The organism is Pseudomonas sp. P4_D7 (genome assembly GCF_056401755.1).
Genome location: NZ_JBFUIR010000018.1, coordinates 1 through 114156, shown reverse-complemented (window position 1 = coordinate 114156; position 114156 = coordinate 1). Strand labels below are relative to the sequence as shown.

The window sequence follows — 114156 nt, the reverse complement described above, 5'->3', positions numbered from 1 at the left end:
ATGAATGGCACCGAATACGCGCCCTCCGGGTCCCAGCTCGGTTTTTTCAGGTTATCCACAACGCTGGCGTAGTAGGGTTCCTTGACCGGGTCGAAGCGCTCGAGCAGATTTTCCTTGATCAGGATCGGCACGAACTGGTGCGACGGAATCGCCACGTCATAACCGGCGCCGCCCTGTTTCAGTTTCGCCAGCAGCGTCTCGTTGGAGTCATAGGAATCGACGGTGACCTCGATGCCGGTCTGCTTCTGGAACTTGGCGAGAATCTCCGGCGAAAAGTAGCCGCTCCAGCTCACTACGTTGAGTTTTTCGGCGGCCTGAACACTGCCCATCATCGCCAGCGGCACAGTCAGAAACAACGAAGTGCCAACGCTTTTTATCCACTTGCTCATGCTATTTCCCCACAGGTCGTAGAAGGTTCAGGCGTTCTTTTTGCCCAACAGGTAAGAGAGGCTGACGAACAGCACCGAGACGCCGAGGATCAGCGTCGACACGGCGTTGACGTCGGGTGTCACGCCCATCCGTAGCAGGCCGAAAATGAAGATCGGCAGGGTCGTCGTGCCGGCCTGCGAGACCATCATCGAGATCACGAAGTTATCCAGCGAGACGATGAAGGCCAGCATCAGCCCGGAGAAAATCCCCGGCATCAGCAGCGGCAAAGTGACTTTGCGAAAGGTGCGCCACGGGCCGGCGTAGAGGTCGGCGGACGCTTGTTCCAGCGACAGGTCCATGTCGTTCAGTCGTGCCCGAATCGGCAGGTAGGCGAAGGGAATGCAGAACACCGTGTGCGCGATGATCAGGTTGCCGTAACCCAGCGACAGACCGATGGTGGAGAACAGCGCCAGCGTCGCCACACCGACGACAATTTCTGGCAAAACCAGCGGCAACATGATCGCGCCCATCGACAAGTGCAGGCCCTTGAACTTGGCGCCGCGCGAGGTGCCGAGGGCGGCGAGGGTGGCAATCACCGTGGCGATCATGCTTGCGCAGACGGCGATCAATAGGCTGTTGCCAGCGGCCTGGCGCAGGGCCTGATTGGCGAACGCGGCGCGATACCAATCGAGGCTGAATCCGGTCCACACCGTCGCCGATTGGTTGGCATTGAAGGAGAACACCACCAGCACCACGATCGGCGCATACAGGTACAGATAGAATAGAAAACTGAAGCCGCCGAAACCGGGGAAGTCCTGCACGCCCAGGCCTTTGCGTTTGAATAATGCAAGCATCACGCACCTCCTTTGGCGATGCGCTGGCGCTCGGCGCGCAGGGCATACACGGTCAGCACCAGCATCACGGCGGCCATCAGCACCAGCGACAACGCTGCACCAAACGGCCAGTTACGCGCATCGCTGAACTGCCGGAAGATCAGGTTGCCGAGCATCATTCGCGTGCCGCCACCGAGCAGTTCCGGGGCGATCATCGCGCCCAGGCACGGTACAAAAGTGAGGATCGCGCCGGCGAGAATTCCCGGTTTGGCGATGGGCAAAACCACTTTGCGCAAGGTGCGTATGCGTCCGGCGTAGAGATCCTGCGCGGCTTCGAGCAGGCGGATGTCCATCTTTTCCAGCGTCGCGTAGATCGGAAAAACCACGAATGGCGCATAGGTGTAAACCAGCCCCAGCAGCACCGCGCCGTCGGTGTAGAGCAACTGCAACGGTTCGTGGATAACGCCCATGCCCATCAGGCTGTTGTTGATCACCCCGGTGTTGCGCAGCAGCAGAATCCACGCGTAAGTGCGGATCAGCAGGTTGGCCCAGAACGGCACGGTGATCAGAAAGATCAGCAAGCCACGGCGATGCGCCGGTTGCATGGCCAGCCACACCGCCACCGGAAAACCGATCAACAACGTGATGATCGTGGTCAGCCCGGCAATGCCGATCGAGCGCAGGGCGATGATCAAATACGAGTCGGCAAACGCGAGGCTGTCGTCAAGTTGCCGCTCGAACAGCAGTGAGGTATAGGCGTCGCTGCTGAAGACTTTGTTGACCCCGCCGTAGGGGTTGGCCTCCATCAGCGAATAGCCGATGACGATCAGAATCGGCACCAGCAGAAACAGGCCGATGGCGATCAGCGCCGGGCTGACCCCGAGGAAGCTCTGGAAAGCCTTGCGGCGTTCCAGCGTGTTAGCAATCGGTAAGGCGTGCATGGCAATTCCTCCGGCTCAATCGTGCAGGACGCTGGCGCTTCCACGGTCGAACAACAGACCGGCCTGACTGCCGACGGCGAAACGCAGGCTCTGGTCGACGCAGTTGGGTGTACGCACGGTGAGGCGCGAACCGTCGCTGAGGCTGACCTGATATTGCAGATCGGTGCCGAGATAGATCTGCGCTTCGATCCGGCACGGCAGCGCGTTTTCGGTAGCCGCTGGTACCAGATGCAGACGCTCAGGTCGAACCGACAAGGTGACATTGGCGCCGACCTGCACATCGCTGCACGGTTGCGCCGGCAATGGATGACCCGCCGGGCCGGCGAACCACGCCTGACCGTTTTCCACGCGAGTGACTGTGCCTTCGATGAAATTGGTTTCGCCAATGAAGTCGGCGACGAAGCGATTGCGCGGCCGTTCGTAGATGTCTTCTGGCCGACCGACCTGCTGCACTTCGCCTTCGGAGAGCACGGCAATACGGTCGGACATGGTCAGCGCTTCTTCCTGGTCGTGGGTGACGAAGATGAAGGTAATGCCGGTCTTGGCCTGGATGGTTTTCAACTCTTCGCGCATCGCCTGACGCAGCTTGAGGTCGAGTGCCGACAGTGGCTCATCGAGCAGCAACACTTTCGGATGAGGTGCCAAAGCGCGGGCGAGGGCGACACGTTGTTGCTGGCCGCCAGAGAGTTGCGCCGGCTTGCGATTGGCGAAGCGCTCCATCTGCACCAGCGCCAACATCTCGCGCACGCGCTCGGCGATTTGCGCCTTGCTGAGGACTTTGCCCATTGGGTGCGATTCGAGGCCGAAGGCCAGATTCTCGGCGATGGTCATGTGCGGGAACAGCGCGTAATGCTGGAACACCGTGTTGACCGGACGCTGGAACGGCGGGCGATCAGCGATGTTTTCGCCGTAGAGCAGGATCTCGCCTTCGGTGGGAAATTCGAAACCGGCGATCATCCGCAGCAGCGTGGTCTTGCCGCAGCCGGAAGGGCCGAGAAGGGTGAAGAATTCGTTGTCGCGAATGTCCAGGTCGATGCTTTTCAGCGCCACCGGACCGGTCTGCGGATCACCGTAAACCTTGCGCACCGAGCGGATCGAGACCGCCAGCGTTTGCAGCGAATGCAGGGCATTCATGCGTTACCTCCGATTCCCCCATCGCCTGCGACTCGCTGTGCAAAGCGTTGCCGTCGGGCCATGGATATTATTTTTTTGGGCAGGATCGAGATTGCGTTCGGGTGTGAAACCAGCTGTTTTTTTGTTCTGCTGTGGCTCGATTATCAGCCAGGGGTTGCGCGGCGCGACACTTCAATTTAAACATGGCAGGTGTTAGTAAATTTAACAGCCGAAGGTGCCAGGAATCATGCCCGACCACCGTTTGCCGCCGCTCAACGCGGTGCGCGCCTTTGATGCCGCTGCCCGTTTGGGCAGCTATGTCGAAGCCTCGAAAGCCCTGCACGTGACCCAGCCTGCGATTGGCCGCCACGTGAAATTGCTCGAGGACTGGCTGGGCATTCAATTGTTCGAGCGCACCTCGCGCGGAGTCAACCTGACGCCAGCGGGGGAGAAGTACCATCGCAAGATCAGCGCCGCTTTGCAGTTGATCATCGAGGCGGGTAAGGAAGCTCGGCCGAAAGATACCGAGCGCTGGCTGCGGATCATGGTGGTGCCGGGTTTCGCCAAACGCTGGTTGATGCCTCGGATCGAAGCGCTGCGGCATCTGCGCCCGGGATTGAAACTGGCGATCGAGCCGAACTCCACTTTTACCGAAGTCGATGGCAAGAGCGCCGATCTGGGCATCGTCTACGGCCTCGACGGGCAATATGCCGACTCACGGGAAGCGCTGATTTGCCCACGGGTTTTTCCGATCTGCACGCCGGCGTATCTGGCCAGCATCGCACCGATCAACAGCCCGGCTGATCTGGTCAGAAACGATCTGATCCACGTCGATGACGGCGAATGGTGGAACCTCTGGTTCGCCGCGCACGACCTCGATATCCACCTCAATTCCGACATGCTCTACGTCAACAATGACCACGCGCTGTCGGTCGCCGAGAGCGGGCAGGGCATCGCGCTGGCCAACGAGGTGCTGGTGCGCCATGAACTGGCCAGCGGCAAACTGGTGCGCGCGGTCGACGCTCAGGTGAAGCTTGAGAGTTATCGGGTGCTGACGCCGTCCGCCGAACTCTCGGCGGATGTGGCGTGGTTTATTCAATGGCTCAAGGCTGAACTGGAAACGGACTTCCCTGAGGCGGTGATCAACTGAGGCGGAAGCGTGCGGTGTTGTCACTCAGCGCTTTGCTGCCCTGGCTCAGGGTGTCCGCCGCCAGATTCACCGCCCGTGCGCCTTCAAGCAAACGTACGGCCGCCTGATCAACCTGCTGAATATTGCCGCTGACTTCGTCGGCGGTACTCGCTTGCTCTTCAACCGCTGTGGCGATCTGCGCCAGGGTGTCGGTGACGCTTTGCACGGCGCTGGCGATTTCGCCCAGGCGTTCACCGAGACCAGTCACCGACTCGGCATCGGTTTGCGCCTGGCCGCACGCCGCTTCCATCAAACTCACGGCTTCGTTGACCGTCGCGCGCAAGCTGTCGACCGTACCGGCGATCTGCGCGGTGGACGACTGTGTACGTTGTGAAAGGCTGCGCACTTCATCGGCGACCACGGCGAAACCGCGTCCCTGTTCACCCGCGCGAGCAGCCTCGATGGCTGCGTTGAGCGCCAGCAGATTGGTTTGTTCGGCGACACCGCGAATCGTGTCGACGACCAATTGAATCTGCTGGCCTTGCTCGCTGACCCGGCCCAACGCCGCAGCCGTTTCATTCAAACGCTGATTGAGCTGTTGAATACTCGCGGTGGTGCGCTGGCTGTCGCGGCTGCTGTCGGCGGCGATGCGCCGGGTGTGTTGGGCGCTGCCGGAAGCCTGTTCGCAGCTCTGCGCCACGCCTTGCGACGTTGCGGCCAACTGCGTGGCGGCTGCGGCGATCTGGCTGATCTGCAATTGCTGCGCTTCGACTTCACTGAGCGCGCCGCTGGAATGCTCGTTGAGACTGCGCACCGCGTTGCTCAGTTGCGAAGTCTCGTGATCGACGCCAAGCATGCTGCTACGCAGTTGCACCACGGCAACGTTGAGTGCAGTGCTGATCGCGGCCAGCTCATCGCGGCCCACCACCGGCACTTGCAAGCTCAGGTTGCCATCGCGCAGGGCTTCGGCGAGCAGGGTGATGCCGCTGGCGCTGCGGCGGATCGAGGCTTGCAGGCAGACAAACAGGTACAACGCCGCGAGCAGCAGGCAGCCGAAGATCGCCGCGACGATGATGAACTGGCGGATCGCTGAGCTGTGGTAAGCGTCAAGTCGCTGATCCAGTGACACCAGCGATTGCTGGCGCAGTGCGGCTAGGTCGGTCAGCAGCGCATCGAGGCTGCGTTCGAACTCTTCGGGTTTGAGATTGATAGAGCCGCCGAACACGCCGTCGTCCAACACCTTCAGACCGCTGTCGAGGTTTTTGAGGCTGTCGTGGTATTGGCTGGCCCAGCTCTGCTGATCTTTCGGCAGGCGTGCTTCGAGCAGCGTGGCCGTTTTGACCAGTTGCTCGCGGGCGTCACCGATGCGGCTGCGCAGGTCGCGCAACTGCAAACGGCTTTGCAGGGTGAATTGGCCGGAGACGACCGAGGCCTGGCCGACGGCGGCAAGGCGTCCAACGCGTTCGATCAGGTCCGGGGCGTGTTGCGTGGAGATCTGCGTGAGCAGATAGGTTTCCAGCCACGGCGCGAGGGTCAGGCGATTGTCCATGACGATCTGCTCGCGCAACGCTTGCAGGGCGCTGAGGGCGTTGGTGAAGCGGTCGTAACCGTCCGGCCACCAACCGACACCGCTGAGGCTTTTCGAGTCCAGGCCGTTGAGCGCGGTTTGCAGCGCTTGATAGCGGGTGAGTGTTTCCCCCTCGGCGCCTTCATTTTTCAGCGCAGCGCCTAAATCGGTGGTGGCTTGCAGAACCGCCGGTTGCACCGCGTCGAATGCGCCCATGGCGGCGAGGGTGGCCGGCGTCGGTTGGCGATTGGTTTCCGTGGCGCGCCAGCGGGCGGCGCGGTCACGTTGGGCGGCGAGCAGGTTGTCCAGCGCATCCAGCGCGAGCAACTGACGCACGCCGGCACGTTCGCCGGAAATCAGATTGAGTTTGTCGCGATAGTCCTGGCCAATCATCAACAGGCTGCCGGCCAACGGCAGAATGAACAGTAGAAACAACAACTGGAATTTACCTGCGAAGCCAAACCGCCCCAGCAATTTGATCCCCGGTGAAAGGAAAGCCTGCATGCCCCATGACTCCTCTGGACACCACGCACCAATGGCGTGCATCGCGGTCGTGCGACGTTGATGTTGTGCCCTGCTAAAAGGCCTCGAAAGTTCACTCTCGCCCGCTCTGTAGGCCGGCTCTGTAGCGAAACTTCCCATTGTCGGTCGCCTTTGTAAGGCGCCCGCGTTCAAGGGATGTAGCAAGGCAAGATTCAGACCATGGCGTTGCGCTATCACCTTGCAGTCGACGACCAGTCAGTTAGTTAGCTGGCTAAGGGGATGGCGCTGGCGCACCGAAAAATGGCACATTGACGCACCTGCCTGCGTGCACCCATCTGCTGTCCGGAAACTTTCATGGCTATCAGCAACGTTCAGACCGCCGCTGCCTCGGCGCCCGCTGCTCCGCAAAGCAACCCATTGGTGATGCGTATCATCGGCGCGGTGGCGCTGGCGCATTTGATCAACGACCTGATCCAGTCGGTGCTGCCGTCGATTTACCCGATGCTCAAGGCCAATTACGGCCTGACCTTTACTCAGGTCGGCCTGATTACTCTGACCTTTCAGCTGACCGCATCTTTGTTGCAGCCGTGGGTCGGTTATCACACCGATCGGCATCCGAAACCGTGGTTGTTGCCGGCCGGGTCGATTTGCACGTTGATTGGCATCGTGATGATGTCGATGGTCGGCAGTTTCCCGTTGATTCTGTTGGCGGCGGCGCTCATCGGTATCGGTTCCTCGACGTTCCACCCCGAAGCCTCGCGGATCGCACGACTCGCCTCGGGCGGACGCTTTGGTCTGGCGCAATCGACCTTCCAGGTCGGCGGTAACGCCGGTTCCGCGTTCGGTCCGTTGCTGGCGGCGGCGATCATCATTCCGTTCGGTCAGGCCAACGTGGCGTGGTTCGGCCTGTTCGCGGTGTTTGCGCTGTTCGTGCTGTACCGCATCAGTCGCTGGTACGCCCATCACCTCAATCTGTTCAAGCTCAAGGCCGGTCAGGCAGCGACTCACGGGCTGTCGAAGGGCAGGGTGATCAGTGCGTTGGTGGTGCTGGGGCTGTTGGTGTTCTCCAAGTATTTCTACATGGCCAGCCTGACCAGCTATTTCACCTTTTACCTGATCGAGAAGTTCGACCTGTCGGTGGCCAGTTCGCAACTGCACCTGTTCCTGTTCTTGGGCGCGGTGGCGGCGGGGACGTTCTTCGGTGGGCCGATCGGCGACAAGATCGGGCGTAAGGCGGTGATCTGGTTCTCGATCCTCGGTGTGGCGCCGTTCACGTTGCTGATGCCTCACGTCGATCTGTTCTGGACCACTGTTCTCAGTGTGGTGATCGGCTTCATTCTGGCCTCGGCGTTCTCGGCGATTGTGGTTTATGCGCAGGAACTGGTGCCGGGCAATGTCGGGATGATTGCCGGAATCTTCTTCGGTTTGATGTTTGGTTTTGGCGGGATTGGCGCGGCGCTGCTGGGGCACCTGGCGGATATTCACGGGATTGAGTACGTGTATTTCCTCTGTTCGTTCTTGCCGTTGTTTGGCGTGTTGGCAATTTTCTTGCCGCGTACCAAAAAGCCCTAAGATCAAAAGATCGCAGCCTTCGGCAGCTCCTACATGGGATTGATGTACACCTGTAGGAGCTGCCGAAGGCTGCGATCTTTTAACAATCTGTCAGGCACAAAAAAGCCGCGTATCAAACGCGGCTTTGCTTTGGTTGAGCATTTTCAACAGTGTGAACTCCTACCGTTAAACCATCCGATGTTATGCATTGGCCATGTTGACTGATAAAAAACCGGATTTGTACTCTGTGATACTAAAAGAGCAACGATTCAGAGAGTTACTGTTGCTAATGAGAGTCTGTGGAAGTGTTTGGCGGAAATTTTGAAGCAGACTTTCATTGTCAAAAAATAAAACTAATGGTCGCTGGACATTTTTTTGTTTTTTGCATATTGAATGAAAGGATTTAATAAGATGATTCTCTATTTCCTCCAAGTTGTCATGAAAACCTATCTCAAGCCTTCCAAAAAAATCGAAATATTCTATGTCAAGTTCTTCAAATAATCTGAAAGCAAGCGCTCTAGACCCAGCAAGTAAGTCAAGTCTAGGTACTGATCTCAAGTCAATTACGTATGAAGGTCGAAATCTCTTGGCGAAAGTATTAAATGTGCCTTTTTTTGAGATTTCAGATTCTCTCAAGAGGATAAGAGTTTCAATGTTTTGCTTTTTGTTGTATGTGCTAAACATCTTTCTCTCCTCACAATCTGATTGAAAGTACGAAGTTTCATTTACAGGAGTGATGAGACGCAAAAAATTCGACTTGATTATGGTTTTCATATCTTCTCCTGTTGCGAGTTGTTAGCAATCAATCGGTCTTCAACATCTTGATAGCTGAGACGTAGTAGTCCTGATGCCCATACAGGTTCTCCAATATGAAAATCGCCATTACTGTTTTTCAATGGTCTGCTTTTCATGAATGCCCGGCGGTAGAGCCGAGGGGCAACTCCTGTAAACGGCCGAAATAGAACTTTGATTTCTTCGTGTTCTATATTGGTGATGTCCGTAATAGATGAAAGTCTAGCTATGATATTGCTTGGTGCAATCCAGTCTTGAGCTGTCTGCTCAATCGCGTCCCCATGAAGATGAAATGCTAAGCTCTTTGGATACGGTTCGATATATTGAACCTCATCGACGCCAGCCGATACGATGTGCCGGGCGCAATAGTGGCAAGGGAATGTTGTGACGTAAAGCTTCCCACCTACCGGCGACGATCCTTTGCGAGCGGCGCTCAATAGCGCATCCATTTCAGCATGGACGGCGCGGCTGAATTCCAAGAGTTTTCCAATTCTTGTGTTTTTTAGTTTGGTTTTCAAATTTGAAAATGTTATTCCACTTAGTTCTGGAACGTTGACGATCAAATCTTTAATAATTTCGTCTTGCTCGCGATTACTGCTGCAATAGCCATTGCCAGCTGCACAGCGATGATCTTCTCTTTCATATCCATTCGAGAAGACTAAGTTGCCACCATATACGCCGCCACCGGCATTCGGTACTTCGTTTGTTCCTGTGGACATTAGGTTTCCAATCCCGTCCATCAGGGCCGCCCCAACTTGACGAGAAAGACATGCGCTTGTCATCTGGGCGCCATACGCATGAAACATACCAGTTTCACTCGGATTGGGTCGAACTACTTTTTTGAATGTAAGTATATCGATGAGACGCCCAAGTTGTTCGTTTACAATCCAAGCCGGATTTTCTTTTCGGTCTTCGTCTTTTTCGATGAAGCGGGCTGGAGTGTTATCTACAAAAAAATCGGCTAAGTGAAACGTATCAGCAACTTTCTGGCCGTTATCTATTCCAGAGTCTTGATCGCGGTTTACGAACTCTCTTATTTCTTCGGGTGTGGAAGAATCACATTTTTTTTCAATTAAGCGTGCCTCTCGGATATCGTTTTCACAAACAACACCAATCAAACAAAACGCCTCTTGGTATACGCTTCTAAGTAATGCCACTTCGGCGGGATGTTTCAGAGAGTCTAGAATATACACTCGATAGGGTTTTTCAGCGGTGGATTCAGTAGTTTTTTCCACCGTGGTCGAGCGAATTTTTTGGATCGCGGAAATCAGATTTACTGCAACGCCAGCTGTATCGGATTCTCGAATTTTATCCCCGGCGTCTTGGAGTGACCGCGCGCGCGTTAACGCGGTTTTTGAATCAATGATGATTCCTATCTCTTTTGCCCGCGCTTCAATGGCGTCGCTGGCCTTTAAAATATGAACTTCAGACTGATTTATTCCTTTTCTGAGTTGATCTTTTAGGGCATTCGCAACCCAGCTAGTGCCGGAACCAACAGGTCCAACCACAGCAAAAACCAACTCCTTTGAAATTAGTCCGTTTAGGACGGTGCTTGCCCCCCTACCAGCATCATTGGAAGCTACGCGGGGTTGGGTTTGAGGGGCTGCCATCTTCAACTTCCTTTTGTGATGTACTTTTGATTTTTTATAAAAATAGAGAGCTAAGCTCTCCATTTTTAGGGTTTAAGCCGCTTGAGGATAGATAGGTTTTCTGATTTTTGCATTAAACGTTGAAGCGGAAGTGCATCACGTCGCCGTCCTTGACGATGTAATCCTTGCCTTCCAGACGCCATTTACCGGCCTCTTTGGTGCCGGCTTCGCCCTTGTACTGGATGAAGTCGTTGTAGGCGATCACTTCGGCGCGGATGAAGCCCTTCTCGAAGTCGGTGTGGATCACGCCAGCAGCTTGAGGTGCGGTGGCACCGACTTTGACGGTCCAGGCGCGGACTTCTTCGACACCGGCGGTGAAGTAGGTCTGCAGGTGCAGCATTTCGTAACCGGCGCGGATCACGCGGTTCAGGCCAGGCTCTTCCAGGCCCAGGGCCTCAAGGAACATGTCCTTCTCTTCGCCGTCATCCAGTTCGGCGATTTCCGCTTCGATCTTGTTGCAGACCGGAACGACCATGGCGCCTTCTTCTTCGGCAATGGCACGAACCACGTCCAGGTGCGGGTTGTTCTCGAAACCGTCTTCAGCGACGTTGGCAATGTACATGACCGGTTTGGTGGTCAGCAGGTGGAAGCCCTTGATCACCGCTTTTTCGTCGGCGCTCATGTTCTTCATCAGGCTGCGCGCCGGTTTGGCTTCGGTGAAGTGCGCGATCAGTTGCTCAAGCAGAGCTTTCTGAACCACGGCGTCCTTGTCACCGCCCTTGGCGTTACGCGCGACTTTTTGCAGTTGCTTCTCGCAGCTGTCGAGGTCGGCGAAGATCAGTTCCAGGTCGATGATTTCGATGTCGCGCTTCGGGTCGACGCTGTTGGACACGTGGATCACGTTTTCGTCTTCGAAGCAGCGCACGACGTGAGCGATCGCGTCGGTTTCACGGATGTTGGCCAGGAACTTGTTGCCCAGGCCTTCACCTTTCGAGGCGCCGGCAACCAGGCCTGCGATGTCGACGAATTCCATGGTGGTCGGCAGGATGCGCTTCGGATTGACGATGGCCGCCAGTGCTTCCAGGCGCGGATCCGGCATCGGCACGATGCCGCTGTTCGGCTCGATGGTGCAGAAGGGGAAGTTCTCGGCCGCGATACCGGATTTGGTCAGGGCGTTGAACAGGGTGGACTTGCCGACGTTAGGCAGGCCGACGATGCCGCAATTGAATCCCATGGTGTTTCCCCTCGGAGTAGAGTCAGGCCTTCTGGCTGTGCAGGTTTTTCATCGCGCGGTTCCATTCACCGGCGAGGATATCCGGCAGCACGCCGAGGGCAAAGTCGATGCTGGCATCGAGTTTTTCCTGTTCGGCGCGTGGCGCACGACCCAGGACGAAATTTGAAACCATACTGGCGACGCCCGGGTGGCCAATGCCAAGCCGCAGGCGGTAGAACGTATTCTGATTGCCCAGTTGCGCAATGATGTCGCGCAACCCGTTGTGACCGCCATGGCCGCCGCCCTGCTTGAGCTTGGCAACGCCCGGAGGCAAGTCGAGTTCGTCATGCGCCACCAGAATTTCTTCAGGCTTGATGCGGAAGAAACCGGCGAGTGCCGCCACGGCCTGGCCGCTGCGGTTCATGTAGGTGGTGGGAATCAGCAGACGAACATCCTGACCCTGATGCGAATAGCGCCCGGTCAGGCCGAAATATTTGCGATCGGCCACAAGATTCACATTCTGTGCGTGGGCGATGCGCTCAACAAAAAGGGCCCCTGCGTTATGCCGGGTCTGGTCGTATTCGGCGCCTGGATTTCCCAGGCCAACGATCAGTTTGATGGCAGTCACGATAGGGGCCCTTCCTTTGAGTGGTGAGTAACATCGCCGTGATCAGGCAAAGCGGCGAAAGTGGACGAAAAATGCTCATTTACCATGGATGTAAACTCCGCGTTCTCGCCCGCTTTCTCGCTACGTTCCAGTCCGCGATGTTACTTGCTCACTCAGGCTAAACAGAGTGAATTACTCTGCTGCGCCTTCTTCGGTAGCTTCTGGAGCAACGCGTGGAGCGTGTACGTTTGCAACAGCTTTGTCGTCACCGTGAGCCAGTGCAACGAACTCAACGCCTTTAGGGGCTTTGATGTCGGACAGGTGGACGATTGCGCCGATTTCCAGAGCCGACAGGTCGACTTCGATGAACTCAGGCAGATCTTTCGGCAGGCAAGTTACTTCGATTTCGTTCAGGACGTGCGAGATCTCGCCGCCTTTCTTGATCGGAGCTTCTTCACCAACAAAGTGCACAGGCACGATAGCGGTCAGTTTCTGACCGGCTACGACGCGTACGAAGTCAGCGTGCAGAACGTGACCCTTGGATGGGTGACGTTGCAGAGCTTTGATGATGACGTTCTGCTTTTTGCCGCCAACGTTCAGTTCGATAACGTGGCTGTAGGCAGCTTCGTTTTCGAGCAGTTTGGCAACTTCTTTGGCCAGCATGCTGATGGATTCAGGGGCTTTTTCGCCACCGTAAACAACAGCTGGAACCAGAGCGGCGAGACGACGCAGGCGGCGGCTCGCACCTTTCCCCAGGTCGGAACGCACTTCAGCATTCAGAGTAAAATCGTTCATTTTGTATCTCCAAAATAGCCATGACCGAGTGGCGTTTGCGACCAGCGCCGAACATGGTATGGGCAAAAAAGCCCCGCCCCGGCAGGAATGCCGGGGCGGGGCGCTTTTCGTCAACGAGACATTTCGAGAAGGGCAGGGCCCTTAACGGAACATCGCGCTGATCGATTCTTCATTGCTGATGCGGCGAACCGCTTCGGCAACAACCGGTGCGATATCCAGTTGACGGATACGTGCACAGGCTTGTGCTGCAGCGGACAGCGGGATGGTGTTAGTCACCACCAGCTCGTCCAGCACGGAATTTTCGATATTCTCGATGGCCCGACCCGACAGCACAGGGTGTGTGCAGTAGGCAAAGACCTTGGCTGCGCCATGCTCTTTCAGGGCCTTGGCCGCGTGACACAGAGTGCCGGCGGTATCGACCATGTCATCGACCAGAATGCAGGTACGCCCTTCGACATCACCGATGATATGCATCACTTCAGAGTGATTGGCTTTCTCACGGCGTTTGTCGATGATCCCGAGGTCCACGCCCAGGGATTTGGCAACGGCACGTGCACGCACGACGCCACCAATGTCCGGGGATACGATCATCAGGTTTTCGAAGCGCTGATCTTCAATGTCATCCACCAGAACCGGGGAGCCGTAGATGTTATCTACCGGAATATCGAAGAAACCCTGAATCTGGTCAGCATGCAGATCAACCGTGAGAACACGGTCGATGCCGACTACGGTGAGCATGTCAGCAACGACTTTCGCGCTGATAGCCACACGTGCGGAACGCGGACGGCGATCCTGACGGGCATAACCAAAATAAGGAATAACAGCAGTGATACGAGTAGCCGAGGAGCGGCGGAAGGCATCAGCCATCACTACCAGTTCCATCAGGTTATCGTTGGTCGGAGCGCAAGTCGGCTGAATAATGAAAACGTCTTTACCGCGAACGTTTTCATTGATCTCGGCAGTAATTTCGCCGTCGGAGAACTTACCGACAGAGATGTCACCGAGAGGGATATGCAGCTGACGTACGACACGCCGAGCCAGATCGGGGTTAGCATTCCCCGTAAAGACCATCATCTTGGACACGCGCAGTACCTAGAGGCTGAGGGTAACCTGGATGAGTATAGAAAATGGCAGGGGCGGCTGGATTCGAACCAACGCATGGCAGGATCAAAACCTGCTGCCTTACCGCTTGGCGACGCCCCTGTATCTGTTGCATCAAGTGCCGTGCACTTGGTTCCTTTAGAGCAGACTTTGCAGCTTGCGGTGCAACATCGAAACGTTGCTGCCTTTGGCTACAAACCCTGTAAGGGTCTCTGTCAGAAGGGCCGAGACTTTATCAGCTTCAGCTTTGCTTGGGAAGCCCCCAAACACACAACTTCCAGTTCCGGTGAGCTTTGCTTCGGTAAATTTACCTAACAAATCCAATGCGTTACGTACTTCTGGATAACGCCTTGCAACCACCGGCAAGCAGTCATTTCGACTGTTTCCCTCGGGAACGGGGCGCACTTTAATGGGCGGCGTGTTACGTGTCAACAAAGGATCGGAAAAAATTTCTGCCGTACTTACAGAGACTTGCGGCACGAGCACCAGATACCACGGTTCTTCGGGATCCACGGGGGTGAGTTTCTCGCCCACGCCCTCGGCAAACGCCGCGTGGCCACGGACGAAAACCGGTACGTCGGCCCCCAGCGAAAGGCCTAGTGCAGCCAGGCGATCTTCATCCCAACCCAACTGCCACAAATGATTCAGGCCGAGCAAAGTCGTCGCCGCGTTCGAACTGCCGCCACCGATACCGCCGCCCATGGGCAGGACTTTATCAATCCATATATCGATGCCGAGCGAGCAACCGGACTGTTGCTGGAGCATTTTTGCTGCACGCACGATCAGGTTGCTGTCATGCGGCACGCCGGCGAACTCGGTGTGCAACTGAATCACGCCGTCATCGCGCACGGCAAAAGTGATTTCATCGCCGTAATCGACAAACTGAAACAGCGTCTGCAATTCGTGATAGCCGTCTTCACGGCGACCGAGAATGTGCAGCATCAGGTTGAGTTTGGCCGGCGACGGCAGGGTCAGGCGTGCTGCGGTCATGGGTTACTGCCCCAACTTGCGCGGTTGCCAGGTCTTGATCACCAGCGTCACGTCGAGGTCAGTGCCGTGCAGTTTGATGCGCTCGGGCAACCAGTAACCGTTTTGTTCGGTGTAAGCGGTGTATTCGACCTTCCAGCCATCCTGTTCCAGGTTGGCCAGGCGGCTGTTGGCGTCCAGATTCAGGCGACTTTTGCTGTCCGGAGCCGGCAGGCCACGCACCCACCAGGCCAGATTCGACACCGGCAGTTTCCAGCCAAGCTGTTCTTCGAGCAGGGCTTCAGGGGACTGCGATTCGTAGCGCCCCTGATTGGCGACTTCCAGCGACACTTTGCCCGGACGCCCGGTCAGGCGTGCGGCGCCACGACCCAGCGGGCCGGACAAACGAATGTCGTAGTAATCCTGACGTTGCAGCCAGAACAGTGTGCCGCTACCGGAATCTTTCGGTGCGCGGATGCCAATCTTGCCGTCGATCTGCCAGCCATCAAGGCCGGTCAGCTGTTGTTTGTTAGCGGCCCATTGAGCCGGACTGCCGTGGCCCTCGACCGATTCGCGGGTACCAAAACCCGAGCAGCCGGCGAGCAGGGCGATGAAGCTGAAAACAATAACGTGGCGCAAAAACATGGGTTAAAGAGTCTCGGATCCGGTCAGGCGCTTGATGGTGCTGCGCAGAATGGTGCTGTCGGGCTGATCCTTGAGGAATTTGCCCCAGATTTGTTTGGCTTCACGCTGGTTGCCCTTGGTCCACAAGACTTCACCGAGGTGCGCAGCGACTTCGTGATCAGGGAAGCGCTCCAGCGCCTGACGCAGATATTTCTCGGCGTCATCCAGATTGCCCATGCGGTAATTCACCCAGCCGAGGCTGTCGAGTACGGCTGGGTCTTCCGGATTGATCTGGTGCGCCTGCTCGATCAGCGCTTTCGCTTCAGCGTAGCGAGTGGTGCGGTCGGACAAGGTGTAGCCGAGCGCGTTAAGTGCCATGGCGTTGTCCGGATCGCGCTTGATGATCAGGCGCAGGTCTTTTTCCATTTGCGCCAGGTCATTGCGTTTTTCCGCGAGCATCGCCCGGGTGTAGAGCAGATTCAGGTCGTCCGGGTATTGCTGCAAGGCGTGTTGCAAGACTTTCCAGGCCTTGTCGTCCTGTTTGTTGGCCGACAGGGTTTCCGATTCGATCAGATAGAGCTGAATCGCGTAATCCGGTTGCTCGTCGCGCTGGGCGGCGAGTTTGCTCTGCGCTTCAGCGGTCTTGCCGTTGTTCATCAGAATATCGGCCTGACGCAATTGCGCCGGCAGATAATCATTGCCCGGGCCAACCTGGGCGTATTCGATAAGGGCGCCTTGCGGGTCGTTGCGCTCTTCAGCGATGCGACCGAGGTTCAGGTGCGCCGAATCGACGTGACTTTCGCGGGCGATCAAATCTTCCAGATAACCCTTGGCCTCGTCCCAGGCCTTGGCTTCCAGGCAGACCAGAGCCAGCGAGTAACGCAGTTCGTCGTCTTCCGGGTATTGCTGAACCAGACTGGAAAACTCGGCCTTGGCGTCGTCCATGCGGTCTTGCTCAACCAGCATGCGCGCGTAAGTCAGGCGCAGGCGCTTGTCGTCCGGGTACTTCTTGATGCTTTTTTGCAGCAGGGGCAGCGCTTCGTCGCCACGGTTCAGCAATTGCAGCAGACGTGCGCGCAGCAGAATCGGGGCGATCTCGCCTTCTTCCGGCGGGTGGTCTTCGAGCAATGCCAGAGCTGCTTTGTTGTCACCGTCCTGTTGCAGGAGCAGGGCCTTGCCGAAAATCAGCTGGCTGTTGTTCGGATGGCGCTGCAACAAACGGTCGAAACTTTTCATCAGGCCGTTACGGGTTTCCTGATCGGTATCGGCGGCCGACAGCGCGAGGAAGTCGAAATGGGTATCGCCCTTGCCCTGCAGGACTTTCTCCATATAGACCATCGAGTCGTCATAACGCCCGGCGCGCGCCAGTTGCACGGCGGCGGCGCGTTGCGCTTCGAGGTCGTCCGGGGCGTTTTTCGCCCAGATCAGCGCGGTATCGAGGGCCGGTTGATCGGCGCCCAGATATTCGGCGATACGGAACGCACGCTCGGAGACACCCGGATCCTGGGTGTTGATGGCCTGGGTCACGTAGTTATCCAGGGCAATGTCGAAACGATTGCGCTGGCCGGCGAGTTCGGCGCTCAACAGGCTGAAAACGGTTTCCTCGCTGAACGAGCTGTAAACCTTGGGCTTTTCAGGCGCTGGCGTGGTGTCTTCAACCGACGGCGTACCGTCCGGCGACACGGGTGCCAAGGCCTGGCAGCCGCTGAGGAAGACAAAAGCGAGGAGCAACGCGGAAGATCTATTCATATAGGAAGAGGACGACTAACCTGCGGTCGGATCATCATGACACAAGCCTTCGGCCAAACATAACCGAGACTCAATTGTGCCCATTATAGGGGCTGACGATTGGGACAATAGTCAGCGGTAGTTGTTCTGAATCTTTCGAAGTAGGACAATTGCCGGCTTCACGTCACCATCAGCGACCTTGAATGGCCTTCCTTGCACTCGGTATCAACCACAAGACTGCGTCAGTAGACGTCCGCGAGCGCGTGGCTTTTACTCCTGAACAGCTGGTGGAGGCCTTGCAGCAGCTCTGCCGACTGACCGACAGCCGCGAAGCTGCGATCCTCTCCACCTGCAATCGCAGTGAGCTTTATATAGAACAGGATCAGCTTTCGGCCGATATCGTGCTGCGCTGGCTGGCCGACTATCACCATTTAAGCCTCGATGAGCTGCGCGCGAGTGCTTATGTGCATGAAGATGATGCGGCAGTTCGTCACATGATGCGCGTCGCCTCCGGGCTCGACTCGCTGGTACTGGGCGAACCGCAGATTCTCGGTCAGATGAAATCGGCCTACGCCGTGGCCCGCGAGGCCGGCACCATCGGGCCGCTGCTGGGGCGACTGTTTCAGGCAACCTTCAATGCCGCCAAACAGGTGCGCACCGACACCGCCATCGGTGAAAACCCGGTATCGGTGGCGTTTGCCGCCGTCAGCCTGGCCAAGCAGATTTTCAGTGATTTGCAGCGCAGTCAGGCTCTGTTGATCGGCGCCGGCGAGACCATCACTTTGGTCGCCCGCCATTTGCACGAGCTGGGGGTCAAGCGCATCGTTGTCGCTAACCGCACACTGGAACGTGCCAGTCTGCTGGCCGAGCAGTTCGGTGCTCACGCGGTGTTGCTCTCGGACATCCCGGCCGAACTGGTGCGCAGCGATATCGTCATCAGTTCAACCGCCAGTCAGTTGCCGATTCTTGGCAAGGGCGCGGTGGAAAGCGCATTGAAACTGCGCAAGCACAAACCGATCTTTATGGTCGACATCGCCGTTCCCCGGGATATCGAGCCGGAAGTCGGCGAGTTGGACGACGTTTACCTCTACAGCGTTGACGATCTCCACGAAGTGGTCGCCGAAAACCTCAAGAGCCGCCAAGGCGCAGCACAAGCCGCCGAAGAGATGGTCTCGGTCGGCGCTGACGATTTCATGGTGCGCCTGCGCGAACTGGCGGCGGTCGACGTGCTCAAGGCCTATCGTCAACAGAGCGAACGCCTGCGCGACGAGGAGCTGCAAAAAGCCCTGCGCCTGCTGGCCAATGGCGGCAACGCCGAAGACGTGCTCGGGCAACTGGCCCGTGGCCTGACCAATAAACTGTTGCATGCGCCTAGCGTGCAGCTGAAAAAGCTTTCTGCCGAAGGCCGCCTCGATGCGCTGGCCATGGCCCAGGAACTCTTTGCCCTTGAGGGCTCACCGGATAGCTTTTCGGATAAAAAACCGCAATGAAAGCGTCACTGCTCAACAAGCTGGATGTCCTCCAGGACCGTTTCGAGGAACTGACCGCGCTGCTCGGCGACGGCGAAGTCATTGCCGATCAGGCCAAATTCCGTGCTTATTCCAAGGAATACGCCGAACTTGAGCCGGTGGTACAAGGCTATAAAAAGCTGCTCAGCGTACAAAGCGATCTTGAAGGCGCGCAGGCGCTGCTCAAGGACAGCGACCCGGACATGCGTGAAATGGCCGTGGAAGAAGTCCGCGAAGCCAAGGAATTGCTGATCACCCTGGAAGCCGACCTGCAACGCATGTTGCTGCCCAAGGATCCCAACGACGGCCGTAACGTCTTTCTCGAAATCCGTGCCGGCACCGGTGGCGACGAGGCGGCGATCTTCTCCGGCGACCTGTTCCGCATGTACTCGCGTTACGCCGAGCGTCGCGGCTGGCGTGTCGAGATCCTGTCGGAAAACGAAGGCGAACACGGTGGCTATAAAGAAGTCATCGCCCGCATCGAAGGCGACAACGTTTACGGCAAGCTGAAATTCGAATCCGGTGCGCACCGCGTACAGCGCGTGCCTGCTACCGAATCCCAGGGCCGTATCCACACCTCGGCCTGCACCGTGGCGGTATTGCCCGAGCCGGACGAACGCGAAGCCATCGAGATCAACCCGGCGGATTTGCGCGTCGATACGTTCCGCTCCTCCGGGGCCGGCGGTCAGCACGTTAACACCACCGACTCGGCGATCCGCATCACGCACATACCGACCGGCACCGTCGTCGAGTGTCAGGAAGAACGTTCCCAGCACAAGAACCGCGCTCGGGCGATGGCCTGGCTGTCGGCCAAACTCAACGATCAGCAAACCGCAGCGGCGGCCAACGCGATCGCCAGCGAACGTAAATTGCTGGTTGGCTCGGGCGACCGTTCCGAGCGAATTCGCACCTACAACTTTGCTCAGGGCCGGGTCACTGACCATCGCGTCAACCTGACCCTGTATTCCCTTGACGAAATTCTTGCCGGTGGCGTTGAAGCGGTGATCGAGCCATTGCTGGCCGAATACCAGGCTGACCAACTCGCAGCGATAGGTGAATAAATGACCATCATTGCCAGCCTGTTGCGTGCCGCTGAATTGCCGGATTCACCGACTGCGCGTCTGGATGCCGAGTTGCTCCTTGCCGCTGCACTGGGCAAATCGCGCAGTTTTCTGCACACCTGGCCCGAGCGCATCGTGCCGAGTGAAGCAGCACTGACTTTTGCCGAATACTTGCAACGTCGCCGTAGCGGTGAGCCGGTGGCTTTTATTCTCGGGCAGCAGGGCTTCTGGAAACTCGATCTTGAAGTCGCGCCGCACACCCTGATCCCGCGTCCTGACACTGAATTGCTGGTGGAAGCGGCGCTGGAGTTGCTCCCCGCGACGCCGGCCAAAGTGCTCGACCTCGGCACTGGCAGTGGCGCAATTGCGTTGGCCTTGGCCAGCGAACGCCCAGCGTGGAAAGTCACTGCCGTGGATCGTGTGCTGGAAGCTGTCGCACTTGCCGAACGCAATCGTCAGCGTCTGCATTTGAACAACGCCACGGTGCTGAGCAGTCATTGGTTCAGCGCGCTGGAAGGTCAGCGTTTCCAGTTGATCATCAGCAATCCGCCGTACATCGCTGCGGCCGATCCGCATCTGGTCGAGGGCGATGTGCGCTTCGAACCGGCCAGTGCGCTGGTTGCCGGTGAGGATGGACTCGACGATCTGCGTTTGATCGTCGCGCAGGCTCCGGAACATCTGGAGGCGGCTGGCTGGCTGATGCTCGAACACGGCTATGATCAAGCCGAAGCCGTGCGCGATCTGCTGCTCACGCGCGGTTTTGAAGAAGTCCACAGCCGCACCGATCTGGGCGGTCATCAACGCATCAGTCTGGGGCGCCTGCCGTGCTGAATGATCAGGAATTGCTGCGCTATAGCCGGCAGATTCTGCTGCAACACATCGACATCGACGGGCAACTGAAGCTCAAGGACAGTCGTGTGTTGATCGTCGGCCTCGGCGGTCTCGGCGCTCCGGTTGCGCTGTACCTCGCCGCGGCGGGTGTCGGTGAATTGCATCTGGCGGATTTCGACACGGTCGATCTGACCAACCTGCAACGCCAGATCATTCATGACACCGACAGCGTCGGCATGAGCAAGGTCGACTCGGCGCTCAAGCGTCTGGGCGCGATCAATCCTGAGATCCAACTGATCGCTCATCGTCAGGCACTGGACGAGGATTCTCTCGCTGCTGCCGTGGCGGCGGTGGATCTGGTGCTCGACTGTTCCGATAATTTTTCCACCCGCGAAGCGGTCAATGCTGCGTGTGTGGCGGCGTGCAAACCTTTGGTCAGCGGCGCGGCGATTCGGCTGGAAGGGCAGTTGTCGGTGTTCGACCCGCGTCGTGCCGAGAGTCCGTGTTACCACTGTTTATACGGGCACGGCAGCGAAGCCGAACTGACTTGCAGCGAAGCCGGTGTGGTCGGGCCGCTGGTCGGTCTGGTCGGCAGCTTGCAAGCACTGGAAGCCTTGAAGGTCTTGGTCGGTTTCGGTGAGCCGCTGGTAGGCCGTTTGCTGTTGATCGATGCCCTCGGTTCGCGTTTCCGTGAGTTGCGCGTCAAGCGTGACCCAGGCTGCAGCGTCTGTGGTCCGCGCCATGCGTGAAGCGCCGATCGGCGTGTTCGACTCCGGTGTCGGCGGCTTGTCGGTGCTAGCGGAAATCCAGCGTTTGCTGCCCAATGAAACGTTGCTCTATGTCGCCGATTGCGGGCACATTCCCTACGGTGAGAAAACCCCGGATTTCATCCGTCAGCGTTGCAGCGTGATGGCCGGGTTTTTCCGCGAGCAAGGCGCCAAGGCCTTGGTCATCGCGTGCAATACCGCGACGGTCGCGGGTGTCGCCGATCTACGCCGTGATTTCCCTGACTGGCCGCTTGTCGGCATGGAGCCTGCGGTCAAACCTGCCGCTGCCGCGACCCGCAGCGGAGTGGTCGGCGTGCTCGCCACCACCGGCACATTGCAGAGCGCCAAGTTCGCCGCACTGCTTGATCGCTTTGCCACCGACGTGCGCGTGATTACTCAGCCATGTCCCGGTCTGGTCGAGCTGATTGAAAGCGGCGATCTGCACAGCGCCGAGTTGCGCCAGTTGCTGCAAGGGTATGTCGAGCCACTGTTGGCCAGCGGTTGCGACACGATCATTTTGGGCTGCACCCACTATCCCTTTCTCAAGCCGATGCTCAAGTCGATGATCCCCGCGGACATTAGTCTGATCGATACGGGCGCTGCTGTGGCGCGGCAACTTCAGCGGCTTTTGGCGGAGCGCGATTTGCTCGCTGTCGGACCGAACCAACCGGTCAGGTTCTGGACCAGCGCCGATCCTGCGTACTTGAAAAACATCCTGCCGTTACTGGGGCAGAGTGCCGACGAAGTGCAAAACTTCAGCTTGTAAAAAAATTGTGAAATAACTAAAACTTCAGCTGAACTTCTGAGCAGGCGCTAGCTTCTATAGCGATGAGTTATCTAGAAAACCAAACGATCGTTCCGGAAAAGGAAGTTTCAACGTGAAGCGACTATTCTGCTTGGCCGCGATTGCGGCCGCACTGATGGGGCAAAGTTTTACTGCACAAGCGGCCGGTGTTGAGTTTGCGGTGGGGGCCACCAGCGACTCGACCATGACGTACCGCCTGGGCATGAATTTCGACTGGGACAAGAGCTGGCTGCAAAGTGACGTCGGTCGTCTGACCGGTTACTGGAGCGGGGCTTACACCTACTGGGAAGGTGACAAGACCTCCAGTAACAACAGCCTGTCGTTCTCGCCGGTATTTGTTTACGAGTTTGCCGGTCAATCGGTCAAACCGTATGTGGAGGCGGGGATTGGTGTCGCGGCTTTCTCCAATACCAAGTACGAATCCAACAATCTCGGCGGCTCTTTCCAGTTCGAAGACCGCTTCGGTTTTGGTCTGCGTTTCAATGGCGGGCATGAAGTCGGGATTCGTGCGACGCACTATTCCAACGCCGGTCTGGCCAGCGACAACGACGGGGTAGAAAGTTACTCGCTGCATTACACCATGCCGCTCTAAGCCACATATATTGACTGACACACCGCTATCGCGAGCAGGCTCACTCCTACATTTGTTTTGGGGTGTTCTTGTGATCAGCGGTAGGCAGTCGTGATGCCTTTGCGTTCTTCAATGCACTCCGGCGCGCCCATCTCGAACTCGCGGCAAATCAGCGGACGCTTTTCGTAAATCGTGCACATCATCGTGTCGCGATCCAGCGCCGCGCACCAGCCGTCATCCAGACGCAGCATTACTTCGCCGCCCCATTCATCGGTATCGATAAAGCGATCAGGCACGCCAGTGTCGGTGATCAGCATCACTTCGAGCTGGCAACAACACGCCGCGCAGGTCGAGCAAGTGACCGCCGGTTCAGTGATTTGTTGGTGGGGAATGGTCTTCATGGTCGGCAGTGTAAGGCAGTGACCGATACGCGTGTGAACGGTCTGACAGACGCTCAGTGCGCCAGCCGCCGAGCCATCCCATGCAGCAACGGAAACAACAACGCCCAGAGCAGGCCGATGCCGATCAGTGTCGGCAGTTCGCCATAGGGAAATTGCACCCCGGCCAGGCGCCCGCCAGCGTAATACGACAGCGCGCCGCCGACAGCGCCGAGTAAGCTCGCCAGCCACCAGGGCCGCGCGCTCCAGGCCAGACAATGGCGCAAGGTGGTCGCCAACAACGCCCAGAGCAACATCAGCCACAACGGAATCAACGGCGACTGATCCTGAAACGCGAACACCCCGGCACCACGCAACACACTGTCGACAGCGGTGCCGACAATCACCACGCTGAGGATCAAACGCCCCTCAGCCGCCCAACTGCTGATCCAGCACAGATGGATCACCAGCACCGCCAGCGCGACCAGCAACCACAGGCTGTTGCCGCCGAGCACGCAGGTCAGCCAGCCGATCTGGAACAGTACGGCATTGGCGACACGCTCAAGCATCGAAGCGTCCGAGCAGCGGCGCAGTCATTGCGGCGGGTTTGGCCAATAGCAACTGCGCGGTGCCGATGGTGCGTTCGAGGAAACCGCCCTCGCAGTAACACAGGTAAAACTCCCACAGCCGCAGGAAATAATCGTCATAGCCCAGTTCGCTCAAGCGGCAATGGGCGCGGCGGAAGTTCTCGTGCCACAGGCGCAGGGTGCGGGCGTAGTGCAGGCCGAAATCTTCCATGTGCAGCAGGTTCATGTCGGTGTCGCGGCCGACCACTTCGAGCATTTTCTGCACGCAGGGCAGGGCGCCGCCGGGGAAGATGTAGCGCTGGATGAAATCGACGCCGCGCTTGGCCTGTTCGTAACGCTGCTCGCGGATGGTGATCGCCTGGATCAACATCAGGCCGTTGCTCTTGAGCAACTGCGCGCACTGTTTGAAGTAGGTCGGCAGGAAGCGGTGGCCGACGGCTTCGATCATCTCGATCGACACCAGTTTGTCGTATTCGCCGGTCAGGTCGCGGTAGTCCTTGAGCAACAGCGTGACGCGATCCTGCAAACCCAGTTGTTCGATGCGTTGCGCGGTAAACGCGTACTGCTCTTTCGACAGGGTCGTGGTGGTTACGCGGCAGCCGTAATGTTGCGCGGCATACAGCGCCATACTGCCCCAGCCGGTGCCGATCTCCAGCAAATGGTCGCTGGGTTGCAGCGCGAGTTTCTGACAGATCCGCTCCAGTTTGTTCAGTTGTGCCTGTTCGAGGCTGTCTTCCGGGGTCAGGAACTGCGCCGCCGAATACATCATGGTCGGGTCGAGAAACTGCTCGAACAGATCGTTGCCAAGGTCGTAGTGTGCGGCGATGTTCTTCTGCGAACCCTTGCGCGTGTTGCGGTTGAGCCAGTGCAGACCTTGCACCAACGGCCGGCTGAGGCGGGCCAGACCACCCTCCATGGCATCGAGCACGTCGAGGTTGCTGACGAACACGCGGACGACGGCCGTCAGATCCGGCGAACTCCAATAGCCGTGGATAAAGGCCTCGCCGGCCCCAATCGAACCGTTCCCGGCAACCATGCCCCAGACGGCCGGATCGAGCACATGGATTTCCCCGAGCAAAGCACTGCCCGGGGTACCGAACATCAGGCGTTCGCCGTCCTCGACCACCAGCAGTTGGCCGTTTTTCAACTGAGCCAATTGGCGCAGCACGCCACGGCGCAGCAGCGACCCGGTCAAACCGTTGGTGCTGAGCCGACTGACCGACAGACTAGAGGATTTCATGGCGGTGCTCCTTGGGAGGCACAGTGGCGGTTTGAAAACTGCCGTCGGCAGTCTTATGAGCAAAAATCGGTGCGCGTTTGAGCAGCAGTCGCAGCGCTTGCCAGTAAATGGCCAGGGCGGTCTTCGCGGTCATCCACGGAAAGCGCCGCAGGTAACGATGCAGGCTGCGCCGGTCGAGGCTTTCGCGTTGCAGATTGAGGGTGGCGTCGAACAGTTTGTGCTCGCCTTGCCAGTCGGCCATGTGCACACCGAGGTTTTGCGCGGCGGGACTGAAACTCATGCGGTATTCGAGATCGCGCGGCAGGAACGGCGAAACGTGAAAGGCTTTGGCCACGGCAAAGTGCTGATGGAAATCCTGCAGATTGACCGGCGGGCGCGCCGGCAACACATAGTGATAGCGCTCGCCCCATGGTGTGTTGGTGACTTCACAGACGATCGCCGCCAGTTGCCCGTCCGCCTCATGGCAGTAAAAAAAACTCACCGGGTTGAACGACAGCCCCCAACTGCGCGCCTGGGTCAGCAGGCAGATCGAGCCTTGCGGTTCGTGGCCGATGGCGATGCCGACCTGCTGACGCACGGCATCGATCAGGCGCATGCCACGGCTGGTAAAAGTCTTGAGATAGTCGGTCTCGCGAAATGAAAACGGCGCAAAGCGGCTGCGCCCGGCCAGCGGCGACAGTGCAAGCACGGCGTCCTGTTCGCTGAGATCGAGGTAGAGCAAGCCGATCCGGTAACGGAATTCATGGCGGCGCGGCGAAAAACGCCGATGGCCGATCCAGCCGCTATACAGGGCGCTGTTCATAAGCTTTCCCCGAACGCGGCGGCAACGCGCAAGGCACTGACGACACCGTCCTCATGAAACCCGTTGGCCCAGTAAGCGCCGCAATAATGCGTGTGCTGCGCGCCATCCAGTTCGCCCCAGCGATTCTGTGCTGCCACCGCCGCGAGGCTGAATTGCGGATGGGCGTAGGTGTAGCGGGCAAGCACTTTGTCGGGGCTGATGCCGGCACTCTGATTGAGGCTGACGCAGAACGTGGTTTCGCTCTGAATGCCCTGCAGAATGTTCATGTCGTAGGTGACGGCGGCGTGAGTATGGCCAGCGCCGCTGAGTCGATAGTTCCAGCTGGCCCAGGCAAGTTTGCGTGTTGGCAGCAAACGGGTATCGGTGTGCAGCACCACTTCGTTGTCGGCGTAGGGCAGCGCACCGAGGATCGCGCGTTCGGCATCGCTGGGCACCGCCAGCAGTTTCAGCGCCTGGTCGCTGTGACAGGCGAACACCACCCGATCGAAATGCTCAAGGCCTGCCGGGCTGTGGATAACTACGCCATGCACATCGCGATCGACCCGGGTGACCGGACAATTGAGCCGAATCCTGTCCTTGAACCCGGCCGTCAGTGGCGCGATGTAAGCACTCGAGCCGCCTTCGATGACTTGCCATTGCGGCCGATCACTGACTGACAACAGCCCGTGATTCTTGAAGAACCGTACAAAAAACTGCAGGGGGAAGTTGAGCATTTCCGCCATCGGCATCGACCAGATTGCCGAGCCCATCGGCACGATGTAATGCAGGATGAAACGTTCGCCGTAGCCGCCGGCCTTGAGGTATTCGTCGAGGGTGGTGTCGGCGGCAATGCGCAGTTCGACGAGGTCGCGCTGGGCTTCTTTGTTGAAGCGCAGGATGTCGCGCAACATGCCCCAGAACCCCGGTGACAACAGATTGCTGCGCTGGGCGAAGAGGCTGTTGAGGTTGTTGCCGTTGTATTCCAGGCCGGTGTCCGGGTCGGTCACCGAGAAACTCATTTCCGTCGGTTTGAACGCCACGCCAAGCTGGCCGAGGAGGCGGATAAAGTTCGGGTAGGTCCAGTCATTGAACACGATGAAGCCGGTGTCCACGGCGTAGGGCTGCCCTGCGACGGTGACGTCTACCGTGTGCGTGTGGCCACCGACCCAGTCGCCCGCCTCGAACACCGTCACTTCATGGCGGCGATTGAGCAGGTAGGCGCAGGTAAGCCCGGCGATGCCGCTGCCGACGATGGCAATTTTCATGTCGGATCCGTCAGCGGAGGCGACTTGCGCACCATGCGCTTGCCGATGGCCAGTTGCACGCGTGCCGGCAGTTTCGACAGCGGCCACAGCGCGGCCATGAACAGCGCCGGGAAGGCGATTTCCAATGGCCGATCTTTGAGCTTGGCGAAGATGTGCCGCGCGGCTTTATCCACAGGCCAGCTCAAAGGCATGGGGAAATCGTTTTTGGCGGTCAGCGGTGTTTCGACAAAACCGGGGCTGATGACTGTGACTTCAATGCCTTCGTCGGCGAGATCGATGCGCAGCGATTCGAACAGGTAACGCAAACCGGCCTTCGAGGCGCCGTAGGCTTCGGCCCGTGGCAACGGCAGGTAGGTCACCGAACTGGCCATGCCGATCAGGTGCGGCGCGGTGCCTTTGCGCAACAGCGGCAAGGCGGCCTCGATGCAGTAGCTGCTGGCGAGCAGGTTGGTGCGCACGACATGCTCGATGATCGAGGCGTCGAACTGCTTGGCATCGACGTACTCGCAGGTGCCGGCGTTGAGAATCACTGAATCCAGTGAACCCCAATCCGTGGCGATCTGCTCGCCGATTTCGCGCACCGTCTGGCTGTTGGTCAGGTCCCCCGGCACCACCAGAACTTGCCCCGGATAGCGTTGCGACAAGACCTTGAGCGGGGCGATCTGACGGGAACTGACCGCCAGGTGCGCACCCGCTTTCAGGATCTCTTCAGCCAGCGCCGCGCCGATGCCACTGCTGGCCCCGGTCAACCAATAGCGCCGTGGAGGTGTACGACTCATCCCATTCTCCTTTTCAGCCAGGCGATGACCCGGCCCAATACTGGTAAATGCTCATACAGCAGCGCCCCGGCATCGAAATAATCCCGATGGCGATAAACCTTGTCGTGCCAAAGCAGGTGCGAGCAGCCGCTGACACGAATCACACGGCCACCCGCCAGGCGCGGATGGCGATAACTCATGACCCAACGCAGGTAGCCTTCGCAGTCGCCGATCTGGTCGAAACCATGAAAATCGAAACGCAGTTCGCTAACGTTGGCGTACAGCTCGCCGAAGTAGTCGCGCAATTGCGCCAACCCTTGCACCTCGTGCAGCGGGTCGGTGAAATGAATGTCATCGCTGTACAGCTCGCCGAGGTTTTGCAGGTTGTCTTTGTTCAACGCTGAAAATTGCCGGGCGAAGCGGCGCAGAAATTCACTCATCATCGCCTCCGGTAGACGTACGCGAAGGCAGGTTCTTGAAGGCGGCCAATGCGCGCTGGCGCGAAGTGCTGAGGTTGACGATCGGCGACGGGTAGTCAGCCACGCCGAACAAACCACCGACGTCGGCCGGGTTGTGCACTTCTTTCTTGTTGAGAGCCGCCAGTTCCGGTAGCCAGTGCTTGATGAACAGGCCTTCGCTGTCGAATTTTTCCGACTGGCTCAACGGGTTGAAGATGCGGAAGTACGGCGCCGAATCGGTGCCCGTCGACGAGCTCCATTGCCAGCCGCCGTTGTTCGCCGCCAAGTCGCCATCAATCAGGTGACGCATGAAAAAACGCTCGCCTTCGCGCCAGTCGATCAGCAGGTTTTTGGTCAGGAACATCGCCACGATCATGCGCAGGCGATTGTGCATCCAGCCGGTTTCGAGCAATTGGCGCATGGCCGCGTCGATGATCGGCAGACCGGTGCGCGCCTCTTGCCACGCGGCGAGATCGTCCGGCGCATCACGCCAGGCCAGCGCTTCGGTTTCCGGGCGAAACGCGCGGTGCCGCGAGACCCGTGGATAGCCGACCAGAATGTGTTTGTAGAATTCGCGCCACAGCAGCTCGTTGATCCAGGTAACCGCACCGACCTTGCCGCTTTCGAATTCGCCCTGATTGCTTTGCAGGGCGGCGTGCAGGCATTGGCGCGGCGAAATCACCCCGGCAGCGAGGTATGCCGAGAGCTGACTGGTGCCGGGCTTGGCCGGGAAGTCGCGTTCGCTTTGGTAATAGTCGATCTGCGCGTCGGTGAAGGTATCGAGACGGCGCCGGGCTTCCTGTTCACCGGCCGGCCACAGATCGCGCAGGGTTTGGCTCGGTGTGGCGAAGCCTTTGACGGAGTCGGGAATCGGGTCGCTGTCGATGGCAAGTTTTGCCTGTTTGCCAGGGGCCTTGACCAACGCAGGCATCGAGCGGTGCAAGCGTTCATAACAGACTTTGCGGAACTGGCTGAACACCTTGAAGTAACTCTCGGTCTTGGTCAGCACGCTGCCGGGTTTGAACAGCAACTGATCGAGGTAGCTGTGAAACGTGATGCCCTCGGCCTGCAGTGTGTCCGCCACCGCTGCATCGCGACGGCTTTCATGGACGCCATATTCTTCGTTGACGTGGACGGCTTCGATCTTCAGTTGCCGACAGAGCTTGAGCAGTTCCACTGGGGCTTGATCCCAATGCGCGGCAGTACGGATCAGCAACGGAATATTCAACGCGGCGAAGCTTTTGCTCAGCTCATCGAGGTTGCGCAACCAGAAGTCGACCTTGCACGGCGCATCGTCATGTTCCAGCCACTGCTGCGGACTCAACAGGTACACGGCGACCGTCGGGCCGCGCGCTGCGGCGGCCGCGAGGGCGGTGTTGTCATGTTGGCGCAAGTCGCTGCGCATCCAGATCAATTGCATGTCGGCACTCACGGCGTCCATTAAATCAGCCCGCGCTGAACGAGTTCCTGGTGCGCAAGAAGCGCGTCTTCCGCCAGGAACACATCAGCCATCTCGGAGGTTTTTACGGACAACTCGGCGTGGTGGATGCATACCGTTGGTCCGACCAGCATTTTCGGGCAACTGACTCCGTTCAGCAGCTTGGGCAACTGCGCAAGGTTCATGGCTTTGCTGGAATACAGCAGTACGCCACGGGCCTGCAGGTGTTCAACTGCCAGCGCCAGTTCGGTGGCCGGCAGCGGCCAGTCAAACACTTGCACCGGACAATCGGCGCTGCTGATCAGCCACGCGCACAGCCACAGATGAGGTTCCAGTGGCAGGTCGGAATGATTGATCAACAACAGCGGGGCGCCATGTAGCTGACGATTGTTATGGTAGATGCGTGTGCCGAATTTGCTGCGTAGCCACGAATAAAAGAACACCCGCTCCATCTGCGCGCCGAACTGGCCTTGCCAGCGCTGCTCCAGTTCCGCCAGCAACGGCATCAGCAATTGCTCGCACAGCGTGCGTGGCGGGTAGAGCGCCATGGCCTGATTGACGCTGTCGTCGAGGCTGCGTTCATTGAGCTGCGTGACGGCCGCCAGCAATGTCTGGCGCAAACGCTGCCAGTCGTTTTCCACCGATTCGCTGAACGCTTGTGGTGCGTCGAGCAGCGGTTTGACCTGACTGACGGCAACACCACGATTGAGCCAGGTGAGGATGGTCAGAATCTGCTGCACGTGTTCGGCCGAATACAGTCGGTGGCCCTTGGGCGTGCGTTGCGGCACGACCAGCCCGTAGCGGCGTTCCCACGCGCGCAAAGTGATCGCGTTGACGCCGGTCTGTCGCGCGACTTCGCGAATCGGCAGCCAGCCCTCGTCGAGAGCTTTCTTAAAATCCGCGCCAAGGTCTTCCTGGGCGCTGGTATCCATTTTGTCGTTCATTAGATTGCGTTTCGCAGGCTGAGGTTTTCCGGGTGCGGTTGCAGGTAAACCTGTTGCGCGATGTACGAATCCGGATGGAGGCGAAAGTGATGCTTGAGCAGCGTCAACGGCACCACCAGCGGCACGATGCCCTGGCGGTATTGGCCGATGACGTGTTGCATTTCCTGTTTGTCTTCGGCGCTGATCGCCTGCTTCAGATAACCGCTGATGTGCAGCAGGACATTGCTGTGAGTGCCGCGCGTGGCACATTTCTTCAGGGCGGCCATCAGTTCGCTGAAATAGCGCGGGCCGAGTTCGGCGGGATCGGTGTCGGCCATATTGCCCAACAACTTGCCCAGCGTTTTGTATTGCAGTGGGTTGTGCGCCATCAGCAAGTATTTGTAGCGCGAATGGAATTCGGTGAGGGCGCGACGGCTCAGGCCATTGGCGAGGACCTGTTGCCATTCGCTGTAAGCGAATACTCGGGTGATGAAGTTCTCACGCAGTACCGGATCGTTGAGGCGACCGGCTTCTTCTACGGGCAGATCCGGGTGCTGTGCGCAGAACGCCTGGGCGTAAATCCCGCGTCCGCCGCCGTTCACCGGGGCGCCGTTGGTGTGGTAGACCTTGACCCGCTCGAGGCCGCAGGACGGCGACTGCTGCATGAAGATGTAGCCGCAGATGTCATTCAGCTCGGCGGCCATTTTTGTGCCGTACTCGGCCAATGGCTGAGTGACGTTGATCGACGGGTTTACCGTGCCGACCGCTTGCGGATGCTCGGCCTCGCCGACAAGGCGGATCGGCTCGCGCGGGATGCCCATACCGATCGCGACTTCCGGACACACCGGGACGAAATCGAAATGCTCGGTGAGGGTGCGGCTGCACAGGCGGGATTCCTTGTGTCCACCGTTGTAGCGCACCTCGGCGCCCAGCAGGCAGGCGCTGATGGCGATTTTGGGTTTGGCTGCGCAAGAGTCAGACATGGGCACCTCGAATCCATACCTGTACAGAGGTTGATCTCTGTACAACTTTGCTCAGCATAGATTCATGGGTGTACAAGTCAAATGGTTTGTATAACTTTTTTCTGTTGAGCGCGGTTCACTGTGGGAGCGAGCTTGCTCGCGAATACGGATTAACATTCAACAAATTCATTGATTGAAACACCGCCTTCGCGAGCAAGTTCGCTCCCACAGGGACGCTATTTACTTCCAGCCCTGCAGCCATTCAGCGTTGTTTTGTAGTGTCTGCCAATCGAGTCGCTCAGCACGTTGGGTCAACACCGCTTGTAACTCAACCTCCAGCACCGTGCCTTCCTCGTCGCGAAACAGCTCGGTCACCAGAAAGTGTTTTTCACGATTCTGCGGGTGGGCTGCTGTCCATTTCGACAGCAGCAATTTACGCGGATTGATGCGGTTCATTGCAGGTGTTCGTGCAAGCGTCGCGCGGCTTCCTGGCCACTGAGCCAAGCGCCTTCGACACGGCCAGACAGGCACCAGTCGCCGCAGGCATACAAACCCAGATCGGCATCGGCCAGGGTGCCCCATTCGTGGCCCGTCGCCGGACGTGCGTAGAGCCAGCGGTGGGCGAGGCTGAAGGTTGGCGCGGGCATGGCGCTGTGCAGCAGTTCGGCAAAAGCACCGTGCAGTTGCTCGATCACAGCTTCCTTGGACAGGTCGATGTGCTGCCGGCTCCATGCGCTGCTCGCATGCAGCACCCAGGTGTCGAGTGTGTTGTCACGTCCGGGTTTGCTGCGGTTGCGTGCCAGCCAGTCGAGCGGACTGTCCTGCACGAAGCAGCCTTCAAGGGGCGTATCCAGCGGTGTATCGAAGGCGAGGGCGACAGCCCAGGTCGGGTCCATTTTCACCCCGGCGGCGGCCCCGGCAAGTTTCGGGGCAGCGGCCAGTAAGGCTGTCGCTTGAGGGGCCGGCGTGGCGATCACCACGTGACTGAACGGGCCATGGGTGAAGCCTTCGGCGTCCTGCAAGTGCCAGTGCTCTTCACCGCGAAAGACCTCGGTGATGCGGCAGGCAAAGTGCACTTCCAGGCCATCGAGAAGTCCACGAGTGATGGCGCTCATGCGCGGTGTACCGACCCAGCGCGTCTGCTCGTCCGGCGACAGATTCAGTTGCCCGCCCTGATACGTGTAGAGCTGCGGTGTCCACTCGGCGACCCAGCCCAGGCTTTGCCAACGCTGCACTTCGGTGACGAAGCGCCGATCACGCGCGGTGAAATATTGCGCGCCCATGTCCAGCGAGCCAGCGTCGCTGCGCTTGCTCGACATGCGCCCGCCGCTGCCGCGACTTTTATCGAACAATTGCACGGTATGCCCGGTCTCTGTCAGAGCCTGGGCGGCGGAAAGTCCGGCGATGCCGGTGCCAATGATTGCGATAGGTACAGTCATAGGGGCCTCGTTTACCTTTCTGTACAGACTACGCCGTGGATGAAACCTGTACAATTTTGTTTTTTGGTATAACTTCTAGCGTTCTCGATCTGACAGCTTGGCCTATGGTTAAACAATAGAGCCTGCCCGATAGAAAAGATCCCTGTTTATAAAAATAGACTAGTGATCCGGGTTAAACGCCACGCGAGGAAGATGTCATGCACATATTGCTGACCGGCGGTACTGGTTTGATCGGACGTGCGCTCTGCCGACACTGGTCGCAGCAGGGCCATCGCCTGACGGTCTGGAGCCGAAAACCGGAGAAGGTCGCGAAGATCTGCGGTGCGCAGGTGCGTGGCATCTCGCGTCTGGAAGATCTCGGCGATGAGCCTGTGGACGCGATCATCAATCTGGCCGGTGCGCCGATTGCCGATCGGCCGTGGACCCATCGACGCAAAGCGTTGCTATGGAGCAGCCGTATCACTTTGACGGAAACACTGTTGGCGTGGCTCGAAACCCGCACGCAGAAACCGGCATTGCTGATTTCCGGTTCGGCGATCGGCTGGTACGGCGATGGTGGTGAGCGCGAATTGACTGAAGATTCGCCGCCGGTGATCGACGATTTCGCCAGCCAGTTGTGCATCGCCTGGGAAGAAACCGCGCAACGTGCCGAGGCGCAAGGCATCCGTGTGGTGCTGGTGCGAACCGGTCTGGTGCTGTCGGCCGAGGGCGGCTTTTTGTCGCGGCTGTTGCTGCCATTCAAACTCGGGCTCGGCGGGCCTTTGGGCAATGGTCGGCAGTGGATGCCGTGGATTCATATCAACGATCAAATCGCCCTGATTGATTTTCTTCTGCATCGTGATCAGGCCAGTGGTCCTTATAATGCGTGCGCGCCGAAACCTGTGCGCAATCGCGAATTTGCCAAGACGCTGGGCAGCGTTTTACACCGCCCGGCGTTCATGCCGATGCCGACGCTGGCGCTGAAAGTCGGTCTCGGCGAGATGTCATTGTTGTTGCTCGGCGGCCAGAAGGCTATGCCGGCACGCTTGCTGGAAGCGGGTTTCACTTTCCAGTTCACGGATTTACGTGCGGCCCTGGACGATCTCTCCAGCCGCCTCTGAAATAGGACGTTGCATGACCGATCACGCCTTGCTTCTGGTCAACCTGGGTTCCCCGGCCTCAACCTCAGTGGCCGATGTGCGCCGCTACCTCAATCAATTCCTGATGGACCCGTACGTGATCGACCTGCCGTGGCCGGTGCGGCGTCTGCTGGTGTCGCTGATCCTGGTCAAGCGCCCGGAACAATCGGCCCACGCTTACGCCTCGATCTGGTGGGAGGAGGGCTCACCGCTGGTGGTGCTCAGCCGTCGTCTGCAACAGCAGATGACCGCACAGTGGAATCACGGCCCTGTGGAACTGGCGATGCGCTATGGTGAGCCGTCGATTGAAACCTGCCTGCTGAAACTGGTGGCGGCGGGGCACAAGCGCATCACGCTGGCACCGCTGTATCCACAGTTCGCCGACAGCACCACGACCACAGTGATCGAAGAAGCCAAGCGGGTGATCCGCGAAAAGAAACTCGACGTGCAACTGTCGGTGCTGCAGCCGTTCTACGATCAGCCGGAATATCTGGATGCGCTGGTCGAAAGCGCCCGGCCGCATCTGCAGCAGGATTACGATCACTTGCTGCTGAGCTTCCACGGTCTGCCTGAGCGGCATCTGACCAAACTCGATCCGACCGGCAATCATTGCTTCAAGAATGAAGACTGCTGCAAGAACGCCTCGCCTGCGGTATTGGCGACCTGTTATCGCGCGCAATGCCTGCGTACTGCGGCGTTGTTTGCTGAGCGCATGGGCCTGCCGGATGGCAAATGGTCGGTGTCGTTTCAGTCGCGTCTGGGCCGCGCCAAGTGGATCGAACCCTACACCGAGGCACGGCTGGATGAGCTGGCGAAAAGCGGCGTGAAGAAAATACTGGTGATGTGCCCGGCGTTTGTCGCCGATTGCATCGAGACGCTGGAAGAGATTGGTGATCGCGGCAAAGAACAGTTCCGCGAAGCAGGGGGCGAGGAATTGGTGCTGGTGCCGTGCCTGAATGACGACCGGCAATGGGCTAAGGCGTTGGCAACCCTCTGCGAAAGAGCGCCGCTGGCGTTGTAGTGATCGTTCCCACGCTCTGCGTGGGAACGCCTCTAGGGACGCTCTGCGTCCAGTGACGCGGAGCGTCACGGGCTGCATTCCCACGCAGAGCGTGGGAACGATCAGATCTTGAAGGCTTAGATCAGCGGCTCATCCGCCTTCTTGTTCTTCCAGCCATCATTGCCCGGCAGAATCAGGTTCAGCGCTATCGCCACCACCGCGCACAGCGCGATGCCTTTGAGGCCAAAGTCGTCCGGACCGGTACCGGTGCCGACCAGCACACCGCCAATGCCGAACACCAGCGTCACCGAGACAATCACCAGATTGCGCGCTTCGCCCAGATCGATCTTGTGACGGATCAGGGTGTTCATCCCCACTGCCGCGATCGAGCCGAACAGCAAGCACAGAATCCCGCCCATCACCGGCACCGGAATGCTTTGCAGCAGCGCGCCGAACTTGCCAATGAACGCCAGGCTGATAGCGAAGATCGCCGCCCAGGTCATGATTTTCGGGTTGTAGTTCTTGGTCAGCATCACCGCACCCGTCACTTCGGCGTAGGTGGTGTTTGGCGGGCCGCCGAACAGACCGGCGGCGGTGGTGGCAATGCCGTCGCCGAGCAGGGTGCGATGCAGGCCCGGCTTCTTCAGGTAATCGCGACCGGTCACGCTACCCACAGCAATCACACCGCCGATGTGCTCAATGGCCGGAGCCAATGCCACTGGAACGATGAACAGAATCGCCTGCCAGTTGAATTCCGGCGCGGTGAAGTGCGGAATCGCAAACCATGGCGCTGCGGCAATCTTCGCGGTATCAACGACACCGAAATAGAACGCCATGGCAAAACCGACCAGCACGCCGGAAATGATCGGCACCAGGCGGAAGATGCCTTTACCGAACACCGCCACGATCAATGTGGTCAGCAATGCCGGCATCGAGATCAGCATCGCGGTCTGGTAATGGATCAGTTCAGAACCATCGCCAGCCTTGCCCATCGCCATGTTCGCGGCAATCGGCGCCATCGCCAGGCCGATGGAAATGATCACCGGACCAATCACCACCGGTGGCAGCAAGCGGTCAATAAAGCCCGTGCCTTTGATCTTCACGGCCAGGCCGAGGAAGGTGTAGACGAAACCGGCTGCCATCACACCGCCCATGGTCGCGGCGAGGCCGAACTGGCCCTTGGCGAGAATGATCGGGGTGATGAAAGCGAAGCTCGACGCCAGAAACACCGGCACCTGACGCCCGGTGACGATCTGGAACAGGATCGTCCCCAGACCCGCGGTAAACAGTGCCACGTTCGGGTCCAGGCCCGTGATCAGCGGCATCAGCACCAGGGCGCCGAAAGCCACGAACAGCATCTGGGCGCCGGACAGCACCGTGCGCCAGAGCGGATCGTTGAACTCTTGCTGCATGGTCACGCGTCCTTCTGCTTGGTGCCGAAGATCTTGTCACCGGCGTCGCCAAGCCCTGGGATGATGTAACCGTGCTCGTTCAAGCGCTCATCGATGGACGCGGTGTAGATGGTCACGTCCGGGTGAGCCTTTTCTACGGCGGCAATACCTTCCGGCGCGGCAACCAGCACCATGGCGCGGATGTCTTTGCAGCCGGCTTTCTTCAACAGATCAATGGTCGCCACCATCGAGCTGCCGGTGGCGAGCATCGGGTCGATGATCATCGCCAACCGTTCGTCGATTTCCGGAACCAGTTTTTCCAGATAAGTGTGCGCTTGCAGGGTTTCTTCGTTGCGAGCAACGCCCACAGCGGAAACCTTGGCACCCGGGATCAGGCTCAGCACGCCTTCAAGCATGCCGATGCCGGCGCGCAGGATCGGCACGACGGTGATCTTCTTGCCGGCGATTTTCTCGACCGACACGGTGCCGCACCAGCCTGCAATATCGTAGGACTCCAGCGGCAAATCTTTGGTAGCTTCATAGGTCAACAGGGCGCCGACTTCCTGAGCGAGCTCACGGAAGTTCTTGGTGCTGATATCGGCGCGGCGCATCAGGCCGAGTTTATGACGGATCAGCGGATGGCGGATCTCGAGGATGGGCATGGAAAAACTCCGGCGGCGGGCAAAAAAACCGGCCTAGATTAATCTATCCGAGGGTGATGTCCTATAGGACATTCTGTACGTTAGTCCATAAAGGCTTGATTCGGCCTCAATGGATGCGTACCTTTGCCCGCTTTTCCGAAAACATCCCCCCCTGGAGAGCGCCATGTCCGCTGATCTCGAGCATATCCGTCAAATCATGCGAGAGGCTGACTGCCTGTACACCGAAGCTGAAGTCGAGGCCGCCATCGCCCGCGTCGGTGCACAAATCAACGAACAACTGGCTGACAGCAATCCGGTAGTGTTCTGCGTGATGAACGGCGGGCTGATTTTCTCCGGCAAACTGCTGACGCATCTGCAGTTCCCGCTGGAAGCCTCCTACCTGCACGCGACCCGTTATCGCAACGAAACCAGCGGCGGCGACCTGTTCTGGAAAGCCAAGCCGGAAGTTTCGTTCATCGACCGCGACGTGCTGATCATCGACGACATCCTCGACGAAGGTCACACCCTCGGCGCGATCATCGACTTCTGCAAACACGCCGGTGCGCGCAAAGTGCACACCGCCGTGCTGATCGACAAGGATCACGACCGCAAGGCGCGTCCTGACCTGAAAGCCGATTTCGTCGGCCTGCCGTGCATCGACCGCTACATCTTCGGTTACGGCATGGACTACAAAGGCTACTGGCGCAACGCCAACGGGATCTTTGCCGTTAAAGGCATGTAATCCGCGCCTCGATCTAAATGTGGGAGCGAGCTTGCTCGCGAAAGCGGTGTATCAGTCGACATCGATGTTGAATGTCAGTCCGCCTTCGCGAGCAAGCTCGCTCCCACAGTTGTTTTGTGTGTGCTGATCCATCCGCGATACCCGTGCTAGAGTGCTCGGCCCCGCCCTCCGGAGCCTGTCATGCGCCTCTTGATCCGCAGCTTTGCCGCCCTGTTGCTGACCTTCAGCCTGCCGCTTTTTGCCGCGCCGATGCACAGCCAGTTCCTGCCGCCGGACGATTTGACCGTGCGCGATGCCGAGCCCGAGCAGCAGCAACTCATGCAGGTCACCGATTACTCCGTGGTGGTCGGCGCACAACGCCAATCCAATCAGCAGCCGATCCCGGTCACTTCACCGCTGCTGATTCGCCTCAAGGGCAAATCCCTGAACAAGGGCGCGACCATTACTCAAGTGCTGGTCAATTTCGACGGCGAAAGCAAAAGCCTGAAAAAGCCGGTTTATGACGACAAGAGCAAAACCCTCACACTGTTTTATCCACAGGCCCAATACCGCGTGATCATCGATCTGCTGCGCAACGACACCGTGTACGTGCAGTTCCTCAGTTACGCCAACGGCCACATCTGGGCCGATTTGCACACCGGGGCGGTGCGATCGCGTTGAGCCGGGCGGCCGGGCAGGGGTAAACTGCCCGCCCCGTGTAATGTCTGCGAGCTGGAGTCGGCAATGCGTAAAGATAAGAAACAAGTGATTGGTGACGAGATCGGCGATGAGCAGATCAAGCTGTTCCTCGACTTTGAGCCGGTCGACGCCACTTCGCCGTCGCTGCACAAACTGATCAAGGCTTATCGTGGCCTGCGCATTGATGATTTCGAGCGGTTTCTGGGCTTCTTCGTCGCTGCCGGTTACGACGTTGATGGCAAGGACGAGCAGGGCAAGACCTTCGTTGAGCTGATCGCCGATCAGCGCAATGCCCCGGAATACATCGAGCTGATCGAAAAGTCCCGCACCTGAGACTTTTCCCAGGCATAAAAAAACGCCCCGCACTCACTGAGTACGGGGCGTTTTTTATACGGCAAGATCAAGCGTAGCTTGGGGTCTCGCTGCTTTCTTCAACCAGTTCCAGCGCGATGTTGTTCTGCGTGTTGATCTTGCGATACAGCGCAGCATCGGTTTCCAGGACCTTTTCACGGGCCGGGAAGATCTCGGCCAGTTTGCCAGCCCACTCACCCTTGGCCTTGGCCGGGAAGCATTTCTCGATCAGTTCCAGCATGATCGAAACGGTCACCGAAGCGCCTGGCGAAGCGCCGAGCAGGGCGGCGAGGGAGCCGTCCTTGGCCGACACCAGTTCGGTACCGAACTGCAGGATGCCGCCCTTTTTCGGGTCTTTCTTGATGATCTGAACCCGTTGGCCGGCCACTTCCAGGCGCCAGTCTTCGGCTTTCGCCTCCGGGTAGAAGCGGCGCAGGGAATCCAGACGCTGCTCCATCGATTGCATCACTTCGCTGACCAGGTACTTGGTCAGGTCCATGTTGTTTTTCGCCACGGCCAGCATCGGCCCGATGTTGCCGGCGCGAACCGACAGCGGCAGGTCCATGAAGGAGCCGTGCTTGAGGAACTTGGTGGTGAAACCGGCGTATGGCCCGAACAGCAGGGACTTCTTGCCGTCGACTACGCGGGTGTCCAGGTGCGGCACCGACATCGGTGGCGAACCCACCGCGGCCTGGCTGTACACCTTGGCCTGGTGATGCTTGACCACTTCCGGGTTATCGCAACGCAGCCACTGGCCGCTGATCGGGAAGCCGCCGAAGCCTTTGCTTTCCTCGATGCCCGAAGCCTGCAGCAACGGCAGCGCCGCGCCACCCGCGCCGAGGAAAACGAACTTGGCGTCGACTTCACGGCTGCTGCCGCTGTTGACGTCCTTGATGCTGACGGTCCAGCCAGCGCCGTTACGCTTGAGGCCGGTGACGCGCTTGCAGTATTTGACTTGAGTGTCGGGAGCGCTGGTCAGGTGCTTGAGCAACTGGTTGGTCAGGGCGCCGAAGTTGACGTCGGTGCCGTTCATCACGCGGGTCGCGGCGAGGACTTCGTCCGGCGAGCGGCCCGGCATCATCAGCGGCATCCACTCGGCCATCTTGGCCTTGTCTTCGGTGTACTCCATGTCGGAGAACGCGTGATGCTTGTGCAGGACCTCGAAACGTTCCTTGAGGAAGGAAACGCCTTTGTCGCCCTGAACGAAACTCAGGTGCGGCACCGGGCTGATGAATGATTTGCACGAGCCGAACGTGCCTTTCTTGGTCAGGTACGACCAGAACTGCTTCGACACCTCGAACTGGGTGTTGATGTGCACGGCTTTCTTGATGTCGACGGTGCCATCGGCGGCTTGCGGCGTGTAGTTCAGCTCGCAAAGGCCAGCGTGACCGGTGCCGGCGTTGTTCCAAGGGTTGGAACTCTCGGCAGCACCGGAATCCATCAGCTCGACGACTTCCAGCTTGATCGCGGGGTCGAGCTCTTTGAGCAGCACGGCCAGGGTGGCACTCATGATGCCCGCCCCAACCAGAACTACGTCGACTGCTTCGTTATGCGCCATTTAACGCGTCTCCAAAATCTGCAGCACCAAATTGTCGGCATGGCTGCCAGGCGTTCCGGGACAGGTCAGTGATGTCCAGGCTATCCATGGTCAGGTTCGCCATGTCCGAATCTTCGCAATTTTTCGCAACTTCGACGGATGTATGCGGCTTGGCTTTCAAGAGCTCCATGAACTCATTTCAGCACGCAGCTGGCAATTCGACTTATGGTCGAGACATCCGTTTTTGTGCAACCAAATCCGTAGCGGACAGGCTTCAGGCTCCGATATTCGAGGTATACCCGGTCCTGTGTCGTTGGGCTGTTTCAGACGCTAATGGTGCATGTTCAGACGCAAAACTTTTCATTTGCTCGCCACACTCTTGTGAAGTTGTGAAAACCCGTTTTTTTCACGCTCTTTTGAAGACGTGAACCTCAAAAAAGGGCTGTCCAGGCCTGGCACCTTGCCCGCAAAGGCAAAACAACGCGGTGGCCGAGCGTCATGACAGCTCTGCAGATTCGCGAAAAGCGGGGTTTTTGCCGGTAGAACAGGCAAGCGCGCCAACTTCACTCGATCTGTGTGGGCGGCTCTCTGTGGGCGATTTTGGGTGTCGATGCATGCGCATTGACGCTGTTGCGGGGCCCGATCAGGAGACGTCCTTATAATCGGGGGGAGATTGTATCGAAGAAATGCGGGCAGTTGCTCGTGTTTAATGACTTTTATTAGGCATCCGGTCAGATGCTCAACATCGCTTGCACCCGTGCACGGGGCTGCGACGCTATGACGCGGGCGCTGGCGGGCAGTGGCTGGTGCAACCAGTTGAGGCGGATTTCTTCGATTTCCACCCAACCGTCGCCCATCGGCTGCAGGCTGCACTGCTTGAATGCCTGGCAATGGCCATTGCGGTCGAGCAGGGCGAAGCTGCGGTGCAGCGGACGTGGGGCGAACAACGAGATCAGATAACGCATGATTGAGTACCTTGTGGGGGACTGATTGCAAGGTTGCCAATGCGCCGTGACGTGAACGTGTATGCCGGGTGAATAATCTGTGACAGGAACCGCTTTCCCACGGGTTTGTCAGACATTTCAGTATTCGCTGCCGGGCGCTGGTTACCCGCACTGGCCCACCGCTATACTGCCGGCCTGTTTGTGCCTGATTCTGGAGAGAAGAGCATGTTGCAACGCCTGTTGTTCGGTTTGATCACTGTGGCCGGTTTGACCCTGGCCGGCTGCGCCCACAGCCCGCAACAACTGAGCCCGGAGCCAAAGCTGACCACTCAGCTGCCAGCGGTCGGCCGTGGCCAGCCAGTCGTCGTGCGTGTGGTTGACGGTCGTCCGTCGCCAACGTTGGGCACCCGTGGCGGCCTGTACCCGGAAACCAGCGCTATCACCGTGCAGCGCGAGCAGATCCTGCCGAAGTTGCAGGCTCAGGCTGAAGCCGCCGTGCGTTTGCTCGGCTTCACCCCGACCAACAACGCGCCAAATGCTCCGCAGTTGACCGTGACCCTGGCCGAGCTGAAATACCAGTCGCCGAAAGAAGGCATGTACGTGACCGAAGCGACCATTGGCGCAACCTTCCGCTCTGATGTGCAGAACGCCAACCGCCGTTATAGCGGCCGTTACGGCGCTTCGCTGGACCAGCGTTTCGGCATGGCGCCGAACCAGGAAACCAATACCAAACTGGTCAGCGATGTATTGAGCGATGCGCTGACGCGTCTGTTCAAGGATCCGACGGTGGGTCAGGTTCTGGCTGAGTAAGTTTTCGGCGGATGTGAAAAAGCCCGGGATCAGTGATGAGCCCGGGCTTTTTTGTGGGACTTGAAATCGTACCCCCTCACCCCAGCCCTCTCCCCCAGGGGGGAGAGGGGGAAAGGGAGCCGATCTGTGTTGTGCCTGGGATCTGCATTCATCTCGGAGTTTCAGGTCGATTTGCGTTGTTCTTGAGATCTACATTCACCTCGGACTTTCAGGTCGATGTACCTCGACAAAACAACTCGGTCGGTTCCCTCTCCCTCGGGGAGAGGGCTAGGGTGAGGGTGCTTTTGCTTTTTCAGGCCGCCTGGGAATAAAAGTCGAGGACGCTGACACCCGTCAGCAAATCAGTCTCGGGCAAATCCGCATGCTGATGCCCGCCCAGCGCGCAATACACCAGCCAATGGCGATCCTGAACATTGAAGGCAAGGCTGCCGACGAGACTTTGCTGTTCGTCGTAAGGGGTGATGAGGTACAGACGATCCTGATTTTCAGCGTGAAGCATGTCGCGTTCCATGTGCGTTTCGAGGCGCGCATCTTGGTGTATCCACATGACGAATCCGTGACACAGGGCAGCCATCGGTCGATTGTCAGGTTATTTGTCGCAAAGGCTGGGGTTGAACGGGCAGGTTTGGTTAGAATCCGCGCCGCAGTCGTCGATCTGGCGTCTGCCACACCGGTTCAGATAGAGGTCTGTGATGTCGCTGCACTTGATGACGCTGTTTACCGCCCATCCCGCCAAGTTGATCAACTTGCTGGCGTTGTTGTTGGCGTTTCCGGGGAGTTGGCTGCTGCACGCCACTCGTCGCCGTGAACAACGTGCGATGGCCAGCATTGCCGCTCAGCGCCAGGCGCAACCGAATGCCGAACCAATCCTTGATTGGGCGACTTTGCGCATGAACCGGTTTTTCTATCGTTTTGGTTTTGCTTGCCTCGGGCTGGCCCTGATCGTCTCCTGGATCAGCACGCGCTTCTGAAAGCTTCAGGCATAAAAAACGGCGCCCGAAGGCGCCGTTTTTGCGTCAGCTGGAAACCGCTTACAACGGCAACCCAGCCTTGACCCGGTACTGATTACGCACCGGCGTCGCATATTGCAGCACCAGATATGGACGATGCTCTTCCGGGCACGCATCCAGCCGGCTCTGCCACTCTTGCTGCGCCTTGGCCAGCTCATCCGCCGGGAACACCTCGGCAGCTTTCGGCACATTCAACTGCGGATCGGCATCGGCCCACTGGGCGTACGCCAGGTAGTGCACCGGGAACAACCGGTAACCGCCGAGAATTTGCTTGTCCATCTCGACCGCCAATTGCTTGGTGTCTTCGAACAGCTCGGTAATCGGCGCGGCAAAGTTCACGTGCACCCGGCCCTTGTAGCCGGTGATGCCCTTGGCAATGCTCACATCATCCTCACCCGGCGCTTTCGCGTAAGTGCCGGTGGTGGCGCGGATGTACAGCTCGCGAGCCTTGGCCTGGTCGCACGGGTCATATTCGTAGCTGATCGACACCGGGGTAACGTTCAGCGAGCGGATGACTTCGCCGAACGGCTCGTCCTTGCGGCTCATGTGGAACATCTTGAGGATCGCCGACTCGGTGCGGTCGTCGCCGTCCTTCGCCCGGCCTTCAGCCTGAGCGATCCAGATCGACGCGCAATCGTTGCGGATCGAGTGGTTGATGTACGCTGATAACAGTTGATAAGCGGCCATTTTCTCGCGACGGCCGGTGATCGAACGATGAACGATGAAACTCTTGTTCAGGCGCATCAGGTCGCTGACAAACGGCTTCTGCAGCAGGTTGTCGCCAATCGCAATGCGCGGCGTCGGCAGGCCGGCGTGGTACACGGCGTAGTTGACGAAGGCCGGGTCCATGACGATATCGCGGTGGTTGGCGATGAACAGATAAGCGCTGCCGGACTTGAATTGCTCGACACCGGTGTAGGTCACGCCATCGGTGGCGCGCTCGATGGTGTGGTCGACGTAGGACTCGACCTTGTCCTGCAACGTCGCCACCGACGTCACGTCGGCGAACTCACGACGCAGCCGATGGGCTATAAGTGGTTTGAGCATCCAGCCGAAGGCACCGGCAAAACGCGGGAAGCGGAAGTGGGTGAGGATATCTAGAAACGCCTTGTCGCCGAGCAGTCTTGCCAGTACCACAGGTACTTCGCTGTCGTCGTAAGGTCGGATGGCATCGAATTCGCCCATCATGCTCTCTTGTTGGAAACGGCTAGGGTAAGTAAAGGTTTTGATCGAAAACCCGCGGGGCACGGTCTGAAAAAGTAGCCAGACAAAAATAGCCCTGCAAATAGACCGGCGATTATACGCACAAGTCACTTGGGAGACCGCGATGCTGGAAACCGAGCATTATGAATGTCCATATTGTGGGGAGCGGTGCGAAGCGGTTCTGGATTTGTCCGGAGGAGATCAGCAGTACACCGAAGATTGCCCGGTATGTTGCAGGCCGATCAAATTCAATCTGCAGACTGACGGTCAAGAATGGATGCTCGATGTGCACAGTGAAAACGAGTGAGGCGCGCCCATGCAGCGAATCTACGAGCCGGAAAACCTGATGGAAGGCGAAATGCTCAAGGGCATGCTCGCCAGCGAAGGCATCGAGGCGCATCTGATCGGCCGCGATTTGCTCGGTGGTACGGGCGAATTGCCGATTTTCGGTTTACTGGGACTGTCCGTCGATAACGACCAGGCCGAATACGCCCGTGAGCTGATCACCGCGTACAATGCCGCGCTGCCGCTGCCCGGCGATGAACCGGAGAGCTTCCCCGGGACGCTGGTCTGTTAGGCTGGCCTTCGTTTTACTTCAGAGTCGTGTTGCCCCATGTGTGGACGTTATGCCCTGTTTCGCTGGAACCGCGATTTCGCGGCCCTGCCTGGTTTTCCCGCCGATCAGCAGGCGCAGTGGAACATTTCCCCCAATGATTCGGTGTTGATGCTGCGTGCCGGTGAAGATGGCCAGCGCAGCCTGGCCCGCGCCCGTTGGGGATTAACGCCGCCGTGGCTGACCGATCTGTCGAAAACACCGGCACATGCCCGGGCGGAAACCGTGGCCGAGCAGCCGATGTTCCGCGAAGCCTTGCGTCTGCGCCGCTGCCTGCTGCCGGCCAACGGTTTTTACGAATGGCGCGGGACGCAGCGCAAGCGGCCGTTCTGGCTGACGCCGGGGGAGGGTTCTTCGCTGTTTTTCGCGGCGATCTGGGAGGCGTATCCGGTGCAGGAACAGGTGTGGTTGAGTACGGCGGTGATTACTCAGCCGGCGTCGAGTCAGCGCCGGCCGTTGATTCTCGATGAGGCGGGGCAGGCGGCGTGGCTCGATCCCGAGACGCCGTTGCATGTGTTGCAGGGGTTGCTGGCCAGTGAACCGGCGGCGCTGCGTGAGCGGGTGTTGGCGAATCTGATCAATGATCCGAAACTCAATGGGCCGGAGTGTCTGACTCCGGGTTAAAGCATTTAGATCAAAAGCCCCTCACCCTAGCCCTCTCCCAGAGGGAGAGGGGACTGACCGGGGGATATTGTCGTAATACACCGACTTGAACGCTCTGCTTTGAATCCATAATCGACTGGTTATTTCAGGTCGATGTATGAAGGGAGACAACTCGGTCAGTCCCCTCTCCCTCTGGGAGAGGGTTAGGCGGGCGGCGTTCCGATGAGGGGCTTTTCGCTTTTCAGACCTTGAACTGATTGATCAACCGCCGCTGCTGCTCCGCCAGTTTGGTCAAATCGGCACTCGCCGAACTCGACTCATCCGCGCCCCCCGCCACTTCATTGGCCACTTGCCCGATGTTGATCACATTGCGGTTGATGTCATCGGCCACCGCACTCTGCTCTTCCGCCGCACTGGCAATCTGCGTGTTCATGTCGTTGATCACCGAAACCGCCTGGGTGATCGTTTCCAGCGCTTCAGCCGCTTTCGCCGCATGCTGCACGCTTTCGTCAGTGCGGTTCTGACTGTCCTCCATGACCCGCACCACATCGCGGGTGCCTTGTTGCAGTTGCTGGATCATGGTCTGGATTTCTTCAGTGGCTTTCTGGGTTTTCTGCGCCAGATTGCGTACTTCGTCGGCCACAACGGCAAACCCACGCCCCTGTTCACCGGCACGCGCCGCCTCGATCGCCGCGTTCAGCGCCAGCAGGTTGGTCTGCTCGGCAATCCCGCGAATCGCCGTGAGAATCGCATTGATGTTCTCGCTGTCCTTGGCCAGCGTCTGCACCACGTCTACGGCCTTGCCGATTTCCACCGCCAGCACACCAATCGAGTTCGAGGTGTCACGAACAATCTGCATGCCCTGACTCGCCGCCTGGTCGGCATGGCTGGCCGCTTGCGCAGCCTGCGTAGCGTTGCGCGCGACATCCTGAGCGGTGGCGGTCATTTCCTGCACCGCCGTGGCGACCTGATCAATCTCGGCCATTTGTTTTTGAATGCCGATGTTGGTGCGAATGGCGATGTCAGCGGTGTGTTCCGAGGAATCGCTGACGCTCTGCACCGACGTCACCACCTGCGTGATCATCGCCTGCAACTTGGCCAAAAAGGTATTGAAACCCTTGGCGATCGAGCCCAGTTCATCACTGCGATCGCTGCTCAAACGTCGGGTCAGATCACCTTCACCTTGAGCGATGTCATTGAGCATCGCGACCATTTGCTTCAGCGGTCGGGCGATGCCGTGGCCGACCAGCCAGATCACCAGCAGACCGAGGCCGGCGATCAGCAGACCGACCATGGCCATGCCGAAGGTGTCGGATTTGCGCTGAGCATCCAGATCGGCCTGTAGCTTTTGCAGATCAGCCATCACCGCGTTGAGTGGCAATTGCAGCATCAGTGTCCAGCGTGCGTCGGTCTGGCCGATGCCGAATGGCAGGTACAGTTCGATGCGACCCTTGTCCTTGTTGACCGAGTAAGTCACTTCGCCGCGTTTGAGATTGGCCATGTTGGCGGTCTGCTCAGCGTCGAGGATGTCGCTGACTTTTTCGCCGAATTTGCTCGGGTCTTTGGTGTAGGCGACGATCCGGCCGTTGCCGCCGATCAGGGCCATTTGCCCGGCGCCGCTGTAGAGCTTCTGGTTGGCGCCGAGGAGCATTTCCTGAATGAAGTTCACCGACAGGTCGGCGCCGACAATGCCCTGGAAGGCGCCGTTAAGCATGATCGGTTCGATAAAGGAGGCGAGCATGACGATCTTGTCGCCGACCTTGTACGGCGCCGGATCGATCACGCAGGATTTTTTGCTTTCTTTCGAGCACAGGTAGTACTCGCTGGCACGCACGCCGGTAGACAGGACTTTCTGGTCGTCGACATCGACCAGTTTGTCCAGGCCAAGGGTGCCGTCATCGTTGCGGAACCACCACGGCAGGAAGCGCCCGTTGGCGGCATCGATCCCGACCACGCTGGTGCCGATATAGGCCGCGTCGTTGTGATCGAGGGCGTTTTTCTCCCAGCCGATGTAGGTGCCGAGAATTTTCGGGTTCTTTTCGACGTTCTCTTTGATCAGGCTGATCAGTTGCTCGCGACTGACAGTGAGGCGCGGCTGACCATCTGCGCCCGGCGTACCGAGCAGGGCGTTGACCCGCACCAGGCCACCGGCAATCAGCAGCGGCGCTTCGAGTTCGCGCTGGATCTGGCTGACCTGGGTTTGCGCCAGCGAGGTCAGGCGCTGTTCGATGACTTGCTCGAACTGCGCCTGGGTGCGCTGTTGCACCATCTCTTGCGTGCGCGCGCCGGAAAACAGCGCATACAGCACCAGCGCGGCGACCACGCTGAGGACGATGGCGCCGGCCAGGGCGGCGACGGAAAACTGGATCGACTTGAACTTCATGGGAGCTCCGCACGCAAGAGGACGTCTGCGCTGATGTATCGGCAGCGGGCATTGGGCCATGAGTGCGAGCCGGTGCAATTGAAAGCCAATGTCGCAAATGGATCAGTGCGCGACGCAGTTGCACGGGACTTGGCGGTCGCTGTGAATTTTTTGCGACAGCTCTGGTGGGAAACGTCTGAAAGTCGCTGCAACACGTCCGTTGTATCTGGCGTCGATACAATTACCCGCCTAGGATACGCGCAGGTTTTCAGGGAGCTTTTGAATGAACAAGACATTGGTTGTAAGTGCACTGAGCGCAGCGCTGTTGCTGGCCGGTTGTCAGTCGGTCAACACCACCAGCGGCGGTGCCGTGGGTGTGGAGCGCAAGCAGTACATGTTCAGCATGCTGTCCTCGCAAGAGGTCGACCAGATGTATGCGCAGTCGTATCAGAAGACCGTCGGCGAGGCGTCCAGCAAAGGTGTGCTGGACAAGACCAGTCCCGAGGCCAAGCGGGTTCAGGCGATTGCCAACCGTCTGATCGCCCAGGCGCCGAACTTCCGTCCGGATGCGGCGCAATGGCAGTGGGAAGTCAATCTGATCAAGAGCGATGAGCTCAACGCCAACTGCGGGCCTGGCGGCAAGATCATTTTCTACACCGGGCTGATCGACAGCCTGAAACTCACCGACGATGAAATCGCCGCGGTCATGGGCCATGAAATTGCCCACGCCTTGCGCGAGCACGGTCGTGAAGCGATGTCCAAGGCGTACGGGATTGAAATGGCCAAACAGGGCGCGGGTGCGTTGCTCGGCCTGGGGCAGGACAGTCTGGCGCTGGCTGATACCGTGGCCAACTACGGCATGACCCTGCCGAACAGCCGTGCCAACGAAAACGAAGCCGACCTGATTGGTCTGGAGCTGGCCGCACGCGCCGGGTACAACCCGAACGCCGCGATCACTTTGTGGAACAAGATGAGTAAGGCATCGGAAGGTTCGCCGCCGGAGTTCATGAGCACTCACCCGGCTTCGACCAGCCGGATTGCCTCGTTGCAGGCGGCAATTCCGAAGGTGATGCCGTTGTACGAAAAAGCTCCTAAATCCTGAGTCAGTGATCGTTCCCACGCTCTGCGTGGGAATGCCTCAAGGGACGCTCCGCGTTCCAAGCGGGACGCAGAGCGTCCCCGGCTGCATTCCCACGCAGAGCGTGGGAACGATCCTTCACTGAGGATTAAACCCAGCCACTGCTCTGCATCGCCTTGTACACCGCAACAATCGCCAGAATCATGAATGCCGAAGCCGCAAGGCGACGGATCAAGGTCAATGGCAGTTTGTCTGCGGCGAAATTACCTGCCAGCACCACCGGCACGTTGGCAATCAACATGCCCGCCGTCGTACCGATAATCACCAGCCACAGTTCCGGATATTGCGCGGCGAGCATCACCGTCGCGACCTGAGTCTTGTCACCCATTTCTGCGAGGAAAAACGCAATCAGCGTGGTCAAGAACGGCCCGAACTTGCGTGCGGTGCTGGTTTCATCGTCATCCATTTTGTCCGGAACCAGTGTCCACAGCGCCGTGGCCGTAAAGCTTGCGGCGAGAATCCAGTGCAGCGTGGCATTCGAGAAGAAGCTGCCAAACCAGGCGCCGACCGCACCGGCTGCTGCGTGGTTGGCCAGGGTCGCGGCGACAATACCGGCAATGATCGGCCAGGGTTTGCGGAAGCGAGCGGCGAGAATCAGCGCGAGCAGTTGCGTCTTGTCGCCGATTTCGGCCAAGGCAACGATTGCGGTGGGAACGAGTAACGAGTCCAGCATCAGGATTTCCTAAGGGGCGGGTCGACACGGCTATGACACGTACAGCCTTCCCGCCCCGGGTAAGGTGTGCGTGTCATAGGTCTTGTCAAACCCTGCGATCCGTCTGCTGCGGACGCTTGGGTCGCATACGCCATGATCTGAGGATCAAGTATGTTGACGTATGCCGGACGAGCTTGGCGCTCGTGGGAGACTACTCCCCTAGGACGGAGCGGATTCTGCCTTCGCAAATCCGATTGAGCAAGAACAAATTTTCAGCCGCGCTTGGCCCGGTAGATGCGGAAACCATTGCCTTCGGCCTTGATTGCACAGACGCCCAGATGCTCTTCGATCAGCGGTTGATACTTGAGGAAGCTGTTCGCCACCAAGCGCAGTTCGCCGCCATTTTTCAGATGTTTGGCCGCTTTTCGCAGTAAGTTCTCGGTTGCGAAATAATCGGTGTGCACGCCGACATGGAACGGTGGATTGCTCAGAATCGCACTCAAACCCATCGGCGCGGCATCGATACCGTCGCCAGTCAGCACTTCAGCTTCCAGACCGTTGGCCGCCAATGTCAGGCGGCTGCTGGCGGCGGCGAAGGCATCGACATCGAGCAGGGTCACCTGATTGTGCGGGTAGCGACGCTTGACCGCAGCGCCCAGAACCCCGGCACCGCAGCCGAAGTCGAGCAGATGGCCGCTCGGCAGTTTGTCCAGATGCTCCAGCAGCAGGGCACTGCCGCGATCCAGGCGACCGTGGCTGAACACGCCCGGCAGGCTGATAACTTTCAGCGGACCCTCGGCCAAAGGCAATTCATAGGTCTGCGCCAGGCTTTCCAGAGACTTGGCTTCAGGCGCGTTGGCCACGGTGACTTGCCAGAGCTGGCAGTGCCGCGCGCTGTCGAGTTTGCGCGGCTTGCCGAACGGGTTGAGCTGCTTGGATGCGCCTTCGATGCCGCTGCGCTTTTCCCCGACCAGAAATACTTCACGCCCGGCCAGACGCGAGGCCACGGCATTGAGGATGTAATCGGTCAGGTCTTTGGACTTGGGCAGGAACACCACGGCGCTGTCGAACTCGAGCTCTGGAATGTTCACGCCGAAATGGCTGCGCCCTTCGAAACGGGCATCCAGTGCGGCCTGGTCGCCGGCATGCCAGCACCAGCCGAATGCGTTGGGCAGGCGTCCGAGCAAATCATCGGCGGGCAAACCGGCCAACAACAACGAACCTTGAAACAACTCGGGCTGACGAAGCAGTACTTCACTGCGCGGATCCATAACTGCTCCTCAAAAAAAAGTGCCGCAGTTTATCAACTGACGACCCGCAGCGCCTTACCGCTGAAGAACGCCTGAGCGTTTTCGGTCAATTGGCCGACGATGCGCTGGCGTGCCTCGCGGCTGCCCCAGGCGTTGTGTGGCGTAACGATCAGGCGTGGGATGTCCGCCGCGAGCAACGGATTGCCTTGGGTCGGCGGCTCGATGCTCAACACATCGGTAGCCGCGCCGCCGAGGTGGCCATTGCGCAAGGCATCGGCCAGCGCCTGTTCATCGATCAGACCGCCACGCGCGGTGTTGACCACGAACGCGCCTGGCTTCATCGAAGCCAGTTCGCGGGCGCCGATGAAGTGGCGGGTGTGCTCGTTGAGCGGGCAGTGCAGGGTGAGGGCGTCGATTTGCGGCAGCAATTCATCCATCGGCAAACGATCCGGGCGAGCTGGGCGCCCGGGAATCTGCCCGAGCAACACGCGCATGCCGAACGCTTCGGCCAATCGCGCCACGGCGCCGCCAAGTTCGCCATGGCCGAGCAGGCCGAGGGTTTTGCCTTCCAGCTCGACAATCGGGTAGTCGAGCAGACAGAACTGTTTGGCCTGCTGCCAGCGGCCTTCGCCAACTGCTTTCTGATAATCGGCCAGACGCGTGGCGAGGTTGAGCAGCAGCATGATCGACGGCGTGCCGTAACCCTGACAGTTGCACACGGTGATGCCGTGAGCGCGGGCGGCCGCAAGGTCGACGTTGTTGGTGCCGGTGGCGGTGATCAGGATCAGCCTCAGGTCGGGGTTGGCGGCCATGGCGGCGGCGTCGATCAGGATCTTGTTAGTGATCGCTACGGTGGCGCCTTGCAGGCGTTCGGCGACTTGCCCGGGCAACGTTTGGGCGAACAGCTGCAGATCGCTGAAACACTCGCGCAACGGACTAAGGTCGAGGTCGCCGAGATCCAGCGAAGGGTGATCAAGGAATACCGCGCGGTGCGTGTTCGTCATCAACTGTACCTTTCGTGCTGTGAGCGTAGGGCGTAATCTGCCGAGCCTACCAGATGAAACAAATTGATACGCTTGGCCGAAAGGAGCCCCCATGTACTGGACCGAGTTCTTGACCGTTGCACTGATCCATTTGCTGGCTGTCGCCAGCCCCGGCCCGGACTTTGCGGTGGTGGTGCGCGAGAGCGTGACCCACGGTCGTCGCGCCGGTACCTGGACCGCATTGGGCGTGGGCACGGCGATTTTCCTGCACGTTGGTTATTCGCTGCTCGGTATCGGCCTGATCGTGTCGCAATCGATCGTGTTGTTCAACGCGTTGAAATGGGCGGCGGCGGCTTACTTGCTGTACATCGGCTTCAAGGCATTGCGCGCGCAACCCGCGAAAGCCGTGGCCGATGACTTGCACGAAGAGGCCGGCGTACGCACGGCTCGCGGCGCGTTCACGTCGGGCTTCGTGACCAATGGTCTGAATCCGAAAGCCACGCTGTTCTTCCTGTCGCTGTTCACTGTGGTGATCAACCCGCACACGCCACTGGCGGTGCAGGCCGGTTACGGGATTTACCTGGCGGTCGCGACTGCGTTTTGGTTCTGTCTGGTGGCGATGTTGTTCAGTCAGCAGCGGGTGCGTGCCGGTTTCGCCCGCATGGGCCACTGGTTCGACCGCACCATGGGCGCGGTGCTGATCGCTCTCGGCGTGAAAATCGCGTTCACCGAGATGCACTGATCTCAGAACCGCGACTTGAACCTGTGGGAGCGAGCCTGCTCGCGAAGGCGTTGGATCAGTCGACATTATTGGTGGCTGAAAGAGCGCTTTCGCGAGCAGGCTCGCTCCCACAGGGCCTTACACCAGTTCGCTGAGTTTGCTCAGGGTGTTCAGGTAGTCGCGGGGATTCTCTCCCAGCAAACGGCGAAACATCGCGCTGAACGCCCGCGCGCTGCCGTAACCCAAGTCCTGCGCCACACGCTGCACGCTGTCCCCGGCGAGCAGGCGCGGCAGGGCTTCCATCAGGCGCAGTTGCTGGCGCCAGGCGTTGAAACTCATCTGCACTTGTTGCTGAAACAGCCGCGCCAGCGTGCGTGAGCTGGCGCCGACCTGCTGCGCCCAGTCTTCCAGCGTATTGGTGTGATCGGGGGTGTGCAGCAGTGCCAGGCAGATATTTTGCAGACGCCGGTCGGTTGGCATCGGAATGTGCAGCGGCAGGTTTTCCAGACCGGCGAGTTCTTCCAGCATCAACTGCTGAATCAGCGGATTGTCGGCATGTGGCGGCCCTTGCACGGCACGCAGGATCAGCTCGCGCAGCAGCGGCGTCACCGCCAATACGCAGCACTGTTGCAGGCTGGCGGGTGACAGTTCTGGCGCGATGAACAGCGAGCGCATCTGCACGTCACCGCTCATGAAAATCTCGTGCGCCACTTCTGGCGGAATCCACACCGCGCGACTAGGCGGAATCACCCATGCACCCGAGTCCGTGACCACGCGCATGATCCCGCTGACCGCATACAACAACTGCGCCTCGCGATGCAGGTGCAGCGGCTGGTGCGCGCCATCCAGATAATCCCGGGGGTAGGCGCTCACCGGGCCGTGTTCGAAATGGCTGATCAACATGTCTGATTCGATGACTTGTCTGGCAGAAATGCGCTTTGTGGCCAACTTAGCATAGCGCCACACAACAACGTAAAGCGTGCCGCCATGAATCAATCCAGAAACGTCATTCGCTATATCAACGCCGCCCATGTGATCGATCACATGTTCATGCTGATATTTCCCGCCGCCGTGCTCGGTATGACGCAGGCCTTCGGTCTCGACTACGCCACGCTGATCGGCCTGTCACTGGGCGGCTTCATTGCCTTCGGCGCGTGTTCGCTACCCGCTGGTTGGCTGGGCGATCACTGGAGTCGGCGGCAGATGATGCTGGTGTTTTTCTTCGGCATCGGCGCTTCAGCGATTTTCACTGGCCTGAGCAGCAGCCCGGCCATGCTGGTGATCGGTCTGACCCTGATCGGTATTTTTGCGGCGATTTATCACCCGGTCGGCACGGCGATGTTGGTCGCTTATGCTCAAAATCGCGGCCGGGAAATCGGCATCAACGGTATGTGGGGCAATCTGGGTGTGGCGTTTTCGGCGCTGATCACGGGCTTGCTGGTGGCGCAATTCGGCTGGCGCTCGGCGTTTCTGATACCGGGCGCAGTGGCGATTGTGCTGGGGGTTGGCTTCGCCTTGCACGTGCGTGAAGAGCCGATTCCGAAGCGTGCGCACACGCCACTCAAGGGGGCCGCTGGCCAGCGTATTTCCATGCTCATGGTGTTCGGCGTGCTGGCGCTGGCGACGGCCACTGGCGGCGTGGTGTTCAACGCCACCACCATGACCTATCCGAAGCTGTTTCAGGAGCGTTTGCATGAGCTGTTTGCCTCGCCGCAAACCCTTGGAGTGGTGGTCAGTCTGGCCTATGCCTTTGGTGCGGTTGCGCAGTTGAGCATTGGTCGGGTGTTGCATCGACTCAGCCTGAAATGGCCGTTCATTGTCCTGACGCTGTGCCAGGCACCGCTGCTGTTTGCGCTGGCCTATGCCGACGGCTGGGCGGTGATCGCCCTCGGCGCAGCGTTCATGTTCGTGGTCTTCGGTCAGGTCACCGTCAACGATGCGATGGTCGCCAACTTCGTCGCCCCGCAATGGCAATCACGGGTGTTCGCCCTGCGTTACTGTTTATCGTTCGGTGCCAGTGCGACGGCGATTCCGCTGATTTCCTATGTCGAACCGCGCCATGGTTTTGTAGGCCTGTACTTGATTCTTGCGGGTTTCGGCGCTTTGACCTTCCTTGCAGCAGTCGTATTCCCACGGACGCCTTCCGAGGAGGCTGTAGGGCAAACAGCCTGATAAATAGCGAAAACCGGCAAATGCTGGCGCAAAGCTAGCATTTGTACGGCTTTGCAAATCATTCCTTTGGCTGATTTGGCTGGCGTATAAGGGTTCTAGAGTACCAATCTCTACGCCAACACCGTGCAGTCAGAAAAGGGATTCTTATGTTGCAGACTCGCGTCATTACCCCGGCCGATGGGGCCTACCAGTATCCATTGCTGATCAAACGGCTGCTGATGTCCGGCGCCCGTTACGAGAAAACCCGCGAGATCATCTACCGTGACCAGTTGCGCTATAGCTACCCGACCTTGATCGAGCGCGTGGCGCGGTTGGCCAATGTGCTGACGGCCGCCGGTGTGAAAGCCGGTGACACCGTGGCGGTGATGGACTGGGACAGCCATCGTTACCTGGAATGCATGTTTGCGATTCCGATGATTGGCGCGGTGATTCATACCATCAACGTGCGCCTGTCGCCGGAACAGATCCTCTACACCATGAACCACGCCGAGGACCGCTTTGTGCTGGTCAACAGCGAGTTCGTCGGTCTTTACCAGGCAATCGCACCACACCTGAGCACGGTCGAGAAAACCCTGCTGCTGACTGATTTGCCGGAAAAAACCGCCGACCTGCCGAATCTGGTCGGCGAGTACGAACAACTGCTGGCCGCCGCTAGCCCGCAGTACGACTTTCAGGACTTCGACGAAAACTCGGTCGCCACCACGTTCTACACCACCGGCACCACGGGCAATCCGAAAGGCGTGTATTTCACCCATCGGCAACTGGTGCTGCACACCATGGGCGTGTCGACGATCATGGGTTCGATCGACAGCGTGCGCCTGCTCGGCACCAACGACGTGTACATGCCGATCACACCGATGTTCCATGTACACGCCTGGGGCCTGCCGTACGTGGCGACCATGCTTGGCCTCAAACAGGTTTATCCGGGGCGCTACGATCCGGAGTTTCTGGTGGAGTTGTGGCGCAAGGAGAAGGTTACCTTCTCCCACTGCGTGCCGACCATCCTGCAAATGCTGCTCAACGCCAAAGGCGCGCAAGGCACCGATTTCGGCGGCTGGAAAATTGTCATCGGCGGCAGCGCGCTCAATCGCACCTTGTATGAAACCGCCAAGGCGCGGGGCATTCAGCTCACCGCTGCGTACGGCATGTCGGAAACCGGGCCGCTTGTATCCTGTGCGCACCTCAATGATGAGTTGATGGCCGGCACTGAAGACGAACGCACCACCTACCGGATCAAGGCCGGTGTGCCGGGGCCGCTGGTGGAAGCGGCGATTGTCGATGCCGAGGGTCACTTTCTCCCGGCCGACGGCGAGACCCAGGGCGAACTGGTGCTGCGTGCGCCATGGCTCACCGAAGGCTATTTCAACGAACCGCAGAAGGGCGCCGAGCTCTGGGCTGGCGGCTGGTTGCATACCGGCGACGTTGCCACACTCGACAGCATGGGCGTGATCGACATCCGCGACCGCATCAAAGACGTGATCAAGACCGGCGGCGAGTGGATCTCTTCGCTGGATCTCGAAGACCTGATCAGCCGTCACGTCGCGGTACGCGAAGTAGCAGTGGTGGGCATCGCCGATCCGCAGTGGGGCGAGCGTCCATTTGCCTTGCTGGTAATCCGCGAAGGGCATGTGATTGGGGCACGCGAACTCAAGGAACACCTCAAGCCGTTCGTGGAATTGGGACACCTGAGCAAGTGGGCGATTCCGAGTCAGATCGCCCTTGTTACCGAAATTCCCAAGACCAGTGTTGGCAAGCTCGACAAGAAGCGCATCCGCCTCGACATCACCGAATGGCAGGCCAACAACAGCACCTTCCTCTCGACACTTTGAGTGTCTGCTGGCGCGCCGAAACCGGCGCGCCAGACCCACCAAGCAAGCGCTTGGCTTGTGAAATCGAAAAAATCAGCCATCCTTGCCGTGCCGACATGCGTCGGACTGGCGAAAGGACTGTTCCAGAGTGGCCGGCAGCTGCAAATCACACTTTAGAGGGATCAAGCAGTACCACCTGCTGGCTATAGTCCGCTCAAGGATTTTTAAGAACGGGGCACACGCACAAAACGGGGCGATGCATCTTTGGAGTGATTTCGGGTTGTCTCTGGCACCCGGTCCTTCAGGCGTTTTTAAAAGTACTCACTGCCATAACAATAATGCACATGGAGTAGCGTCGATGACCTCAGTAAACCAGTTCTGGCGCCGGGCGAAACTGCCTCTGGCGGTCAGTCTTGCCTCTTCGCTCGCCGGGCCCGCATTCGGCGTCAGTTTCAACGTCGGTGAAATCGAGGGCCAGTTCGACTCTTCCCTGTCGATCGGTGCCAGTTGGTCGACCCAGAGCCCGAACAAGAACCTCATCGGCGTCAACAACGGCGGCCATGGTCTGTCGCAGACTTCTGACGATGGCCACGCCAACTTCAAGAGCGGCGAAACCTTTTCGAAGATCTTCAAGGGCATCCATGACCTTGAACTGAAATACGGCGACACCGGCGTGTTTGTCCGTGGCAAATACTGGTACGACTTCGAACTCAAGGACGAAAGCCGCGAGTTCAAGGACATCAGCGATTCGGGCCGTAAAGAGGGCGCCAAGTCGTCCGGCGGGCAGATCCTCGACGCCTTCGTCTACCACAACTACGCGATCGCCGATCAGCCAGGTTCCGTGCGTCTGGGCAAGCAGGTGGTGAGCTGGGGTGAAAGTACCTTCATCGGTGGCGGCATCAACTCGATCAACCCGATCGACGTTTCCGCGTTCCGTCGTCCGGGCGCCGAGATCAAGGAAGGCCTGATCCCGGTCAACATGTTCTACGTGTCCCAGAGCCTGACCGAAAACCTTTCGGCCGAAGCGTTCTATCAGCTGGAATGGGACCAGACCGTCGTCGATAACTGCGGCACGTTCTTCTCGCAGCCAGACATCGTTGCCGACGGTTGCAACGACAACCTGCGCGTGCTGAACAAGCGTTCGCAAATCCCGGCCATCGCCCTGGGGCCGTTGGCGGCCAACGGTGTCAACGTCAACGAAGAAGGCGTTCTGGTGCGCCGTGGTCCGGACCGCGATGCCCGTGACAGCGGCCAGTGGGGTGCGTCCTTCAAGTACATGTACGAACCGCTGGACACCGAGTTCGGCGCCTACTTCATGAACTACCACAGCCGTGCGCCGATCTTCAGCGCCACCGGTGCTCCGCAATCGGTCTACAACACCGCGCGCGCGCTGCCGGGGCCGTTTGCGGCACTTGCACCGTTGCTGGTCGCGGGTAACTCGAACTACTTCATTGAATACCCTGAAGACATTCGCCTCTACGGTCTGAGCTTCTCCACCACCCTGCCTACCGGTACGGCGTGGAGCGGTGAGATCAGCTACCGGCCGAACGCGCCGGTACAACTGAACTCCACCGACATTCTGTTCGCCGGTGTGCGTCCGATTGGCGGGGCACTGACCAACGCTTCGATACTGAACGGCGTGCCGGGACAGGATCTGCACGGTTACGAGCGCAAGGAAATCACCCAGATCCAGACCACGTTCACGCACTTCTTCGATCAGGTCATGGGCGCCAGCCGTCTGACCCTCGTCGGCGAAGTCGGCGCGACCTACGTCGGCGGGCTGGAAAGCCGTTCCGACAAGCGCTATGGCCGCGATCCGGTATACGGCCCGGGTGAGTTGCCAGCCACTGGCGGTGTGAATACCTGCGCCAATATTCTCAACGCCAGCACCATCAATGGTGCCGGGCCGGGTTCACCGCAGAACAACCGCAGCCGCAATTGCGACAACGACGGCTTCACCACCTCGATGTCGTGGGGCTACCGCGGTCGCGCCATCTGGGAATACAACGACGTCTTCGCCGGTGTGAACCTCAAGCCGAACGTGGCCTGGTCCCACGACGTCAGCGGTTACTCGCCAGGCCCTGGCGGCAACTTCGAGGAAGGTCGCAAAGCGGTCAGCCTGGGCGTCGATGCCGAATACCAGAACACCTACACCGCGAGCCTGGCGTACACCAACTTCTTCGACGGCAAGTACACCACTGTGGATGACCGCGACTTTGTTGCGCTCAGCTTCGGCGTGAACTTCTAAGCACTGCATTTCAGGACGAACGAATTTATGAAAATAACAAAGAGTCTGTTCCACGCCGGTGTTCTGGGCCTGTCGCTGCTGGCGACCGGCGTCATGGCCGCCGTGCCTGCTGCCGAAGCCGACAAACTGGGCAAGAGTCTGACGCCGATGGGCGCGGAAATGGCCGGTAACGCCGACGGTTCGATCCCGGCGTGGAAGCCGCTGCCGAAGAATGCCGGCAGCGTCGACGCGCGTGGCTTCCTGTCCAACCCTTACGCCAGTGAGCAACCGCTGTTTACCATCACCGCCAAGGATGTCGACAAGTACAAGGACAAGCTGGCGCCGGGCCAATACGCGATGTTCAAGCGTTATCCGGACACCTTCAAGATGCCGGTTTACCCGTCCCATCGCGGTGCGACCGTGCCAGATGACGTGTTTGCCGCGATCAAGAAAAACGCCACCACCACCAACCTGGTGTCCGGCGGCAACGGTCTGGAAAACTTCGAAACGGCCGTGCCGTTCCCGATTCCGAAGAGCGGTGTGGAAGTCATCTGGAACCACATCACCCGCTATCGCGGTGGCAGCGTGACTCGTCTGGTGACCCAGGCCACGCCGCAACCGAACGGCTCGTACAGCCTGGTGTACTTCCAGGATCAGTTCGTGTTCCGCGACAAGATGAAGGACTACGACCCGAAAAACCCGGGCAACATCCTGTTCTACTTCAAGCAGAAAGTGACCGCGCCGGCACGTCTGGCCGGTGGTGTGCTGCTGGTGCACGAAACTCTCGATCAGGTCAAAGAACCACGTTCGGCGTGGGTCTATAACGCCGGCCAGCGTCGTGTGCGTCGTGCGCCACAAGTGTCCTATGACGGTCCGGGTACTGCGGCGGATGGCCTGCGTACCTCCGACAACCTCGACATGTTCAACGGTGCTCCGGATCGCTACGACTGGAAGCTCGAAGGCAAGAAAGAGATGTACATCGCCTCCGACAGCTACAAGCTCGACGATCCGAAACTGAAGTACGCCGACATCATCAAGGCCGGTCACATCAACCAGGATCTGGCACGTTACGAGCTGCGCCGCGTCTGGCATGTGGTTGCCACCCTGAAAGAAGGTCAGCGTCACATCTACGCCAAACGTGACTTCTACATCGACGAAGACACCTGGCAAGCCGCCGTGATCGATCACTACGACGGTCGTGGCCAACTGTGGCGCGTCGCCGAAGCGCATGCCGAGAACTACTACGACAAGCAAGTGCCGTGGTATGCCCTGGAAACCCTCTACGACCTGCAGTCCGGCCGCTATCTTGCACTGGGCATGAAGAACGAAGAGAAGAGTGCGTATGACTTCGGTTTCACCGCCACCACCAGCGACTTCACCCCGGCTGCACTGCGTCAGGATGGTGTTCGCTAAACCGCTGTAAAACCGAGGCCGCATCCTCGTGAAAACGCCCCGTCTGGTTCGGGGCGTTTTTTTGCGTGTAGCCTTTTTGTAGCCATTTGTAGCAGCAACCTTCATAACCGGTTCGTTTAAGGCTAGTCTGCGGACATCTGCAACGCCGCCAACAGCAATTCGAACAAGAGCCGGCCATGACTGATCTGTCCCCACTTCCGGGTCCCGCAAGCGTTGCCATCGCGGCACTGGACGGGCGTTTTTTCCGCCCGCCGCTGCCCGACGGCTACGTCTTGCGACCACGCCTTTGCGAGCGCCTGCAGGCCGGGCTCGGTGGGCGTCTGTTGCTGGTCAGTGCTCCCGCCGGGTTTGGCAAGAGCTCGCTGGCGGTGGAGTTCTGTCAGAGTCTGCCGGCACACTGGCAAAGCCTTTGGCTGGGCCTGAGTCCTCGCGACAGCGACCCGGGGCGCTTTCTCGAACGTCTGCTCGAAGGCTTGCAGGACTACTTTCCGCAACTGGGCAGTCGCGCACTCGGCCTGCTGAAAATGCGCCAACGCCATCAGCCCTTTGCCTTCGAAGAATGGCTCGACGGCTTGCTCGATGAACTGACCCTGCACCTCGATCCCGGCGCGCCACTGCTGTTGGTGCTCGACGATTACCATCTTGCGCAAGGCCCGGTGCTCGATCGCTGCCTGCAGTTTTTCCTCAACCATTTGCCCGATGGCTTGCTGGTCATGGTCACCAGTCGCCAGCGCCCGGACTGGCATCTGGCGCGCCTGCGTCTGTCGCGGCAGTTGCTCGAATTGCACGAGCAGGATCTGCGCCTGACCCACGACGAAGCCCTGACCCTGCTTGATCGCCACAGCAGTTCGCTGCGCGGTGAAGCGCTGGAAAACCTGATCCAGCGCAGCGAAGGCTGGGTCGCCGGTTTGCGGTTCTGGCTGCTCGCGGTGTCTGAGGCCGGCAGCGATGCGGCGCTACCGCAAGCGTTGAACGGTGGGGAAGGGCTGATCCGCGACTATCTGCTGGAAGAGGTCATCGATTGCCTGCCGGCCGAGGTGCAAGCCTTTCTGTACGACACCGCCCCCCAGGAACGCTTTTGCAGCGAGTTGTGCGACGCCGTTCGCGAAGCCCACGACAGCGCCGAGATCCTGCGTTTCCTGTTGGCCCATCAGGTCTTTCTGGTGCCGCTGGACGAGCACGGTCACTGGTATCGTTATCACCATTTATTTTCGGATTTGTTGCGCAGTCGGCCGATTGCTCAGGCGATGGTGCCGACTGCAACGCTGCACCTGCGTGCCTGTCGCTGGTTCAACGCACAAGGGCTGCTGGATGAAGCCGTGGAGCAGGCGTTGCGTGCCGGTCACCTGGATGTCGCGGCAAATCTGGTACAGAACCTCTCGGAGGAGCAACTGCTGGCCGAGCAAAACGTCGGCATGTTGCTGCGCTGGAAAATGGACCTGCCAGACAGCCTGTTGATCAGCACGCCGCGCTTGATCGTGCTGTACAGCTGGGCGCTGGGGCTGGCCTGTCAGCTGGATGCCGCCGAGGAGTTGTCCAGTCACCTGAGCCGCTTCCTGCCGGCGCCTTCCGCTACTGCGCAAAAGTCGATGCTGGCGCAATGGCTGGCGTTGAGCGGGATCATCGCTCGAGGGCGTGGGCATCGTGAGCTGACGATCAGATATTGCACCGAGGCCCTGGAAAGCCTGCCGGCCAAACGTTATGGCCAACGGCTGATGTGTCTATCGACCTTGTCCAATCTGGCCATTGCCGATGGCGATCTGTGGCGCGCACGCGGTCTTAACCGCGAATCCCTGGAGCTGGCGCAGCGAGTCGGCAATCCGTTGTTCGAAGCTTTGGCCCATTACGACCGTGCACGGGTGTTGCAATCGCGTGGCGAAATCCTGCGCGCACTCGATGAAGTCCATCAGGGCCTGGGGCGACTGCGTGGTTTGTCGCCACAACGTCTGTACGCGGTGCGCGCTCGGCTGACGTTGTATGAGGGTTTTCTGTTGGCCATGCGCTTGCAGCCTCAGGCGGCACGCGTGCGGTTGTTGGCCGGGATCAGCGAGGCACGAGCCTGTCGCGATATCAGCGTATTGATCGGCCATTGTGTCATCGCTCGTCTGGACGGCAGCAGTGGCGAATTCGCCAAGGCTTTTGCCGAACTCGCCGAAGCCGAACGCCTGATGCACATCTGGGACGTGCCGCCGATCTATTATCTGGCGATGATCACTCTGGTCAAATGTGAACTGTGGCTGGCGCAGGGTCGCATCGATCTGGCCGAGGCATGGCTGGCGCGGTTGGGCCAGACCTACACCGGCGAACGCGCCGCTGCGCCGCCGGAGTTCCATCCACAACTGCCGCTGCATGTGGAACTGCAACAGGCTTTGCTCGACCTGAATCAGGGCCAACCGATGCTCGCCGAAGGGCGTTTGAACGTCTTGCATGAAAACGGCCAGCAAACCGGCCGGCAGTTGCTTAGTGTGATGGCGTTGACGCAGAAGGTGGCGCTGTTGCTGGCAGGCGGTCGAGAGACAGAAGCCCGCAAGGCATTGGGTCAGGCTCTGGAAGCGGCGGCGGGGGGGGTATTGCAACCGTTCGATAGCTTGGTGAACGGACACGCGGACTGGTTGCGTGGGCATTTGCAAGCCTCTGCGACATTGTCAGGGCAACAATTGCTGGCGCATTTTCCGCCTGTAGCGGCGCGTCCAGTCGTCGATCATGGGGGCACTGAGCAGCTCAGCAGCAGGGAGTTGTCGGTGTTACGCCTGATCGCTCAAGGCTGTTCGAATCAGCAAATCAGCGAACAATTGTTCATCTCGTTGCATACAGTGAAAACCCATGCCAGCCATATCAACAGCAAGCTGGGGGTGGAGCGGCGTACGCAGGCAGTGGCGCGGGCGAAGGAATTGGGGGTCTTGACCTAGTCCTCGGCAATATTGACACCAACAGAAACGCCCCGAATCCTCGGGGCGTTTCTGTTGGTTGTCCGACCTGCGGGCAGGTTGGAGCTGAGGTTACATCAGGCCACCAGATCGTTGGCGCTGAAGCTGTTCACACCCACCAGCTGGATTTCGAAGTCCGCACCGGCGTTGCCGCTCACGTTGCCCGAGAGCACGTGATCGACGAAACGCAGTTGGCCTGCGCCGGTGAAGTCAGCGGCACCGATGAAGCTGAATCCATTGAAGCCGGCCGTCAGCAGGTTGGCATCAAACTTCGTCAGGTCGATCTTGTCGCCCTGCGCGGTGTTGAAGTCTGTAATGACGTCGCGCTGATCGCCGATTCCAGATTCGCTCCAGAGATTGAATATGAACAGATCTGCGCCACTGCCGCCGGTGAGTGAGTCGGTGCCAGCTCCTCCAATTAGCGTGTCATCGCCCACACCTGCGTTCAGTACGTTGTTGCCATCGTTGCCGATAATCAGATTTGCCAGGCTGTTGCCGGTGCCACTCAGATTGGAGGTGCCAAGCAAGCTCAGATTCTCGACGTTGTCACCCAGCGTGTAATTGATTGAGCTCCTGACTTCGTCAATCTCGGTCAGCGAGGTGCCGGTCTCGATAACAACGTCTCCGATGTTATCGACGTAGTAGGTGTCGTTGCCGCCCATGCCCAGCATGGTGTCGGCCCCGGCCATGCCATTGAGCGTGTTGTTGCCGTCGTTACCGCTCAACCGGTTATCCAGTGAATTGCCTGTACCGTTGAGATTGGCAGTGCCTTGCAGCCAGACGTTTTCGACGTTGTCACCCAGGGTGTAGTCGATGTAACTCAATACACGATCGATCTCGGTCAGCGAGGTGCCGGTTTCAGTGACCACGTCACCGACGTTGTCGACGTAATAGGTGTCGTTTCCGGCACCACCGATCATGGTGTCTGCGCCCGCCAGACCGTTGAGGGTGTTGGCGCCTTCGTTACCGGTGAGCAGGTTATTCAATGCGTTACCGGTGGCCAGGCTGGCGTTGCCCAGCAGGGTCAGGTTTTCGACATTGTCACCCAAGGTGTAATTGATCGTGCTCTTGACCTCGTCGATTTCGCTCGTCGAGATACCGGTTTCGATGACCACATCACCTACGTTGTCGACGTAGTAGGTGTCGTTGCCGGCCATGCCCAGCATGGTATCGGCACCCGCCATGCCATTGAGCACGTTGTTGCCATCATTGCCGGTCAGCCGGTTGTTCAGCGAGTTACCTGTCCCGTTGAGGTTGGCAGTACCTTGCAGCCACACGTTCTCGACGTTGTCGCCCAAGGTGTAGTCGACATAACTTAGTACCCGGTCAATCTCGGTCAGCGAGGTACCGGTCTCGATAACAACGTCTCCGATGTTGTCGACGTAGTAGGTGTCATTGCCAGCTCCGCCGATCATGGTATCAGCGCCTGCATAGCCGTTCAGGGTGTTATTCAGCGCATTACCGACCAGCGTGTCAGCGAAAAAAGAGCCTACGGCATTTTCGATTTTCGCGCCAAACGCGATTGCCAGACCGTCATTGACCAGTGCGAGGGTGGTTCCATTGACAAATGACTTGCCGATCTGACTGAACTGACCTTCATTGAGATTCAGGCTGACGGACGCCAGTTGATTGCTCGCATCGATCGTATCGTTTCCACCTGCGTCCCAGATTGTTTCGAATACGGACTGATCAGCACCCCACTTGTAGATATTGTCACCGGTTTGCCAAAGCATGTTGGTACCATAGAGCTTCTGAATGACTGCGATGTCCAGCAGCATCGGCGTGGTTGGCTGATACGAATACGCATTGTTGTAACTCATGAGTGTGTAATGTGAGTCGTCCATTGCGGTTGGCATTACGTTGCTGTTGGTGGGGCTCGCTTCAAAAGAATGCTTGAGGCCCAAGGCATGACCAATTTCATGAATGAAAGTCATGTAGTCGTATGTACCTTGAACGGGATTCGGGTTATCTGTCGAAGGGCCAATCCAGACATCACCACCCAATGGAGAGCGGTCTGGGAAATAGGCCCAGGCAGCAGCTTTTGGATCCAGGTCAGCATAACCGCCAAAGCGTATGTCCCCGGCAGAACTAACGTTATCGTTGACCAATGTGAATTTGATATTGGCCACCGCGCTCCAGGCGTTCAAAGCGTTGGTCGCCGCAGTCTGCTGGGCTGTGGTCAGAGCGTAACTGTTGAGGAATTCGTCTTTGTCGCTGTAGTCTTTGGCGAAGTATGATTGGCCAGGCGTAACGAAGCTGTACGTTAGTCGCGTTGAAAAAAAATCTACACCGCCAAAATCAGGGCTCAGCCATTGAGTACCGTAGATCAAGCTATCGGCTTGCTGATTGCCGGTTAAAAAGGAAGATTTAGTAAGTGCATAACCAAGCGGGGATGACATTTGGAGATCCTGACCAAGAATTACGAGCGTCCTGTTGTGGTCGCTGACAGGCGATAATATTGTCTGACTTTTAGCGTCAAATGATATCGCTTTGCCATTATTTTTTTTCTGATGACGTCAGAAAAATGACACTGCTCTGGATGTGCATTTAGATTTTTAGCGAAAGTTTGGTTGAAGTTCTTTCAGCCATGTCTTTGCAGGAACATTCGATAGTGCTCCCAGCCCACAAGCTCATCCGCGAAACTTTCCCCGTCGGTCCCTTGCAGTGCAACTGCACCATCATCGGCGATCCGCTTACCAAAAAAGCCATCGTCGTCGACCCGGGCGGCAATCCTGATCTCATCATGGCGCGCGTCGATGCTTTGGGTTTGAACGTCGTCAGCATCATTCACACCCACGCGCATCTCGATCACTTCCTCGCTTCCGGGCAGATGAAGGAAAAAACCGGCGCGACCCTGCATTTGCACAAGGAAGACCAGTTCCTTTGGGACAACCTCGAAATGCAGTGCCAGATGTTCGGTGTGCCGTACACACCGGTGCCATCGCCAGATCGCTGGTTGAGTGACGATGAGGAACTGGCCTGCGGTTGCGGTGTTGCCCTGCACACGCCGGGACATACACCCGGTTCCATGAGCTTTTGGTTTTCCGAGGCTAAGCTGTTGATAGCCGGCGACACGTTGTTTCGTCGCGGCGTAGGGCGCACGGATTTATGGGGCGGCGATCAGGCGACCATCGTGCGTTCGATCAAGCAGCGGCTGTACACCTTGGACGAGGACGCGACCGTGATTACCGGACACGGGCCGGATACGCGCCTGGGTGATGAAATGCGCGAAAACCCGTTTGTACGCGCCTGAATATTTTGTCACGAGTGCCCGGCGGAATTTTTGTGCATTGTCATGATCCAACGCCCGCACAAGTCCATTAACCCAGTGGCCGCTGCACCACAGAATGCGAAAAACCAGGAGCTCTCCATGTTCACCACGCGTCGTTTGATTATTGTCGCTACTGCCGTGGCCTTGCTGTCCGGCTGCGCCTCGCCTAACCCGTATGACAATCAGGGCCAGGCCGACGGTGGCTCCCAAGGAATGAGCAAAACCGCCAAATACGGCGGCCTCGGTGCACTGGCCGGTGCGCTCGCCGGTGCCGCCATCGGTCACGACAACCGTGGCAAAGGGGCATTGATCGGCGCCGCTGTGGTCGGTGCTTCCGCTGCCGGTTACGGTTACTACGCCGACCAGCAAGAAAAGAAACTGCGCGCGAGCATGGCCAACACTGGCGTTGAAGTGCAGCGCCAAGGCGATCAGATCAAACTGATCATGCCGGGCAACATCACCTTCGCAACCGATTCGGCGAACATCGCGTCCAGCTTCTACCAGCCGCTGAACAGCCTCGCGGGTTCGCTTAAAGAATTCAACCAGAACCAGATCGAAATCGTCGGCTACACCGACAGCACCGGCAGCCGCCAGCACAACATGGACCTGTCCCAGCGCCGTGCACAGAGCGTGGCGACCTACCTGACTTCGCAAGGTGTCAGCGGTACCAACCTCTCGGTCCGTGGTGCCGGACCGGACAACCCGATTGCCAGCAACGGTGATGTGAATGGCCGGGCGCAGAACCGTCGGGTTGAAGTCAACCTGAAGGCGATCCCGGGCCAGCAGTATGGTGGTCAGCAGCAACAGCAGCCGGGTACGGTTCAGCAGTATCCGTAAGCGCTTGTCAGAATGAAAAAAATGCCCGGTCCTGCGATCGGGCATTTTGTTGTCTGGCCTGTGCCGGCCCCTTCGCGAGCAAGCTCGCTCCCACAGGGTTAGGTGTGGAACACAACTTTTGTGTACATCATCAATTCCTGTGGGAGCGAGCTTGCTCGCGAAGGGGGCATAACAATCAGGCAAAAATCATCGGATACAAAAAAGCCCTCGGATACATCACTGTCCGGGGGCTTTTTGTTTTCAGCGAAGACTGATTACTTCTTCAGACCATAATGCTCATCGAGCATGCCCGGCGAGTTCGGGGTCTTCGGTGCGTAGTCGCGCGGCGGCTCCTGATCGCGCGGTGGCGTCAGGCGTTCGCGTGGCGCGACTGCCGCGTCAGCGTGCAGGGCAGCGATCAGGCGCTGGCGGGTCTGCTCGTCCAGGGCCAGACGATTGGCACCCTCGGCGAGATGATCCTGCACTTCCTGATAGCTCTGGGTCAGCTTCTTGACCAGCATCGCGGTGCTGTTGAAGTGGGTGACCACTTCGTTTTGATAACTGTCGAAACGCTCCTGGATATCATCCAGTTGACGCTGCGTACGGCTCGGCGCGGCGTTCGGCGCAACGCGCGCGATCAGGAATCCAATGGCGACACCCACAACCAGGGCAAGAGTCGGTAACAACCAAACTAAGAGCGAGTGTTCCACGAGTCCTTCCTCTATAAACGGCTTTGCTTTACGTTAACGGCTCGAACCTGCGCTGTATACCGCGATTCACTCGCAATAGATTGGCACAGACAATTTGCTAGACGAGTCGACCCGATTCGAGGTCACGGAGTTCCTTCCTTGCTGATGCGTGAAACCCCTGTAGTGATTGACGGCCCGGTGGGTCAACTTGAGTCTCTGTACCTGGATAACGAGCAGCCAATCGGCATCGCGCTGATCTGCCATCCGAACCCGGTGCAGGGCGGCACCATGCTCAACAAGGTTGTCTCGACCCTTCAGCGCACCGCGCGCGACGCAGGTCTGATTACCTTGCGCTTCAACTATCGCGGCGTTGGCGCCAGCGAAGGCGTGCACGATATGGGCACCGGTGAAGTCGACGACGCCCAGGCGGCGGCCAAGTGGCTGCGGGAAAAACACCCGAATCTGCCGCTGACCCTGTTCGGTTTCTCCTTCGGCGGATTTGTTGCAGCAAGTCTCGGCGGTCGACTCGAAGCGCAGGGCGTGCAGCTCAAGCACCTGTTCATGGTCGCCCCGGCAGTCATGCGTCTGGGTGAGCAGGATCAACTGCCGCAACATGGCGAACTCACGGTGATCCAGCCGGAAACCGACGAGGTCATCGATCCGCAACTGGTTTACGCCTGGTCGGAAAAACTCCAGCGCCCCCATGAGCTGCTGAAAGTGGCAGAATGCGGACACTTTTTTCATGGCAAGCTGACCGATCTCAAGGATCTGCTCCTGCCGCGTCTCTCGAATTGATTGCAGTCTGACAAGCGATTACCCATGACGAACCGTACCCGCATCCTCACCGGCATCACCACCACCGGCACGCCGCACCTGGGCAACTACGCCGGCGCCATCCGCCCGGCGATCCTCGCCAGCCGCGACAGCAATGCCGATTCGTTCTACTTCCTGGCCGACTACCACGCCCTGATCAAATGCGATGACCCGCTGCGCATCCAGCGCTCGCGTCTGGAAATCGCCGCGACCTGGCTGGCCGGTGGCCTCGATGTCGACCGCGTGACCTTCTACCGCCAGTCCGACATCCCGGAAATCCCTGAGCTGACCTGGCTGCTGACCTGCGTCGCCGCCAAAGGCCTGCTCAACCGCGCGCACGCCTACAAGGCCTCAGTGGACAAGAACGTCGAAACCGGTGAAGACCCGGATGCCGGCATCACCATGGGCCTCTACAGCTATCCGGTGCTGATGGCGGCGGACATCCTGATGTTCAACGCGCACAAGGTGCCGGTCGGTCGTGATCAGATCCAGCACGTTGAAATGGCCCGCGATATCGGCCAGCGTTTTAACCACCTGTTCGGTCAGGGCAAAGAATTTTTCACCATGCCTGAAGCACTGATCGAGGAAAGCGTGGCGACGTTGCCAGGCCTCGACGGTCGCAAGATGTCGAAGAGCTACGACAACACCATTCCGCTGTTCTCCAGCGCCAAAGAGATGAAGGATGCGATCTCGCGGATCGTCACCGACTCCAAAGCGCCAGGCGAGGCCAAGGATCCGGACAACTCGCACCTGTTCACCCTGTTCCAGGCCTTCGCCACGCCGGCGCAGGCTGACGAGTTCCGCAGCGAACTGCTCGGTGGTCTGGGTTGGGGCGAGGCGAAGAATCGTCTGTTCCAGTTGCTCGATAACGATCTCGGGGAAGCGCGCGACAAGTATCACCAGTTGATCGAGCGTCCGGCGGATCTGGAAGACATCCTGCAGATCGGCGCCAAGAAGGCCCGTGCCGTGGCGACGCCGTTCCTCAATGAATTGCGTGAAGCGGTTGGCCTGCGTTCTTTCGTCAATCAGGTGCAAGTCGCCGCGACCACCAAGAAGAAAGCCGCGAAAGCCGCGCGTTTCGTCAGTTTCCGTGAAGACGACGGTAGTTTCCGTTTCCGTCTGCTGGCGGCCGACGGCGAGCAATTGCTGCTGTCGCGCAACTTCGCCGACGGCAAAACTGCCGGGCAGGTGACCAAGCAACTGCAATCCGGCCAGCCACTGGACGTGCGCAGCGAAGACCTGAGCTTCAGCGTCTGGCTGGAGGGCGAGTGCGTTGGCGACAGCCCGGCATTCGCTGACACTGCTGCGCGGGACGCGGCCATCGAGGCTCTGCGCGTTGCGCTGACCCCGGTTCAGGACTAATCGGCGGCACGGTCCGACCAAGGGCCGATTGCCATTCCCACGGGCCGTCGCTACAGTGACGGCCCGTTTTTGTTGCCTTGCTAACGAATTATGACGCCCCTAGAACGATACCAAGCTGATCTGAAACGCCCGGACTTCTTCCATGACGCCGCGCAGGAAACTGCTGTGCGTCATTTGCAGCGTCTGTACGAGGATCTGATCGCCGCCGATCAGAACAAGCCGGGTCTGCTGAGCAAACTGTTCGGCAAAAAGGATCAGACGCCGGTCAAGGGCCTGTATTTCTGGGGCGGCGTGGGTCGCGGCAAGACTTACCTGGTCGACACCTTCTTCGAAGCACTGCCGTTCAAGGAAAAGACCCGCACTCACTTCCACCGCTTCATGAAGCGTGTGCACGAAGAAATGAAAACCCTCGGCGGCGAGAAAAACCCGCTGACCATCATCGCCAAGCGCTTTGCGACTGAGTCGCGGGTGATCTGCTTCGATGAGTTCTTCGTCTCCGACATCACCGACGCGATGATCCTCGGCACGCTGATGGAAGAACTGTTCAAGAACGGCGTGACCCTGGTCGCGACCTCGAACATCGTTCCGGACGGCCTGTACAAGGACGGTCTGCAACGTGCGCGTTTCCTGCCGGCGATTGCGCTGATCAAGCAGAATACCGAGATCGTCAACGTCGACAGCGGCGTCGACTACCGTCTGCGTCACCTCGAACAAGCCGAGCTGTTCCACTATCCGCTCGACGAAGCTGCTCACGAAAGTCTGCGCAAGAGCTTCAAGGCGCTGACGCCGGAATGCACTGCTGCGGTCGAAAACGATGTGCTGATGATCGAGAACCGCGAAATCCGTGCCCTGCGTACGTGCGACGACGTGGCGTGGTTCGACTTCCGTGAGCTGTGCGACGGCCCGCGTAGCCAGAACGACTACATCGAACTGGGCAAGATCTTCCACGCCGTGCTGCTAAGCGGTGTCGAGCAGATGAGCGTCACCACTGACGACATTGCGCGCCGCTTCATCAACATGGTCGACGAGTTCTACGACCGTAACGTGAAGCTGATCATTTCGGCTGAAGTCGAGTTGAAGGATCTGTACACCGGCGGCCGTTTGAACTTCGAATTCCAGCGTACGCTGAGCCGTCTGCTGGAGATGCAATCGCACGAATTCCTGTCGCGGGCGCACAAGCCTTAAGCAGAATCGCGAAACAAAAAAGGGCCTGCAATTGCAGGCCCTTTTTTTATCTCGAATTCACCGGCCCGCGCACACTGATCGTTCCCACGCTCCGCGTGGGAATGCATACCGTGACGCTCTGCGTCACATTCCGGGGCGGACGCAGAGCGTCCATTGGCAGCATTCCCACGCAGAGCGTGGGAACGATCAACGGGGGGGAGGGTTAGGCGGCTTGTTGGAACTGCTGCCGATACTGGTTCGGCGACAGTTCAGTATGCTGGCGGAACAGCCGCGCAAAGAAGCTCGCATCGTCGTAACCGACCTCATAACTGATGGTCTTGATGCTCTTGCGGCTGCCGGACAGCAAACCTTTCGCGGTTTCGATACGCAGGCGTTGCAGGTAATGCAATGGCTTGTCACCGGTGGCGGTCTGGAAGCGGCGCATGAAGTTACGGATGCTCATGCCGTGCTCGCGGGCGACGTCTTCGAAGCGGAACTTGTCGGCGAAATGCTCTTCGAGCCAGTGCTGGATCTGCAGGATAATCACGTCCTGATGCAGCTTCTGCCCACCGAAACCGATGCGTCCCGGCGCATAGCTGCGCTGCACTTCATAGAGAATGTCGCGGGCCACGGCTTGCGCGACGTTGGCCCCACAGAAACGCTCGATCAAGTAGATGTATAGATCGCAGGCTGACGTGGTACCGCCGGCGCAATACAAGTTGTCGGCATCGGTCAGGTGCTTGTCCTGATTGAGATAGACCTTGGGAAAGCGCTCGGCGAATGCATTGAAGAAACGCCAGTAGGTGGTCGCTTCCTTGCCGTTGAGCAGGCCGGCCTCGGCCAGCCAGAACACCCCGGTGGCTTCGCCGCACAACACCGCGCCACGAGCGTGCTGTTCACGCAGCCAGGGCAACACTTGGGGATAACGGCCGCACAGCGTGTCGAAATCGTCCCAGAACGCCGGGAGGATAATGACGTCGGCGTTTTCCAGGCCACCGTCGACCGGCATTACCACGTCACTGAAGCTGTTCACCGGTTTGCCGTCGGGGCTGACCAGGCGTGTTTCAAACGCCGGTGTCAGGCCGTGACCCAGTTGTTTGCCATAACGCAGGCTGGCCAGATGGAAGAAATCCTTGGCTTGCATGAGAGTGGAAGCGAAAACCCGGTCGATTGCCAGGATGCTGACGCGCCGCAAGGGCGTGGAGACTTGCTTGGACATAATTCAACTTTTGTTTTGTTTTTATAAGGGAAAGTGGTCACCAGACGGCTGGATCGTCTTATTTTTTGTCGGATGTGTCCAGTGTCCTGTGTCAGAGGGGAGGCTTAGTCTCTGAAGGCCATCTCCCGCCAACAACAAAGAAAGGTGCCGCATGATCCCCAGAACCTTGTTCAGCTCCGAGCACGAATTGTTTCGCGACAGCGTCCGCACCTTCCTCGAAAAAGAGGCGGTGCCGTTCCATGCGCAATGGGAGAAACAGGGCCATATCGACCGCAAACTGTGGAACAAGGCCGGGGAGGCGGGGATGCTCTGCTCGCACCTGCCGGAAGAATACGGCGGCCTGGGGGCGGACTTTCTCTACAGTGCGGTGGTGATCGAGGAGGTCGGGCGACTGGGCCTGACCGGCATCGGCTTCTCGCTGCATTCGGACATTGTCGCGCCGTACATCCTGCATTACGGCAGCGAGGCGCTGAAGCACAAATACCTGCCGAAACTGGTTTCGGGCGAGATGGTCACGGCCATCGCCATGACCGAGCCGGGGGCGGGTTCCGATCTGCAAGGTGTGAAGACCACCGCTGTGCTGGACGGTGACGACTATGTGATCAACGGTTCGAAAACCTTCATTACCAACGGCTTTCTCGCGGATCTGGTGATCGTGGTGGCCAAGACCGACCCAAAGGCCGGCGCCAAGGGCACCAGCCTGTTTCTGGTGGAAGCGGGTACGCCGGGTTTCGATAAGGGCAAGCGCCTTGAGAAGGTTGGCATGAAGGCGCAGGACACGTCGGAATTGTTTTTCCAGGACGTGCGCGTGCCGAAAGAAAACCTGCTGGGGCAGGCCGGGGCCGGGTTTGCTTATCTGATGCAGGAATTGCCTCAGGAACGTCTGACGGTGGCGATCGGTGGCCTGGCTTCAGCTGAAGCTGCGTTGCAATGGACGCTTGATTACACCCGCGATCGCAAGGCCTTCGGCAAAGCCATTGCCGACTTCCAGAACACCCGCTTCAAGCTGGCCGAGATGGCCACGGAAATTCAGATCGGCCGAGTGTTCGTCGATAAATGTCTGGAGCTGCACCTGCAAGGCAAGCTCGACGTGCCGACGGCGGCGATGGCGAAATACTGGGGCACCGATCTGCAATGCAAGGTGCTCGACGAGTGCGTGCAGTTGCATGGCGGTTACGGCTTCATGTGGGAGTACCCGGTGGCCCGGGCGTGGGCGGATGCGCGGGTGCAGCGGATCTATGCTGGCACCAATGAAATCATGAAGGAGATTATTGCGCGGTCGCTTTGAAATTCTGGTGACTGTCAGACCGCTATCGCGAGCAGGCTCACTCCTACAGGGGATCACCGTACCTGTGGGAGCAAGCCTGCTCGCGAAGCTTTTAGCGGTAAATCAAGGCGCTGGGTTCGGGTGATCCTTGTGAATCGCCTCGATCCCTGCCAGCACTTCATCGGAAAGCTTCAGATCAAAACTGGCAATGTTGCTGTCCAGTTGCTCAAGCGTCGTCGCGCCAATGATGTTACTCGTGACGAATGGTTGCTGAGTGACGAACGCCAAGGCCATCTGCGCCGGGTCCAGACCGTGCTCCCGGGCCAGCGCGACATAACGGCTGCACGCTGCTTCCGACTGCGCATTGAAATAGCGGCTGAAGCGACTGTAGAGGCTCAGGCGACCTTTCGGTGGACGAGCGCCGCCTTCGTATTTACCTGACAGGAAACCAAACGCCAACGGCGAATAGGCGAGCAGGCCGCACTGTTCGCGGATGGCGATTTCCGCCAGGCCCACTTCAAAACTGCGGTTGAGCAGGTTGTAGGGGTTCTGGATCGACACCGCGCGCGGCCAGCCACGCGCTTCGGCCAAGGCCAGAAAACGCATGGTGCCCCACGGGGTTTCGTTGGACAGGCCGATGTGGCGGATCTTGCCGGCCTTCACTTGCTCGTCGAGTGCTTCGAGAGTGTCTTCGAGCGGGGTCAGGTTGGCTTCGATCTTGTGCTTGTAACCCAGTTGTCCGAAAAAGTTGGTGCTGCGTTCCGGCCAGTGCAATTGATACAGGTCGATGTAATCGGTCTGCAGGCGCTCGAGGCTGGCGTCCACCGCTGCGGTGATGTGCTGGCGGTTATGGCGCAGGTTTTTGTCGCGGATGTAGTCGATGGTGTTGCCGGGGCCGGCGATCTTGCTGGCGAGGATCCAGTCGGCGCGGTCGCCGCGACTTTTGAAGTAATTGCCGATATAGCGCTCGGTGGTGGCGTAGGTTTCGGCTTTCGGCGGCACCGGGTACATCTCGGCGGTGTCGATGAAATTGATCCCGGCTTCTTTGGCCCGTTCAATCTGCGCGAAGGCTTCAACTTCAGTGTTTTGCTCGCCCCAGGTCATGGTGCCGAGGCAGATTGCACTCACGTTCAGGTCGGTACGGCCTAGCTGGCGATAGTCCATCGGGTGCTCCTTGGGCAAAACAATCATAAAAGCAGGTTGAAATATTTTTCGCAATCTGCATAATTGCCGACCTCTTTCTGCAGTGGAAGTGATGCGCCGCCGCCGAAGAATCTTGCCGTTGAACGGACGCGCCGACCCGAGCCCCCGAAAGCGTCTGTATCCGGCTGCCTTTGACTTGTCAAAGTACGCACTATTCAGTAAGATCCGCCGTCTAATTTACAGGGCGGCCCCTGAGGCTATAAAGAATGAAAACTTTTACTGCTAAACCGGAAACAGTAAAGCGCGACTGGTTTGTCGTCGACGCTGCTGGTCAGACCCTGGGTCGTCTGGCCACCGAAATCGCGAGCCGTCTGCGTGGCAAGCACAAGCCTGAGTACACTCCTCACGTTGACACCGGCGACTACATCGTCGTAATCAACGCCGAGCAGATTCGTGTTACCGGTGCTAAAACCACTGACAAAATGTACTACTCCCACTCCGGTTTCCCGGGCGGCATCAAGTCGATCAACTTTGAAAAGCTGATCGCTAAAGCCCCTGAGCGCGTGATCGAGACCGCGGTTAAAGGCATGCTGCCTAAAAACCCACTGGGTCGCGACATGTACCGTAAGCTGAAAGTCTATGCGGGCGCTGCACACCCACATACTGCTCAGCAGCCCCAAGAACTGAAGTTTTAACGGAATAGTACATTATGTCGGCGACTCAAAATTACGGCACTGGCCGTCGCAAGACCGCAACCGCACGCGTTTTCCTGCGTCCGGGTACTGGTAACATCTCCATCAACAACCGTTCGCTGGAAAACTTCTTCGGCCGTGAAACTGCCCGCATGGTAGTTCGCCAGCCGCTGGAGCTGACTGAGACTGTCGAGAAGTTCGACATCTACGTCACCGTGATCGGCGGTGGTGTAAGTGGTCAAGCTGGCGCAATCCGCCACGGCATCACTCGCGCTCTGATGGACTACGACGAAACCCTGCGTGGCGCTCTGCGCAAAGCTGGCTTCGTTACTCGCGACGCCCGTGAAGTTGAACGTAAGAAAGTTGGTCTGCGTAAAGCGCGTAAGCGTCCGCAGTACTCGAAGCGTTAATTCCGCTTCCGCGTTCAAAAAGAACGCCCGCCTCCTCACGGAAGCGGGCGTTTTTTTATGCCTGTGATTTATCAAAGAATTGCGCTGCGACAACTTGCCACTTCCGTAGACCCCCTATACTGCAAGGCTTGAGGGTAAGAGCTCCGGGTAATTCCCTTGTCAGAATTGGGGCTTTTCATTACCATTCGGCAAAATTTTTATAAGTAACATTGATTTATTTAGTAGATGCCTGATTTAACAGGCCACAAAAGCTGATGGGAGAGGACTGAATGAGCAATGACGGCGTGAATGCAGGCCGGCGTCGCTTCTTGGTAGCAGCCACATCCGTGGTGGGTGCTGCAGGAGCGGTGGGGGCTGCGGTCCCGTTCGTGGGGTCATGGTTTCCCAGTGCCAAGGCGAAAGCCGCCGGTGCACCGGTGAAAGTGAATGTCAGCAAAATCGAGCCAGGACAGCAGATGATTGCTGAATGGCGCGGCCAGCCGGTGTTCATTGTCCGCCGTACTGCGGAAATCCTGGGGAATCTCAAGAAGATCGAGGGCCAGCTCTCCGATCCAACCTCCAAAAACTCCACGCAACCCACCTATGTCGACCCTGAAGTGCGTTCGATCAAGCCGGAAATTCTGCTGCTGATCGGGATCTGCACGCACCTGGGTTGCTCACCAACTTTCCGTCCCGAAGTGGCACCTGCGGATCTCGGCAAAGACTGGGTCGGTGGCTATTTCTGCCCTTGCCACGGCTCCCACTACGATCTGGCTGGCCGCGTCTACAAGTCGCAACCTGCGCCTTTGAACCTGCCAGTTCCCCCGCATTCCTATGAGACCGATGACCTGATTGTCATCGGCGTCGATACGGAGAAAGCGTGATGAGCAAGTTCATGGATTGGGTTGATGCGCGCTTTCCTGCGACCAAAATGTGGGAAGACCATCTCAGCAAGTATTACGCTCCAAAAAACTTCAACTTCTTCTATTTCTTCGGCTCTCTGGCGCTGCTGGTGCTGGTCAACCAGCTCGTCACCGGCGTCTGGCTGACGATGAGCTACACGCCATCGGCAGAAGAGGCTTTTGCGTCTGTCGAAGGCATCATGCGTGACGTCAATCACGGCTCGATTTTGCGCCTGCTGCACGCTGTCGGCGCTTCGATGTTCTTCATCGTGGTGTATCTGCACATGTTCCGGGGCCTGCTTTACGGCTCGTACCAGAAACCGCGCGAGCTGGTCTGGGTGTTCGGCATGCTGATTTACCTGGCGCTGATGGCCGAGGCATTCATGGGTTATCTGCTGCCGTGGGGCCAGATGTCCTACTGGGGTGCCCAAGTGATCATCTCGCTGTTCGGTGCGATTCCGGTGATCGGTAACGACCTGACCCAGTGGATTCGTGGTGATTACCTGATCTCCGGAATCACTCTGAACCGCTTCTTCGCCTTGCATGTCGTGGCTCTGCCGATCGTGATTCTCGGTCTGGTGGTACTGCACATTCTGGCGTTGCACGAAGTCGGTTCGAACAACCCTGACGGCGTCGACATCAAGAAGCACAAAGATGAAAACGGCATCCCGCTGGACGGCATTGCTTTCCACCCGTACTACACCGTGAAAGATATTGTCGGTGTCGTGGTGTTCCTGTTTATCTTCTGCTTTATTGTGTTCTTCTTCCCGGAAATGGGTGGCTATTTCCTCGAAAAACCAAACTTCGAGCCGGCCAACCCGTTCAAGACGCCTGAGCATATCGCGCCGGTCTGGTACTTCACGCCGTTCTACGCGATCCTGCGAGCAATCCCTGACAAGCTCATGGGCGTTATTGCCATGGGCGCTTCAATTGCTTTCCTGTTTGTCCTGCCGTGGCTCGATCGCAGTCCGGTCAAATCCATGCGCTATAAAGGCTGGATGAGCAAAGTCTGGCTCGTCATATTCTGCGTTTGCTTTGTGCTGCTTGGCTGGACTGGCGTGAAAGCTCCGACGCCGTCTCTGACGTTGCTGTCGCAGGTCTGCACCTTCCTGTACTTCGCGTACTTCATCCTGATGCCGTTCTACACCAGGCTCGAGAAGACCAAACCGGTTCCGGAAAGGGTGACTGGCTGATGAAAAAGTTATTTTTTGCTCTGATTTTTGCTGCTCTGCCTGTTCTGTCCTTCGCCGCTGAACACGGTGGTCCGGAGCTGGAAAAGGTCGACATCGACGTTTCCGACAACGCTGCGCTGCAGGATGGCGCACGTACCTTTGCCAACTATTGCATGGGTTGCCACAGTGCCAAGTTCCAGCGTTACGAGCGGGTGGCCGATGATTTGGGCATTCCTCACGAAATGATGCTGGAGAAGCTGGTGTTCACTGGCGCCAAGATTGGCGATCACATGAACATCGGCATGCAGCCGGCAGACGCCAAGACCTGGTTTGGTGCCGCACCACCGGATCTGACCCTGGTCGCTCGCGTACGCGGCACCGACTGGCTCTACGGTTACCTGAAGTCGTTCTACGAAGATCCTGCACGTCCATGGGGCGTGAACAACAAGGTTTTCCCGAACGTCGGCATGCCTAACGTGCTGGTCGGCCTGCAAGGTCGTCAAGTCGTGGGTTGCAAACAGGTGCAGATCGTCGAAGGCGGCAAGAAGCAATATGATCCGCTGACCGGTACGCCTCTGACTCATGAAGCGTGCGATCAGCTGACCATCGTGCCGAAAACCGGTGCGCTGAACGAAGAGCAATTCGATGAGAAGGTCAAGAATCTGGTAACCTTCCTGGCTTACTCGGCTAACCCGGTTAAGCTGCAACATCAGCGCATCGGTACTTATGTCTTGCTGTACCTGGCGTTCTTCTTTGTGTTCGCCTACCTGCTCAAGCGTGAATACTGGAAAGACGTGCACTGATACGCTTCAAGCATTGCTGTTAATCGCGCGCGCCCAAGGGCGCCTCCGATAGCGCAACGTCTGGTTTGCCAGGTGTTGCCGGAGGCGCCCTCTGGGCGCGCGCGTTTTTCCGGTTCCGATAATTTCAACAAGCGAGGAGGATCGCCATGGGCGTGACCAATCGGTTGGCCTGTTACTCCGACCCCGCCGACCACTATTCCCACCGAGTGCGCATCGTGCTTGCAGAGAAGGGTGTCAGCGCCGAGATCATTTATGTGGAAGCTGGTCGCCAGCCGCCTAAACTGATCGAGGTAAACCCTTACGGCAGTCTGCCGACGCTGGTCGATCGTGACCTGGCGTTGTGGGAGTCGACCGTGGTGATGGAATATCTGGATGAGCGTTACCCGCACCCGCCATTGATGCCGGTTTATCCGGTGGCGCGTGCCAACAGCCGTTTGCTGATTCATCGAATTCAGCGCGACTGGTGTGGTCTGGTGGATCTGATTCTGGATCCCAAGTCCAAGGAGGCCGCGCGTGTCGTGGCGCGCAAGGAATTGCGTGAAAGCCTGACGGGCGTGTCGCCGCTGTTTGCCGACAAGCCGTTTTTCCTCAGTGAGGAACAAAGTCTGGTGGATTGCTGCCTATTGCCAATACTCTGGCGTTTGCCGATTCTGGGTATTGAACTGCCGCGGCCAGCCAAGCCGCTGCTTGATTATATGGAGCGCTCGTTTGCGCGTGAGGCTTTCCAGGCGAGTCTGTCTGGTGTCGAACGCGATATGCGCTAAGGCTTAAGGAGCCGCTATGAACTCCAGTCGACCTTATCTGGTCCGCGCGCTCTACGAGTGGATTGTTGATAACGATTGCACCCCGCACATGCTGGTCAATTCCGAGTACCCGGCAGTGCAGGTGCCGCAGGGTTTCGCCAGCGACGGGCAGATTGTCCTGAACATCTCGCCGAGTGCTGTGCGTCATCTGCACATGGACAACGACGTGGTGACCTTCGAGGGTCGCTTCGGTGGCGTTCCGCACAGCTTGTACGTGCCGATCAGCGCGATTCTGGGTATCTACGCCCGGGAGAACGGTCAAGGCATGGTGTTTGATCTCGAGTCGCCGATGGATGACGAAGAAGAGATCGAGTCGGATGACGACTTGCCGCCACCGGACAGCGAGCCGCCGCGACCTAGCGGCCGGCCAAGCCTGAAAGTGGTGAAGTAATAAAAAAGGCGATCCGGATGGATCGCCTTTTTTATTACATAGGGTTGTGCGTCAGTCGATGTATTCGAACAGCTTGACGATTTTCTGTACGCCGGAAACACCCTGAACCAGGTTGGTCGCCTGAGTGGCTTCCTGTTTGGTCAGCAGGCCCAGCAGGTAGACGATGCCGTTCTCGGTCACGACCTTGATGCGCGAACCGGGAATGCTGGCGTCGGTGAGCATCTGGGTCTTGATCTTGGACGTCAGCCAAGTGTCATTCTGGCGAGCCAGGAAGCCGGACGGCGGTATGACCTGCAGTTCGTTATGAACAGTTTTTACCCGTTGCACGGCGGCTGCCGCTTGCTCGGCTTTGGCTTTCAAGTCAGCGCGAGGCGTTTGACCGGCCAGCAAGACAACACCGTTGAAACTGGTGACGACGATGTGCGAGTCGTTGTCCAGTGCCGGGTCGGCCTTGGCCACGTTCACACCGACTTTGGTTTCGATCAACGAGTCATCGATCTTGCTACCGAAGGTGCGCGTGCCACGGTCGTCGTCGATCGGTGCTTCACGGCTGGCGTTCACCACTGAGGTGCAGCCGCTGATGCCGAGGCACAGGGTCAAGGCCAGAAGGCCAAGGCGATTAGGGGTCATTCTTCACTCCCGAACAGTTGGCTGTCGATCAGATCGCAGAGGCAATGGATCGCCAGCAAGTGGACTTCTTGAATACGTGCAGTGACATTGGCCGGTACGCGGATCTCGACGTCTTCGGGCAGCAGCAGTGACGCCATGCCGCCACCATCGCGTCCGGTCATAGCTACGACAATCATTTCGCGATCATGTGCGGCCTGGATCGCTTGAATAATGTTCGCCGAGTTGCCGCTGGTCGAAATCGCCAGCAGCACATCGCCCGACTGGCCGAGGGCGCGGATCTGCTTGGAGAACACTTCGTTGTAGCTGTAGTCGTTGGCGATCGAGGTGATCGTCGAGGTATCGGTGGTCAGCGCAATCGCCGGCAGGCTCGGACGCTCGCGCTCGAAGCGGTTGAGCAGCTCCGAGGAAAAATGCTGAGCGTCGCCGGCCGACCCACCGTTGCCGCACGAGAGCATTTTGCCTCCGTTGAGCAGGGTGTTGACCATGATCTGGCTGGCTTGCTCGATGTGCGGTGCAAGTACGTCCATCGCCTGTTGCTTGGTGTCGATACTGGCCTGGAAAAGCTGGCGAATTCGGGATTGCATGTCCATCTGTGTGACCTTAAGTAGCGCGGCTGTCCGGCACATGAATGTGCAGCCCGCAAAGCAAAGAGCAAAATTTGTCGGTGGGATTGTCCGGGTCGCAACGCCGACGATCAACTGTCGAAAGCATTCTGCAACCAGTTCAGCTGACTCGGATGGCTGTCGATGGCCACCACGTCGAAGCGGCAAGGGGAATTGGCCCAACGCGATTCGCGCTGAAGAAAATACTGTGCAGCGAAAATCAGTTTCTGCTGCTTGCGCCCATCGATGCTAGCGAGCGCGCCACCCCATTGAGTGTTTTTTCTGTAGCGAACTTCAACGAATACTACTGTATCGCCATCAAGCATGACCAGATCAAGCTCGCCGCGTTTGCATAACCAGTTCTGCGCCAGCAGGCGCAGACCTTGTTGTTGCAGATGCTCGAGCGCCTGGCGCTCGGCATCCTTGCCGCTTTGCGAGCGTGACCTGTCAGGCATCAGCGCGGGGTGTCCGGCAGGCGCTGCACCTGCCCGCTGACGAACTGCGCCCAAGGCAATTGACGCACGACGCGTTGGGTCTGGGTCATGCCGAGGCTGCCCGACTCACCGTCGATGCGGCTGTCTGGCAGGGCTTTGAGTTGACCCAGGCGTGGTGCAAGACGATAGGCATCCACACCCATCGCGTACAGGCGGCCGAGGCTGCCGGCGGCTTGCGGCCACTGCGCAACCACTTGCTGACGCAGTGGATCGCTGGAGTCCAGCAGCCATGGGGTTTCGCAGAAGCGAATGCCGTTCATGTCGTTGTACTGATTCACGTCGCCGCTGGCGCTGTAAACGTGCGACGTCGCGTACACCGGAACGTCACCTGCGTACTGGAAGTTCAGGGTTGGCTTGATCTGCTGAGCCTGTTGCGGGGTTGCGGCGAGGAAGATGAATTCGATGTCCTGACGGCGCGAAGGCTGCGCGGCGACGTTGGTGCCGGCGGCATTCTGCAGGCTCTTGGCGCGCGCTTCGCTTTGACGCAACTGGAACATGTCGGCGATCTGCTGGGCCAGTTGCACCGGCTGATCAACGCGCTCGGTCGCTACGATGCTGCCACCATTCGCTTGCCAGTCCTGGCTGAAAGCACGCAGTACGCGATCGCCCCATTCGCCTTTCGGCACCATGATCGCGGCGCGGTGCAGGCCATCGGCACGGGCGCGGCGCGAGACTTCGCGGGCTTCGTCTTCAGCGGCCAGGCCAAACTGGAACAATTGCGCCGGGCCTTGATCACCTTCGCTGTAGTTCAGCGCGAGGGTGGTGATCGGCAGTTGCGGGCGGGTACTCAGTTGCTTGACCAGTGGTTTTTCCAACGGGCCAACGACCAGTTGCACGCCGTCAGCCTGGGCCTTGCGGTAGAACTCGTCCATCGAAGTCAGTTTCGAGCTGTCGTAGAACTCGATTGCTGGGGGCTTCTGTCCGGCCTGTTGCGCCTGGTAGTGCGCAGCCATGAAGCCTTCACGTAGCGCCTTGCCAACAGCGGCCAGCGGGCCGTCCTGTGGCAGCAGCAGGGCGATCTTGCTCAGTGGCTGGCTGGCCAGTTCCTTGAGTTTGGTCAGCGGCAACGGCAGGTTGATAGCCGCCGGGTGCTTTGGATTTTGCGCGCGCCAGGTGTCGATCGCCGCTTGCTGCTGTTCCAGGGTGCCAGCGGATTTCACTGCCATGGCCAGGCCCATCCAGCCGCCGAGGTCGTCGGTGCTGTTCGGTTGCAGTTGATCAGTTGGCAGCGAGCCGATCAGGGTCCAGATCGCTTCGTGGTTCTTGCTCGCGGCTTCGCCTTGCAGCATCGGCGCGATGAACACGCGCTCGCGGGCAGCGGCCAGGGTCTGGCCATCGGCCTCAAGGGCGCGGGCATGTACGGTGCCGGTGCGCACTTGCTGCTCTTCAGGCATCTCGCCCAAGTGCTGCAGGCTTGGGTGGCTCAGGGCGGTCAGCGCGGCTTTCGGCTGATTGCGCGTCATCGCCAGTTCAGCGTTCAAGGTGCTGGCGAAAATCTGCTGGCCGGGCTTGAGTTGCTCCATCGGCACTTGTTGCAGGATTTGCGCGGACTGTCCGGCATTGCCCTGACGGTAGGCCAGGTCTGCGGCGCTCAGGCGCAACAGGGCGGCTTTTTCCGGGGTTTTCGCCTGGCTAGCCTGTTCGAGCAGTTGCTCGATGCTGGCATCCGGGGTCCGTGGAAGTTCGCCAAGGCTGGAGGAAGGGGAGCTGACGCAAGCCGCCAACAGGGCAGCGAGGCAGAAGGCAGTGAACAGCCGCAGGCAAGCGATCATGTAAGTGTTCCTGATACTCGATCAAATTAGCGTCGAATTGTACCCAAGCACTGGCCGGGGCGCGATGTTACTGGCGTGAATCGGACGATTTAGCTGAAGTAAATGTTGCAGTGCTGCATAACCACGCACAAAACCGTGGTGGCTCGAAGCGCGTCGCAAGCCTCGTGTCGCGCTACAATGGCCGCTTTTACCGATCACGAGGTGTGCGCTTTGACTGCTCCAGGTTCCCTGAATTCCGCTGCTGGCTCGCTTTATGTGGTGGCGACGCCCATCGGCAACCTGGACGACATCAGCGCCCGGGCCCTGAAGATCCTCCGCGAAGTGGCATTGATCGCTGCCGAAGACACCCGTCACTCGGCGCGCCTGATGCAACACTTCGGGATCGGCACGCCGCTGGCCGCGTGTCACGAACACAATGAACGAGATGAAGGTAGCCGTTTTATTACCCGCTTGCTGGCGGGTGATAACGTCGCGTTGATTTCCGATGCGGGGACGCCGCTGATTTCCGATCCGGGGTATCACTTGGTGCGTCAGGCCCGCGCGGCCGGGATCAATGTCGTGCCAGTGCCGGGTGCCTGTGCGCTTATTGCCGCGCTGTCGGCGGCCGGTCTGCCGTCTGACCGTTTCATTTTCGAAGGTTTTCTGCCGGCCAAATCGGTCGGACGCAAGGCGCGACTGGAAGCGGTTAAAGAAGAGCCGCGTACGTTGATTTTCTACGAGGCCCCGCACCGCATTCTTGAATGTCTGCAGGATATGGAAGCCGTGTTTGGCGGTGAGCGCCAGGCATTGCTCGCCCGCGAGATCACCAAGACCTTCGAAACGCTCAAAGGTCTGCCATTGGCCGAGTTGCGCGCGTTCGTCGAATCCGACAGCAATCAGCAGCGTGGCGAATGCGTAGTGCTGGTGGCGGGCTGGACGGCACCGGAGTCCGAGGATGCGGTCAGCAGCGAGGCGATGCGTATTCTTGATCTGTTGCTCGAAGAGATGCCGCTCAAGCGTGCCGCCGCGTTGGCAGCACAAATCACTGGCGAGCGCAAAAACGTGCTGTATCAGGTCGCGCTGGAGAAACAGAAAGGCGTGTAGGCCGTCACCCATAGCGGTCTTGAGGCTTTTAGCGCTTGTTCTTCGGGCGCTCTGCCGTTAACCTTCGCGGCGGAGAGTCGATCGGACAGTCGCTGCCCTCTATGAAAATTAGGGGGGGGAGGAAAGTCCGGGCTCCATAGGGCGAAGTGCCAGGTAATGCCTGGGAGGCGTGAGCCTACGGAAAGTGCCACAGAAAATAACCGCCTAAGCGCTCAAGCGCCGGTAAGGGTGAAAAGGTGCGGTAAGAGCGCACCGCACGTCTGGCAACAGTTCGTGGCTAGGTAAACCCCACTTGGAGCAAGACCAAATAGGGTCCCAAGGCGTGGCCCGCGCTGGGACCGGGTAGGTTGCTAAAGATGTCCAGTGATGGCCATCGTAGACGAATGACTGTTCAAGACAGAACCCGGCTTACAGATCGACTCTCCACCTTTTTCTTTCCCTGCTTGAATCATTGGCAACAGGGCTGTGTAATATCAGCAGGCCTGCTCTGAAAGTCCGGCAGCGGCAAACGCAGTAATAGCCATTTCCCACCTTGCTTCAATCAACAGCAGAAGCGCTTTTGTAATACCGAAAAAATCTTACTCTTAACAAATTACTTTAACTTTCGAGCGCAGCTTTCAGTGCTGCATCAAGTTATTGGTCAAAAGTATCCGTCAGATTCTCGTTGCACCTCCTTTTATGCTCCTAAATCTCCGTTCTGTAAGGGTTTTCCTTTAATCCGCGCCTTGACGGTGTGGTGGGCGCATTCCTATAGTGTGCGCAAGTGGCGGAAAGTGGCATGAAGTGGGTTTTTTGAGCTCAAAACGATAAAAATTGGAGAAACGCAGACGTGTTTCGCGGAGCTAACGCTATCAGTCTCGATGCAAAGGGCCGTCTCGCCATGCCGAGCCGGTACCGTGACGAGCTCGATTCGCGCAGTTCTGGCCAATTGATCGTGACCATTGATGCCGTTGATCCGTGTTTGTGTGTCTATCCGCTCGACGAGTGGGAAATTATTGAAACCAAGTTGCGCGCGCTTCCTTCGCTTCGCGAAGAGAACCGTCGCCTGCAACGTTTGCTGATTGGTAATGCCGTCGACCTTGAACTCGATGGCAGTGGTCGTTTTCTGGTTCCACCGCGTCTGCGCGAATACGCCAAGCTCGATAAGCGCGCGATGCTGGTAGGCCAACTGAACAAGTTCCAATTGTGGGACGAGGATGCATGGAATGCGGTATCTGCCGCTGACCTTGCTGCTATTCAACAACCGGGCGCGATGCCTGATGAACTGCGTGATTTGATCCTGTGACTATTGATAGCGGCTTTAACCACATCACCGTACTGCTTGACGAAGCCGTCGAGGCTCTCGCCGTACGTCCTGATGGCTGCTATCTGGACGGCACGTTCGGGCGCGGCGGACACAGCCGGTTGATTCTCAGCCAGCTCGGCACGGACGGCCGGCTCATCGGATTCGACAAAGATCCACAAGCGATTGCCACCGGGCAAACGCTAGCGGCCGAAGACGGCCGCTTTGTCGTTGTGCAGCGCAGCTTTGCCGAACTGGGTTCGGTGGTTGCCGAGCAAGGTCTGACCGGCAAGGTCAGCGGCATTCTGCTTGACCTCGGCGTGTCTTCGCCGCAGCTCGACGACGCCGAGCGCGGCTTCAGTTTCCTCAACGACGGCCCGCTCGACATGCGCATGGACCCGTCCCGTGGCATCAGCGCTGCCGAATTCGTCAACACCGCGCCGGCTGAGGAAATCGCCCGGGTGTTCAAGGAATACGGCGAAGAACGTTTCTCCGGTCGTATGGCCCGCGCCGTCGCCGAGCGTCGCGATATCAAGCCGTTCGAGCGCACTGCCGATCTGGCCGAAGTATTGAAAGTCGCCAACCCGGCATGGGAAAAGGGCAAGAACCCGGCCACCCGTGCATTCCAGGGTTTGCGTATTCACGTCAACAACGAACTGGGTGATCTGGAAGCCGGCCTCGAAGCCGCGCTGGATGCTCTGGAAATCGGCGGCCGCCTGGTGGTGATCAGCTTCCACTCGCTGGAAGACCGCATCGTCAAACTGTTCATGCGCAAACTGGTGAAAGGCGAAGCCGACAACCTGCCGCGCAACCTGCCGGTGCGCCATGTCGCGTTCGAACCGAAAATCAAAGTCCATGGCAAAGCGCAGACGGCCTCCGACGCCGAACTCAAAGCCAACCCACGTTCCCGTAGCGCCGTCATGCGCGTCGCGGAGAAGCTGCGGTGAGCAAGCTTTTCGCCAAGCCACTGCCCGGCGGCAGCTTTCTGATGCTGCTGCTGTTTATCGGCGTGCTCGTCTCGGCCATCGCCGTGTCGTACAGCGCGCACTGGAACCGGCAGTTGCTCAACACCCTTTATAACGAACTCAGCGTGCGCGACAAGGCGCAGGCCGAGTGGGGGCGTCTGATTCTCGAGCAGAGCACCTGGACCGCGCACAGCCGCATCGAAGTGCTGGCCACCGAACAACTGAAAATGCACATTCCGGGCGCGGCTGACGTGAAGATGGTGGCGCCATGATGAAACTCGAAGGCGCACTGTTCCCATGGCGCTTCCGCCTGATGGTGGCGCTGCTCGGCGTGATGGTCGCGGCGATCTGCTGGCGCATCATCGACTTGCAAGTGGTTGACCGTGACTTCCTCAAAGGTCAGGGCGATGCGCGCAGCCTGCGTCATATTCCGATTCCGGCTCACCGTGGTCTGATCACCGACCGTAACGGCGAGCCTTTGGCCGTAAGTACCCCAGTGACCACGCTGTGGGCCAACGCCAAGGAAATGCAAACGGCCAAAGAGAAGTGGCCGGCACTTGCTGCCGCGCTGGGTCAGGATCCGAAAGCCCTGACCGAACGACTCGAAGCCCAGGCCAACAAAGAATTCATTTATCTGGTGCGCGGGCTGACCCCCGAGCAAGGCCAGGCTGTGCTCGATCTGAAGGTCCCTGGCGTCTACGGCATCGAAGAATTCCGCCGGTTCTACCCGGCCGGTGAAGTCACCGCGCACATGGTCGGTTTTACCGACATCGATGACCACGGTCGTGAAGGTGTCGAGCTGGCTTATGACGAATGGCTCGCCGGGGTGCCGGGCAAACGACAAGTCATCAAGGATCGGCGCGGTCGGCTGATCAAGGATGTTCAGGTCACCAAAAACGCCAAGGCCGGCAAGCCCTTGGCGTTGTCCATTGACCTGCGTCTGCAATATCTGGCCAACCGCGAACTGCGCAACGCGATCATTGAGAACGGCGCGAAGGCCGGCAGCCTGGTGATCATGGACGTCAAGACCGGCGAGATTCTCGCCATGGTCAACCAGCCGACCTACAACCCGAACAACCGTCGCAATCTGCAACCGGCAATGATGCGTAACCGCGCGATGATCGACGTGTTCGAACCGGGTTCGACCATGAAAGCCATCTCGATGGCGGCTGCAATCGAAACCGGCCGCTGGAAACCGAGCGACACCGTCGAGGTGTATCCGGGCTCCCTGCAGATCGGCAAATACACGATCAAGGACGTTTCCAAGAGCGAAGGTCCGGTGCTCGACTTGACCGGCATCCTGATCAATTCCAGTAACGTCGGCATGAGTAAGGTCGCGTTCGATATCGGCGGCGAAACGATTTTCCGTCTCGCGCAGAAAGTCGGTCTCGGCCAGGACACCGGCCTCGGCTTCCCGGGCGAACGTGTCGGCAACCTGCCGAACTACCGCGATTGGCGCAAGGCTGAAACCGCGACCCTGTCCTACGGCTACGGTATTTCCGTGACCGCGATTCAGTTGGTGCACGCGTTCTCGGCACTGGCCAACAACGGTCGTCTCGCGCCGTTGACCCTGATCAAAACCGACAAGCCGCCGCAGACCACGCAAGTGCTGCCGGAAGCCGTGGCGAAAACCTTGCAAGGCATGCTCACCCAGGTGATCGAAGCGCCGCGCGGCGTGTTCCGTGCGCAGGTGCCGGCGTATCACGTGGCGGGTAAGTCGGGTACTGCGCGTAAGACCTCGGTGGGTACCAAGGGCTACGCGGAAAACTCTTATCGCTCGCTGTTTGCCGGTTTCGGCCCGATGAGCGATCCGCGTTACGCCATCGTTGTCGTGATCGATGAGCCAAGCAAGGCCGGTTACTTCGGTGGTCTGGTTTCCGCGCCGGTGTTCAGCCGTGTGATGTCCGGCACCCTGCGTCTGATGAACGTAACGCCGGACAACTTGCCGACCACACAGCAGGCCAACGCCACCCCGGTCATACCGCTGAAAGCCAATGGAGGGCGCGGCTGATGTCATTAAGTCTGAACAAGATATTCCCCCACGCCGGCCACGATCTGTTGATCCGTGAATTGGCGCTGGACAGCCGCAACGTACGCGCGGGCGATTTGTTCCTCGCCGTGCCCGGCGGCAAATTCGATGGCCGTGCACACATTGCCGATGCTCTGGCGCGCGGCGCTGCCGCTGTGGCCTATGAAGTGGAAGGCGCCACCGTGCTGCCGATCACTGACGTGCCGCTGATTCCGGTCAAAGGCCTGGCCGCGCAACTGTCGGACATCGCCGGGCGTTTTTACGGTGAGCCAAGTCATCACCTGAACCTGATTGGCGTGACCGGTACCAACGGCAAGACCAGCGTGACTCAATTGGTTGCGCAGGCGCTGGATCTGCTCGGCCAGCATTGCGGCATCGTCGGGACCTTGGGTTCCGGCTTCTATGGCGCACTGCAAAGCGGTCTGCACACCACGCCGAATCCGATCGCCGTGCAAGCGACCCTGGGCGACCTGAAAAAGGCCGGCGCCAAAGCCGTGGCCATGGAAGTGTCGTCCCACGGTCTGGATCAGGGCCGCGTGACGGCGCTGGCGTTCGACGTGGCGGTGATGACCAACCTGTCCCGCGATCATCTGGATTATCACGGCACCATGGAGGCGTACGCCGAGGCCAAGGCCAAGCTGTTCGCCTGGAATGATCTGAAGTGCCGCGTGGTCAACCTCGACGACGATTTCGGCCGGCAGTTGGCCGCGGAAAAACGTGAATCGCGCTTGATCACCTACAGCCTGCTCGACAGCAGCGCTTACCTGTTCTGCCGCGAAGCACAGTTCGACGACCACGGCGTGCGCGCCACGCTGGTTACGCCGCAGGGCGAACATCATCTGCGCAGCACCTTGCTCGGTCGTTTCAACCTGAGCAACGTACTGGCAGCCGTCGGTGCCTTGCTCGGTCTGGATTACGCGCTCGACGAAATTCTCAAAGTACTGCCGAAACTCGAAGGCCCGGCCGGGCGCATGCAGCGTCTTGGTGGTGGCACTCAGCCGTTGGTGGTGGTCGATTACGCGCACACCCCGGACGCGCTGGAAAAAGTCCTGACCGCGCTGCGCCCGCACGTTAAAGGTCAGCTGCTGTGCCTGTTCGGCTGCGGCGGTGACCGTGATCGCGGCAAGCGTCCGTTGATGGCCGAAGTGGTCGAACGTCTGGCCGATCAGGTGCTGGTCACCGACGACAACCCGCGCACCGAAGATCCAGCAGTGATTTTCGACGACATCCGCGCCGGCTTCACGGCAGTGGATAAAGTCACCTTCGTCGCCGGCCGGGGCCAGGCGATTGCGCAACTGATTGCCGGCGCCTCGGCTGATGACGTGATTGTTCTGGCCGGTAAAGGTCACGAGGACTACCAGGAAATCAACGGCGAGCGCCATGCCTTCTCCGATCTGGTCGAGGCTGATCACGCCCTGACCGCGTGGGAGGTGGCCCATGCTTAAGGCCCTGAAACTCAGCGCACTGACCAACGCGCTCGACGCACGTTTGATCGCCGCCGATGCCAGTTTCGACGGCGTCAGTATCGATAGCCGTGCGATCCAGCCGGGTCAACTGTTTATAGCGTTGACCGGCCCGCGTTTCGACGGTCATGACTACTTGAACGATGTCGCCGGCAAAGGCGCCGTCGCTGCGCTGGTCGAGCGCGAAGTCGCCGACAGCACCTTGCCGCAACTGCTGGTCAAAGACACCCGTCAGGCCCTCGGTCAATTGGGCGCGTTGAACCGTGCTGCTTTCACTCAGCCAGTCGCTGCCATCACTGGCTCCAGCGGCAAGACCACCGTCAAGGAAATGCTCGCGAGCATCCTGCGCACGCGCGGTCCGGTATTGGCGACCCGTGGCAATCTGAACAACGACCTCGGCGCGCCGCTGACCCTGCTCGAACTGGCCCCGGAGCACACCTCGGCGGTGATCGAACTGGGTGCCTCGCGCCTCGGCGAAATCGCTTACACCGTTGGCCTGACCAAGCCGCACGTGGCGATCCTCAACAATGCCGGCACCGCGCACGTCGGTGAGTTTGGCGGCCCGGAAAAAATCGTCGAAGCCAAAGGCGAAATCATCGACGGGCTGGCGGCTGATGGTGTCGCCGTGCTCAACCTCGATGACAAAGCCTTCGGTATCTGGAAGGCCCGTGCAGGCGCGCGCAAAGTGCTGACTTTCGCCCTGAGCAACACTCAGGCGGATTTCTACGCCAGTGACTTGAGCACCGATGCTCGTGGTTGCCCGGCTTTCAATCTGCACACACCTGAAGGTGTCGAGCACGTTCAACTGAACCTGCTCGGCACCCATAACGTCGCCAACTCCATGGCCGCCGCCGCTGCCGCGCACGCCTTGGGCGTGTCGCTGTTCGGCATCGCCACCGGGCTTGGCGCCGTGCAACCGGTCAAGGGGCGCACCGTTGCGCAACTGGCGAAAAACGGTATGCGCGTGATTGATGACACTTACAACGCAAACCCCACCTCGATGTGCGCGGCCGTTGATATACTCGCTGGCTTTTCCGGCCGCACCGTCCTGGTGCTCGGAGATATCGGCGAGTTGGGCGATTGGGCGGAGCAGGGGCACCGCGACGTGGGCGAGTACGCCCGGGGCAAGGTTTCCGCGCTTTATGCCGTTGGGCCAAACATGGTTCACGCCGTAAACGCTTTCGGTGAACAGGCGTATCACTTCGGCAGCCAAGCCGAACTGATTCAGGCCCTCGACGCCGAGCAGGACACAAACACCACCATTTTGATCAAGGGTTCGCGCAGTGCGGCGATGGAAAACATCGTTGCGGCTCTGTGCGGGTCCAGTCTGGAGAAACATTAATGCTGCTGCTGCTAGCGGAGTATCTGCAACAGTTCTACAAAGGCTTCGCGGTCTTTCAGTACCTGACCCTGCGCGGGATTCTCGGTGTACTGACCGCGCTGGTTTTGTCGCTGTGCTATGGCCCGTGGATGATCCGCACCCTGCAGAACCGTCAGATCGGTCAATCCGTGCGTAACGACGGCCCGCAATCGCACCTGTCCAAGTCGGGTACACCGACCATGGGCGGCGCACTGATTCTGTCTTCGATTGGTGTCAGCACACTGCTCTGGGCTGACCTGAGCAACCGTTACGTCTGGACTGTTTTGCTGGTGACTCTGCTGTTCGGCGCCATCGGTTGGGTCGACGATTACCGCAAGGTCATCGAGAAGAACTCGCGTGGCTTGCCGAGCCGCTGGAAGTATTTCTGGCAGTCGGTGTTCGGCCTCGGCGCGGCGATCTTCCTTTATATGACCGCCTCCACCCCGGTGGAAACCACGCTGATCCTGCCGATGCTCAAGGACTACAGCATTCCGCTGGGCCTCGGTTTCATCGTGCTGACTTATTTCGTGATCGTTGGCTCAAGCAACGCGGTCAACCTGACTGACGGCCTCGACGGCCTGGCGATCATGCCAACCGTGATGGTCGGCGGTGGCCTCGGCATCTTCTGCTACCTGTCGGGTAACGTGAAATTCGCTGAATACCTGCTGATTCCTTACGTACCGGGCGCGGGCGAGCTGATTGTGTTCTGCGGTGCACTGATCGGCGCGGGTCTTGGCTTCCTCTGGTTCAACACCTATCCGGCGCAAGTGTTCATGGGCGACGTCGGTGCCCTGGCACTCGGCGCGGCACTGGGCACCATCGCGGTGATCGTCCGTCAGGAAATCGTCCTGTTCATCATGGGCGGTGTGTTCGTGATGGAAACCCTGTCAGTCGTCATTCAGGTTGCGTCCTTTAAGCTGACCGGTCGCCGTGTGTTCCGCATGGCACCGATACACCACCATTTTGAACTCAAGGGCTGGCCCGAGCCGCGCGTGATCGTCCGTTTCTGGATAATCACCGTGATTCTCGTGCTGATCGGCCTTGCCACCCTGAAGCTGAGGTAGAACGAGTGTCTCTGATCGCTTCTGACCACTTCCGCATCGTTGTCGGCCTCGGCAAGAGCGGCATGTCCCTGGTTCGCTTCCTGGCGAACCGGGGCACGTCGTTTGCCGTGGCGGACACGCGGGAAAATCCACCGGAACTGGCCACGCTCAAGCGTGACTATCCGCACGTGGAAGTGCGTTGTGGCGAGCTGGACGTCGAATTCCTCTGCCGTGCCGACGAGCTCTACGTGAGCCCCGGCCTGGCGCTGGCGACCCCGGCCCTGCAAGCCGCTGCGGCCCGTGGCGTGAAACTGTCCGGCGACATCGAGCTGTTCGCGCGTAACGCGCAGGCGCCGATCGTGGCCATCAGCGGTTCCAACGCGAAAAGCACCGTGACCACTCTGGTCGGCGAGATGGCGGCTGCGGCCGGCAAGCGCGTTGCCGTCGGCGGTAACCTTGGCACTCCGGCGCTGGATCTGCTCAGCGACGACGTCGAGCTGTACGTCATGGAACTGTCGAGCTTCCAGCTGGAAACCACCGACCAGCTCAACGCCGAAGTGGCCACCGTGCTGAACATCAGCGAAGACCACATGGATCGCTACAGCGGTCTGCCGGCGTACCACTTGGCCAAGCACCGGATCTTCCGTGGCGCCAAGCAGTTCGTGGTCAACCGTCAGGATGCGCTGAGCCGTCCGTTGATGGGCGAGGGTCAGCCATGCTGGACCTTCGGCCTGACCAAACCGGATTTCAAGGCATTCGGTATCCGCGAAGAAGATGGCGAGAAGTATCTGGCCTTCGAATTCCAGAACCTGATGCCGGTGCGTGAGCTGAAAATTCGCGGCGCACACAACCAGTCCAACGCCCTCGCGGCGCTGGCGCTCGGTCATGCCGTGGGTCTGCCGTTCGACGCCATGCTCTCGGCCTTGCGCACGTTCGCCGGCCTCGAACACCGTTGCCAGTGGGTGCGTGATCTCGACGGCGTCGCTTACTACAACGATTCCAAAGCGACCAACGTTGGCGCCGCACTGGCCGCCATCGAAGGCTTGGGCGCGGACATCGACGGTAAGGTCATTCTGATCGCCGGTGGCGATGGCAAGGGTGCCGAATTCAACGACTTGCGTGATCCGGTCGCGGCCAACTGCCGCGCCGTGATCCTGATGGGCCGCGACTCCGACAAGATCGGCGCAGCCATCGGTGATGCCGTGCCACTGATTCGCGCGACCTCGCTGGTCGACGCCGTTGCGCAATGCCGCGCCGCTGCCCAACCGGGTGATGTGGTGCTGCTGTCGCCGGCCTGCGCCAGTTTCGACATGTTCAAGAATTACGAAGACCGTGGTCACCAGTTCGTCCGCGCTGTGGAGGAATTGGCATGAGCCTGCGTAATATCATCAAACCGTATCCGTCACCGATCATCACCGGGCGCGGGATCGACCTCGACTTCCCGATGCTCGCCGGTTGTCTGGCGCTGCTCGGCCTCGGCCTGATCATGATTGCCTCGGCGTCCACCGAAGTGGCGGCCGCACAGTCCGGCAGCCCACTGTATTACATGATCCGCCACCTTATTTATGTGGTGCTGGGCCTGGGCGCGTGCATCGTCACCATGATGATTCCGATTGCCACCTGGCAACGCCTCGGCTGGCTGATGCTGATCGGTGCGTTCGGTTTGCTGGTAATGGTGATCATCCCCGGCATCGGTCGCGAAGTGAACGGTTCGATGCGCTGGATCGGTTTCAGCTTCTTCAACGTGCAGCCGTCCGAGATCGCCAAAGTGTTCGTGGTGATCTACCTCGCCGGTTATCTGGTGCGGCGTCAGAAGGAAGTGCGCGAGAGCTGGATGGGCTTCTTCAAGCCGTTCATCGTGCTGCTGCCGATGGCCGGCCTGCTGCTGATGGAGCCGGACTTCGGCGCCACCGTGGTGATGATGGGCGCTGCGGCGGCCATGCTGTTCCTCGGCGGGGTCGGGCTGTTCCGCTTCTCGCTGATGGTGGTGTTGGCGGTCGGAGCGGTGGTCTTGCTGATTCAAATGCAGCCGTACCGAATGGCGCGTCTGACCAACTTCGCTGACCCGTGGGCCGACCAGTTCGGCGCCGGCTATCAGTTGTCGCAAGCCTTGATCGCGTTCGGTCGTGGCGAATGGCTCGGCGTCGGTCTGGGTAACAGCGTGCAGAAGCAGTTCTACCTGCCGGAAGCGCACACCGACTTCGTGTTCTCGGTTCTGGCTGAAGAATTGGGCGCCGTCGGTTCGCTGTGCACCGTCGCCCTGTTCGTGTTCGTGTGTATTCGTGGCATGTACATCGGTCTGTGGGCGGAAAAAGCCAAACAGTTCTTCGCCGCTTACGTGGCGTACGGCCTGTCGTTCCTGTGGATTGGTCAGTTCCTGATCAACATCGGCGTGAACGTCGGCCTGCTGCCAACCAAAGGTCTGACCTTGCCGTTCCTCAGTTATGGCGGCAGTTCGTTGGTGATCTGCTGTGCCTGCCTTGGCTTGCTGCTGCGGATCGAGTGGGAGAGTCGAACCCATTTGGGCAGCGAAGAGATGGAATTCCATGAGAGCGACTTCGCCGAGGAGCCGAATCATGGGCGCTAACGTATTGATAATGGCCGGCGGCACCGGCGGCCACGTGTTCCCGGCGCTGGCCTGTGCCCGCGAGTTTCAGGCGCGCGGCTACACCGTGCACTGGCTCGGCACACCACGCGGGATCGAAAACGAACTGGTCCCGGCCGCTGGGCTGGAACTGCACCGGATCAACGCCACCGGCCTGCGCGGCAAGAGCAAGCTGTCGCTGCTCAAGGCGCCGTTCATGCTGCTCAAGTCGGTATGGCAGGCGCGGGCGATCATTCGTCGCTTGAAGCCAGTGTGTGTGGTCGGCTTCGGTGGTTATGTGACTGGCCCCGGTGGTCTTGCCGCGAAACTGGCCGGTGTGCCGGTGATCGTTCACGAGCAGAACGCTGTGGCCGGCACCGCCAATCGGTTGCTGGTGCCGTTCGCCGCCCGGGTGTGTGAAGCGTTCCCCGACACCTTTACTCTGTCGGACACCCGCCGTACCACCGGAAACCCGGTGCGCAGCGAGCTGTTCCTCGACACATCGCGACCTGCTCTGGCCGGTCGCAAAGCGCGTTTGCTGATCCTCGGCGGAAGCCTGGGCGCAGAACCGTTGAACAAATTGCTGCCTGAAGCCCTGGCCCAAGTCGCTGCCGATTTGCGCCCGGAAGTGTTTCATCAGGCCGGCAAAAACCATGATGAAGTGACTGCAGAGCGCTACCGCGCCGCCGGCGTGGATGCGCAGGTGCAGCCGTTCATCAAAGACATGGCCCAGGCCTATGGCTGGGCTGACCTGGTGGTGTGCCGCGCAGGCGCGTTGACCATCAGTGAGCTGGCTGCCGCCGGTCTGCCCTCGATGCTGGTGCCTTTGCCCCACGCGATCGACGATCACCAGACTCGCAACGCCGATTATTTGGCCCGCGAAGGCGCTGCCTTCCTGATGCCACAAAGAACGACTGGTGCCGCGGACCTTGCCGCGCGCCTGACAGAGGTCTTGATGCAACCGCAACGACTCGAAGATATGGCCCAAGCGGCCCGCCGTCTGGCGAAACCCGATGCCACCCGTAGCGTGGTCGATACCTGTCTGGAGGTGGCTCATGGTTGAGAATCAGAAAGCCATGCCGCAACCGGAAATGCGCCGCATCCGTCGCATCCACTTCGTCGGCATCGGCGGCGTGGGCATGTGCGGCATCGCCGAAGTGTTGTTGAACCTGGGCTATGAAGTCTCCGGTTCCGACCTGAAAGCGTCGCCGGTGACCGAGCGTCTGGAATCGTTCGGCGCGCACATCTTCATTGGCCACCGTGCCGAGAACGCCGCTGCCGCCGACGTGCTGGTGGTGTCGAGCGCTGTGAACACCTCTAACCCGGAAGTAGCGAACGCGCTTGAGCGTCGTATTCCGGTGGTGCCGCGTGCCGAGATGCTCGCTGAGCTGATGCGCTATCGCCACGGCATCGCCGTTGCCGGTACGCACGGCAAAACCACCACCACCAGCCTGATCGCTTCGGTGTTCGCCGCCGGTGGTCTGGACCCGACGTTCGTCATCGGTGGTCGTCTGAATGCCGCGGGCACCAATGCCCAGCTTGGCACCAGCCGTTACCTGATCGCCGAAGCCGACGAAAGCGATGCGAGCTTCTTGCACCTGCAACCGCTGGTGGCCGTGGTTACCAACATCGACGCCGACCACATGGCGACCTACGACGGTGACTTCAACAAACTGAAGAAAACCTTCGTCGAGTTCCTGCACAACCTGCCGTTCTACGGTTTGGCAGTGATGTGCCTGGACGATCCGGTGGTGCGTGAAATCCTGCCGCTGGTGAAACGTCCGACCGTGACTTACGGCTTCAGTGAAGACGCTGACGTGCGCGCGATCAATATTCGCCAGCAAGGCATGCAGACGTTCTTCACCGTGCTGCGTCCGGATCGCGAGCCGCTGGACGTGTCGGTGAACATGCCCGGCAACCACAACGTACTCAATTCGCTGGCGACCATTTGCATCGCCACTGACGAAGGCGTCAGCGATGAAGCCATCGTCCAGGGCCTGTCGGGCTTCCAGGGCGTTGGTCGGCGCTTCCAGGTTTACGGCGAACTGCCGGTGGACGGCGGCAACGTGATGTTGGTCGATGACTACGGTCACCACCCGACCGAAGTCGCCGCAGTGATCAAAGCCGTGCGCGGTGGCTGGCCGGAGCGCCGTCTGGTGATGGTTTACCAGCCGCACCGTTATAGCCGCACCCGTGACCTGTACGACGACTTCGTCAATGTACTGGCCGACGCCAACGTCCTGCTGCTGATGGAAGTCTATCCGGCCGGCGAAGAGCCGATCCCGGGTGCCGACAGCCGCAAGCTGTGCAACAGCATCCGCCAGCGCGGTCAGCTCGACCCGATCTACATCGAGCGTGGCGTCGATCTGGCGCCGCTGGTCAAGCCGCTGCTGCGTGCCGGCGACATCCTGCTGTGCCAGGGCGCCGGTGATATCGGTGGTCTCGCGCCGAAGCTGTTGAAAAGTGAATTGTTCGCTGGCGCCGTGGCGGCGTCGGTCGAGGGGAAGTTGAAATGACTGCTGCCTACGCCAAGCTGTTTTCCACTATCGCGCCGAAAGACTTCGGCCGTGTCGCCGTGCTCTTCGGTGGCCTGAGTGCCGAGCGTGAGGTGTCGCTGAAATCCGGTAACGCCGTACTCGACGCGCTGCAAAGCGCTGGCGTGGACGCGTTCGGCATCGACGTTGGCGAAGACATTCTGCAACGGCTGCTCAGCGAAAAGATCGACCGCGCGTTCATCATTCTTCACGGCCGTGGCGGTGAAGACGGCTCCATGCAGGGCCTGCTTGAAGTAGCGGGCATTCCGTACACCGGCAGCGGCATCCTGGCCTCGGCACTGGCGATGGACAAACTGCGCACCAAGCAGGTCTGGCACAGCCTCGGGATTCCGACGCCGCGTCACGCCGTGTTGTGCAGCGAAGCCGATTGTATTTCGGCAGCGACGGAACTGGGCTTCCCTTTGATCGTCAAACCGGCGCATGAAGGTTCAAGTATCGGGATGGCCAAAGTGAGTTCTGCGTCCGAGTTGATCGACGCATGGAAAGCGGCCAGTACCTACGATTCGCAAGTCTTGGTTGAGCAATGGATTCAAGGTCCGGAGTTCACCATCGCCACCCTGCGTGACCAGGTGTTGCCTCCGATTGCCCTGGGTACACCGCACACGTTCTACGACTACGACGCCAAGTACATCGCCAACGATACCCAGTACCGCATTCCGTGCGGGCTGGATGCCGCCAAGGAACAGGAACTCATGGATCTCACGGCCAAGGCCTGTGAGGCGCTGGGTATTGCCGGTTGGGGCAGGGCGGACGTGATGCAGGACGCCGACGGGCAGTTCTGGTTCCTGGAAGTGAACACCGCACCGGGTATGACCGATCACAGTCTGGTGCCGATGGCCGCGCGTGCGGCCGGTCTGGATTTCCAGCAACTGGTTCTGGCTATTCTGGCCGCCAGTGTTGAAGACGCTCGAGGTTAAGACGATGCAAGGCGCTCAGCTCCGACATCAGCCTCCCGCACCCGGCCGCAAGCCGGTGCCACGGGGTGCCAGCCGAATGGTGGCGAAAGAGCCGATGTCCGCGCGCCTGCCGAAAGCCAATTTCGGCTTTCTGAAAAGTCTGTTCTGGCCAGTGCTGCTGGTGGTGCTGGGCTTTGGTACTTACGAAGGTGCAACGCGTTTGCTGCCGTACGCCGACCGGCCGATCACCAAGATCGCCGTGCAAGGCGACCTGAGCTACATCAGCCAGCAAGCGGTGCAGCAGCGGATCGCCCCGTACGTGGCGTCGAGCTTCTTCACCATCGACCTGGCCGGTATGCGTACCGAGCTTGAGCAGATGCCGTGGATCGCCCACGCCGAAGTACGTCGGGTGTGGCCGGACCAGGTGGTGATCCGCCTCGAAGAGCAACTGCCGGTGGCGCGTTGGGGTGATGAGTCGTTGCTGAACAACCAGGGCCAGGCGTTTACGCCCAAGGAACTGGCGAACTACGAACATCTGCCACAGCTGTTCGGTCCACAACGGGCCCAGCAGCAAGTGATGCAGCAGTATCAGGTGCTGAGCCAGATGCTGCGGCCGTTGGGCTTCTCGATTGCACGCCTGGAACTGCGTGAACGCGGGAGTTGGTTCCTGACCACCGGTGCCGGCAGTTCCGGCCCCGGCATCGAGTTGCTGCTGGGACGCGGCAACCTGGTGGAAAAGATGCGCCGCTTTATCGCCATCTATGACAAGACGCTTAAAGACCAGATTACGAACATTGCGCGCATCGATCTGCGCTACGCCAACGGCCTCGCTGTTGGCTGGCGGGAACCTGTAGCGCCGACGACAGCCCAACCCGCTGTCGCGAAGAATTAAGAAGAGGCAGGACCCATGGCAAACGTGCAAAGCGGCAAAATGATCGTCGGTCTCGATATCGGCACCTCCAAGGTGGTGGCGCTGGTCGGCGAGGTTTCCGACGACGGCTCGCTGGAAATCGTCGGGATCGGTACCCATCCGTCCCGTGGCCTGAAGAAGGGCGTGGTGGTCAACATCGAGTCCACCGTGCAATCGATCCAGCGCGCGATCGAAGAAGCCCAACTGATGGCGGGCTGCCGCATTCACTCGGCGTTCGTCGGTGTGGCGGGCAATCACATCCGCAGCCTGAACTCCCACGGCATCGTCGCGATCCGCGATCGTGAAGTCAGCTCGGCCGACCTTGAGCGCGTGCTTGACGCCGCTCAGGCCGTGGCGATTCCGGCTGACCAGCGCGTGCTGCACACCCTGCCGCAGGATTACGTGATCGATAACCAGGAAGGCGTTCGTGAGCCTCTGGGCATGTCCGGCGTACGTCTGGAAGCCAAGGTTCACGTAGTCACCTGCGCCGTCAACGCCGCACAGAACATTGAAAAATGCGTGCGTCGCTGCGGTCTGGAAATCGACGACATCATTCTCGAGCAACTGGCCTCGGCCTACTCGGTACTGACCGACGACGAGAAAGAACTGGGCGTGTGCCTGGTCGACATCGGCGGCGGTACCACCGACATCGCGATCTTTACCGAAGGCGCGATTCGCCACACGGCGGTGATCCCGATTGCCGGTGATCAGGTGACCAACGACATCGCCATGGCGTTGCGCACCCCGACCCAGTACGCCGAAGAAATCAAGATCCGCTACGCCTGCGCCCTGGCCAAACTGGCCGGTGCCGGTGAAACCATCAAGGTGCCGAGCGTTGGCGACCGTCCACCGCGCGAACTGTCGCGTCAGGCCCTGGCCGAAGTGGTCGAGCCGCGTTACGACGAACTGTTCACGCTGATTCAGGCCGAGCTGCGTCGCAGCGGCTACGAAGACCTGATTCCGGCCGGCATCGTGCTGACCGGTGGCACTTCGAAAATGGAAGGCGCCACTGAACTGGCCGAAGAAATCTTCCACATGCCGGTGCGCCTTGGTGTGCCGCATGGCGTGAAGGGTCTGGATGACGTGGTGCGCAACCCGATTTATTCCACTGGCGTTGGTTTGTTGATGTACGGCCTGCAAAAGCAGTCCGACGGGGTTTCGTTCTCCGGCATCGGCAGCCGCGACAGCTACAGCAACGAAGAGCCACAGGCGCCGTTGCTGGACCGATTGAAGAAGTGGGTTCAAGGCAACTTCTAAAGCTTTACCGCAACACCGCAACAAACAGCAGTAGGCGAAAAAACTAGAGAATGTAAGGAGAGGGAAAATGTTCGAACTCGTAGACAACATCCCCGCAAGCCCGGTAATCAAAGTTATCGGTGTTGGCGGTGGCGGCGGCAACGCTGTCAATCACATGGTCAAGAGCAACATCGAAGGCGTTGAATTCATCTGCGCCAACACTGATGCTCAAGCGCTGAAAAACATCGGCGCGCGTACCATTCTGCAACTGGGTACCGGCGTGACCAAAGGTCTGGGCGCTGGCGCCAACCCTGAAGTAGGTCGTCAGGCCGCTCTCGAAGACCGTGAGCGCATTGCCGAAGTCCTGCAGGGCACCAACATGGTGTTCATCACCACTGGCATGGGCGGCGGTACCGGTACCGGTGCTGCGCCGATCATCGCCGAAGTGGCCAAGGAAATGGGCATTCTGACCGTTGCTGTCGTAACGCGTCCGTTCCCGTTCGAAGGCCGCAAGCGTATGCAGATCGCCGATGAAGGCATCCGCATGCTCTCGGAAAGCGTCGACTCGTTGATCACCATTCCCAACGAGAAGCTGCTGACCATCCTCGGTAAAGACGCCAGCCTGCTGTCGGCTTTCGCCAAGGCTGACGATGTACTGGCCGGTGCCGTTCGCGGTATCTCCGACATCATCAAGCGTCCGGGCATGATCAACGTCGACTTCGCCGACGTACGTACCGTGATGAGCGAAATGGGCATGGCGATGATGGGCACTGGCTGCGCCAGCGGTCCGAACCGTGCACGTGAAGCCACCGAAGCGGCGATCCGCAACCCGCTGCTGGAAGACGTGAACCTGCAAGGCGCACGCGGCATCCTGGTGAACATCACTGCCGGTCCTGACCTGTCCCTGGGTGAGTACTCCGACGTGGGTAGCATCATCGAAGCCTTCGCTTCCGAGCACGCGATGGTCAAGGTCGGTACTGTTATCGATCCGGACATGCGCGACGAGCTGCACGTAACCGTGGTTGCCACCGGTCTGGGCGCGAAAATCGAGAAGCCTGTCAAGGTCATCGACAACACCGTTCACACCTCCATGGCTTCCGCCCAGGTGCAACAACCGGCTGCGGCCCGTCAGGAAGCGCCAGCGGTGAACTACCGTGATCTGGACCGTCCGACCGTCATGCGCAACCAGGCTCAGGCCGGTGCTGCGGCTGCCGCGAAGATGAATCCGCAAGATGATCTGGACTACCTGGACATCCCGGCTTTCCTGCGTCGTCAGGCCGATTGATGGAATGTATCAGGGCTATGAAGGTGATTGGTGTTCAGCAAAGGCATGGTCTGCTATCATCGCCAGCCTTTGTTGATACCAGTTCGCAATTTGCGCTGAAGCGGCCCAAGCCATGATTAAACAACGCACACTGAAAAATATTATCCGTGCCACAGGTGTAGGCCTGCACTCCGGTGAGAAGGTCTATCTGACCCTCAAGCCTGCGCCTGTCGACACTGGCATTGTGTTTTGTCGCGCTGACCTCGACCCTGTGGTGCAGATTCCTGCCCGCGCGGAAAACGTCGGTGAAACCACTATGTCGACGACGCTGATTAACGGCGACGTCAAAGTGGACACGGTAGAGCACTTGCTCTCGGCCATGGCTGGCCTGGGCATCGATAACGCCTACGTCGAGCTCTCCGCGTCCGAAGTCCCGATCATGGATGGCAGCGCTGGACCCTTCGTATTCCTGATTCAATCGGCAGGCCTGGAAGAACAGGACGCCGCCAAGAAATTCATCCGCATCCTGCGTGAAGTGACAGTGGAAGACGGCGACAAGCGCGCCACTTTCGTCCCTTTCGAAGGGTTCAAGGTGAGCTTCGAGATCGATTTCGATCACCCGGTATTCCGGGACCGCACCCAAAGTGCAAGCGTGGATTTTTCCAGCACTTCGTTCGTAAAAGAAGTCAGCCGCGCCCGTACCTTTGGTTTCATGAGTGATATCGAGTACCTGCGCAAGCACAACCTCGCACTCGGCGGCAGCGTTGAAAACGCAATCGTGGTCGATGCTGATGGCGTGTTGAACGAAGACGGTCTTCGCTATGAAGACGAATTCGTGAAGCACAAGATCCTCGACGCGATTGGCGACCTGTACCTGCTGGGTAACAGCCTGATTGGTGAGTTCAAAGGCTTCAAGTCCGGTCATGCACTGAACAACCAGCTGCTGCGCAAGTTGATTGAGCAGACAGACGCTTGGGAAGTGGTGACGTTCGAAGACGCCAGCACCGCACCAATCTCTTACATGCGCCCGGTTGCGGCGGTGTAAGTAAAAAACCTCTCTAGTTTTTTGAAGGCCATCCTCGGATGGCCTTTTTTTATGCCTGCAATTTTTGTGTTGCCTGGGCCGGCCCCATCGCGAGCAGGCTCACTCCTACATTTGAAATGCATTCCCCTGTAGGAGTGAGCCTGCTCGCGATAGGGCCGGTGAAGCCACTACATCTATCAGGAAGCCACCACCACCCGATTGCGCCCACCTTCCTTGGCCTGATACAGCGCCTTGTCCGCCGCAAACAACAACTGCTCCAGCGTCATCTCACTCGCCGCCGTCCAGCTCGCAATGCCGATACTCACGGTCATCGGCCGCTCGGCCCCGTCGACCAACGGCAACTGCTCCACCGCCTGACGAATATGCTCGGCTATCTGCTGTGCGCCATGGCCATCGGTCTCGGCGAGAATCACCGAAAACTCTTCACCTCCGTAGCGCGCCACCAGATCCGTCGGTCGCCGCACATTTTCCGTGATGACCCTGGCCAGCGTCTTCAGCGCCTGATCTCCAGCCTGATGTCCATGCCGGTCATTGAAGGCCTTGAAGTGATCGGCATCGATCATCATCACCGACATCGCTTTGCCCGAGCGCTGGGCGCGGAACCACTCATGACGCAGTGCCTGATCGAGCATGCGCCGATTGGCCACTCCCGTCAGTGCATCGGTAGCGGCCAGTTGCGCCAGCTCGCGCTCGGCCCGTTGACGCAAGCGCAACTCGCGAGCCAGCAGCCAGGTCAGCCACAGCAACCCCACGCACAACACCCCAGTGGCGCCGCTGATCAACAGGGCGGTACGACGCCATGTGCCGAACACCTCGTCGCTGGACAGCGCGACCATCACCGTCAGTGGCAGATTGCCGACCCGCGAATAGGTATAGAGGCGTTGTTGATGGTCCATGCTCGAGGTGCTGGTAAAACTGCCATTGCCATCCTTGTCACCCAGAATACGCACGACATTCGGTCGGTTGCCGTAGCTCTTGCCGATGGAATCGCTTTGCAGATACGGCTTCTGCGCCAGCAGGACGCCGTCGTTGTTGATGATGTTCAGCGTGCTGTCTTTGCCAATGTCGAGGCTGTTGAACAACTGATCGAAGTAATCGAGTTTCATCGACGCCACGGCTACCCCGGCGAACTCACCGGTTTGCGAGGAAATCCGTCGACTGAAGCTGATGCGCCACTGATTGGCCTCGTCGCAGTCGCAACGGGTCTTGAACGGGCGGCTGATAAACATGCCGACATCGCGATTGAATGCGTGGGCGAGGAAATAATCGCGGTCGGCAAAGTTGCCCGGTTTCGGCTCGATCCGCGAGGAGTCGGCAATCACATCTCCGTGTTTGTCGAGGAGCAGTATGTCGCCCTTGAAGCGCGCGGTGGTCGAGCGGTCGAACAGCGCCAAATGGCGGATCTGCGGTGAGACATCTTGCAGGTCATCGCGCTGGGCGGCGGCGATCAGGCCTTGCAGGGTCAAGTCGTACAACTCGACGGTGCGCAGGACATCGGCGTCGATCAACTGGGCGATGGTGGTGGCACTGCGGGTCGCCGATTCCTGAGCGTTGGCATGCTCGCGGATCAGGAGGAACGTGACGATGCACAGAATCGCGATCACGGTCAGCGAACTGCCGCAGATCAGCAGCAACTCGGGGCGTCCGGTCTTGCCCGCAACGGGAGGGGTACGGCTCGCAATCATGATTGGGCTGTCGGTTGGGGAAAGTCTTATAAGCGTAGTTGCACAACACCACCGAAGCGCCTGACGCAACGAAGGCGTTGTGTCAGCCAACATCAATGTTGCTGAAAGATCGCCTTCGCGAGCAAGCTCGCTCCCACAGGGTTGGTCATTGCTTGAGCTATCGGAGTGAGTCTGCAGTCAGCTTAGCGCGGATCTTAGAAGACGTTGATCGGGTAGTCGATGATCACGCGGTATTCATCTGTATCCGAATCAATCACGCCGTAGCCGTTGCCGCCTCGGTTGGTCGCCCATTGCAGGTGGACCGCCAGATCCTTGGCCTGACCGCTCTGCACCACGTACTTCACGTCGAGATCGCGTTCCCAGTGCTTGGCGTTGCGGCCATCGGCGCTGTACCAGTTGGAATAGCCTTTGCTGTCGGGGTCAACCTTGGTCAGGTCGACAGTGCCGCGCGAGTAGGACACCGACGAGGTCAGCCCCGGCACGCCGACACCGGCGAAGTCATAGGCGTACTTGAGCTTCCACGAGCGCTCGTTCGGGCCGTTAAAGTCGGAATACTGCTGCGAGTTGTCGAGGTAAACGCTGTCGCCCTGGCTGATGTAGTCGAACGGCGTGTTGCCGTTGACCCGCAGATACGCGGCGGTAACGCTGTGATTACCGACGCCAACGGTGAAATGCAGGCTGTAGGTGTTGTTGTCGATGTTGCCCAGCAGCGCATCACCGGTGTCTTGCGTGTGATAGAAGTGCAAGCCCGGGTTGAGGCTGACCAGATCGTTCAACTGCCAGGTGTAGTCGAGGTCGTAGTAATACTGGTTCCAGATGTCCTTCAACTCAGAGGCATAAAGACTGCTGGTCAGGCCTTCGACACCGCTCCACGCCACGCCGGCCCAGTTCAGGTGCTGGCTCTCATCGCCGTCGGCAACAGTGCCGTAGGAAGTACCGATGCGCGTGTGCCCACTCTGGTTGTAAGGCTTGGTGAAACTGGCTTGGCCGCCTTCGATCAACCAGCCGTCGAAGCTGTGGTTGGTCAGGCTCACACCACGGAAAGTCTGCGGCAGCATGCGCGTATCACCGCCGGCGATGACCGGGTTGGTGAGGAACAGGTCACCGGCCTTCAACTCGGTATCGAACGCGCGCATTTTCAACGTGCCGCCCGCCGTGGAGAACGCCCCCGGCGCTTTGCCGCCATTCTCTCTGACCGGCAGGATGCTCGAGCCGTCGGTGCCGCCACCGCCATCGAGCTTCAACCCGAGCATGGCGTGGGCATCGATGCCGAAACCGACCGTACCTTCGGTGTAGCCCGACTTGAAGACCCCGAGAAAGCCCTGGCCCCACTCGATGTTGTCGTCCGCCTTCTGCAAGCGGTTGCGATTCATGTAGTAGTTGCGGGCGTTGAGGTTGAGGCTTGAACCCTCGACAAAGCCATCTTTGGCAGGCTCGTCAGCGTGAGCGGCAGGGGCAATCGTTGCGGCAATTGCAATGAACAGCGGGGTGCAGCGAACTGGGTAACGCACGTGCGATGGAGCTCCTTGGGTCAACTGGCCCTTCAATGGCTTGAGGGCTTGATGTTTCTTGTTGTTACAGACGAACCAAACGGCTTTCAGACCACAACGAAAAAAGGCCGCTGAAAGGCAGCGGCCTGGAATGACGACGGTTGAACGGGAAGAGCCAAACAACCGCGTCGAGGGAAACGTTGGCGCGGTGCGCGACTCAGCTGTCTTTCTCGGCAGCCTGAGCCTGTGAAGTGGCAGCCTGCGGGGCTTGCGTGGCGTCTTGTGCCTTGGCCATCACTTCGGCCTGATGCTGATCGAAGGCCTGCGCGCGAGCGATATTTTGCGCTACGAACGACTGCGATTCTTCAGCCATCGCCATCGGCGACAGGATCAATGAGGACAAAACGAAAGCGCTGGCAATACCCATACTGTTGGACATCTTGAAAACCTTCTCGCTTGGCGAGTGCTGTTTGGTGCGGGCAAAGATAAGGTCGCCGGGCGTTGGGAAACAGCGTGATTTTCATAAATGACTGTTACAGCAGAAGTAAAAGTCACCCCCTCACCCCAACCCTCTCCCCCAGGGGGGCGAGGGGGAAAGGGAGCAGATCTTCATGCTTTTCAAAGCCTGAGTTCGACGGGATATTTCAGGTCGGCGTACTTCGAAAGAGCACCACGGTAAGTCCCCTCTCCCTCGGGGAGAGGGTTAGGGTGAGGGGCTTTTCAGACCGGCAAATAAATCCCGAAGGTATTCATCCCCCGATCACTGCGCACAAACACATCGCCGCCATGCATCAGCGCAATCGCCTTGACGATCGCCAGCCCCAGCCCATGGTTATTGCCACTGTTGCTGCGCGAGGCATCCACCCGATAAAAGCGCTCGAACAAGCGCGGCAAATGCTCGCTGGCAATCGGCGAACCGGGGTTGGCCACGCCGATACTCACCTGATGCTCTTTAACCTCGATGTGCACCTCGATCACCTGACCCGCGCCGGTGTGCTGCACCGCATTGCTCAACAAATTGATCAACGCCCGGCGCAAATGCGCGACCTCGATCTGCACCTGCGCATCGCCGCTGACCTGCACCTCAACTTGCGCATCTTCAAGAATGAAATCCAGATATTCCAGGGTCGTTGCCACCTCATCCGCCAGCGACGTCGAGGTCAGTTTGGTCGCCTTGTTGCCCTGGTCGGCACTGGCCAGAAACAGCATGTCGTTGATGATCGAGCGCAGCCGTTCCAGCTCTTCCAGATTGGATTGCAGCACTTCGAAATAATGTTCGGCAGAACGCCCACGGGTCAGCGCCACCTGAGTCTGACCAATCAGATTGGTCAGCGGCGAACGCAGCTCATGAGCGACATCGGCGTTGAACGATTCCAGCCGCGAGTAGGCCTGCTCAACCCGTTCCAGCGTCGAGTTGAAGGAGTCGACAAACTGCTCAAGTTCCGGTGGCAGCGGCGACAGACGCAAGCGTCCGGCCCGCAGCGGAGGCGCCAGTCGTTGAGCTTCATGGGACAGTTTGATCAGCGGTTTGAGACCAATCCGCGCGACCCAATAGCCCAGCGCCGAAGCCATCAGCACACCGACAATCGCCAGCCCGATCAAGGCAATCAGCAGGTTGTGCTGCGTCTCATGAAAGGTCTCGGTATCGATGCCGATCATGAACCGTAGCGGCGGACGCTGATCCTTGGCCGGCAACTCGGTCAGCAGCACTTTCAGTGGATAAGGCTGGCCGGGCAACTGCAAGTCATGCATGCCCAACGGGCCTTTGGCAAAAGTACGGATCGCCGCATCGGGCTGACCGTATTCGTAACCCGGATCACCGCTCACCACCCAGAAACGAATGCGTTTGTCCTCTTCACCCAGCAGCTTCAATTTGGCGTTGATCTTCACCCAATGCTCGGGCGTACCGAAGCGATTGAGCGCTGATTCGAGCACGCTGTAACGCGCATCCAGCTCGGCTTCCGGCAGCAGACCCAAGCCTTTATCGACCTGTTGATACAGCGCGCCGCCGATCAACAGAAACACCAGCAGCGCCACCAGCGTGAACATGCCGCTCAGGCGCAGGGCAATCGAGTTACTGGACACCACGGCTCTCCAGCACATAACCCATGCCACGAATGGTGTGCAGCAGTTTCTCGTCGAACGGCCCGTCGAGCTTGGCGCGCAGGCGTTTGATTGCGACTTCGACAACGTTGGCATCGCTGTCGAAATTGATGTCCCAGACCATCTCGGCGATGGCGGTTTTCGAAAGGATTTCACCTTGCCGGCGGGCGAGAACGCTCAACAGGGAGAACTCTTTGGCGGTCAGATCCAGTCGGGTGCCGGCGCGGGTAGCCTTGCGGCTGATCAAATCTATCCACAGGTCGGCGATGCTCACCTGCACCGGTTCATGCCCACCGCTGCGCCGGGTCAGCGCTTGCAGGCGCGCGACCAGCTCAAGGAAGGAAAACGGTTTGCCGAGGTAATCGTCGGCGCCGTCGCGCAGGCCTTTGATGCGGTCTTCGACGCGCTCGCGGGCGGTGAGCATGATCACCGGGGTCTGCTTGCGCGCACGCAACGCGCGCAACACGCCGAAGCCATCGAGGCCCGGCAACATGACGTCGAGGACGATCACCGCGTAGTCGCTTTCCAGCGCCAGATGCAGACCCTCGACGCCGTCGCGGGCCAGATCCACGGTGTAACCCTGTTCCGTCAGACCGCGGTGCAGATAGTCCGCGGTTTTTTCCTCGTCTTCGATAATCAGAACGCGCATGACCCTGCCTCAGTCTGTGGTCGCCAACGCCGCTACGGGCGCTGGTTTGGGCCGGTGGAACAGCCGCTCAAGCCACAAGTATATGACCGGAGTGGTAAACAACGTCAGCATCTGGCTGACCAGCAAACCGCCGACCACCGCGATCCCCAGCGGCTGACGCAGTTCGGCGCCGGTGCCGTAACCGAGCATCAGCGGCAGGGCGCCGAGCAGGGCGGCGAGGGTGGTCATGATGATCGGCCGGAACCGCGTGATGCATGCTTCGAAAATCGCATCCTGCGGCGACAGGCCTCGGTGGCGCTGCGCTTCGAGGGCGAAGTCGATCATCAGAATGCCGTTCTTCTTGACGATACCGATCAATAGCACCAGGCCGATCAGCGCCATGATCGAAAAGTCCTGGCCGCAGATCCACAGCATGATCACCGCGCCCAAACCTGCCGCCGGCAGCGTCGAAATAATCGTCAGCGGGTGCACGAAGCTTTCATAAAGCACACCGAGAATGATGTACACCGCCACCAGCGCCGCAAGAATCAGCCACGGCTGACTGGCCAGCGAACTCTGGAACGCCTGCGCCGCGCCCTGGAAATTGCCGCTGATCGCCGTCGGCATGCCGATCTCGGCCTTGGCCTGATTGAGCAGAATCACCGCATCACCCAGCGCAACGCCGGGCGCCAGGTTGAACGACAAGTTGGCGGCCGGGAACATGCCGTCGTGGGCAATCGACAACGGGCCAATGGTCGGCGCATCGAACTTGGCCAGCGCCGACAGCGGCACCATCTCGCCACTCAGCGGCGAACGCAGGTAGAAATAGTTGAGGCTTTCGGCCTTGCCGCGTTGTTTGGTGTCCAGTTCCAGAATCACGTTGTACTGGTTGACCTGGGTCTGGAATTCGTTGATCTGCCGTTGGCCGAAAGCGTCGTACAGCGCCTCGTCGACATCGCTGGCGGTCAGGCCGAAACGGGCGGCGGCGCTGCGGTCGATGCTGATGTGGGTGATGCTGCCGCCCAGTTGCAGGTCGTTGGAAATATCGCGGAACGCCGGGTTGCTGCGCAGTTTTTCCGTGAGGCGTTGCGTCCACGTGGCGAGGGTTGCGCCGTCGTTACTCTTCAGCACGTATTGATACTGCGCGCGGCTCGGGCCGGAGCTGAGGTTGATGTCCTGGCCGGCGCGCAGGTAGAGGACGATGCCGGGGACCTTCATCAGTTGCGGACGGATGCGGTCGATGAACTGGCTGGCGCTGACGTCACGGTCGCCGCGTTTCTTCAACGCGATCCAGAAGCGGCCGTTGGCGATGGTCTGGTTGCTGCCGGAGACACCCACCGAGTGGGAAAACGCCTGCACGGCCGGATCCGCGGCGACGATTTCGGCCATCGCCAGGTGTTTTTTCACCATGTCGCCGTAGGAAATATCCGCAGCGGCTTCGGTGGTGCCGAGGACGAAACCGGTGTCCTGAATCGGGAAGAAACCTTTCGGGATAAAGATGTAACCGCCGATGGCCATCGCCAGCGACAAACCGAACACGCCAATCATCAATTTCTGATGGGCGAGGGCGCGACGCAGGCCTCGTTCGTACCAGCCGAGCAGGCGTTCGCTGAAACCCGGTTTGTCGTGGGCGTGGTGCACCGGTTTGCGCATGAACAGCGCGGCCAGCGTCGGCGCCAAAGTCAGCGATACCACCACGGAAATCATGATGGTCGAGGTCGCGGTCAGGGCGAATTCCTTGAACAGCCGCCCGACCACACCGCCCATGAACAGCAGCGGAATAAACGCCGCCACCAACGAGAAACTGATCGAGACCACGGTGAAGCCAATCTCGCCGGCGCCCTTGACCGCCGCTTCGCGCATGTCGTCGCCGGCCTCCAGATGGCGGTGGATGTTTTCCACCACCACAATCGCGTCGTCGACGACGAAGCCAACCGCGACGACGATCGCCACCAGCGTCAGGTTGTTCAGGCTGAAACCGAGGAGGTACATCAAAGCGAAACTGGCGATCAGCGAAACACCCAGTACCGCCGAGACAATCAGGGTTGCCGACAACTGACGCAGGAACAGCGCCATCACCGCGACCACCAGCAGGATCGCGATCAACAGGGTGATTTCGACTTCATGCAGCGAGGCGCGAATGGTCTGGGTGCGGTCGATCAGGGTTTTTACTTGCACCGAGGCCGGCAGCATGGCTTCGAGGCCGGGCAGGGCGGCTTGAATGCGGTCGACGGTTTCGACGATGTTGGCGCCGGGCTGGCGCGAGATCACCAGGTTCACACCGGGTTGATCGCCGGCCCACGCTTGCACGTAGGCATCTTCCGAACCATTGACGACTTTGGCGACATCGCGCAGGTGAACCGGGGCGCCATCCTTGTAGGAAACGATGAGCTGGCTGTAGTCCTCAGGGTGGAACAACTGGTCGTTGGTCGACAACGTCGAGATGCTTGATTCGCCGTACAGCGCCCCTTTGGCCAGGTTGAGGCTGGTCTGCTGAATCGCCAGTCGGATGTCGGCGAGGGTCAGGCCGATCGCCGCCAGTTTGTCCGCCGAGGCTTGTACGCGAATCGCCGGACGTTGCTGACCGGTGATGTTGATTTGGCCTACGCCGTCGATCTGACTGATCTGACGCGAGAGCAGGGTTTCCACCAGGTCGCTGAGTTCGGTGCCGGGCATTTGTGTCGAGCTGACGCTGAGGATCAGCACCGGGCTGTCGGCCGGGTTGACCTTCTTCCAGGTCGGCAGGGTCGGCATGTCCTTGGGCAGTTTGCCGGCGGCAGTGTTGATCGCTGCCTGGACTTCCTGGGCGGCGGTGTCGATGCTTTTATCGAGGGTGAATTGCAGAGTCAAAAGGCTGGAGCCGAGCGCACTGCTGGAGGTCATCTGGGTCATGCCGGGGATGGCGCTGAATTGCACCTCCAGCGGCGTGGCCACGGATGAGGCCATGGTGTCGGGGCTGGCGCCGGGCAACTGCGCGGAAACCTGAATCGTAGGAAATTCCGCTTCCGGCAGTGGGGCGATTGGCAAGCGCGGGAAGGCAATCAAACCGACCAGCACCAAAGCGATGGTCAGCAGGATTGTGGCGACCGGGTGATCGATGCACCACGTCGAAACACCTTTATGCGCCTTCATGGCTTCGGCTCCGCCTGCACCACTTGCGGCGGCTCGCTCATGACTTGCACGGTCGAACCGGGTTTAAGCCGCGACTGGCCGTCGGTGACCAGCACGTCACCGGCCTTCACGCCTTTGATGATGTCCTGGCCGCTGCCTTGATAAACCATCTGCACTTGCACGGCTTCGACCTTGTCACCGTTGACCCGATAAACGAAGTGTTGATCGAGGCCACGTTGTACGACGGTGGGCGGGACCACCAGCGCATCTTTGTCGAGGGCTGTCTGAATTTTTACCGTGACCAGCAGGCCAGGCCAGAGCTTCTGGCTGGCGTTGGCGAATTCGGCCTTGGCGCGGATGGTGCCGGTGTTGGCGTTGATCTGGTTGTCGATGAGGGTCAGGTGACCTTCGCCGAGCAGGTTGCCGGTTTCGCCATCGGTGTCGGCGCCGATGTAGGCCTTGACCTGCGCGCGTTGCGGGTCGTTGATCAAGCCTTGCAGGGTCGGCAGCATTTGCTGGGGCAGGGAGAATTCGACGGCGATCGGGTCGATCTGGGTGACGGTGAACAGGCCGGCGGTGTCGGTCATGCGCAGGAAATTGCCTTCGTCGACGGTGCGAATACCGACACGGCCGGTGACCGGGGAGCGGATCTGTGTGTAGGAAAGTTGTACTTGCGCAGCATCAATCGAAGCCTGGTTGCCTTGGGCGGTGGCTTTCAGTTGGTTGACCAGGGCTTGTTGTTGGTCGTAGGTCTGTTTCGAGATGCCGTCGTCGACGGTGAGCAGTTTGTAGCGTTTGAGGTTGACCAGGGCGACTTGCAGTTGCGCCTGGCTTTCGCCCAGTTGGGCGCGGGCCTGGTCGAGGCTGGCGCGAATGGAGCGGTCGTCGATGGTGGCCAGCAGGTCGCCTGCTTTGACGAGTTGGCCTTCTTTGACGAGGATTTTGGTGAGGATGCCGTCGATCTGGGGGCGTACTACGACGCTGTGTAATGAGAGTACGGAGCCGATGCCGCTGGTGTAGCGGGGGACGTCTTTTTCGCTGACCGCTATGACTCGCACCGGGATGGCGGTGGGGGTGGCGAGTTTGGTGGGGGCGGGTTTCATTGCCCACCATGTACCTGCGGCGGCCAGGACGATCACTAGGGCTAGCAGGGCTTTGTTTTTTTGGATTCGCATGCGGGGTGGGCGCCGGACGGATTTTGGGCAGGGTTAGGGTCTTTATAAACTTGTTTTGGGGTCAGGAGGGTGACGGCTAGCTGTCGGCGCTGTCAGTTTTCTCTGGGTGTATATCCGTTTTTGCGGGTGTGGCTGATTACGGTTCCGCCCTTACGGCGGGTCACTTTTTACAAACGCCTAAAAAGTAACCAAAAACGCTTGCTCCTACGTGCGGCCCGCTCGCTGGGGCTCGGGGTTCCTTCGCTCCGGGATCGATCCGGGCGCAGCGCCTACGGTTTGCTTCGCTGCACCTCCTCTCGCTGTGTTTGGCTGCGCCAAACGGTCGCTGCGCTCCCACGCCCGGATCAATCCCTCCACTCAGCCTTCCGACGTCGCCCGTGGATCAAGAT

At 59.2% G+C, this 114156-nt stretch carries 106 protein-coding genes, 1 tRNA gene, 1 other RNA gene and 1 riboswitch (1 of these 109 only partly in view); of the genes, 56 read left to right on the top strand and 52 right to left on the bottom strand.

Annotated elements, in window-relative coordinates:
* The 4 genes in view from AC1DVF_RS14315 to AC1DVF_RS14300 are tightly spaced (at most 27 nt apart) and all read right to left on the bottom strand, a layout consistent with a single transcriptional unit that may run on beyond the window.
* Positions 1–389, bottom strand: the beginning of a protein-coding gene (locus AC1DVF_RS14315) for an ABC transporter substrate-binding protein (protein WP_093441473.1). 658 nt of this gene lie to the left of the window's left edge; only the first 389 of its 1047 coding nucleotides appear in the window; the start codon lies at positions 387–389; its stop codon lies off the left edge, out of view.
* A 27-nt stretch (positions 390–416) separates the two neighbouring features.
* Positions 417–1223 carry an ABC transporter permease gene (locus tag AC1DVF_RS14310; RefSeq protein ID WP_099757178.1) on the bottom strand — a complete coding sequence of 269 codons (807 nt, stop codon included), beginning with the start codon at positions 1221–1223 and terminating at the stop codon, positions 417–419.
* Positions 1223–2143: an ABC transporter permease gene (locus AC1DVF_RS14305; protein ID WP_477782644.1), complete on the bottom strand. Its 921-nt coding sequence runs from the start codon at positions 2141–2143 to the stop codon at positions 1223–1225. Before AC1DVF_RS14305 ends, AC1DVF_RS14310 begins: the two co-directional genes overlap by 1 nt.
* A 15-nt stretch (positions 2144–2158) precedes the next feature.
* The gene (locus AC1DVF_RS14300) at positions 2159–3277 is read right to left on the bottom strand and encodes an ABC transporter ATP-binding protein (protein WP_427118910.1); all 1119 of its coding nucleotides are present in this window, start codon (positions 3275–3277) and stop codon (positions 2159–2161) included.
* Between the two features lie 226 nt (positions 3278–3503).
* Between AC1DVF_RS14300 and AC1DVF_RS14295 the strand changes: the two genes are divergently transcribed.
* A complete protein-coding gene (locus AC1DVF_RS14295; protein ID WP_093441458.1) occupies positions 3504–4406 on the top strand; it encodes a LysR substrate-binding domain-containing protein in 903 nt (300 codons plus the stop codon).
* Here the strand turns inward: AC1DVF_RS14295 and AC1DVF_RS14290 are convergent.
* On the bottom strand, positions 4399–6456 hold the full coding sequence (locus AC1DVF_RS14290) for a methyl-accepting chemotaxis protein (protein ID WP_477782643.1): 2058 nt from the start codon (positions 6454–6456) through the stop codon (positions 4399–4401). The two genes, AC1DVF_RS14295 and AC1DVF_RS14290, sit on opposite strands and share 8 nt — an antisense overlap.
* Positions 6457–6789: 333 nt before the next feature.
* Here AC1DVF_RS14290 and AC1DVF_RS14285 point away from each other — a divergent pair, with 333 nt between their 5' ends.
* Positions 6790–8007: an MFS transporter gene (locus tag AC1DVF_RS14285; protein ID WP_477782642.1), complete on the top strand. Its 1218-nt coding sequence runs from the start codon at positions 6790–6792 to the stop codon at positions 8005–8007.
* 749 nt (positions 8008–8756) lie between these two features.
* On the opposite strand, the gene AC1DVF_RS14280 is transcribed toward AC1DVF_RS14285, so the two are convergent.
* The 9 genes from AC1DVF_RS14280 to AC1DVF_RS14240 form a co-directional block, all read right to left on the bottom strand.
* On the bottom strand, positions 8757–10388 hold the full coding sequence (locus tag AC1DVF_RS14280) for an anti-phage dCTP deaminase (RefSeq protein WP_460088980.1): 1632 nt from the start codon (positions 10386–10388) through the stop codon (positions 8757–8759).
* 112 nt (positions 10389–10500) lie between these two features.
* Entirely contained in the window at positions 10501–11601 is a 1101-nt protein-coding gene (gene ychF / locus AC1DVF_RS14275; protein ID WP_007912904.1) for a redox-regulated ATPase YchF, read from the bottom strand.
* Positions 11602–11623: 22 nt separating this feature from the next.
* A complete protein-coding gene (gene pth, locus AC1DVF_RS14270) occupies positions 11624–12208 on the bottom strand; it encodes an aminoacyl-tRNA hydrolase (protein WP_008079560.1) in 585 nt (194 codons plus the stop codon).
* A gap of 171 nt (positions 12209–12379) precedes the next feature.
* Entirely contained in the window at positions 12380–12982 is a 603-nt protein-coding gene (locus AC1DVF_RS14265; RefSeq protein WP_093441442.1) for a 50S ribosomal protein L25/general stress protein Ctc, read from the bottom strand.
* A 141-nt stretch (positions 12983–13123) separates the two neighbouring features.
* Complete coding sequence (locus AC1DVF_RS14260; RefSeq protein ID WP_003171603.1) at positions 13124–14065, bottom strand: ribose-phosphate pyrophosphokinase; 942 nt, start codon at positions 14063–14065, stop codon at positions 13124–13126.
* Between the two features lie 45 nt (positions 14066–14110).
* Positions 14111–14185, bottom strand: a tRNA-Gln gene (locus tag AC1DVF_RS14255).
* Positions 14186–14221: 36 nt separating this feature from the next.
* A complete protein-coding gene (ispE, locus tag AC1DVF_RS14250; RefSeq protein ID WP_116255185.1) occupies positions 14222–15073 on the bottom strand; it encodes a 4-(cytidine 5'-diphospho)-2-C-methyl-D-erythritol kinase in 852 nt (283 codons plus the stop codon).
* 3 nt (positions 15074–15076) lie between these two features.
* Positions 15077–15694, bottom strand: coding sequence for a lipoprotein insertase outer membrane protein LolB (lolB, locus tag AC1DVF_RS14245; RefSeq protein WP_038360912.1), 618 nt, complete (start codon positions 15692–15694; stop codon positions 15077–15079).
* 3 nt (positions 15695–15697) lie between these two features.
* On the bottom strand, positions 15698–17422 hold the full coding sequence (locus tag AC1DVF_RS14240; protein WP_093441433.1) for a tetratricopeptide repeat protein: 1725 nt from the start codon (positions 17420–17422) through the stop codon (positions 15698–15700).
* A 182-nt stretch (positions 17423–17604) separates the two neighbouring features.
* Here AC1DVF_RS14240 and hemA point away from each other — a divergent pair, with 182 nt between their 5' ends.
* The 6 genes from hemA (at position 17605) to AC1DVF_RS14210 (ending at position 22965) form a co-directional block, all read left to right on the top strand.
* Positions 17605–18891, top strand: coding sequence for a glutamyl-tRNA reductase (hemA, locus tag AC1DVF_RS14235; protein ID WP_007951716.1), 1287 nt, complete (start codon positions 17605–17607; stop codon positions 18889–18891).
* Positions 18888–19970 carry a peptide chain release factor 1 gene (prfA, locus tag AC1DVF_RS14230; protein ID WP_077574521.1) on the top strand — a complete coding sequence of 361 codons (1083 nt, stop codon included), beginning with the start codon at positions 18888–18890 and terminating at the stop codon, positions 19968–19970. The genes hemA and prfA overlap by 4 nt, the downstream gene beginning before the upstream one ends.
* Complete coding sequence (gene prmC, locus AC1DVF_RS14225; protein ID WP_477782641.1) at positions 19971–20801, top strand: peptide chain release factor N(5)-glutamine methyltransferase; 831 nt, start codon at positions 19971–19973, stop codon at positions 20799–20801.
* On the top strand, positions 20795–21550 hold the full coding sequence (locus AC1DVF_RS14220; RefSeq protein ID WP_093441424.1) for a molybdopterin-synthase adenylyltransferase MoeB: 756 nt from the start codon (positions 20795–20797) through the stop codon (positions 21548–21550). Before prmC ends, AC1DVF_RS14220 begins: the two co-directional genes overlap by 7 nt.
* Positions 21543–22334 carry a glutamate racemase gene (murI, locus tag AC1DVF_RS14215; protein WP_116255216.1) on the top strand — a complete coding sequence of 264 codons (792 nt, stop codon included), beginning with the start codon at positions 21543–21545 and terminating at the stop codon, positions 22332–22334. Before AC1DVF_RS14220 ends, murI begins: the two co-directional genes overlap by 8 nt.
* Positions 22335–22446: 112 nt before the next feature.
* Positions 22447–22965 (top strand): acyloxyacyl hydrolase, encoded by a 519-nt coding sequence (locus AC1DVF_RS14210; protein ID WP_093441419.1) that lies wholly within the window; start codon positions 22447–22449, stop codon positions 22963–22965.
* A 74-nt stretch (positions 22966–23039) separates the two neighbouring features.
* Here AC1DVF_RS14210 and AC1DVF_RS14205 read toward each other — a convergent pair whose 3' ends face one another.
* From AC1DVF_RS14205 to AC1DVF_RS14150, 12 genes are all read right to left on the bottom strand, one after another.
* The gene (locus tag AC1DVF_RS14205; protein ID WP_077574517.1) at positions 23040–23345 is read right to left on the bottom strand and encodes a YkgJ family cysteine cluster protein; all 306 of its coding nucleotides are present in this window, start codon (positions 23343–23345) and stop codon (positions 23040–23042) included.
* 53 nt (positions 23346–23398) lie between these two features.
* A complete protein-coding gene (locus AC1DVF_RS14200) occupies positions 23399–23890 on the bottom strand; it encodes a DUF2878 domain-containing protein (protein ID WP_093441415.1) in 492 nt (163 codons plus the stop codon).
* Entirely contained in the window at positions 23883–25148 is a 1266-nt protein-coding gene (locus AC1DVF_RS14195) for a cyclopropane-fatty-acyl-phospholipid synthase family protein (RefSeq protein ID WP_320336329.1), read from the bottom strand. The genes AC1DVF_RS14200 and AC1DVF_RS14195 overlap by 8 nt, the downstream gene beginning before the upstream one ends.
* Positions 25135–25950, bottom strand: a complete 816-nt coding sequence (locus AC1DVF_RS14190; protein WP_477782640.1) for a DUF1365 domain-containing protein — start codon at positions 25948–25950, stop codon at positions 25135–25137. Before AC1DVF_RS14190 ends, AC1DVF_RS14195 begins: the two co-directional genes overlap by 14 nt.
* Complete coding sequence (locus AC1DVF_RS14185; protein ID WP_257356108.1) at positions 25947–27194, bottom strand: NAD(P)/FAD-dependent oxidoreductase; 1248 nt, start codon at positions 27192–27194, stop codon at positions 25947–25949. The genes AC1DVF_RS14190 and AC1DVF_RS14185 overlap by 4 nt, the downstream gene beginning before the upstream one ends.
* Positions 27191–27973 carry an SDR family NAD(P)-dependent oxidoreductase gene (locus AC1DVF_RS14180; protein ID WP_477782639.1) on the bottom strand — a complete coding sequence of 261 codons (783 nt, stop codon included), beginning with the start codon at positions 27971–27973 and terminating at the stop codon, positions 27191–27193. Before AC1DVF_RS14180 ends, AC1DVF_RS14185 begins: the two co-directional genes overlap by 4 nt.
* The gene (locus AC1DVF_RS14175) at positions 27970–28392 is read right to left on the bottom strand and encodes a nuclear transport factor 2 family protein (protein ID WP_093441392.1); all 423 of its coding nucleotides are present in this window, start codon (positions 28390–28392) and stop codon (positions 27970–27972) included. Before AC1DVF_RS14175 ends, AC1DVF_RS14180 begins: the two co-directional genes overlap by 4 nt.
* The gene (gene phrB / locus AC1DVF_RS14170) at positions 28385–29830 is read right to left on the bottom strand and encodes a deoxyribodipyrimidine photo-lyase (protein ID WP_177412592.1); all 1446 of its coding nucleotides are present in this window, start codon (positions 29828–29830) and stop codon (positions 28385–28387) included. The genes AC1DVF_RS14175 and phrB overlap by 8 nt, the downstream gene beginning before the upstream one ends.
* A 20-nt stretch (positions 29831–29850) precedes the next feature.
* The gene (locus AC1DVF_RS14165) at positions 29851–30792 is read right to left on the bottom strand and encodes a MerR family transcriptional regulator (protein ID WP_093441383.1); all 942 of its coding nucleotides are present in this window, start codon (positions 30790–30792) and stop codon (positions 29851–29853) included.
* Positions 30792–31754: a YbgA family protein gene (locus AC1DVF_RS14160; RefSeq protein ID WP_093441378.1), complete on the bottom strand. Its 963-nt coding sequence runs from the start codon at positions 31752–31754 to the stop codon at positions 30792–30794. The genes AC1DVF_RS14165 and AC1DVF_RS14160 overlap by 1 nt, the downstream gene beginning before the upstream one ends.
* A gap of 219 nt (positions 31755–31973) precedes the next feature.
* Positions 31974–32189 (bottom strand): TIGR02450 family Trp-rich protein, encoded by a 216-nt coding sequence (locus AC1DVF_RS14155; protein ID WP_093441373.1) that lies wholly within the window; start codon positions 32187–32189, stop codon positions 31974–31976.
* Positions 32186–33172 carry an NAD(P)/FAD-dependent oxidoreductase gene (locus tag AC1DVF_RS14150; RefSeq protein WP_099757164.1) on the bottom strand — a complete coding sequence of 329 codons (987 nt, stop codon included), beginning with the start codon at positions 33170–33172 and terminating at the stop codon, positions 32186–32188. Before AC1DVF_RS14150 ends, AC1DVF_RS14155 begins: the two co-directional genes overlap by 4 nt.
* 197 nt (positions 33173–33369) lie before the next feature.
* Here AC1DVF_RS14150 and AC1DVF_RS14145 point away from each other — a divergent pair, with 197 nt between their 5' ends.
* Both AC1DVF_RS14145 and hemH read left to right on the top strand, forming a co-directional pair.
* Entirely contained in the window at positions 33370–34272 is a 903-nt protein-coding gene (locus AC1DVF_RS14145) for a TIGR01777 family oxidoreductase (protein ID WP_460088975.1), read from the top strand.
* A gap of 13 nt (positions 34273–34285) precedes the next feature.
* On the top strand, positions 34286–35311 hold the full coding sequence (hemH, locus tag AC1DVF_RS14140; protein WP_093441360.1) for a ferrochelatase: 1026 nt from the start codon (positions 34286–34288) through the stop codon (positions 35309–35311).
* A gap of 116 nt (positions 35312–35427) precedes the next feature.
* Here hemH and AC1DVF_RS14135 read toward each other — a convergent pair whose 3' ends face one another.
* Both AC1DVF_RS14135 and upp read right to left on the bottom strand, forming a co-directional pair.
* Positions 35428–36702, bottom strand: coding sequence for a uracil-xanthine permease family protein (locus AC1DVF_RS14135; RefSeq protein WP_077574503.1), 1275 nt, complete (start codon positions 36700–36702; stop codon positions 35428–35430).
* A gap of 2 nt (positions 36703–36704) precedes the next feature.
* Positions 36705–37343, bottom strand: coding sequence for a uracil phosphoribosyltransferase (upp, locus tag AC1DVF_RS14130; protein WP_007912842.1), 639 nt, complete (start codon positions 37341–37343; stop codon positions 36705–36707).
* A gap of 163 nt (positions 37344–37506) precedes the next feature.
* Between upp and AC1DVF_RS14125 the strand changes: the two genes are divergently transcribed.
* The 3 genes from AC1DVF_RS14125 to AC1DVF_RS14115 all read left to right on the top strand — a co-directional run bounded on the left by AC1DVF_RS14125 (position 37507) and on the right by AC1DVF_RS14115 (position 39075).
* The gene (locus AC1DVF_RS14125) at positions 37507–38064 is read left to right on the top strand and encodes a hypoxanthine-guanine phosphoribosyltransferase (protein ID WP_008086142.1); all 558 of its coding nucleotides are present in this window, start codon (positions 37507–37509) and stop codon (positions 38062–38064) included.
* 180 nt (positions 38065–38244) lie between these two features.
* A complete protein-coding gene (locus tag AC1DVF_RS14120) occupies positions 38245–38724 on the top strand; it encodes a hypothetical protein (protein WP_477782638.1) in 480 nt (159 codons plus the stop codon).
* A gap of 63 nt (positions 38725–38787) precedes the next feature.
* Entirely contained in the window at positions 38788–39075 is a 288-nt protein-coding gene (locus AC1DVF_RS14115) for a PA4642 family protein (RefSeq protein ID WP_093441345.1), read from the top strand.
* Between the two features lie 67 nt (positions 39076–39142).
* Here AC1DVF_RS14115 and mqo read toward each other — a convergent pair whose 3' ends face one another.
* Complete coding sequence (gene mqo, locus AC1DVF_RS14110; protein WP_477782637.1) at positions 39143–40651, bottom strand: malate dehydrogenase (quinone); 1509 nt, start codon at positions 40649–40651, stop codon at positions 39143–39145.
* 710 nt (positions 40652–41361) lie between these two features.
* On the bottom strand, positions 41362–41595 hold the full coding sequence (locus AC1DVF_RS14105) for a hypothetical protein (RefSeq protein WP_007912834.1): 234 nt from the start codon (positions 41593–41595) through the stop codon (positions 41362–41364).
* Positions 41596–41799: 204 nt separating this feature from the next.
* Here AC1DVF_RS14105 and AC1DVF_RS14100 point away from each other — a divergent pair, with 204 nt between their 5' ends.
* Positions 41800–42384, top strand: coding sequence for a YajG family lipoprotein (locus AC1DVF_RS14100; RefSeq protein WP_007912832.1), 585 nt, complete (start codon positions 41800–41802; stop codon positions 42382–42384).
* A 292-nt stretch (positions 42385–42676) separates the two neighbouring features.
* On the opposite strand, the gene AC1DVF_RS14095 is transcribed toward AC1DVF_RS14100, so the two are convergent.
* The gene (locus AC1DVF_RS14095) at positions 42677–42883 is read right to left on the bottom strand and encodes a hypothetical protein (protein WP_008083982.1); all 207 of its coding nucleotides are present in this window, start codon (positions 42881–42883) and stop codon (positions 42677–42679) included.
* A gap of 193 nt (positions 42884–43076) precedes the next feature.
* Here AC1DVF_RS14095 and AC1DVF_RS14090 point away from each other — a divergent pair, with 193 nt between their 5' ends.
* Positions 43077–43355, top strand: coding sequence for a hypothetical protein (locus AC1DVF_RS14090; RefSeq protein WP_016985168.1), 279 nt, complete (start codon positions 43077–43079; stop codon positions 43353–43355).
* A gap of 60 nt (positions 43356–43415) precedes the next feature.
* Here AC1DVF_RS14090 and AC1DVF_RS14085 read toward each other — a convergent pair whose 3' ends face one another.
* Positions 43416–44579: a 1-acyl-sn-glycerol-3-phosphate acyltransferase gene (locus AC1DVF_RS14085; RefSeq protein WP_477782636.1), complete on the bottom strand. Its 1164-nt coding sequence runs from the start codon at positions 44577–44579 to the stop codon at positions 43416–43418.
* Positions 44580–44721: 142 nt separating this feature from the next.
* Here AC1DVF_RS14085 and AC1DVF_RS14080 point away from each other — a divergent pair, with 142 nt between their 5' ends.
* The 3 genes from AC1DVF_RS14080 to AC1DVF_RS14070 are packed head-to-tail and all read left to right on the top strand — an operon-like array spanning position 44722 to position 45834.
* A complete protein-coding gene (locus tag AC1DVF_RS14080) occupies positions 44722–44904 on the top strand; it encodes a CPXCG motif-containing cysteine-rich protein (protein ID WP_320336337.1) in 183 nt (60 codons plus the stop codon).
* 9 nt (positions 44905–44913) lie between these two features.
* Entirely contained in the window at positions 44914–45174 is a 261-nt protein-coding gene (locus tag AC1DVF_RS14075) for a putative signal transducing protein (RefSeq protein WP_007912819.1), read from the top strand.
* A gap of 36 nt (positions 45175–45210) precedes the next feature.
* A complete protein-coding gene (locus AC1DVF_RS14070) occupies positions 45211–45834 on the top strand; it encodes an SOS response-associated peptidase (protein WP_093441316.1) in 624 nt (207 codons plus the stop codon).
* Positions 45835–46054: 220 nt separating this feature from the next.
* Here AC1DVF_RS14070 and AC1DVF_RS14065 read toward each other — a convergent pair whose 3' ends face one another.
* Positions 46055–48196, bottom strand: coding sequence for a methyl-accepting chemotaxis protein (locus AC1DVF_RS14065; RefSeq protein ID WP_477782635.1), 2142 nt, complete (start codon positions 48194–48196; stop codon positions 46055–46057).
* Between the two features lie 262 nt (positions 48197–48458).
* Here AC1DVF_RS14065 and AC1DVF_RS14060 point away from each other — a divergent pair, with 262 nt between their 5' ends.
* Positions 48459–49277: a M48 family metallopeptidase gene (locus AC1DVF_RS14060; protein ID WP_093441307.1), complete on the top strand. Its 819-nt coding sequence runs from the start codon at positions 48459–48461 to the stop codon at positions 49275–49277.
* Between the two features lie 124 nt (positions 49278–49401).
* Here AC1DVF_RS14060 and AC1DVF_RS14055 read toward each other — a convergent pair whose 3' ends face one another.
* From AC1DVF_RS14055 to AC1DVF_RS14045, 3 genes are all read right to left on the bottom strand, one after another.
* Positions 49402–49986: a TMEM165/GDT1 family protein gene (locus AC1DVF_RS14055; RefSeq protein WP_077574495.1), complete on the bottom strand. Its 585-nt coding sequence runs from the start codon at positions 49984–49986 to the stop codon at positions 49402–49404.
* 87 nt (positions 49987–50073) lie between these two features.
* A riboswitch (yybP-ykoY riboswitch) is annotated at positions 50074–50198 on the bottom strand.
* Between the two features lie 39 nt (positions 50199–50237).
* A complete protein-coding gene (locus tag AC1DVF_RS14050) occupies positions 50238–51236 on the bottom strand; it encodes a class I SAM-dependent methyltransferase (RefSeq protein ID WP_186624772.1) in 999 nt (332 codons plus the stop codon).
* Positions 51237–51268: 32 nt separating this feature from the next.
* On the bottom strand, positions 51269–52219 hold the full coding sequence (locus tag AC1DVF_RS14045) for a 2-hydroxyacid dehydrogenase (protein WP_477782634.1): 951 nt from the start codon (positions 52217–52219) through the stop codon (positions 51269–51271).
* Between the two features lie 91 nt (positions 52220–52310).
* Between AC1DVF_RS14045 and AC1DVF_RS14040 the strand changes: the two genes are divergently transcribed.
* Positions 52311–52940: a LysE family translocator gene (locus AC1DVF_RS14040; protein ID WP_460088973.1), complete on the top strand. Its 630-nt coding sequence runs from the start codon at positions 52311–52313 to the stop codon at positions 52938–52940.
* A gap of 117 nt (positions 52941–53057) precedes the next feature.
* Here the strand turns inward: AC1DVF_RS14040 and AC1DVF_RS14035 are convergent, their stop codons facing one another.
* Positions 53058–53822, bottom strand: coding sequence for an AraC family transcriptional regulator (locus tag AC1DVF_RS14035; RefSeq protein WP_095125778.1), 765 nt, complete (start codon positions 53820–53822; stop codon positions 53058–53060).
* A gap of 84 nt (positions 53823–53906) precedes the next feature.
* Here AC1DVF_RS14035 and AC1DVF_RS14030 point away from each other — a divergent pair, with 84 nt between their 5' ends.
* The 5 genes from AC1DVF_RS14030 to AC1DVF_RS14010 all read left to right on the top strand — a co-directional run bounded on the left by AC1DVF_RS14030 (position 53907) and on the right by AC1DVF_RS14010 (position 63448).
* Positions 53907–55091, top strand: coding sequence for an MFS transporter (locus tag AC1DVF_RS14030; RefSeq protein ID WP_220556979.1), 1185 nt, complete (start codon positions 53907–53909; stop codon positions 55089–55091).
* 146 nt (positions 55092–55237) lie between these two features.
* Complete coding sequence (locus AC1DVF_RS14025) at positions 55238–56920, top strand: fatty acid--CoA ligase (protein WP_477782633.1); 1683 nt, start codon at positions 55238–55240, stop codon at positions 56918–56920.
* A 337-nt stretch (positions 56921–57257) separates the two neighbouring features.
* A complete protein-coding gene (locus AC1DVF_RS14020; RefSeq protein ID WP_016985157.1) occupies positions 57258–59147 on the top strand; it encodes a DUF1302 domain-containing protein in 1890 nt (629 codons plus the stop codon).
* A gap of 27 nt (positions 59148–59174) precedes the next feature.
* Positions 59175–60539, top strand: coding sequence for a DUF1329 domain-containing protein (locus tag AC1DVF_RS14015; RefSeq protein WP_093441275.1), 1365 nt, complete (start codon positions 59175–59177; stop codon positions 60537–60539).
* Positions 60540–60715: 176 nt separating this feature from the next.
* Positions 60716–63448 carry a winged helix-turn-helix domain-containing protein gene (locus AC1DVF_RS14010; RefSeq protein ID WP_477782632.1) on the top strand — a complete coding sequence of 911 codons (2733 nt, stop codon included), beginning with the start codon at positions 60716–60718 and terminating at the stop codon, positions 63446–63448.
* Between the two features lie 95 nt (positions 63449–63543).
* Here AC1DVF_RS14010 and AC1DVF_RS14005 read toward each other — a convergent pair whose 3' ends face one another.
* Positions 63544–65865 (bottom strand): M10 family metallopeptidase C-terminal domain-containing protein, encoded by a 2322-nt coding sequence (locus AC1DVF_RS14005; protein ID WP_477782631.1) that lies wholly within the window; start codon positions 65863–65865, stop codon positions 63544–63546.
* Positions 65866–66077: 212 nt separating this feature from the next.
* Between AC1DVF_RS14005 and AC1DVF_RS14000 the strand changes: the two genes are divergently transcribed.
* Both AC1DVF_RS14000 and AC1DVF_RS13995 read left to right on the top strand, forming a co-directional pair.
* Positions 66078–66719, top strand: coding sequence for an MBL fold metallo-hydrolase (locus AC1DVF_RS14000; RefSeq protein WP_477782630.1), 642 nt, complete (start codon positions 66078–66080; stop codon positions 66717–66719).
* 117 nt (positions 66720–66836) lie between these two features.
* Positions 66837–67574 carry a YiaD family glycine zipper/OmpA-like lipoprotein gene (locus AC1DVF_RS13995; RefSeq protein WP_186624763.1) on the top strand — a complete coding sequence of 246 codons (738 nt, stop codon included), beginning with the start codon at positions 66837–66839 and terminating at the stop codon, positions 67572–67574.
* A 254-nt stretch (positions 67575–67828) separates the two neighbouring features.
* Here AC1DVF_RS13995 and AC1DVF_RS13990 read toward each other — a convergent pair whose 3' ends face one another.
* Positions 67829–68263: a Z-ring associated ZapG family protein gene (locus AC1DVF_RS13990; protein ID WP_007917055.1), complete on the bottom strand. Its 435-nt coding sequence runs from the start codon at positions 68261–68263 to the stop codon at positions 67829–67831.
* 144 nt (positions 68264–68407) lie between these two features.
* Here AC1DVF_RS13990 and AC1DVF_RS13985 point away from each other — a divergent pair, with 144 nt between their 5' ends.
* From AC1DVF_RS13985 to zapE, 3 genes are all read left to right on the top strand, one after another.
* On the top strand, positions 68408–69037 hold the full coding sequence (locus tag AC1DVF_RS13985) for an alpha/beta hydrolase (protein ID WP_477782629.1): 630 nt from the start codon (positions 68408–68410) through the stop codon (positions 69035–69037).
* Positions 69038–69061: 24 nt separating this feature from the next.
* Positions 69062–70417: a tryptophan--tRNA ligase gene (locus AC1DVF_RS13980; protein ID WP_320336344.1), complete on the top strand. Its 1356-nt coding sequence runs from the start codon at positions 69062–69064 to the stop codon at positions 70415–70417.
* A 90-nt stretch (positions 70418–70507) separates the two neighbouring features.
* The gene (gene zapE, locus AC1DVF_RS13975; protein WP_034156483.1) at positions 70508–71602 is read left to right on the top strand and encodes a cell division protein ZapE; all 1095 of its coding nucleotides are present in this window, start codon (positions 70508–70510) and stop codon (positions 71600–71602) included.
* A 202-nt stretch (positions 71603–71804) separates the two neighbouring features.
* Here zapE and AC1DVF_RS13970 read toward each other — a convergent pair whose 3' ends face one another.
* Positions 71805–72701 carry a GlxA family transcriptional regulator gene (locus AC1DVF_RS13970; protein ID WP_175555647.1) on the bottom strand — a complete coding sequence of 299 codons (897 nt, stop codon included), beginning with the start codon at positions 72699–72701 and terminating at the stop codon, positions 71805–71807.
* Between the two features lie 250 nt (positions 72702–72951).
* Between AC1DVF_RS13970 and AC1DVF_RS13965 the strand changes: the two genes are divergently transcribed.
* Positions 72952–74088, top strand: a complete 1137-nt coding sequence (locus AC1DVF_RS13965; protein WP_099757146.1) for an acyl-CoA dehydrogenase family protein — start codon at positions 72952–72954, stop codon at positions 74086–74088.
* A 102-nt stretch (positions 74089–74190) separates the two neighbouring features.
* Here AC1DVF_RS13965 and AC1DVF_RS13960 read toward each other — a convergent pair whose 3' ends face one another.
* The gene (locus AC1DVF_RS13960; protein WP_099757145.1) at positions 74191–75231 is read right to left on the bottom strand and encodes an NADP(H)-dependent aldo-keto reductase; all 1041 of its coding nucleotides are present in this window, start codon (positions 75229–75231) and stop codon (positions 74191–74193) included.
* Positions 75232–75476: 245 nt separating this feature from the next.
* Here AC1DVF_RS13960 and rplM point away from each other — a divergent pair, with 245 nt between their 5' ends.
* The 7 genes from rplM to AC1DVF_RS13925 all read left to right on the top strand — a co-directional run bounded on the left by rplM (position 75477) and on the right by AC1DVF_RS13925 (position 80362).
* A complete protein-coding gene (gene rplM, locus AC1DVF_RS13955; protein ID WP_007917032.1) occupies positions 75477–75905 on the top strand; it encodes a 50S ribosomal protein L13 in 429 nt (142 codons plus the stop codon).
* A gap of 14 nt (positions 75906–75919) precedes the next feature.
* Positions 75920–76312: a 30S ribosomal protein S9 gene (gene rpsI, locus AC1DVF_RS13950; protein WP_008080273.1), complete on the top strand. Its 393-nt coding sequence runs from the start codon at positions 75920–75922 to the stop codon at positions 76310–76312.
* A 269-nt stretch (positions 76313–76581) separates the two neighbouring features.
* Positions 76582–77175, top strand: a complete 594-nt coding sequence (gene petA / locus AC1DVF_RS13945; RefSeq protein WP_003228055.1) for a ubiquinol-cytochrome c reductase iron-sulfur subunit — start codon at positions 76582–76584, stop codon at positions 77173–77175.
* Positions 77175–78386, top strand: coding sequence for a cytochrome b (locus AC1DVF_RS13940; protein WP_093430693.1), 1212 nt, complete (start codon positions 77175–77177; stop codon positions 78384–78386). The genes petA and AC1DVF_RS13940 overlap by 1 nt, the downstream gene beginning before the upstream one ends.
* Entirely contained in the window at positions 78386–79168 is a 783-nt protein-coding gene (locus AC1DVF_RS13935) for a cytochrome c1 (protein WP_477782628.1), read from the top strand. Before AC1DVF_RS13940 ends, AC1DVF_RS13935 begins: the two co-directional genes overlap by 1 nt.
* Before the next feature lie 146 nt (positions 79169–79314).
* Positions 79315–79932 carry a glutathione S-transferase N-terminal domain-containing protein gene (locus tag AC1DVF_RS13930; protein WP_007917025.1) on the top strand — a complete coding sequence of 206 codons (618 nt, stop codon included), beginning with the start codon at positions 79315–79317 and terminating at the stop codon, positions 79930–79932.
* Between the two features lie 16 nt (positions 79933–79948).
* Entirely contained in the window at positions 79949–80362 is a 414-nt protein-coding gene (locus tag AC1DVF_RS13925; RefSeq protein ID WP_007917024.1) for a ClpXP protease specificity-enhancing factor, read from the top strand.
* Between the two features lie 51 nt (positions 80363–80413).
* Here the strand turns inward: AC1DVF_RS13925 and AC1DVF_RS13920 are convergent, their stop codons facing one another.
* From AC1DVF_RS13920 to AC1DVF_RS13905, 4 genes are all read right to left on the bottom strand, one after another.
* Positions 80414–80992: a BON domain-containing protein gene (locus AC1DVF_RS13920; protein WP_007917023.1), complete on the bottom strand. Its 579-nt coding sequence runs from the start codon at positions 80990–80992 to the stop codon at positions 80414–80416.
* Positions 80989–81582 carry a phosphoheptose isomerase gene (locus AC1DVF_RS13915; RefSeq protein ID WP_093430691.1) on the bottom strand — a complete coding sequence of 198 codons (594 nt, stop codon included), beginning with the start codon at positions 81580–81582 and terminating at the stop codon, positions 80989–80991. Before AC1DVF_RS13915 ends, AC1DVF_RS13920 begins: the two co-directional genes overlap by 4 nt.
* Positions 81583–81686: 104 nt before the next feature.
* Positions 81687–82049 (bottom strand): YraN family protein, encoded by a 363-nt coding sequence (locus tag AC1DVF_RS13910; protein ID WP_093430690.1) that lies wholly within the window; start codon positions 82047–82049, stop codon positions 81687–81689.
* On the bottom strand, positions 82049–83860 hold the full coding sequence (locus tag AC1DVF_RS13905; RefSeq protein ID WP_477782627.1) for a penicillin-binding protein activator: 1812 nt from the start codon (positions 83858–83860) through the stop codon (positions 82049–82051). Before AC1DVF_RS13905 ends, AC1DVF_RS13910 begins: the two co-directional genes overlap by 1 nt.
* 177 nt (positions 83861–84037) lie before the next feature.
* Between AC1DVF_RS13905 and rsmI the strand changes: the two genes are divergently transcribed.
* The 18 genes from rsmI (at position 84038) to lpxC (ending at position 103575) form a co-directional block, all read left to right on the top strand.
* Positions 84038–84943: a 16S rRNA (cytidine(1402)-2'-O)-methyltransferase gene (gene rsmI / locus AC1DVF_RS13900; RefSeq protein ID WP_093430688.1), complete on the top strand. Its 906-nt coding sequence runs from the start codon at positions 84038–84040 to the stop codon at positions 84941–84943.
* 73 nt (positions 84944–85016) lie between these two features.
* Positions 85017–85370, top strand: an RNA gene (gene rnpB, locus AC1DVF_RS13895) — RNase P RNA component class A.
* A gap of 402 nt (positions 85371–85772) precedes the next feature.
* A complete protein-coding gene (mraZ, locus tag AC1DVF_RS13890) occupies positions 85773–86228 on the top strand; it encodes a division/cell wall cluster transcriptional repressor MraZ (protein ID WP_007917012.1) in 456 nt (151 codons plus the stop codon).
* Positions 86225–87172: a 16S rRNA (cytosine(1402)-N(4))-methyltransferase RsmH gene (rsmH, locus tag AC1DVF_RS13885; RefSeq protein ID WP_407047284.1), complete on the top strand. Its 948-nt coding sequence runs from the start codon at positions 86225–86227 to the stop codon at positions 87170–87172. Before mraZ ends, rsmH begins: the two co-directional genes overlap by 4 nt.
* Positions 87169–87462 carry a cell division protein FtsL gene (gene ftsL, locus AC1DVF_RS13880; RefSeq protein ID WP_007917008.1) on the top strand — a complete coding sequence of 98 codons (294 nt, stop codon included), beginning with the start codon at positions 87169–87171 and terminating at the stop codon, positions 87460–87462. The genes rsmH and ftsL overlap by 4 nt, the downstream gene beginning before the upstream one ends.
* Positions 87462–89201, top strand: a complete 1740-nt coding sequence (locus tag AC1DVF_RS13875) for a peptidoglycan D,D-transpeptidase FtsI family protein (RefSeq protein WP_175559568.1) — start codon at positions 87462–87464, stop codon at positions 89199–89201. The genes ftsL and AC1DVF_RS13875 overlap by 1 nt, the downstream gene beginning before the upstream one ends.
* Complete coding sequence (locus tag AC1DVF_RS13870; protein ID WP_093430687.1) at positions 89201–90664, top strand: UDP-N-acetylmuramoyl-L-alanyl-D-glutamate--2,6-diaminopimelate ligase; 1464 nt, start codon at positions 89201–89203, stop codon at positions 90662–90664. The genes AC1DVF_RS13875 and AC1DVF_RS13870 overlap by 1 nt, the downstream gene beginning before the upstream one ends.
* Positions 90657–92024, top strand: a complete 1368-nt coding sequence (locus AC1DVF_RS13865) for a UDP-N-acetylmuramoyl-tripeptide--D-alanyl-D-alanine ligase (RefSeq protein WP_477782626.1) — start codon at positions 90657–90659, stop codon at positions 92022–92024. Before AC1DVF_RS13870 ends, AC1DVF_RS13865 begins: the two co-directional genes overlap by 8 nt.
* On the top strand, positions 92024–93106 hold the full coding sequence (gene mraY, locus AC1DVF_RS13860; protein WP_007917000.1) for a phospho-N-acetylmuramoyl-pentapeptide-transferase: 1083 nt from the start codon (positions 92024–92026) through the stop codon (positions 93104–93106). Before AC1DVF_RS13865 ends, mraY begins: the two co-directional genes overlap by 1 nt.
* Positions 93107–93111: 5 nt before the next feature.
* A complete protein-coding gene (gene murD, locus AC1DVF_RS13855) occupies positions 93112–94458 on the top strand; it encodes a UDP-N-acetylmuramoyl-L-alanine--D-glutamate ligase (protein ID WP_477782625.1) in 1347 nt (448 codons plus the stop codon).
* The gene (ftsW, locus tag AC1DVF_RS13850) at positions 94455–95672 is read left to right on the top strand and encodes a putative lipid II flippase FtsW (protein WP_007916996.1); all 1218 of its coding nucleotides are present in this window, start codon (positions 94455–94457) and stop codon (positions 95670–95672) included. The genes murD and ftsW overlap by 4 nt, the downstream gene beginning before the upstream one ends.
* Entirely contained in the window at positions 95662–96732 is a 1071-nt protein-coding gene (gene murG, locus AC1DVF_RS13845; protein ID WP_460088964.1) for an undecaprenyldiphospho-muramoylpentapeptide beta-N-acetylglucosaminyltransferase, read from the top strand. Before ftsW ends, murG begins: the two co-directional genes overlap by 11 nt.
* Complete coding sequence (gene murC / locus AC1DVF_RS13840) at positions 96725–98185, top strand: UDP-N-acetylmuramate--L-alanine ligase (protein ID WP_016987574.1); 1461 nt, start codon at positions 96725–96727, stop codon at positions 98183–98185. The genes murG and murC overlap by 8 nt, the downstream gene beginning before the upstream one ends.
* Positions 98182–99141, top strand: coding sequence for a D-alanine--D-alanine ligase (locus AC1DVF_RS13835; RefSeq protein ID WP_093430684.1), 960 nt, complete (start codon positions 98182–98184; stop codon positions 99139–99141). Before murC ends, AC1DVF_RS13835 begins: the two co-directional genes overlap by 4 nt.
* Positions 99142–99145: 4 nt before the next feature.
* Entirely contained in the window at positions 99146–100012 is an 867-nt protein-coding gene (locus AC1DVF_RS13830; RefSeq protein ID WP_053123632.1) for a cell division protein FtsQ/DivIB, read from the top strand.
* A 15-nt stretch (positions 100013–100027) separates the two neighbouring features.
* A complete protein-coding gene (gene ftsA, locus AC1DVF_RS13825) occupies positions 100028–101287 on the top strand; it encodes a cell division protein FtsA (protein ID WP_007916987.1) in 1260 nt (419 codons plus the stop codon).
* 67 nt (positions 101288–101354) lie between these two features.
* Complete coding sequence (ftsZ, locus tag AC1DVF_RS13820) at positions 101355–102551, top strand: cell division protein FtsZ (protein ID WP_007916986.1); 1197 nt, start codon at positions 101355–101357, stop codon at positions 102549–102551.
* 112 nt (positions 102552–102663) lie between these two features.
* A complete protein-coding gene (gene lpxC, locus AC1DVF_RS13815; RefSeq protein ID WP_007916984.1) occupies positions 102664–103575 on the top strand; it encodes a UDP-3-O-acyl-N-acetylglucosamine deacetylase in 912 nt (303 codons plus the stop codon).
* A gap of 176 nt (positions 103576–103751) precedes the next feature.
* On the opposite strand, the gene AC1DVF_RS13810 is transcribed toward lpxC, so the two are convergent.
* The 7 genes from AC1DVF_RS13810 to AC1DVF_RS13780 all read right to left on the bottom strand — a co-directional run bounded on the left by AC1DVF_RS13810 (position 103752) and on the right by AC1DVF_RS13780 (position 113767).
* Positions 103752–105260, bottom strand: coding sequence for a sensor domain-containing diguanylate cyclase (locus tag AC1DVF_RS13810; RefSeq protein WP_460088963.1), 1509 nt, complete (start codon positions 105258–105260; stop codon positions 103752–103754).
* Between the two features lie 194 nt (positions 105261–105454).
* Entirely contained in the window at positions 105455–106771 is a 1317-nt protein-coding gene (locus AC1DVF_RS13805) for an OprD family porin (RefSeq protein ID WP_477782624.1), read from the bottom strand.
* Positions 106772–106967: 196 nt separating this feature from the next.
* Positions 106968–107189, bottom strand: a complete 222-nt coding sequence (locus tag AC1DVF_RS13800; protein ID WP_093430681.1) for a hypothetical protein — start codon at positions 107187–107189, stop codon at positions 106968–106970.
* Positions 107190–107470: 281 nt separating this feature from the next.
* Complete coding sequence (locus tag AC1DVF_RS13795) at positions 107471–108835, bottom strand: heavy metal sensor histidine kinase (protein ID WP_099757137.1); 1365 nt, start codon at positions 108833–108835, stop codon at positions 107471–107473.
* The gene (locus AC1DVF_RS13790) at positions 108825–109502 is read right to left on the bottom strand and encodes a heavy metal response regulator transcription factor (RefSeq protein ID WP_007916978.1); all 678 of its coding nucleotides are present in this window, start codon (positions 109500–109502) and stop codon (positions 108825–108827) included. The genes AC1DVF_RS13795 and AC1DVF_RS13790 overlap by 11 nt, the downstream gene beginning before the upstream one ends.
* Before the next feature lie 9 nt (positions 109503–109511).
* A complete protein-coding gene (locus AC1DVF_RS13785) occupies positions 109512–112613 on the bottom strand; it encodes a multidrug efflux RND transporter permease subunit (RefSeq protein ID WP_099757136.1) in 3102 nt (1033 codons plus the stop codon).
* A complete protein-coding gene (locus AC1DVF_RS13780) occupies positions 112610–113767 on the bottom strand; it encodes an efflux RND transporter periplasmic adaptor subunit (protein ID WP_460130119.1) in 1158 nt (385 codons plus the stop codon). The genes AC1DVF_RS13785 and AC1DVF_RS13780 overlap by 4 nt, the downstream gene beginning before the upstream one ends.
* Between the last annotated feature and the right edge of the window lie 389 nt (positions 113768–114156).

Bases quoted from the DNA above. Each gene is read 5' to 3' on its own strand.
- AC1DVF_RS14020 (WP_016985157.1), top strand. From the start codon at position 57,258: ATGACCTCAGTAAACCAGTTCTGGCGCCGGGCGAAACTGCCTCTGGCG.
- AC1DVF_RS14045 (WP_477782634.1), bottom strand. From the start codon at position 52,219: ATGACGAACACGCACCGCGCGGTATTCCTTGATCACCCTTCGCTGGAT.
- murC (WP_016987574.1), top strand. From the start codon at position 96,725: ATGGTTGAGAATCAGAAAGCCATGCCGCAACCGGAAATGCGCCGCATC.
- AC1DVF_RS13905 (WP_477782627.1), bottom strand. From the start codon at position 83,860: ATGATCGCTTGCCTGCGGCTGTTCACTGCCTTCTGCCTCGCTGCCCTG.
- mraY (WP_007917000.1), top strand. From the start codon at position 92,024: ATGCTGCTGCTGCTAGCGGAGTATCTGCAACAGTTCTACAAAGGCTTC.
- rsmI (WP_093430688.1), top strand. From the start codon at position 84,038: ATGGCCGCTTTTACCGATCACGAGGTGTGCGCTTTGACTGCTCCAGGT.
- AC1DVF_RS14035 (WP_095125778.1), bottom strand. From the start codon at position 53,822: ATGTTGATCAGCCATTTCGAACACGGCCCGGTGAGCGCCTACCCCCGG.
- AC1DVF_RS14055 (WP_077574495.1), bottom strand. From the start codon at position 49,986: ATGCTGGACTCGTTACTCGTTCCCACCGCAATCGTTGCCTTGGCCGAA.
- AC1DVF_RS14195 (WP_320336329.1), bottom strand. From the start codon at position 25,148: ATGAAATCCTCTAGTCTGTCGGTCAGTCGGCTCAGCACCAACGGTTTG.
- AC1DVF_RS14150 (WP_099757164.1), bottom strand. From the start codon at position 33,172: ATGACTGTACCTATCGCAATCATTGGCACCGGCATCGCCGGACTTTCC.
- AC1DVF_RS14135 (WP_077574503.1), bottom strand. From the start codon at position 36,702: ATGCAGCAAGAGTTCAACGATCCGCTCTGGCGCACGGTGCTGTCCGGC.
- AC1DVF_RS13995 (WP_186624763.1), top strand. From the start codon at position 66,837: ATGTTCACCACGCGTCGTTTGATTATTGTCGCTACTGCCGTGGCCTTG.
- AC1DVF_RS14290 (WP_477782643.1), bottom strand. From the start codon at position 6,456: ATGCAGGCTTTCCTTTCACCGGGGATCAAATTGCTGGGGCGGTTTGGC.
- ftsZ (WP_007916986.1), top strand. From the start codon at position 101,355: ATGTTCGAACTCGTAGACAACATCCCCGCAAGCCCGGTAATCAAAGTT.
- AC1DVF_RS14095 (WP_008083982.1), bottom strand. From the start codon at position 42,883: ATGCTTCACGCTGAAAATCAGGATCGTCTGTACCTCATCACCCCTTAC.
- AC1DVF_RS14305 (WP_477782644.1), bottom strand. From the start codon at position 2,143: ATGCACGCCTTACCGATTGCTAACACGCTGGAACGCCGCAAGGCTTTC.
- AC1DVF_RS13915 (WP_093430691.1), bottom strand. From the start codon at position 81,582: ATGGACATGCAATCCCGAATTCGCCAGCTTTTCCAGGCCAGTATCGAC.
- AC1DVF_RS13830 (WP_053123632.1), top strand. From the start codon at position 99,146: ATGCAAGGCGCTCAGCTCCGACATCAGCCTCCCGCACCCGGCCGCAAG.
- AC1DVF_RS14185 (WP_257356108.1), bottom strand. From the start codon at position 27,194: ATGAAAATTGCCATCGTCGGCAGCGGCATCGCCGGGCTTACCTGCGCC.
- murG (WP_460088964.1), top strand. From the start codon at position 95,662: ATGGGCGCTAACGTATTGATAATGGCCGGCGGCACCGGCGGCCACGTG.
- AC1DVF_RS14015 (WP_093441275.1), top strand. From the start codon at position 59,175: ATGAAAATAACAAAGAGTCTGTTCCACGCCGGTGTTCTGGGCCTGTCG.
- rpsI (WP_008080273.1), top strand. From the start codon at position 75,920: ATGTCGGCGACTCAAAATTACGGCACTGGCCGTCGCAAGACCGCAACC.
- AC1DVF_RS14065 (WP_477782635.1), bottom strand. From the start codon at position 48,196: ATGAAGTTCAAGTCGATCCAGTTTTCCGTCGCCGCCCTGGCCGGCGCC.
- ispE (WP_116255185.1), bottom strand. From the start codon at position 15,073: ATGACCGCAGCACGCCTGACCCTGCCGTCGCCGGCCAAACTCAACCTG.
- AC1DVF_RS14075 (WP_007912819.1), top strand. From the start codon at position 44,914: ATGCAGCGAATCTACGAGCCGGAAAACCTGATGGAAGGCGAAATGCTC.
- AC1DVF_RS14145 (WP_460088975.1), top strand. From the start codon at position 33,370: ATGCACATATTGCTGACCGGCGGTACTGGTTTGATCGGACGTGCGCTC.
- AC1DVF_RS14155 (WP_093441373.1), bottom strand. From the start codon at position 32,189: ATGAACCGCATCAATCCGCGTAAATTGCTGCTGTCGAAATGGACAGCA.
- AC1DVF_RS14265 (WP_093441442.1), bottom strand. From the start codon at position 12,982: ATGAACGATTTTACTCTGAATGCTGAAGTGCGTTCCGACCTGGGGAAA.
- ftsA (WP_007916987.1), top strand. From the start codon at position 100,028: ATGGCAAACGTGCAAAGCGGCAAAATGATCGTCGGTCTCGATATCGGC.
- prfA (WP_077574521.1), top strand. From the start codon at position 18,888: ATGAAAGCGTCACTGCTCAACAAGCTGGATGTCCTCCAGGACCGTTTC.
- ychF (WP_007912904.1), bottom strand. From the start codon at position 11,601: ATGGGATTCAATTGCGGCATCGTCGGCCTGCCTAACGTCGGCAAGTCC.
- AC1DVF_RS14010 (WP_477782632.1), top strand. From the start codon at position 60,716: ATGACTGATCTGTCCCCACTTCCGGGTCCCGCAAGCGTTGCCATCGCG.
- petA (WP_003228055.1), top strand. From the start codon at position 76,582: ATGAGCAATGACGGCGTGAATGCAGGCCGGCGTCGCTTCTTGGTAGCA.
- AC1DVF_RS14300 (WP_427118910.1), bottom strand. From the start codon at position 3,277: ATGAATGCCCTGCATTCGCTGCAAACGCTGGCGGTCTCGATCCGCTCG.
- AC1DVF_RS14165 (WP_093441383.1), bottom strand. From the start codon at position 30,792: ATGAACGACAAAATGGATACCAGCGCCCAGGAAGACCTTGGCGCGGAT.
- AC1DVF_RS14295 (WP_093441458.1), top strand. From the start codon at position 3,504: ATGCCCGACCACCGTTTGCCGCCGCTCAACGCGGTGCGCGCCTTTGAT.
- AC1DVF_RS14085 (WP_477782636.1), bottom strand. From the start codon at position 44,579: ATGGGCGAATTCGATGCCATCCGACCTTACGACGACAGCGAAGTACCT.
- AC1DVF_RS14120 (WP_477782638.1), top strand. From the start codon at position 38,245: ATGCGCCTCTTGATCCGCAGCTTTGCCGCCCTGTTGCTGACCTTCAGC.
- AC1DVF_RS14125 (WP_008086142.1), top strand. From the start codon at position 37,507: ATGTCCGCTGATCTCGAGCATATCCGTCAAATCATGCGAGAGGCTGAC.
- AC1DVF_RS14100 (WP_007912832.1), top strand. From the start codon at position 41,800: ATGTTGCAACGCCTGTTGTTCGGTTTGATCACTGTGGCCGGTTTGACC.
- lpxC (WP_007916984.1), top strand. From the start codon at position 102,664: ATGATTAAACAACGCACACTGAAAAATATTATCCGTGCCACAGGTGTA.
- lolB (WP_038360912.1), bottom strand. From the start codon at position 15,694: ATGTTTTTGCGCCACGTTATTGTTTTCAGCTTCATCGCCCTGCTCGCC.
- AC1DVF_RS13920 (WP_007917023.1), bottom strand. From the start codon at position 80,992: ATGACCCCTAATCGCCTTGGCCTTCTGGCCTTGACCCTGTGCCTCGGC.
- AC1DVF_RS14105 (WP_007912834.1), bottom strand. From the start codon at position 41,595: ATGCGTTATCTGATCTCGTTGTTCGCCCCACGTCCGCTGCACCGCAGC.
- AC1DVF_RS13960 (WP_099757145.1), bottom strand. From the start codon at position 75,231: ATGGACTATCGCCAGCTAGGCCGTACCGACCTGAACGTGAGTGCAATC.
- AC1DVF_RS13925 (WP_007917024.1), top strand. From the start codon at position 79,949: ATGAACTCCAGTCGACCTTATCTGGTCCGCGCGCTCTACGAGTGGATT.
- AC1DVF_RS14115 (WP_093441345.1), top strand. From the start codon at position 38,788: ATGCGTAAAGATAAGAAACAAGTGATTGGTGACGAGATCGGCGATGAG.
- AC1DVF_RS14050 (WP_186624772.1), bottom strand. From the start codon at position 51,236: ATGGATCCGCGCAGTGAAGTACTGCTTCGTCAGCCCGAGTTGTTTCAA.
- AC1DVF_RS14080 (WP_320336337.1), top strand. From the start codon at position 44,722: ATGCTGGAAACCGAGCATTATGAATGTCCATATTGTGGGGAGCGGTGC.
- AC1DVF_RS14175 (WP_093441392.1), bottom strand. From the start codon at position 28,392: ATGAGTGAATTTCTGCGCCGCTTCGCCCGGCAATTTTCAGCGTTGAAC.
- AC1DVF_RS13935 (WP_477782628.1), top strand. From the start codon at position 78,386: ATGAAAAAGTTATTTTTTGCTCTGATTTTTGCTGCTCTGCCTGTTCTG.
- upp (WP_007912842.1), bottom strand. From the start codon at position 37,343: ATGCCCATCCTCGAGATCCGCCATCCGCTGATCCGTCATAAACTCGGC.
- AC1DVF_RS14285 (WP_477782642.1), top strand. From the start codon at position 6,790: ATGGCTATCAGCAACGTTCAGACCGCCGCTGCCTCGGCGCCCGCTGCT.
- murI (WP_116255216.1), top strand. From the start codon at position 21,543: ATGCGTGAAGCGCCGATCGGCGTGTTCGACTCCGGTGTCGGCGGCTTG.
- AC1DVF_RS13930 (WP_007917025.1), top strand. From the start codon at position 79,315: ATGGGCGTGACCAATCGGTTGGCCTGTTACTCCGACCCCGCCGACCAC.
- AC1DVF_RS14005 (WP_477782631.1), bottom strand. From the start codon at position 65,865: ATGTCATCCCCGCTTGGTTATGCACTTACTAAATCTTCCTTTTTAACC.
- AC1DVF_RS13785 (WP_099757136.1), bottom strand. From the start codon at position 112,613: ATGAAGGCGCATAAAGGTGTTTCGACGTGGTGCATCGATCACCCGGTC.
- AC1DVF_RS13835 (WP_093430684.1), top strand. From the start codon at position 98,182: ATGACTGCTGCCTACGCCAAGCTGTTTTCCACTATCGCGCCGAAAGAC.
- zapE (WP_034156483.1), top strand. From the start codon at position 70,508: ATGACGCCCCTAGAACGATACCAAGCTGATCTGAAACGCCCGGACTTC.
- AC1DVF_RS14070 (WP_093441316.1), top strand. From the start codon at position 45,211: ATGTGTGGACGTTATGCCCTGTTTCGCTGGAACCGCGATTTCGCGGCC.
- ftsW (WP_007916996.1), top strand. From the start codon at position 94,455: ATGAGCCTGCGTAATATCATCAAACCGTATCCGTCACCGATCATCACC.
- AC1DVF_RS13790 (WP_007916978.1), bottom strand. From the start codon at position 109,502: ATGCGCGTTCTGATTATCGAAGACGAGGAAAAAACCGCGGACTATCTG.
- AC1DVF_RS13985 (WP_477782629.1), top strand. From the start codon at position 68,408: ATGCGTGAAACCCCTGTAGTGATTGACGGCCCGGTGGGTCAACTTGAG.
- AC1DVF_RS13800 (WP_093430681.1), bottom strand. From the start codon at position 107,189: ATGTCCAACAGTATGGGTATTGCCAGCGCTTTCGTTTTGTCCTCATTG.
- AC1DVF_RS14205 (WP_077574517.1), bottom strand. From the start codon at position 23,345: ATGAAGACCATTCCCCACCAACAAATCACTGAACCGGCGGTCACTTGC.
- rplM (WP_007917032.1), top strand. From the start codon at position 75,477: ATGAAAACTTTTACTGCTAAACCGGAAACAGTAAAGCGCGACTGGTTT.
- AC1DVF_RS14280 (WP_460088980.1), bottom strand. From the start codon at position 10,388: ATGGCAGCCCCTCAAACCCAACCCCGCGTAGCTTCCAATGATGCTGGT.
- AC1DVF_RS14040 (WP_460088973.1), top strand. From the start codon at position 52,311: ATGTACTGGACCGAGTTCTTGACCGTTGCACTGATCCATTTGCTGGCT.
- AC1DVF_RS14160 (WP_093441378.1), bottom strand. From the start codon at position 31,754: ATGTCTGACTCTTGCGCAGCCAAACCCAAAATCGCCATCAGCGCCTGC.
- AC1DVF_RS14190 (WP_477782640.1), bottom strand. From the start codon at position 25,950: ATGAACAGCGCCCTGTATAGCGGCTGGATCGGCCATCGGCGTTTTTCG.
- AC1DVF_RS13780 (WP_460130119.1), bottom strand. From the start codon at position 113,767: ATGCGAATCCAAAAAAACAAAGCCCTGCTAGCCCTAGTGATCGTCCTG.
- AC1DVF_RS13940 (WP_093430693.1), top strand. From the start codon at position 77,175: ATGAGCAAGTTCATGGATTGGGTTGATGCGCGCTTTCCTGCGACCAAA.
- AC1DVF_RS13875 (WP_175559568.1), top strand. From the start codon at position 87,462: ATGAAACTCGAAGGCGCACTGTTCCCATGGCGCTTCCGCCTGATGGTG.
- AC1DVF_RS14025 (WP_477782633.1), top strand. From the start codon at position 55,238: ATGTTGCAGACTCGCGTCATTACCCCGGCCGATGGGGCCTACCAGTAT.
- AC1DVF_RS13870 (WP_093430687.1), top strand. From the start codon at position 89,201: ATGTCATTAAGTCTGAACAAGATATTCCCCCACGCCGGCCACGATCTG.
- AC1DVF_RS13965 (WP_099757146.1), top strand. From the start codon at position 72,952: ATGATCCCCAGAACCTTGTTCAGCTCCGAGCACGAATTGTTTCGCGAC.
- AC1DVF_RS14240 (WP_093441433.1), bottom strand. From the start codon at position 17,422: ATGAATAGATCTTCCGCGTTGCTCCTCGCTTTTGTCTTCCTCAGCGGC.
- AC1DVF_RS13910 (WP_093430690.1), bottom strand. From the start codon at position 82,049: ATGCCTGACAGGTCACGCTCGCAAAGCGGCAAGGATGCCGAGCGCCAG.
- phrB (WP_177412592.1), bottom strand. From the start codon at position 29,830: ATGCAATTGATCTGGATGCGCAGCGACTTGCGCCAACATGACAACACC.
- AC1DVF_RS14200 (WP_093441415.1), bottom strand. From the start codon at position 23,890: ATGCTTGAGCGTGTCGCCAATGCCGTACTGTTCCAGATCGGCTGGCTG.
- mqo (WP_477782637.1), bottom strand. From the start codon at position 40,651: ATGGCGCATAACGAAGCAGTCGACGTAGTTCTGGTTGGGGCGGGCATC.
- AC1DVF_RS13980 (WP_320336344.1), top strand. From the start codon at position 69,062: ATGACGAACCGTACCCGCATCCTCACCGGCATCACCACCACCGGCACG.
- AC1DVF_RS14180 (WP_477782639.1), bottom strand. From the start codon at position 27,973: ATGAGTCGTACACCTCCACGGCGCTATTGGTTGACCGGGGCCAGCAGT.
- AC1DVF_RS14090 (WP_016985168.1), top strand. From the start codon at position 43,077: ATGTCGCTGCACTTGATGACGCTGTTTACCGCCCATCCCGCCAAGTTG.
- hemH (WP_093441360.1), top strand. From the start codon at position 34,286: ATGACCGATCACGCCTTGCTTCTGGTCAACCTGGGTTCCCCGGCCTCA.
- AC1DVF_RS14060 (WP_093441307.1), top strand. From the start codon at position 48,459: ATGAACAAGACATTGGTTGTAAGTGCACTGAGCGCAGCGCTGTTGCTG.
- prmC (WP_477782641.1), top strand. From the start codon at position 19,971: ATGACCATCATTGCCAGCCTGTTGCGTGCCGCTGAATTGCCGGATTCA.
- AC1DVF_RS14310 (WP_099757178.1), bottom strand. From the start codon at position 1,223: ATGCTTGCATTATTCAAACGCAAAGGCCTGGGCGTGCAGGACTTCCCC.
- AC1DVF_RS13865 (WP_477782626.1), top strand. From the start codon at position 90,657: ATGCTTAAGGCCCTGAAACTCAGCGCACTGACCAACGCGCTCGACGCA.
- AC1DVF_RS13810 (WP_460088963.1), bottom strand. From the start codon at position 105,260: ATGATTGCGAGCCGTACCCCTCCCGTTGCGGGCAAGACCGGACGCCCC.
- hemA (WP_007951716.1), top strand. From the start codon at position 17,605: ATGGCCTTCCTTGCACTCGGTATCAACCACAAGACTGCGTCAGTAGAC.
- AC1DVF_RS14030 (WP_220556979.1), top strand. From the start codon at position 53,907: ATGAATCAATCCAGAAACGTCATTCGCTATATCAACGCCGCCCATGTG.